Origin of the sequence: Rhizobium sp. P28RR-XV, assembly GCF_012641385.1 — a bacterium.
Classification (GTDB): Bacteria; Pseudomonadota; Alphaproteobacteria; order Rhizobiales; family Rhizobiaceae; genus Rhizobium.
In genome coordinates, this window is the sequence record NZ_JABAIG010000006.1 from 230,686 (window position 1) to 344,517 (window position 113,832).

Genomic DNA, 113,832 nt, shown 5'->3' on the forward strand with positions numbered 1-113,832 from the left:
TCGCTGATTGTCGATCTGGCACCCGGCCGAAACGAGGAGCGTCTGGCGCGCGATCTGGCGCGGCAGGATCCCAAAGCCAGTTTCTCCAATCGTCTGCGCAAGGGTGCCGGCATCGAAGGCGTCAAGGCTGGCCTGCTGCGCGAGCTTGCCGATCCGGCTGCGCTCTCTCATCCAGAAAGACTTGCGCGCCTGATCAAGGCCCTGCCGATTCCGCTGCTGAGGCCAAGGCCGATCGCCGAGGCCATTTCGTCGGCCGGCGGCATCCGTTGGAGTGAACTCGACGAGAGATACATGCTGAAAAAGCTCCCCGGCATGTTCGTTGCCGGCGAGATGATCGATTGGGAAGCGCCGACCGGCGGCTACCTCCTCACCGCCTGTTTTGCGACGGGCCGCGCGGCAGCCAGGGGCCTGGATGCCTGGCTTAAGGGTGGTTGATGCCGGACCTGATTGTGCATTTGGTATATATTTGAAATTCCTGCTAAATTCTTAGAGTCTGGCTCGAGGTCTCAACAATATCCGTAACGCCCTCCACAATCCAACGGTAAAGACCAAGCTGCTCATTTGCCCCGTCTCGCGGCTGCAATGGCATGAGGCATCAGGAGTGCGACGATGTCCGTGACGACATTCATCAATTCACCTGGATTATGAGCAAGGTCTTTAACAAACGCTCGCCATTGCCGCTGCTTTTGCTGATCCCTGGCAAATGCTTCCGTTAAAGCATCCGGTAGTTCCGTTGGGATCGGCGTCTCCGTTCGAAAGTGGCAGCGATTGCCCGCGCCAAGCTGTCATTGCTGGAATCGAACGACCTGCTGAGAATCCAGACGTCGTAGAAATCTTTCATCCAAGTGTTGGTACGCCCCAACGCCACCATCGCCTGAAACTTCTCGGCAATGACGGTTTCCCGCGCATAGCCCCTTAGTCGGGGTATTGGGAAGTCGAGAATGGAAGGGTAGTCCAGTTCTTCGGCGCCAGGCTCCAGTGCATCGCCAAAACCGATGTCGATCGTCAGACTGATCCGGGCGCCGCTGATCGAGGCCGTCGTCCTGAGCCTGAGCCCGCCATACTTCAGTTCCTCGCGAATGCGGTCGACACGAAGTGCATCAGCGTCGAATTCCACACCATCGCCGGCGTCCTGCACCAGAATCTCACGAAACATCGCAAGCATCGGCGCAGCGCTCGGATCGCCAAAGTCCAACAGATCAAGATCGCGCGTGCCGCGATGCGGATCGTCGAACCAGCTCATCATCAGCATCGCGCCCTTCAGCACGAAGCGATCAGCGTGGGGTGAGCGGCTGAGTCGAAAGAACAACCGCTCAAGAGCGAAACGGGTCAGAACCAAGTCGAAGCTCTGGCCACTTGCCTTGGCGAGTTGCAACAGGCGTGCACGCACAGAAGCGCCGATGTTCTTGATCTCTTTAGCCATTGGCGGTCAGCGCCTCAAGGTAAGGCCGGATCACCGTGGTGACGCCGCCGTGCTCGGCCTGTCTTGCAATTTCGCCGGGAGTGGCCTTACGCTGCCGAAGCGCTTCCTGGAGGCCCTCGATTGCCGCCGACAGGCCGATCTTGTTGCGATATCGGAAACAGTCCGCAATTGTTTTGACGATCCCAAAGACCTTTATGGGCACGCCCTCGACGACATGGGTCTCTACGCTTTCATTGAGCAGTGTTTCGGTGAAACGCACGATCCGCACAGGCGTGCTGTCGGATTTCGGAGCCCAGTCCTTCTGACCTATCGCCAGCCACACCTGCTTCGGAAGCTGGTCCGTCAGGCCGTGAAACGCGAGGGCCGACACAAGGCAGACAACGCCCTTGGGTACCCGTTTGGCAGCCTCAGCCAGGCTATGATTGGGGTCGAGCGGCGCGTCGGAGAGCTGATAAAGGCCGCGTGCAAGCCGGCGCACCTCCCCATGCCGCTCCATGCGGCTCATCGTGGCGGCCGTTACGCCGGCGTCGCGCAGCTCCACAAGACGCGCGATGCCACGCACCGTCAGTAGAGCGTGGGCGATTTGGCGTTGAGAGAGATTCGGGCAGTGATACGATAGCTCGGAACTAAGGAGGCATTATCCGAGGATTTGTATCAAAATCCGACGATCAAGGAAGCTCTGGCAAGCGGCGACTTTTCATCGAGCGCCTCTACTATACATTCAATGTGGCGCCTGGAGCCTATCTGGCCAATCGAAGCAAGCATGTTGAAGCGGATTTGAACCCATTGATATCCATCGCATCGGATCGTAGGTTTGGTGCATATGGCATGCTGTAGCGTTGGTTGCGGGGGTACGCAACCATCTCAACTTGCGCCTTCTCTCGACCTACCGACGCATCCTGGAACAGGTTGCCATGGCGGATCATCGCGACCTGTTTCGTGCCGCCGCGTAGAACAACACGCGGCGCCGCTCCGATTTCCCAATTCTAAATTTTCTCCATAGTCCTTCGTCGCATCGTGCACCAAGACCCTACATCTCCCTATGTTTCGAGATGCAGCGGTGCGAATGCCCACGTCAGACCTTGCGATTTCGGGCCTCTGATTATATGTTCCGGTCTATCGGAAGATTTAATCAGGAGGCCTACATGCCCGCTGTCGCGGAAATGCTGAAGGCGACCGAGGCCGCTGTCGTCTCGCGCGTGAGCCTGCGCGACATTAACCGCGTCATTGATGAGCGCATCCTGCCAGATGCCTTCGTGTCGCTCGACAACGGGCGGCATGTTCTCGCTGGCGCATGCTCCTTCATCGCGTTCTACTTCGAGAGCGCCAAGCGCCTCACCTCGGAAGAACGGCTGTTCGCCATTAAGACTGCCGGCCCTCGGCTGACGCGCTCCCGTGCGCTTGCCTGGGCGGCGCTGCTGCGCGAAGACTGGACCGTCCGCGACGAGTTCCTGACCATCGATCTATTGCCCTTCGTGAAGGGTACGAGCGAGCGGCTGGACGATCTGGCCGCGGCGCGCGAAATCGTCTGGACCTCCGACGATATTCTCAGCGGTACGCCGGTCATTCGTGGCACTCGCGTTCCCGTCTACGATGTCTCCGCAGCCGTCGCCGCCGGTCGCCCGATCGAGCGCATCCTTGACGCTTGGCCAAGCCTCGACGCCGAGAAGGTTCGCCTTGCCGCGATCTACGCGGAAGCCAACCCGCTCCGCGGTCGGCCTCGCGTATCCGGAGACCTCCCGGAAGGCTCGACCATCGTCACCGACCGCCGCGTACCTCGCCGTAGGAAGGCGGGATGAAGTTTCTAATCGACGAATGTCTTAGCCCGGAGCTTGCGAAGATCGCAATCGACAAAGACCACGGCGAAACCAGCCATATCGTTTGGCTGGGGCTCGCCGTAAAGACTGGGAGTTGACGCCGATCATCCTTGATGGTGACTGGACCTTCGTAACCAAGAACTCGGTCGACTTCCGGGGGCCAAGGGACAAGCCCGGAACGAAGGGGCAGTATGCCGATGTCGCGATCCATGCCGGCCTGGTCTGCCTCAACGGCCCGCCCGGCATGGATCTCGATATGCAGATCGAACTCTTCGAGCAGGCTCTGATCGAACTCGACGCCGATCCTGATCTGGTGAACCAGGTGCTCGAAATCACGCTAGACGACGATGATGATTTGCACGTGCTTCGCTACGCGCTCCCCGCCGAAGAAAGCTGAGGTGGCAGCATGGCCCTGACGATCGACAGCATGGCGCTACGGCTTCCCCGGTGCGATGTACCCGGTTGCAGTATCTCGAAGAGGAACTGCTTCGCCGCTACGACCGTGGCATCGTTTCGTTCGGCGTCCGCGCCACATGTCCGTTGGTGTGGAGCCATTATGGCGATCAGCACAACGGGATTTGTGCCGCGACGTGAACCACGGTCCGCACGCATAGATGGTCGTTCAGCAGCATCGTCAGAGCCCCCCCGAGGCCGCCGTCGACGGCGATCTCGGCCCCGAGCATGTAGCTCGAGTTGTCGCTCGCGAGGAAGGCGACCGCGACGGCGATTTCCTCGGGTTTGCCCATCCGGCCGGCCGGCACTTTTGAGCCGACCTTATCGGCGTAGACCCGGAATTCCTCCTCGGTCTGGCCCGGTGCGCGGTGGATCGGCGTCTCGATCGGCCCGGGGCTGACGGCATTGACACGGATTTTCCGATCGGTGAACTCGGCCGCCAGCACTCGGGTCAAGGACCGCACGCGGCCTTCGACGCCGACAAAGCCGCGCGGCCAGGCGTGCCGACCTGGCCGAGCCAGGAGGTGTTGAGGATGATCGAGCCGCCATTGGACATGATCGGCAAGACAGCGCCATGCCCTCCAAGTCCCCTGATCGTCAGGGTGACTGCGTCGATGGAGGCTGCGATGGGCCAGGCCTCGAAGAGAAAACGCCCGCTGTCAGACCCGGCCAGTTATGCAGCGCAAAGATTTCATCGCAAGGGAGCCGATCGAGGAGGCCATCGTCGATCATCAGTTGAGCGCCGCCAAAATTCTCTTCCGCCGGTTGGAATATGAAATGCACGGTTCCGGAAAAATCGTGTGTGTGACAGCAACCAGGCCGCACCCAGGAGCATTGCGGCATGGCCATCATGGCCGCAAGCGTGCATAACGCCGGAATGCCCGCTGGCATAGGGCAGTTTCGTTTCTTCCATGATTGGGAGTACGTCAAAGTCCGCGCGCAGTCCAATTGAGCGATTTCCGGCGCCGCGGCGCAACGACGCGACCAATCCAGTCTTTCCAAGGTATCGAGTGATCTGAAACCCCCAACCCTCGAGCTTTGCGGCAATGAAATCAGAGGTCTCATGCTCTTCCAGGCCTATTTCCGGAATGCTATGCAAGTGCTGGCGGATGTCGCGCAGCTCGGGCAGGAACCCGCCTAAGTCTATCTCCTGCATAATCCTCAACCTCCTGCCAGTTCAGTAGGACTGACCAGATCTTCGCCGCGCGGATTCTGGCAATCGTTCTCTTCCATCCCGTGTGAAGCGACGAAAATCTCACGTTCATCAGAGCGCGCGCTTTGACGACCTCGCTGCTAACGATGACAAGCCGCGACGGGCGCTTTTGAATACCTCTTCAAAACTCGCTCTTCGCATGCACCATCAGGCATAAGATGGTGAACAGCATTTGCGCAGCGATCTGGGCAGTGTTTGTCGTTGCGTCGTATTGAGGAGCCACCTCGACGACGTCAGCGCCCACCACGTTAAGCCCCTTGAGGCCACGCAAAAGCTCGAGAACCTCGCGCGGCATCAATCCCCCAACCTCCGGTGTGCCGGTGCCAGGTGCGAATCCCGGATCGATGCTGTCGATGTCGAAGGAAATATAGGTTGGGCCAGTACCAACGATCTGGCGAGCGCGAGCGATGAGGGCCTCCATGCCGATACCTTCGATTTCCTCGGCATGAATAACGGTCATCCCGCTTTCGTAGGAGAACTCCCAGAGATACTCCGCACCGCCACGAATCCCGATCTGGATTGTGCGATCAGGATCAAGGACGCCATCGAGAACGGCAAGCCGAAACGGACCGCCATGCTGAAACTTCGCGCCTTCGTAAGGGCCCGCGGTATCGCAGTGGGCATCGATGTGGATCATTCCTACCGGCTGTTTTTCGCCAACGGCCTTGAGTATTGAGGACGTGATGGAATGGTCGCCTCCGACCGAAAGCGGTCGAACGCCAGCCGCGACTAGCCTCTTGTAAAACTGTTCGATATCGTGGTGGCATTGGGCAAGATCGTACCTGCTTTGCATCGGAACATCGCCTATGTCGGCGATATTTCTTATTCCGAACGGAGCGCATTTGAGGACGTGGTCATATGGCCCGATGCGTTCGACTGTTCGAAGGGCGCGAGGACCAAATCGACTGCCATTGCGGTTCGTCACGCCGAGATCCATCGGAACGCCCAAGAGCGCAATATCCAGACCGCCAAAATCGGCAAGATCCTGGAACTCCGGACGGCATGGAGCGTCCAGCAAGGTCGGGATCCCAGCGAATGGCCACTTTCGTTTGTCGCCAGTTGTAAACTGTGATCGTGCGACGGCGGCAAATTCCGTGTCGAAAATGTCGCCGCCTGACGCGTTCGCGTATCTTTCCCGAAGGCGTGCCAGTTTTTCCGGACTATTCATGGAACTTCTCCCTTTTGATTTGGAAGCCAATTGCCGGCATTCGAACCATTCCTGATGAGAGGCTACCGAGCCATCTTTCTCTGGTAGTTTTCGGCAACATGATGCATGCGTTCACGCGACATCGGTGCTCCGTGTCCACCAAAGACGATGGAAACATCAAGCTCTTGTAGTCTGCTCATTGTGTCGAGGTACTCGTCGATATTGCAGCCCGGCAGATCATCGACGAGGGTGCCGTCGTAGATGGCGTCACCGGAGAAGAGAATACCATTGCTTTCATCGAGCAATCCGATCGAGCCGGGCGAATGACCCGGCAGGTGAAGGACGCGATATGAAGCGCTGCCGGTGTCGATGACCAAACCTTCGGTAACGACATCTGTTAGCGGCGCGACGGCTAGCCCGAAATCTGCTGGATCCCACGCACTCGTGGGCAAACGTGAGACACACTCAGACTGGGTTCGGAAATAGTGAGCCAACGTTGCCATGTCTGGCATCGTCGAGAAGGCGCCCTCCTCGGCCGCGTGGCCGAAGCGGTGGTCGAATTCATGGAATGAACCGACATGGTCGACATGTACGTGTGTTGCAACAGCCAATATCGGCTTGCTTGCGTCGATATCCAGAAACTTGCCCAGTGATTGGAGGCCCATGCCGAAATCGATAACGAGATCCGCATCTTCACCTTTCACGTGATAAATATTGGCACGGAAAAAGCGATGGACGCTCGGCTCGCTGACGCGGACGACGTGCTCCGAGAGTTGCTCTGCTTCGAACCAGGGCGACGGGTTCATCATTGTCACCCTTAATGCAGAAGATTGCTGAGAAAGCGCTTTGTGCGCTCGTGCGACGGTGATGAAAAAAGGGTGTCGGGTTCGTTCCGCTCGACAATTTTTCCTTCGTCCATGAAGACAACTTCGCTTGCAACCTGTCGGGCAAACCCCATCTCATGCGTGACGCAGATCATTGTCATTCCGTCATCGGCAAGGCGAACCATCGTATCGAGGACTTCCTTCACCATCTCAGGATCAAGAGCTGAGGTTGGTTCATCGAAGAGCATGATGCTGGGGTTCATGCAAAGCGCGCGCGCTATCGCGACGCGCTGTTGCTGGCCACCGGAAAGCTGTCCCGGGTAAGACCCAGACTTCTCGGGTATTTTCACCCGCTCCAGAAACGCCATCGCAATCGCCTCCGCTTCCTTGCGCGTTCGCTTGCGCACCCAGCGTTGCGCCAAAGTGCAGTTCTCGAGGACTGTCAAATGCGGAAAGAGATTGAAATGCTGGAAGACCATTCCGACATCGCCTCGAATCCGATCTATTCGGCCGGTCTGTTCAGTGAGTTCCACGCCATTGACGGAAATCAAACCTCGCTGATGGGCTTCGAGCCGGTTGACGCATCTGATCAGCGTTGACTTTCCAGACCCGGACGGTCCGCAGATAACGACCCTTGAGCCGCGCGGCACGTCCAGCGAAACGCCATGAAGGACCTGAAAGTGCCCATACCATTTGTCGACCTCGACAAGGCGCACGGCCGGCCCTTCGGAGGCACGCCCGACTAACGAGAGATTACGGGACATATCGTTCCCCAGTTCGAGTTTGAACAAGCTGCGATCAGCGATGGCCACGCGAAAGTCGCCGCTCGACCTTAATCTGCACGACCGTGAGAACTGAAACCATTGCCATGTAGTAGACGAGCGCTGCCCCGTACCATTCGAGAAAACGGAAACTCGTGGCGATCGCGAACTGCGTTACGGTCATAAGTTCTTTGAGCGAAATCACAGTCGCAAGCGAGGTCGACTTCAGCAGCGAAATGAACTCATTGACCAATGCGGGAACCGCGATGCGCATTGCCTGGGGTAGCGTCACGAGGAAAAAGATCTGCCCCCGATGGAATCCGAGCGCTTCCGCTCCCTCACGTTGGCCGCGGCCGACAGCGGCAAAGGCGCTACGTAGGATCTCGGTAAGATAAGCAACCTCGATCAGGGTGAGAGCAAGAAATGCTGCGACAAACGGGCTGAACCAGGCAGCCCGGAAGACTTGCGAAAGCTGAGGAAGCCCATTCCAGATGAACAGCAAAATTAGCAAGGCCGGAGCGCCACGGAACAGCCAAATGTAGGATGCGATCGACCAGCGGGCCAGCTTCTTTTTTGAGCCTGCCGCCAATCCGAAGAAGGAGCCAATCACAAGCGACACCGCCATGACGAGGATTGACAACACCAAGGTTAGCATGGCCCCTTTCGCCAGAGGCCAGCCGAACAGAGCAGTGACGAATAAGTCGAAGTCGAACATCGGCTTGGCCGCTCATCAGTCGTGAGAAACGGCGGTTGAGTTCTCAGGCAGGCTCCACTTCGCCAAGAACGCCTTCATCTGGCCGCTCGCCTGCAGCGACTCTAAGGCTGCCTTCACCATTTGTCGGTTCTGCGGGTTCTTTCGCATGTAGATGCCGTAAGTCTCGCTTTCGTCGTAAGTATAAGCAATTTTCAAGCGATCGGGCATCTGCATCATGCGGAAGGCTGCAGTGGTGTCCTGTGTAATGGTGGAGGCCGCGCGGCCCACCAGAATCTGCTGGATGACGCCTGACGCCGACGGGTAGGTCTGCATCGTCACAGGATCTTTGCCACTTGCCGCGAGTTTCTTGTTGAGATCGGAAATTACCGTCTCGTAGGTGGTGCCCGCCTCGATCGCCATGACCTTCCCGCTCATGTCGTCAGTAGACTTCGTCGCGTCGTCCGTTTTTGGCACTACGAGAACGACATGCGAGCCGAAATAGGGAACACCATCATACTTCTCCAGCCTCGCAGGCGTGATCATGATGCCGCTTGCGACGAGATCGCACCGCATGGAATCCAGAGACGGAAGCAGCCCCTTGAAATCACCGATGACGTATTCTGCCTTTGCGTCCCATTCCCTCGCGATCGCATCGACGACGTCGATTTCGAACCCGACCAGATTTGTGTCACCGGGATTTTGATAATACTGCATCGGCGGAAAATCGCCGGCGGTGCATACACGCACAACACCGTTCGAGACAAAGTCCGGTTTTTGATCGGCGCCGTAGGATTGGCCGGCGTATCCCGACGCAGCTGTAGCCAAAAGCGAGAAAAGTGCCTTTTTCATAAGTCTGTTCATTTCTGCGTTCCCTTTATTTTTATCGTCCATAGGAGACGCCTTCTATTGCTACAGAGAATACTCATGTAGACAAGCTACTTGTTTTGCGCATTCTGATGTAGAAAAACTAAACGATGCGCGTCCTGCTCTTGAAGGAACATTGATGTCTCTCCCCCCTCTCAACGCGCTGCGCGTCTTCGAATGTGTCGCTCGTTTGGGCCATCTGGGCGCTGCCGCGGCCGAGCTGCATGTCACGCCCGGCGCGGTCAGTCAGCAGATCAAGTCGCTGCAGCTGTCTCTCGGTGTGGAGCTGTTCGAGAAGCGTGGCCGGAGGCTGGCGCTGACGGAATATGGCTCGATCTTGCAGCGATCAGCTCGCAAAGCGATGGAAGCAATATCAAGAGGCGTCCAGGAGGTGGCCGCGGAAAAGTCCGCCAATTTGGGAAAAGGTGCACTTACTATCTCTATGCCGCAGGTTCACGGCGTGACGTGGCTGGCCACTCGCCTGTTCAAGTTCATGGAAGAAAGCCGCAACATGACCCTGAACGTCGTGACCGCGAGCCGCTTTGCGGCCGTCGATTGGCGGAAGGCTGATGTGGCAATCGTCTACGGAATGCCGCCATGGGCCGGATTCTGGTCGCATCTGCTGCACGGTATCCGGATGACTCCGGTGTGCAGTCCCCAGCTCCTGCGTGGTCCCCATGCTGTCCGCGAGATGAGCGATCTCGCCTATCACCGGCTCCTTCACGAGGATGATGGTCTTCAATGGCGACGATATCAGGCCGCCGCCGGGATCGAGTATGCCGGATTTTCGGATGTCTATTTTGACGATTTCGGGATCGTGCTTCAGGCGGCACGAGACGGTTACGGCATCGCGTTGAGCGATGAAATTGTTTCCCAGCGTGACTTGGACGAGGGCCGATTGGTGCAGCCACTAGCGCTCACCGTGCCTGCCATGCATAACTATTATTGTGTTTGTCCTGAATCAACCCGGGAACGTGCAGAGGTTGCTTATTTCATCGATTGGCTTCTTGCTGAAGCAACATTGGCGACGGATAGCTCGCGACGTGGCCAGTCCTGGCCAATGCACCAAGCCAATGATGTCACTTAAATGAGTTTGCGGGCTGATTAGCAACCTCGCAAGCGCCTCTTACGATCAGACTGATGACTTCGAGCATTCTTGCGGCTGCCGCAGCGACACTTGCCGCGGGGACGTCAGGCGGCGGACCGCTGCGACGGGAATTATTATGCGACACATGCTGTGGCGGCGTTCCTGCGACTATGGAACGCCGAATACCTCAACTGGCAGCATAAGCGATCATTTGCAAAGGCCGCAATGCTTCCCACCACAGCGGCCTTCACCCACCCCATCTTGATCCAGTCCATGGCGAAGAGGGTGCGAAAGCGTTTGACGTTGTTGTTGCCGAAGAACAGGCGGCGCCTCCTAATCGGCCATGGAGGGCACGACGATAACGAGTATGAAGTCGGCATCGCCGGTCACAGGCAACGTTCCTGTTTCTCAGTGCTTCAGAACGACTTTACCGGGGGCTCCCGCCGCAACCACCTCCTGAGCGACGCCAATCTCATCCAGGGTGAAGGTATGCGAAATCGGGATCACCAGCAAACCGCTGACGGCAGCGGCCAGTACGGCGTCGAGCGTCGCCGCGTCGGTGCGGTCGCCCTTTGGGCCTTGCTAAAGTTGCATCCTGTAACCGGGAACTTCTGCGAAACGCATGCCCGCCGCATTCTCTTTATCGAAAAGATGAACTGGCTCACCGCTACTGAGGTCAATAATACGGTAGGCACCATTGGCGTTGAGATAGACATGGTGCCCAATCAGCCGGAGGGCGGTTCCCCCGTTGCCATAAGGTCGGGAACTGGGCGCATCCAACGCCGGAATCGTCCAGGATGTCCCGTACCTGTCAACGGCCTGCACTTGTTGCACGGCGTTGAAAATTGCGTTCCACGCCTCGCCTTGCGAACCGGCAGGCGCATTCTGGCTCAAGGCTTCCAACACGCGCTGCAACTGTCCTTGCCTCTGTTTATCTCGTCTCATATCCCACCTCTCAGCTCATTCGTTTCGTAGAGCGTAGGATTTAAGAAAAAGTTGTAAGATTCCGATTGTTTCTATCTGTAGATGAAAACGACATGTGTTGCGCCAAAACATTATGGCCCTCGGAAGATCGACACACCTTGCAGCCATTGCAAAGATAAAGCCTCGAATGGGCTATCGCGTGCAATCTCGCCCTGGAGCGCACCGGAAAGCGCGCAAGGATCGATCACCGCACATTGGAAGCCCAAAGGAACGAGGCATTGGCGCGGAGCGATATGGCGCGCGCGCTGGAACTGAACCGGATGCCGGAAATTCACGTCGGGCCGAAGGCACGCCAGATTGTCCGCAATGGACAAAACCCCGTCAGTCAGATACGCGAGGCTAACGCTTATCGCCAACGCACCCCCGCCACTTCGGAGGCTAAAGCCCAACGACGGCGACGTGACTATCCCTCCTATGACAAGGGCATGCGGCTATCCTGGCTGGAGCAGATCGTCGCCGGCAACAATACCCAGCTCAAGCGGGATCTTGTCGCCATCAATCGACGGTTCGACCGCATGAACCGCAAACTCGACTACTGGCAGCGCCGCACCGCATTCAAGGCTGAAGGTGCGATCAAGGGGCCGAAGTTCCGTTTTAATCGCTGAAAGGTTGCCCGGGAAGACAAGCAGCGCCGGGATGAAGCCGCGCGCAAGGTAGCCCATGCGCGCAAGCGATTGGAGCAGATTGCGCAGATACTCAAGGAACTGGAACGTGCCGCTACCGGGGCCAACCGTCGCTACGAGCACGGCTTGATCCGGGCCAAAGAGGTTGAGCGTTGGGTACGGCGGATGCGCCACGGTGACCGCGCAGCTTCGCGGAGGCGCGACCGATAGCACCCCTGAGCACGCAATCGAGGCCCTGCACTAGCGGGCCTGCTATCCCTAAATCCACGCCCGCAAGGGCGTTCCTTTCCGGCGGATTGCCACAAGCCTGTGGCTGCCGGAGCACCTATGTCGCGAAGCGATGTATAAGTGCGCTCTTACCTTGCTGTCTCTCCCGGTCCCCGTAGCCTTGTGGTTTTGCCGCTTTGCTGTGTTTCTCCCTCCCGTCGCCAGGATGTCTCTATGTCACACTCTTCCTTCGCCGTTCGCCTCGTCGGCAATCTCGCCGCGCTCGCTGGTTTCATCCTCCTCGTGGGATGGGGCGTAGACTATGCCGCCGGATGGCTCGGCTATCGGTCGCATGCCTCCTGCACGCTGCTGCACCCCGTAGTCACCGTCGCCTACGAGATCGAGGTTCTCATGACCTGCATCGGGGTCATCATGTGGGTGGCCTCGTTCGGGAAAAGCCAGAGCGGTCTAACGCTCGCGATCGGCGGCTTCCTGCTCTTTGCATTGCCGCTCGTGCTACCGCGCTATCTTGGCGTGGTCTGTCTATTGTAGGACAAAGCGGATCGCGACCGCGCTTCGCGCGGTTTGCAGGGGGAAACCCCCTGCACCCCCGTGCCCGATCGCGTCCATCCGTTCAGGTTATGGAAATATAGGATTCGCCACCATCTCTTCGGATGTCGAGGCAGTCATCGCAAAGCCGAAGAGTGCCGGGGCCACCTAACGGACGCTCATCCGCCTCCAGGGCGTAATCAGCCGCAGGTTCATCTCCGCAAACCGAACACACGGCTTCACTCCCCTCTTGCTCGACAACGTACCGCGTCATCATTGCTTGAGGCGGGTCCCATTGTTGCAGGGAGGCAAACCATTCGGGTGTATGCGGCGTTAGTGGTGGGCTCTCGGGAGGCAAAGCATAGCCATTCTCATGAAGCCACGCCTTAGCGACCCGCACCCTCTGATTATGCAATGTCGCCAGATGATCATAGAGGCTCGCCATCAGCTTGAAATAAAGGTGGTCATGCTGATGGGCGAAAAGCCGATATCCGGCGCGGTTTATGATGTAGCGGTTTGGCGTTGCCTCATCCGCAACGACACTTTGGCAATAGGCGGAGATTTGATCGGCCGGACCCTCGCGCATTACGTCCAGGTCATAAATCCAAGGATTCTTCTCCTGCTCGATCTTCCAGAGCACGAGATAGCCGGAATCCGCCACCAAACGGCAAATGTAGTCGTCATCTTCGGGATGCTCGATGAGATGGCCATCGAGATCATCGAAGGTTTGAATGTTGGGATTCTTCTTGCGCGCGCCGTTGAGAATGGCGTTGATCGCATCTCTCATGATTTGAGTGCCATCGGGCCTCGCCTCCGACGCAGCCATTTCCTCCGCTGTCACGGGAACCGTGGAGTCCGCGACCGACACCAGAAATGGGCTGCTTTTGAGATCACCGGGCGAACAAAAGTTCGCATCGGAAACAAGGGGAATCCCAGCATGAGAGAAGGCTTGGGCCACGAGGCGTGAACAGAATTGCTTTCGGGTCGGCGGGCGCGTCCCTTTGAGCTTCGTTCTCATCGCCTCTGTTTTGGAATATTGAGTGCCGACATGCCCGCGCATGAACATGAGAACGTCGTCGAGTTGCGGCTTGGAGAGACCACCGCGCAATCGCAAGATATGGACGGGATGGGCATCCTTATAAAAAAGCCGCTGCGTATTCCGAGCCTGCACCCCCTCGGCCGTCGCATCGATAACCGAGTAGCCTTCAACGCAAACCATGGCATGCGAGATATCGCTACCGGTGGCAAAACGAATGCCTTTGCTGACCTTCGCGGCGGACGTTGTGAGGATGATATCGCCGGGCCTGAGAACCGCATCATTAATCCGCTTCAGGGCCCTGCCCTCGTTTTCGGAATCGCTAGCCCTATGCCTTGAAAGGCTCCGCTTTCTCTGAAAGCGCCGCCAAGTCCTCGGCAAGACGCACGGGCACATCCGTGCGCTCATGCAAAATGCTCATCACACCGAGATCGCCGTTATCTAGTTCGCGGAAGAAGACATAGTGATGCTCGTAGCGGCTGAAATACGCCTCGCGCTTCACATCGGCGGGAACAGCAAGACGTTGCGGAAGCTTCCGCCAGATTGCCTTTTCCTCGCATAACCGCTGCAAATGCGTATGCAGGCCGGTGATGTAGGTCACCGCCTGTTTCTCACCCCACTTCTCAACGGTATCCCGCCAAATCTTGTCCTGCGCCGCGTCGGCGCGCGGATAAAAGCGATACGCCACCATGATCAGCGGCGCTTATTGCGGCGGATAACATCTTCGGCGGAAACGGCGACAAACTCGCTGTCATCCGCGCGCATGGCCGGTGCAAGCTCCTTTTGGAGCGAGTCCCATGCCTCATCACGGGTTTGCAGGTCGCGACGGATCAAGGCACGAATGTATTCGCTGGCGTTCTCGTAGAGGCCATCGTCGCCAATCTGCTGCTGGATGTGGTCTTGCAGCGCACCGCTGACCTTCACATGAATGCTACCCGACGCCATCGGAGATATCCTTTCGTTATACCTTAATTCTGGGATGCGTAGCATATATTGTCAATATTCTTTACAACGAGAAGGTGCTGCATCACGGCGATGCAGCACCTTCGGAGACGCACTAGGCGTCGTCCCGTTCGGCTTTCGGCTTGCGGATGGTCAGGCGCCCGGTGAGCGGCAGGGCCGTGAGCGTGATGTTGATGCCTTCGCCGTCGCTATGGGTCCATCCGACTCCCACTTTGAGCCAGTGCGTCTTGTCGCCCTCACCTTCCACAACGTACACGGCGTAGTCGGGTTTGCTCTTTTGGGTCGGTTTCATGATCGATTCTCCCGTTGGTTATCCGGCTGCGCCTATCGCGGCCGGTCGGGGGATTTTTGCGACCGCGTTTCTGAGCCGAAGGCGCACGCAGGCAACGGCAACACGGGAGCGTAGCGAATGGAGCGGGCAGCCGATTGCCGGCGGCAGAAACCGGGCGCCTACCCCGACCGTTCCGGCCGTGTAGCGCAGTTGGCAACGGAGAATGGTTGAAACTTGCAAAGGATCACACGACGGCTTTTCTGTCGATTTGTGGGGATGAGGCAACAAACGCCACCCTCACAAGATTGAGAAGTGGCGAAACACCGATGACGTTGAGAAAATTTGGTTGCGGGAGCAGGATTTGAACCTGCGGCCTTCAGGTTATGAGCCTAAACGCCTTAACCTGTCAGTCAATCTGGCCCTTCTCCATCAGCCAGGTGACCGATTCCTGAACGGCCTGCAGCGACGTATAGCGAGGCCTGTAACCAAGCAGTCGCTCGGCCTTGGCAATCGAGCAATTCGGACTTCGGGCGATATGCTCCCATGTCGCCTGCGCATCTTCCGGCGCCTGGCCTTCCGCCCATCTCTCATAGGGCAGGAACTCCAGCTTCGGCTCATGTCCGAACCAGCGCGACATGGCCTCGGCGTAGCCTCTCAGCGTCAGCGCCCCGCCTGAAACCGCATGAAAAGCCTCGCCGGTCGAAACGCGCCAATTGGCGATCGCGCCCATGAACATTTGCGCGACGTCATCCGCATGGACATGATGAACCGTCTCCAGGCCGAAATTCGGAAGTACCAGCGTTTCGCCGCGCGCCAATGTCGAGAATGCCGACGGATTGAAATGCCCGGCCGGATTGAGGGGTGCCCAGCCCGGACCGACGATGTGGCCGGGATGGATCAGGGTTGCGGGAAATCCTCTGCGGCGCGCCTCCTCGAGCAAATATGCCTCGATGGCTGCTTTCTGGGTGCCATAGTCTCCGAACGGCTGCTTCGGCGCCTCCTCCGGTGTCGGAACGACGGTTGCAAAGCCATGCGTCCAGATCGTGCCCGTATGCAGGAAATGGCCGACATGACCGACAAGCGTCTCCGTCAGGTGCCTTGCGCTGTCGAGCGTGAAGCAGATCATGTCGATGACGATATCCGGCTTCAATGCGCCGATGGCCGGACCGAAGCTGCCATCCTTCTCCATGGCGGCGCGATCCATCACCAGCATCTCGGCCTCGTTCCAGGCCTTTAAATTCACCGCACATCGCGCAAATTGCCCTTTTCCGTTTTCCGTTCCGGAAAACAATGTGCAGACAATCACTTAAGAGCGCAGCTCGGGCGAATCCCGATTCGCTTTATCTTGCAGTCCTTCCCCTACCCAGTTGACGCTCCCAATATCCCTGCTTCCCGGTGTTCAAAGCCACGAGAGCGGGTGTTTCTATGCGCGCCGTTCGAGGGAAGTTCGCAGCAATTCGACCAGAACGGAACGCTGTTCGGGCTTGAGCTTGTTGAGATTGCGCTGCCGCCAGCGGATGGCGGGAAGCTCTGCGACATGACCTATCTTGAGCAAGGGCCACTCCGGTTCGCCGCGCTCGAAGCCGATCAGAAATTTACGGTGATGATCCGGCATGCCTCCGATCAGCACCTCGATCATTTCATGCTGGGTTTCTATCAGCTCTTTGATGGCAACAACCTCCTCGGTCATGCCCTCGAAGCCGTTCTGGTATTCGTTCGCAAGGTCTTTGACGCGGCCTGATAGCACTTCGCCCATGGGGCGGTTGTGACTGAGCAGATATACGATGAAGGTTTCACGCAGGTCATCGCTCAACCCTTCATTGGTGAGCAGGCCGCGCACGTCAAAGAGGTCGCGCGGGTGCTGACGGTCGAGGGCGGCAACCAATTTCCCAGCGAAAAGGTCTTCGAAGGATACGACGCTGGTTTCGGCAAAGCCGAAGACCTCTTCAACGGCCTCGGTGACGGGAGTCGTGGAAGGTTCGTGAACCACACCGCGCAACACGGGCGAGACTTCGATCTTGACCTGTGTGCCCTCCGCAATCACGAGAAGGCGAAGGATCGCACCATCGTGAATGTTTTCGCTGACGCGCGCGCCGGGCAGCTCCGCCAGTGCTGCCGCCTTGATATGCTTCATCGCGGCATCAATCCCGGCCAAAGCCTCCGGCCTGTCATGGACCGGCAGATACATCAGATCGATATCGACCGAGAGGCGCGGCAGGTTGCGCACAAAGAGGTTGATCGCCGTTCCGCCCTTGAGCGCAAAACAGGTCTCTCGCGCCACGATGGGAATAAGGCGCATGAGCAGCCGAACCTGGGCTTGATACTGGTCACGAAACGGCATCAAGGTCCTCCGGCACGGTGATCAGATAGATCGGATCGAGCCTGCCACCTGGGACAAGCATGCGTTTGCCCTTACCCAGATCGATAGCATCCTTGTCCAGACGCTTGAGCCACGCATGACGGTGACGATCTGCAAAAAGGAAGAACAGCCGTTTCACCTTGACGCTGTCACAGTCCACCAGCAGTTTCTGCAACCGTCTCGGGCTGAAATTTGCTGCACTTTGCATGATCATATCGACCTGATGGAAACTCTCATGGCGCGGCAATTCATCAAGCATTTCGAGATAGGCGCGCTCGGGCTGGGAAAGCGTCAAAGGCCAATCCCACTGCCCCCAGGCAAGCGAGGTCAGACTGCCGCCCTGAAAGCGGGTGAGATCACGGCCTGTTCCGTCCGCGATATCCCAGGCAAGACTGCCAAGCCCCTTTGTTACGGGATCATTCCGGAAGAGGGTCGCGCTGTTGTGATAGACAAAGCGCTGGGGAAGGTTCAGCTTGTCCAGCCATGCGGGCGGCTTGCCCGGTCCGTAGAGATGAACGGTCTTGGTCTCATGTGAGAGATAATGCGCAAAGCCCTGTAGCTCCAATGCCGTGCGCCCACCGACATAGAACGGCGTTCGCAAGAGCAGGGTCTGAAGCGATATGACGACTTGCTGCCAGCTCAGTGTGCCGCGCGGCCTTTTATAGACGCTGCGCACCGGCTGTTCCAGCCAGCCATTCTTGACGTAGTAGGCGCGCAAATTGCTGGCGATACCGCGCTCTTCAAGCCAAGCGGCATCCACGACCAGCCCTTCGGGGAGGTCTTTTTCAAGTCGGTTTAACAATGATGCAGTTTGCACAGCCATGCTGAGTATATTTATCGATTCTCAAACCGATTTCAAGTTTGACAATATCGAAATACACTCAATAATACTGAGTTGATTCGCCAATCTTTAAACCACATATATCCAGCGCCCGCCTCTGGCGGGCGCGAAATTTCCCACCGAAACTAAGGGAACCGCCGCTTACGCGGCGGCTCCTTCCTTGGTGTCCGCAACGCTCCGCAGACCATGCAGGAAATCGGCGGCGCGCTGCGCGTGGGCGGCGGCGCTGAAGATTGCGCGCTTGTCTTCCTTCAGCACTTTGAGCCAGCCCTGAATATAGGCCGCATGGTCCGCACCGGGCTCCGGCGTCAATTCCAAATCGGCGCAAAGAAAGGCCGCGCCAAGTTCGGCAATATATCCTGACAGTCAACCTGTCTCAGACGGCGAAGTCGGTTGCTCCTGCAAGTTATTTTGGCGTCGCGCGATTACCGCGAACCATCATTCAGTAGCAAAATACGACCATCCCAGTCGGCATTTTCCGCAGAACCGGATCTCGCGACGAGCCGCTCCGGCTGAGAAGCGCCGAGAAGCAGGTCACGTGACTCATTCACGTTCGATCGTGTTTCGGAGATGGTAATGAGAGAAATTGGTCGAGCGAAATGCTCGTCGACCACTGAGCCGATCCAGACCTCGGATGAGTTCGTATCTGACAATTCGAGGTCACTTGCCCACAGCCGCAGAACGAAGCGTGACGTCTCCGGCATTTTGTCGTTTGCCAACACAAGTGTAAGGGTCGGGAGCCTGCCACTGGCCAGACGCGGGACCACCGGCAATTCGACCGGAGCGGCCTTGGCCGTAAGCCAGCCGAGCGCGTTTGTCGCGGTCCACGGCGCGGGCGTGCGCCAACCTTTATTTTGCAAGTCCTGCTGGATTACCGACAGGCTGCCAGCCCACTGAACCGTCATTGGTTCCTCAATCTCGCCAAACATGTCGATGCGATGAGATGGAAGGCTTTCCCAACCGTTCGTCCACCAGTTGCTTGACGTCATAGTCTCTACGACCGGCTTGAAAGCGTAGCGTGTGGTATCGGAGGAATGATGCCGATAGACGTTCAGGCTCCCCGTCAGGGCGAGCGCCGTGATGCTGACAATCGCAAGTCCAACCGGGCTGTAAGGCTCAGCCGGCTTGCGCAGGTATGTGAAACCGAGCACAGCGATCCATGCGGTTCCGAAAGCCAACCCCCCGGTCACATCGGAGAACCAGTGGGCTCCCAGATAGACGCGCGAAAACGCGATCAGCAGCACAACGAACGTGGCCGTGAACGCGGCGGAAAGACGCCAAGCCGGGCGCAACCCGAGCGCAATCAGGAAGGCGAGGAAGCCGTAAAGGACGGTGTTGGTCGTACTGTGGCCGCTTGGAAAGGAGAACGCACTTGAGCCGCTGTAAAGCAACTCCGCAGGACGCGTGCGATGGAGCGCTACCTTGATCGCCGTGTTGATCGCCGACGCGCCAGCGACTGCAAGCAACCAGAATGCGGCGGTCCGCCAGGTTCGTTTCCAGGCGAGCCAGAGGAAAACGGCTGCTGTCACAGCCGCGACGACAACGGTGTCGCCCAGTTCGGTGATCGCGATCATCAGGGCATCGCCGGGTCCCGTGCGCAGATCCTGGAGAGCGTTGTAGATCGCTGCATCGGCCCTGACCAAAGGATCGCCGCTGACGACGTCTTCCAGGATGCCGAAGAAGAGCCACGCAGAGCCGATCAGCACGACGGCCAGAAGAGCAAGGAAGCGCATGTCCGGTCGTGCGGGATCGAGAAGATCAAGAACGATCCGGCTGAAGCGGGAATCGCGGCTAGCCGCCCAGATGTGCAGCCTCTGCGTTGCCAACAAAGCGAGCGGAATACCATAACGCAACGACAAACGAACCGCGTGGATTGCGGCCCATATCGTCAGAATGAGGATGACTACCAGGATGGCAAGCGGCTCAGCCGCCGCGCCGAACTGTTTGAACACGCTCCCGACCAGGACTGCAGGCAGAATGTGAGACGGCGCCCAGACTAGTGCGGAGAGGATGTTGGCCACGTAAAAGCGTGACACGCGCATTCGAAGAGCACCCGCGATCAACGGAATGAAAGCGCGCACGCCCGGTACGAAGCGGGCAATGAAGACGCTCTTGTCGCCATGACGTGCAAAAAAGGCTTCGCTCCGAGTGACAAGATCGGGATGGCGGTTGATCGGCCAGCTTTCGAGGATTTTTTGGTTGTAGCGATGACCAATCCAGAATGAGAGACCGTCGCCGAGGATGGCGCCGACGACCGCAGCGCCGAGTAGCGGCCAAAGGGTTACCGCGCCGGTTGGAACGAGAGCGCTGATCGCAAGTATCACGGCGGTGCCTGGCACGACCGCCCCGATCACCGGGGCGGATTCCGACAGGGCGAGCAGGAGCACCGCGGCGTAGGCAAAATGCGGATGCGCCGCAATAAATTCGGTAACGGCAGAAAAGAACGACGCCACCATTCCGAACGGGCCTCTACAAGATCCTCGCAATCAGCCGGTCCACTCGGGTTCCCTCCCAATAAAGGGCCCGGACGGCGATCGCTGCAATAATGCCGGTCAATGCTCCTCCAAGGACGTCGCTCACATAATGTGTACCGATATAGACTCGGGAGATGGTGACCACGAGGGCAGCGGCAAGAAACCAGAGCCCGAGACGGCGCATTCCGTGCATCAGAAATGCAGCCGCGATCGCGAATGTTGCGGTTGCATGATCGGAGGGGAAGGAGGGATCGGCGCTTGGGGCAATCAGGAGATGGCTGATGCCCGCGTCATAGGGCCGGATCCGATGAACCAGCAACAGGATCAACTGGTTGATGGCGAGACCGAGTAGAAAGGAAAGCCCAGAGGCGACGAGCACATGGCGTGTGTGATCCCTGTCGCCTTGGCGCCACCATTGCCCGGCGACTGCCAGGACCAAAAGCGGAACGCCGATTGCCGAAACCCAGATCATCAGAAAATCGATGGCGGTGTTGGTCCCGGCAAGGCTGTTGATGGCGTGTGTGAGGAAGGCATCTAAATCGTACATTTGCGGTTCCTTATCCTTGCTGCGAGATCAGCTCGATCTATTTGGTGCCTTCCGGTCAGGCGTTGGTGTGCGTGGGGAGCCGGGCGCGGACGGCCGCGAACCCCACGATAGTGAGCGCTGCGAATCCTGCGCCGGCGAGGAATGTTCCTCGTGGCCCTGTGACGTCCCAAAGCGCGCCCGCGATGACACTGGCAAGCAGCAGCGCTACCCCGGTGATCAGATTGAACATGCCAAAGGCTGTGCCGCGCAATTCCGCAGGCGACGTATCGGCAATCAGCTTTGCCAGCAGCCCTTGCGTGAACCCCATATGCAGGCCCCACAGAACGACGCCTAGTCCAGCGCCGACGATACCTTGCGCGAACGCGAGTACGAGGTCGGCGCCAACAAGCAGCGACAAACCGATAACAAGAATGGTGAACCGATCCGCCTTGTCTGAAAGGATGCCGGCGGGATAAGCCGAGAGGGAATAGGCCAGGCTCATAAGGACCAGTGCAAGCGGCACCAAGGCTATCGGCACGCCGATCGACTGTGCCTTCAGGATGAGAAACGCCTCACTGAAACGGGCGAGTGTAAAGACTGCAGCGACAGCAACGACCCACCAGTACGATTTGCCGAGGCGGCGCAGTTCATCCCTGTGTAGCGGCATGCGAACGCGGCGGAGGTCCTGCGGTCGCTCGGGCTCCTTGACCATGAACAGCAGCACGCTGACAGACAGGAGGGCAGGAAGGACCGCAATCCAGAACACCGCCTGGAAATGATCGGCGGTGAACCACATGAGACCGATTGCCAGGAGGGGACCGATAAATGCACCGACGGTGTCAAGCGACTGGCGTAGGCCGAAGCTCGCCCCACGCAGCTCAGGGGGAGCGATATCGGCAACAAGCGCATCCCGCGGCGCACCGCGGATCCCCTTGCCGACGCGGTCGACAAATCGCGCCGCGATAAGCCAGTCGAGAGAAGAGGCAAGCGGAAAGATTGGCTTGGTGATCGCGGCGAGGCCGTAACCGAGCGCTGCGAGAAATTTGCGTCTACCGAGCCAATCACTCAAAGCCCCCGAGAACACCTTGGTTATCGAAGCCGTTGCCTCAGCAATACCTTCGATAATGCCGACCGCGAAGGTGGAGGTGCCAAGCACCGAGACCATGTATACCGGTAGGAGCGCATGGATCATCTCGGAAGAGATGTCCATCAACATCGAGACGAGGCCGAGCGCCCAGATGGCCGCCGGGATACGGCGAGGTGTCGCAGAGATCACCGGTGCTGCTATTGCGTCCTGCTCAGCCATGTCATCGGTTCTCGTCGTGGGCGTCGAAAACACGTTGGGCATAGCTGTCGAGGAGTTCCTCGCAAACGCCCAGACGTGCGATCGCCTCTTCGGCAAGCGGGGCGCCATAGAAGTCGAGCTTGCGGATCTTCTCCAGCCAGCCCTGGAGCTTCTTCAGATCGGTGTCTTCTTCTTCAAGCTCGGCATAGGTGAATTTATTGATCGCAATCTCCTTAGCGATCTCTTTCTCGAAATCCGCACAGCGTCCGAGAAACTCGCGGTACTGTTCGTCGCGGTCAGCGCTAAACCGGCTGACGACCTTGTCTTCCTGTGCGCGATCGAGCGCTACCGTCTCGAGAATGACTGACTCGCCGCCCATCTCGGAGACGTCATTCTCCAAGATCTTTAGGCGGCGGATATGATCGTCGGTCTTCGGCAGCAGACAAACGCCGTTCTGCAGATAGACCGCGCCCAAGCCTTTGAGACGGCGCCACAGCGCAATGCGCTTGGCGGCGGGTTCCGACGGGACCTTGTAGGTCATGAGAAGCCAGGATGAGGAGGTCATTGTTCAATTATAATGTAACAGTCGTAACAAATCAACTGAACTCCCTGCAGCTCCATATTTGCGTGATAGTGATCAAGCCGCCGCCTGCTGGGCTTGGGGTTGCTGTGCGTGCATCCAGTCAGCTGCCCGCTGGGCCTTACTGGCGGCGGTAAAGATGGCCTTCGGGTCGTCCTTCAGGACCTTGAGCTACGAGGCGACATAAGCAGCATGCTCGGGACGCGGATGATGGGCGATGCCCAGATCCGCCAGAACAAGCCCGCTGAGAATCTCTACGCAGCATTCTTCAGCGGCATAAGCAGCCGATCCGAAGCGGCCGGAAAGATCGCGGTCGAGCCTGTGCTTGGAGCCGCTGGCGTGCCCGCATTCATGGAGCCACACCCCGTAAAATGACGCGGCGTCGCGAAACGAAGTGGACGGCGGCATAAATACGGTATCCGCCGACGGGCGGTAATAGGCTTCCGATCCACCGAACTCACTCTTGACGCCCAGGTTCGTGATGAACGCTTCTGCATGAGCGAGACGCTCGGCCTCGGGCAGCACCGGAGTTACTGGGCGTTCGTAGCCATCAACCTGCGCGACGTTGAAGACGGAAAATGCGCGTGCGAACATCCGCAGATGCCCATCATCCTCGTCTTCGTTGTCGGCCTGCGGGGAAACCTGAACCTCCCTCCACAATACCACTGTGGTGGAGCGTTCTCCTTCACGCACCTGCGCGCCGGCATCCTGCCATTGCTTATACGTGCCCCAGAGGCCGTCGCCATATCCGGCGGCAAAGCCCGCGGCCCAGAGCGCCAGCGTGTTTATGCCGCGATACCGCTTGCTGGATGAGACGTTGGTCGGACGCGCGATGCTGGACCCGTTGTGGAACCAGGGCGCACGCCATTCGCCGGCTCCTTGCTCGATCGCGGCGATGATCTCGGCCGTGACGCGGGAATAGACGTCGGCGCGCTGGACAGATGACGTGGTGTTCGACATTGGGGAATCTCCGCGATCGGCGGCGCGAGCCTCTCTCGCCCCTTCAACCGACCGCCGGGCTCCAGCCTTCCTCTTCCTCTCCGGCAGTCCGTTCGGGCGGCTGTTCCTGATTTTTGGTCTTGTCATGATTATTGCTCCTTCTCCGCCGGGGCCTGTCCCGGCGTCGGAGCAGCGGATAGCGATGCCTCAGGTGCGGCCGCGCACTCGCAGAGCCGAAGCGTAAGCGGAGGACGGCGACCAGCCGTTGCGCGGTTGCGCCGGGCATCGCGCGCTCCGATCACGCCGGGTGGCCACTGGGGCAGGAGCACGGCGCGCTCGCCTCAGGAGCCGGGTGCGGATCGATCCTTGTCTATGCCGTTCAGGACCGTCCTCGCTCGCTCAAGGTTCTGCTGGAGGATACTCCGTTGAAGTTGGGACAGTCGCTTCTCCTTCAACAGATTTGCGGCCTCCTCTGCGGCACGGGCCCATGCGGGCCGATGTCTCGCGGTAATGCAGGCATTTGGACAAAGAGTCGGCTGGCAAAGCGTGGTTAGTGGACCCGTGGCTCCGGTAGCCCGCTTCAGGCAGGCGGCCGTGCCGGGATCGAAGAAGCAATCGGCGAGCACGCCGACATGCAATGTCCGCGCGAGGCTGGCGAGCATGGCACGGAGCCGGCCACGATCAGCGATCATGGCCGGAAGCGGGTCGAGATTGTCCAATATGCTGTCGAGCGTCTTCGCTATACGCGTCGCTGCGGGTCCGGATAGCGTAGCGCCGGCCTGGCGCTCATCGAAATAGGTCAGCAGGTTGTCGAGCTGGCCGAGACTACGCTGGTTCTCGACTTCCGCCCGAAAACCTGAACGGCTGGAGCCGGCATAGCCTTCGAACGCGGCGACGGAGGCATGCTTGTACTGGATCATGCCGGCGACCGTGCCGAAGGGGCGATTGCCAATGTGCCAGGCGATCGTCCGCCGGAACTGCCTCGTCGTGATCCGCCAGGAGCGATCATCCGCCCCGTTCGGGATCGCCGGTGTGTCCGGCGTGCCGAACAGGTCGTTGAGGTGATCGCGGAAGCGGTTAAGTTGCCTGGCTTAAGGACGCCCAGATAGCGTTTGAGGTTGGGCGTCGCCTTGCCGGAAGCCACAAAAGCATGTGCCGCTGCCAGATCATCTAGGAAGAACGAATTGAGCAGAATGGATTCAGGCGGGTCCTGCAGCCTGAAATACTGATACGACCGAACGGCAAACGCCGGTGGCCTGACGAATTGTGCAGGAGGCCGATGGCCTGCACCAGCCAAACCCATCAGCATGGCGAGTATGTCGTCGTACCGTTGAAGGGTATGCTTGCCGCAGGATAGAAGCCAAGGAGGTTGGAACCGCCCTGCCCGGCTTCCGGATTTCGATATGAGTCTCAAGTCGTCCTAATCGCTTCAGCGCCTCAGCAATCTATCCATGAAGGCCGCATGAACGCTCACCGTCAGCGCCCGACACGTCGGTCAGGTAAACCTCGCTTGCCAAATTAAGAGAATGATGACCTTGCGCTTGTTGAAATGCGCCAAGCATCAGGTGTAACTGTCGTTGCCGCTTTAAAGGCACCGACAAAATTGAGGACGTTCGAATATCCACAGGCTGCGGCGATGTCCGCAAGCGAGAACTCTCCATTTCGGAGCAAAATACAGGCGCGCTCGATGCGGGCTTGCCGAAGCCATTCGTATGGCGTCACACCTATCGTCTCGCGGAAGGCGCGAATGAAGGTGAATCTCGGCAATCCGCAGAGAAGAGCGATCTCCGCTATCGAAACGTCTTCTGCTATCCGGCTCTGAAGAAGTTCCTTTGCAAGTTTTTCTTGCTTGCTGGTGAGAGCGAGACGCCGATCTGTCTCCTGTAGCCTTCCGTTGCCGTAGGCATGCACCAAATGGACACCTATTGCCGTCGACAGTTGATCGACGAAAAGACTATTGCTTTGCTGCCTCGCGCTGGAACCGAGCAGTGCACGCAACATTCCGGCCAATAGAGCGTCGGGACGCGCGGTAGTAATCGCCAGCGCGGATACATCTCCCAAGTCCGACTCTGCTGCGATCTCCGCGAGATCGTCAGTCGAAACTTCGGCCAGAATGAAATCGAAGGAACCGCTCAGATCAGCCTTGTAAGGCTCGCGTAAATCCCGAACGTAGACGTGGTCAGCTCCGAAATCGTGGACCGTCGACCGATGGCCGTCGAAAATTCTCCGCCGATGCCCGCCCTGCGCAGAAAGACCGATCAGATAGCCATCGGTGCTTGCGGGCGTGGTCACCCTCCCTGGCGCCGTTTTCGCTGCCTTTCTGAAAAATGTCATGGTGCCGGCGGCGAGCTGCCAATCCTCGTCGAGCCCGTCTACCGCACAGCCGAAAGAGTCTCTTCTATGTTGGACACCAGTGCCCAGACCTTCCATTGCCATAGGCCGTGCCTCTCGGTTTCAGCGGAAACAGATGGATCGCGTTCGCCACGAAAGGTATAACCCGGCACTCCTGCTAAATCTATAGGTCCAAAGTGCAACGCAGCAAACAGCCGCCTGAGTTCGGATTGTAGAAACCGACGGCCTTTCGCGATCCAGATAGTGAGCGCGTCCTCGAGTGGACACGCAAACTATTTTCCCCCTCCTGTCGAATGGCTTGAGCTGCCGCTGATTGACACCAAGCCGCTACTCAAAACGGTTGCGCCGACGCCAGCCTCCCGGTGCTTCGCCGATGATTTCAGAGAAAACACGCGTCATATGACTTTGGTCCGCAAAGCCGCATGCTTTAGCAATGTCCGCTATCGGCGTATCGGTGAGCAACAGGTCCTTCGCCCGCGTGACGCGGTATTCAAGAAGCCAGCGATATGGAGTTTTGCCGCACGTTTCTTTGAACGCTCGCGTGAAGTAACTTTTGGAGAGCGAACAAGCGCTGGCAAGTTCCGCCAATGAAAAACTCCTGTTGATGTGAGCTGCCAAGAATTCAGTCGCGCGCTTCTCCTGCCAAGGCGCAAGATAGCCTTTCTTTCTGGCCGGTAAACTCACGCTTCCATACGTCTGCACGAGATGGGTCAAAAGCGCCAATATGACTTGCTCGACGAACAACGTGTTCGCGCGGCGGCCGTTCTCAAAGGGTCGGCAGTAATGCCATCGACAACCCGAAGACCACTTCGTCCCTTAGCCCGGGAACGAAATGAAGCGTCGAAAACCCCGATCTTCCGGCGTCCAGAGCAAATGATCGAAGTGCCTCGAACGGAATTTGGAAATGAACGCTATCGAACGGCGAAAGGCGATGGCTCTGCCAGCGCTCGCGCAGATCAATCATTCCTAGTTTTGCCTGCGGATGATCGCCCTCATACACGAGTTGATTTCTCCTCCACAGTCGATGCCTATTGAAGTCGATCATCTGGAAAATGACCGCGAAGGCATCCTGCTCCTCGTTCGGAGAACTGATGGGCAGATCAGACCGGTCGGAGTGCAGCCTGGTGATCAAAATGCCGGAGGCTTCCATCACGGAGCGCACGGGGTAGCCGTAGCCCACCGGCATGCATCTCAGAAGTCGATATCATAGCGCCCCCGCGTGCTCGATCCAGCGTGAAGACTATAGAATAGCTCTGGTAAATTACGCCGAGTTTTTTTGCAAAAGCGCTACTGACAGTTGGCCGTTCGCCAAACTGCAGGGGTCGAACCCGTCTCGCGCGCGAACACCTTCGTAAAATGGCTTTGATCAGTGAATCCGCATTCGTCCGCGATATCTTTCAGCGAGAGCGTCGGGGAAGGAAGAAGATCCTTGGCGCGATCGACGCGCATCTTCATAAGCCATTGATAAGGCGTCGTGCCGGTTGCCTTGCGAAATTCTTGTGTGAAGTGGTTGGGCGAGAGTCCGGCGACAGATGCGACCTCCGCCACGGAGAGTTCGCGGCCGAGATTTTCAATCATATACTCTTTTGCCGCCTTTTCCTGCCTGATCGATAGCGAACTGACACCTACCCCATTGTGCATGAATTTGTCGCTGTAATCGTGAAGCAGATGAGCGCAGATCGCGAGCGCCAACGGCTTCAGCAACGCGGGGAGGATGGATCTGCTGGCTTCGAACAGGGGAACGAACGCAATCCCCAGATTCGATAGGACCTCATCGGCATGACTCCGCTTGCAGATAAGTTTGCTCAGCCTAGTGAAAGACGAGATCTGCGCAACCTCAAGGAAAAGCCCCTTGGGAAGAACGAAAGCAAGCGCATGGAGATCACTATGCAGTTCCACCGCAGCGCCATCAACCAAATCGACGAGACAAATCGATCCTTGGAGGTAGGGTTTAACCGGGGTGCGGACGCCGTCCTTCTTGATATCGCAATGATATGCATCCCTCATGTAAATCATGAGAAAATACGCGTTCAAAGCAGGAATTCTGACGTCTTGAACCTGCCCTTCATCAAGTAACTTCGCTATCTTCGTAACCTGGAAGACCGCCTGCTCTACTGGCACAGCCTCAAGAGCAGCCGCGTTTGGGATGTTGAAATAGACCCCTACGTTTCCCAAGCTGTGCCGTTCAGAGTTCAACTGCCTCTCCCATCCGGTCTCTTGCCTTTGGGCGAAAATACCGTGCTCCGCTATAAAAACATACTGGAATGGAGACGATCGACAACTGTAAACGAGAAAAACAGAAATTCTCGTTATCCAGTTCCGGCATGAGAAAGGGTATTCCCAACAATCGGGAGCCATCGTCATCCGAAATCTTGATACGATTGCGAAATCCGTTCTGCGCCCAGAAAGCGTCCCCAAAAGGGCAGTTCGATGCATTTTTTCAATGGCGGCGCACTGACGCTCAGACGTCTCGTTGTCGGCCGCGCTCAAGGGAAGGCGTGTTTTCCTGGACTTGTCTTCAAGAACCACGCTTTTGAACGAAAGGCTTGTTCTTTGCCGCATAGCTCCGTCTTGTAAATTCCACCTATGGTGCGGCTGAAATCGCTGTGGTAGCTTCCGGATAATTCAAAAAAACCTCAGTTCTTCCAACGGAGTTAGACGGATGCCAGTTTTGACTGTCCGCGACGACACGCGTCTTTACTACAAGGATTGGGGTACCGGCCCGGTGGTTTTTTTCAGTCACGGCTGGCCACTCAGCAGCGATATGTGGGAAAACCAGATGATGTTTCTCGCATCGAACGGTTACCGCGTCATCGCCCATGACCGTCGTGGCTTCGGCAGATCGGACCAGCCCTGGCACGGCTATGACCACGATACCTTCGCCGACGATCTCGACGAGCTCATTCGGACGCTCGACCTGACTGAGGTCACGCTGGTTGGCTACGCAATGGGCGGCGGGGAAATCGCGCGCTATATCGGCCGCCATGGCACCGATCGGGTGGCTCGTGTCGTTCTCATTGGAGCGACTACCCCGAAGCTCGCTCAGAGCGACGACTATCCGTGCGGCGTTCCGGAGCCGGTCTTTGAAGGCGTGCGTGCCGGCTTGCGGGCAGATCGGGCGGAGTTCATGCGCGGCTTTGCCCGGCTATTTTTCGGAGCGGACCGCGACGGCTCGACAGTTTCCGAAGGAAGCATGATCCAATTGCACCAAATTGCCATGCAGGGCTCCCTGAAGGCGGCACATGACGCTATCACCGCCTGCGCTACCACAGACTATCGCGGGGACATCGAGCGGTTCGATGTTCCGGTGCTGATCATCCATGGCGAAGACGACGCGTTCGTCCCGTTCAAGGCCACCGCCGAACAGGCTATTCAGCTTATGCCCGAGGCCGAGCTCAAGATCTATAAAGGCGCTCCACACGGTCTGCTGTTCACGCACAAGGACAGGCTGAATCAAGACCTGCTTGGTTTCTTGCAACAATGAGGATCCACGCGTCATCGGGCTACACTGGCGACGGCAGTCTGTTTCGCACGATGCCGATGGGAATCCTCCGCCTTTCGGTGAAAGAGGCGCGGGAGGTCATCGCAAACCTTCCGCCGGCCGAAGGCAATGGTGGGCTCGAGCTCAACCAGGGCGTCAGTTGTGCGCTCGGAAACGCTTGCTTCATAGCGGATGCTAATCCAAGTGCTTGCGCTCTGCTTCAAATCAAGGATCCGGCGTCGATCGCAATGGCACCGATCGCGTCGGTGCTTTCGGAGGACACGCTAAAGCACTTTACGGAAGGTCTCTATCAACTCTTTCGAGGTCAAACCGCGATAGCCTATGACGGCAGCCTTACGATCGCCGGTGGGGGCGAGCATCAGGTCGCGTTCAATCTTTGGCAGGCCGAGTGCAACACTACGCCAAACGAGGTCTATCTCAGCTTCTCGAGCCTTCGTGAGAGGATATCGCTTGAGCAGGCAAAGGATGGCCTGCAAAGCGACCTGGCGCGCTCGGCTCGTATCTCGCTGCTGGGAGAGATGACCGCCTCGATCGCGCATGAGGTCAATCAGCCGCTTGGAACTATTGTCGCGAGCGCCGAGGCTGGCTTGCGGTGGCTGTTCAGGGACGAGCCTGATATCGCGGAGGTCAAACTCCTACTCGAACGCATCGCCAAGAACGGCAAGCGCGCAGCGGACGTCATCACCACAATGCGGGCCATGGCCAGCAACAAGAAGTCGGAGCGCCTCCCGACTGACATCAATTCAGTCATAGAAGAAGCGGTCCTACTGCTGCGCACCGATTTCGCCAAACGTCAGGTCACCCTGCGCCTCGAACTTTCGCCCATACTTCCGCTCGTGAAGGCTGACAAGACACAGATTCTGCAGGTGATCGTCAATCTCGCCCTGAACGCCGCACAAGCTATGTCGGATGGACAAGCCTGGAACAGAACCTTGTGTATTCGCACTCGGCAGTGTGCCACCGACATCATGGTGGATGTCGAAGACAGTGGACCAGGGATTGATCCGCATGTTCGCGAGCGACTTTTCGATAGCTTTTTCTCAACCAAGGAAACCGGGATCGGCATGGGTCTTGCCATTTGCCGTTCGGTTATAGAAGCGCATGGGAGCTGGATCGAGCTCCAGTCGACGCCTCACTTGGGGGCACGTTTCAGCTTCGGCCTTCCCGCGGAGCAGACGCACACAAATGGATAGATAGCGAACAACCTGCAGGACGGCATTGCCGAAAGACCAGCTTTCGTCTCAACACGGTTTGGATATGAATACGACACCAATTGTGCATGTCATTGATGATGATCACGACTTGCGTCTTTCGCTCGATAGCTTGCTTCGGTCCGTCGGCTTGAAAACCGTGCTCCATGAGACGGTTCCAAATTTCTCTGTCTTCTCGGGCTCGGGCGGGCCTTGCTGCGCGCTGGTGGACGTGCGGCTGCCAGGCTTTAGCGGTCTCGATTTCCAGGACCAGCTCCTGAAGAGCGAGAAGTCCATCCCTTTGATCTTCATGACCGGTTTTGGAGATATCCCGATGACGGTCCGCGCGATGAAGGCTGGCGCCATCGACTTCCTTCCTAAACCTTTCCGGGACCAGGACATGTTGGACGCCGTGTCCCGAGCATTGGCAATCGACAGCCAGCGACGGTCAAAAGATTCCGAGGTGTCATCACTGCGAGCTCGCTACGAGGAGCTCAGCTCGCGTGAGAAGGAAGTGATGGCGCTGGTCGCCACAGGGCTGATGAACAAGCAAATCGCCGGCCGGCTATCTCTGAGCGAAGTCACGGTCAAGATCCATCGCGGCGCGGCTATGCGCAAGATGGACGCTCGCACGCTGGCCGACCTCATCAAGATGGCTGAAACTCTTCGGCTGAACGAGGCCTGACGCGTCCTATTCCGCGATCACGCCGATTTCCTTGAGGCTCGACGCGAGCTCTTCGAAACCGAACGGCTTGGTAACGAAGCCCCGCGCACCGCAGCCATAGGCTTTTTCCTCCAGGTCAGACGCACCGCGCCCCGTCATTAGGATGATCGGCAGTTCCTCGGCCTTGTGCCGAAGGATGTCGATGAGTTCCAGGCCATCTATCTTCGGCATGTTGAGGTCGCTGATGACGCAGGCGAAATCGAGGAGATCCGCCCGGTTGACCAACAATTCAGCGGAACTGAAACATTCCACCTTGCACCCGAACGAGCGAACGAGGCTGCCCAGCGCCGCCAAGAACTCGGCGTCATCATCGACAATCCCTACAAGGGCGATTGGTGGCATCTCAGCTTCTTTCATATGCACCGACCTAAGATGCTTTCCGACTGAGCATAGCGGGATATCCGTATCCTTCAATCGTTGCGCAGCCCCGTTGCTAACATCTTTCGCTCTGAAGTCGTCCGGACGCAAAGCGAAGGTTCCCTAAATTGTCCATTCGTCCGCGCGCGCGGCCTGTGTCAGACCAGCGCCTTGACGGCGTCATTCCGTCACGCGGCGGCGGCCCGGCTTTCGGGACTTGCCACGTACCGCCGCCAGGCGCTTGGGGTCGTCCCGGTCACACGCCGGAAAATCCGCGAAAGATGAGCTTGGTCGGCCAGTCCGCAATCGAGCGCGATCTCGCAGAGCGGGGCGTCACTGTTCAGCATGCGATACTTTGCAAATTCCACCCTGCGTTCGACGACATAATTGTGGGGAGAAATGCCGAAGGTCACCTTGAACGCGGCGGAAAAGTAGCTGGTGCTGAGCTTTGCGACCTGGGCGAGCTCGTCGAGCGCAATCGGATGGGAAATGCGATCCTCAATATAGTTCTTCACGCGATTGATCTGCCAGGGAGCAAGACCGCCGGCCGAATTGCGCGGTCGCTCGGCGACTTCGACCGCGATCGAGAATGGCTTCAGCAAACTGGAAGCCTGCTTCATGAGATCGATGGCGATCGTCTCGTCTTTTTCGACACAACGGATCGCGCACAAAAGAAGGGAAGATACCTCCTCCGCAGTTTCCGTCGCGACGTTCTTGAAAGTGATGCGGGGGGCGTTGTGGGCGAAAACAGCGGCGGCGGCAGACATCGTCTATCTCCAATGTGACCATTTAAACTCTTGATGAGGTCATCTTGGAGCGGACGGGCTGCCGACGAAATCGTACACTGATCCGGTTCCAGCACATATGCGTCTTACCGGATCATACCAAGGTATTATCGGGGTTGGAGGCGGCTTCGATCCGCCATGCCTCGGAACCCGTTGATTCTGCGGACGACTTGCGTAAGCCCAAGCCTGGCCTAGGCCACAAGCACACCAACCAAAGCCTGCCGAACGCAAAGGCGAGCATCGTGGGTCCACGACACCTCGCCTCATTTCAAGAGTTCATCGCACCGATGCTCTTCGTTCGCGCTTCGAGGTTGCGTTCAGTTTACGCTTGTCGGAGCAGCGTCGTAATTGGCGGGGATCCAGAAGAAGTGCCCGTCCTTCGCCTTCACATGACCCAGGCCCGGGAAGGAGATATGGGCCGCTCCGATCCAATAGCCCTTCTTTGCCGCCTCGGCGAAAATCGCGAGCCGCTCGCTTTCGGCCATTTCGGCGTCGCTATCATAGGCGACGGTCACGGCAGGGTCAGGGAACTGCACGGCGCCGACATGAACGACATCACCCCACAGCAGCAGCTTGGCGCCGTTGCTTTCGACCTCGAAGAAGCTATGACCTGGCGTATGTCCGGGGCTGGCGATCGGCTTGATGCCGGGAGCCAGCTCCTCGCCATAGCTAAACGGCGTGAAGCGACCGGCGTCGATATAGGGCTTCAACGATGCCTTGGCGCCTTCGAACATCGATTTCAGGAGTTCCGGAGCCACTGCTTCATTGGCGTTCTTCAGCCAATAGTCGGCGTCGGCCTGGCTGACCCTGACGAGGGCGTTCGGAAAGGCCATCTTACCGTTCGGTGCCACGCCGCCGACGTGATCGGCATGCAGATGGGTGAGATAGATCTCATCGACCTGTTCGGGGGCGTAGCCAGCCGCCCGAAGATTCTCGATGAGATGGCCGCAGCATTCCCCGTAAAGGCTGCCAGCGCCGCTGTCGACCAGGATAAGCTTCGATCCGGTGTTGATCAGGAAGGCGTTGATCGATCCTGCAACTGGAACGGCGAGATTGCTTTCGGCAAGCAGCGCATCGGCCTCACCTGGAGCGGATTGATCGAGCGGCACACTCTGACCGTCGCTTAACGATGTCTTGGTGAGGACTTTATGGACCGGAAACGGATGCGTGCCGTCGGATAGGGCAGTGATTTCGAAGTTACCGAGCGTCATGCGGTAGAAACCTGGCGCCTGGGTGCCGACCTTGAGAGCGCCGGCCAGCGCATATCCGCTCATCAGCGTGACGATGAGGATCGAGCAAAGGACGAACAGACCGAGGTTCAAAGCCAGGCCCGCAGTCCTGCAGGACCGGCGGCCGTAAGAGCCGATAAGCAGAACGCTGTAGTTCATAGGTTTCTCCTGTTTTTAGGGGACATACTGGTCCATTGCGCTGAGCGGCGGCGCACAGCGTTGCAGTTGGTTCGGGAGCTGGCACGTCGTGCGATCAGATCGACGAGATCGGTTGACAATCCGTATTGGAGCGGTTGGCTTCGGTGCACTAAGGCGGGACGGAAGCCTGTTCCTCGCTGTTATTCGTTGGCGACATCGACCTCCGGACGATCGCCTGCCTCGACATGCTCCCGGTGCCAGGAACCGTCTTCGGACTGAAAGACGATCTCCGCATCGCGCCCCTCGAGCTGCTGCCTGCGAGCCGCACGATGAGCTGCGGCACGCGCCGCTGAGTGGCTCGGATAAGGCTCCGACCAGACATTCTCCAGCCGATAGGCCCAGCCGCCGTCGTGTCGGCCAATGTGATATGTGAGATGCATGAGCGCTCTTTCTTCTTTCATCATCAATCCGTTTCTCGGCGTTTCGCCAAATGGTGAGCAAGCCTTCGTTTTCCGCTGCAGTCTAAGAAAAACCGGCCGGTCCGTATTGTCTGTTTCTCCGCTCCATGGACGTTTCACCTGCCGATCCCAGCCGATGGAGCGGCGGCATGCGAAGGTCTTACCGAGACCATACGACTGTATGATTTGCCGCCATTGGCCGAGTTGCTACCGTCAATCGTCACCTCGAAAGAGGTGGGTGGCGCCCTTCTTCCCGCGACAAAATTGTGCTTCGGTTCCCCTCCCCGAAGCCTGCGGATAAGCGTCCGCCAGACCGCCCAGTCGCCCCTGGGCGATCTTTTCGTTGACCTATATTGAAGGAACAATCGCTGATGAGGTTGGCGGCAACGACACCATATCAGAGGGCGGATGCGCCCAACCGACGGCCATAATCCGCGATATTCTTTCCGACGGGCAGTCGTTCTTTCTGGTAGCGATCGAGCGCTTCGGAGAGATCTTCGGAGGCCAGCAACGCTTCTCTCAGCGCGAGCGTGTCGCCGGCGGCCTTTGAGACACCCATTGCCGTGTGTGGCCGAACGACAAACGCGGCGTCGCCAATCAGGGCCGTATGCGCGGATACGATATTTGCCGCCTCAAAGTCGAAGATTCCCTGGATCGAAGGCAGAGGTTCGGCTTCGATCGCCTTGACGAACGGAGGCGGCAACATCGAGGCGGCATCAGCGCGGAGCATTTGTAGCCGCTCCTCCGACAAGGCGCCTCGCGGCAAAGAATAGTCGAATGTTCGGCCATCGGCGGCGGTGAACAGCGTCTGCAGCTCGCCAGACGCAACAGGCCGGTACCAGACCCAATTGTATCGGCGTTCGCCGGGACCGGTTTCACCGTTCGGGCCTGGAACGAGATAGCCGAGAACATGCACGCCGCTTGCTACATAAAAAGCGAAGCGGTCCACCAGGATCGCCGCATCCTGGGGTAATGCTGTCTCCGGAATAAGACCGCGCCAAGCCACATAGCCAGCGAATTGGTTCGACGCATCCCTGTTGAGCAGAGGACGAACGACCGAGCCAAGGCCATCTGCGCCTATGACGAGATCGGCATCCTCTCGCCGGCCATCGGCGAACAGAAGTCGAGCATTTTCGGGGCCTTCGATCACCTCGATGATGGGTTGCCCGATCAGATAGCTCTCGGTCGCCATATGAGACGCAACGGTCGAATAGAGGAAATCCCAGGAGATCTGCATTTGCGGCGTCCGCAATGTCTCCGCGACGCCTCCGTCCCGGTTGAAGTAAATCCGCTCCTTGGCGATGACGCCGACGCGGGCAACATGCTCGCAGCCCATGGCGCGCAGGATCCTGAAGAGATCGTGCTGTCCGACAAGGCCTGCTCCCCGTCCGGCCAAGCCGGACGAAGAGCGTTCGTATATTTTCACGTCGTGGCCATCACGCTGGAGGAGGATGCCGGCAAAGAGGCCGGCAAGCGATCCACCGACGATCCGAATTCGCAGCCGTTTCATGGCCAATCTCCTATCGAGCGCTGGCAGCCGTCGTCGAGCGGGCACGATGTTCGACCGCACGAATGGCCAGGGCAACCACCGCAAGCAGGGCGCCGAGGGCACTGACGCCGATCCAGCCACCATAGCCCCAGGCTGCAGTCGCCAGCGCGGCACCGATCGCACCACCGAGGAACATCGAGGTCATGAAGATGGTATTCAGCCGGCTGCGAGCTTCAGCATCGAGCGCGTAGACGATATGCTGGTTAGACACGAGTGCACTCTGGATGCCGAAGTCAAGGATGACGACACCGATCACCAGAGCGGCGAGCGAGGCCCAGAGACCGAAGATCACCCATGCAACCAGCGTCAGCAAAGCGCCCATCCAGACGACGAAGTGCGGTCCACGACGGTCGGCGATCTTCCCGGCAAGCGGAGCGGCAAAGATGCCGGCTGCGCCGACGATCCCAAAGAGGCCGGCAACATCGGCGCCTAGGTTGAAGCGCGGCGTCTGCAGATAGAGCGCCAGGATCGTCCAGAAAGCCGTGAACGAGCCGAAGAGCGAGGCCTGCATCAATGCAGCCGTCCGAAGCGCACCTTCCCGCTTCCACAGATGGGCAAGCGACTTGATGGCGTTATGATAAGCCATGCGCGAGGTCGGACGATGATCAGGCAGAGAGACATACATCAAGGCTGCCGCGACGAGCGCCAAAGGCACGCCGATCCAGAACATCTCGCGCCATCCGGCATGCTGGCCGACGAACCCGGACAATGTTCTACTGAACAGGATCCCGGACAGCACACCCGCCATGACCGTGCCGATTGTCGAACCGCGCTTCTCGGGAGAAGCAAGCGAAGCGGCAAAGGGAACGATCTGTTGCGCGACCGTGGAGCTGGCGCCGACGACGAGCGAGGCCAGCACGAGCAACCACGCGGTAGGCGCTATCGCCGCGAGCGCAAGCGCGACCGAGAGAACGATAAACTGGCCGATGATCAGCTTGCGCCGATGGACGAGGTCCCCGAGCGGAAGCAGAAAGAAAAGGCCGAGTGCATAGCCGAGTTGCGTGGCCGTCGGAATAAAACCCGTGATCGGCTGGTGCTGGAATTCATCCTCGATGATCCCGAGCATCGGCTGGTTGTAATAGATATTCGCCACGGCAATCCCGCTGGCGGCCGCCATAGCAAACAGTGCCGGCCTCGAAAGCTGTTTCGACATTACCGGCGAGTGTTGACTTAAGGTATCCATGATCCTTGCCTTTCTGGCTGAAGAGATGTGCTCTTATCTAGCTTTTTATCGAAAAGCGTTTTAGCCATCTTGGATGATTGGCCTGCATAACGGATATCGATATAATGAACACGGATGATGTGTTGGTCTTCACCGCCGCGGTTTCGGCCGGCAGCCTTTCCGCCGCCGCACGGCGTCTTGGCGTCACTCCCATGATCGCAACACGCAGGCTCGCCGCCCTTGAGGCCGCCGTCGGCGTAAGGCTGCTTCATCGCACAACGCGGTCGCTTTCGCTCACCCCAGAAGGCGAGAGCTTCCTGCCTTTCGCGCAAGCGCTCGTCGATAACGAAGCGGCTGCCATGGCACTCCTGCATTCCGGGGCCGAGAGCGCCGCCGGCCTGCTGCGCATATCCGTGCCGATCTCGTTCGCGCTGAAATTCATCATGCCGATGGTGCCGAAGCTGCTGGAAGACAATCCCGATCTAAGGATCTCGGTCGACATGACCGACAGCCTGCCTGATCTTGTGGCGACCGGAACGGATCTCGCAATCCGCATCGCCCGGCTCAGGGACAGCAGCCTTATCGCCCGCAAACTCGCGGACAATCCGCGGGTCGTCGTCGCCAGTCCGCGCTATCTCGCCCGCCGCGGCACGCCATCGTCTCTCGACGAACTCGCCGATCACGACTGCCTATCGCTCGCAGGTGCTACCCACTGGACATTCCGCGACCATGGCGATGAGCGGCATGCCAGACTGAATGGACGCTTTTCCTGCAGTAGCATCGCAGGCTGCTATACGGCGTGCCTTGGCGGAGGTGGCATCGCTATGCTGTCGATCTGGTACGTGGCCGACGACATCAAAGCTGGCCGCCTGGTGCCGATCGATTTTCAGGGCGCGGAACTCGAGGCGATCAACATCTGGGCCGTCTATCCGACCACGCGCCTCGTGCTCCCCAAGGTTCGCGTCTTCATCGCCGCACTCCGCGCGGCACTAGCGGAGGCGGGCATCGAGGGAACTACAGAGTGACGATTGCCGCCCTCACCCGCTCCGGGGTCATCGGCATGTCGCGAAAGCGTATGCCGGTCGCATCCGCCAACGCATTGGCAAGCGCTGCCGAAGTCGGCCCCTGCCCGCATTCGGCGACGCCAAGAAACGGTTGGCCAGGTAGCTCCTCGACGATTACGTCGATCTTTTCGGGAATATCGAGGAAGCGCAGGATCGGATACGCGCTCCAATCGAAGCTGGTGCGGATTGTCTGGTCGTTCGTGACCTCCTCGCGCGTGCACCAACTGAGGGACTGGATGATCGCACCCTCGACCTGGTTCTGAACGCCGTTAGGACTGACGACCTCTCCGCAATCGGCGGCGGCCTGGACGCGGTGAACGGTTATCCGCCCGGTATTCTGGTCGACGCTGATCTCCATGCAGACAGCACAATAGGCGCCGAGGTTCTTATATCGCGCAAAGGCCATGCCGAAGCCGTGGAAGGGGCCTTTCTTTTGACGCTTGCGCCAACCGAACGCACCGGTCGCCGTTTGCATGACCTGCCGCGCGCGGGCATCGGCCATGTGGTTCAGCCGCAGATCGAGCGGATCAATATTCCCGGCAAGCGCCAGCTCGTCGAACATGCTTTCGATCGAGAAGACGTTGAGGTGCGCGCCGAGAGAACGCAGTGCCGAGACCCTGATCGGCATGTCCTTGATGAAATGATAAAGGACGTTCATGTTCGGCAGATCGTAGAGCGGGTTGGAATTGCGGCTTCCATCTCCCTCCGGCATCGGGATTTCCTTGCCTTCGGGCTGCGGAAAGCTGGGCACGATCTGATTGCCGACCAGCACGCCGCCAGCGCCGACCGGACGATTATTGTGCGGGTTGCTCCAGACATCGTATTTCCACGCCACGATGCGGTCGGACGCGTCAAGCCCCGCTTCCACCTCGGTCACCATTCCAGGACCGAGCGGCTCCCAGCCGAATTCCTGTTCCCGCATCCACTGCAGCCGAACCGGCCGGCCGGGAACCGTCATGGCGATATAGGCCGCTTCAGCAGCGACGTCGTCCGCGCCGTTCTGTCCATAGCAGCCCGAGCCTTCGACATGGATCGCGCGGATTTTCTCGATCGGCCGGCCGAGCAACTCGGCGGCGACGCGACGCACGTCATAGGTTCCCTGGCTGTGGGTCCAGATGGTCAGGAGGTCATCCTGGAGCAGAGCGATTGCACAAGAGGGACCGATGGAGCCGTGGCTGATCCATCGGCGGGTATAGCGCGCGGACAGCGTCTTGACGGGCGCGGCGACAGGATGAGCTACATCGAGAATGACGATGTCGCGAGCCGGCAGCGCCTTCAGCGTATCCGTGACGCTGCCGATCGGAAACGGCGCTCCCACCGGCTCGTAATCGGATGCCTGCAGCTTGCGCATCAGTTTGATCGCATCCCATTCCCTCTCGGCGACGATAGCGGCGAAGTCGCCGTTCTGTACGAACTTGACGACCCTCGGCATCACCTCGATCTCGGCGGCGGGCGGCAGCTTCAGGCGCGTCCTCTCGCTCGGGCCGCGCAGCAGGCGCGCATGCAGCATGCCCGGCAGGCGCATATCGTGAAGGAAAGCCTGACCGCCCGTCGTCTTGGCGGGAATGTCGATGCGCGGAAGGTTTGTGCCCATTGTTCGGAATTCGGTTTTCGTGCGTAGCGGCGCATGGGCAATTGCCTCGACATGCAGCGAGAGTGCGGCGGCCACCTCGCCATAGGAAACCGTCTGGCCGTCCGACCCAAGAATTCGTCCATCTCCGGTCGTCGTGAGCCTATCCGGCTGGACCTGCAATCGCTCAGCCGCCTTCTGTAGAAGCACCATTCGGACATTGGCTGCCGCGTTGCGGATTGCCGTGCCGCTATCCTGCATCGAATGGCTGCCCGCTGTCAGGCCCTCGTCAGGCGTGCGCGCGGTATCGACCGTCACCAGTGTGACCGAGGTAGGCGGCAGATCCAGCTCTTCCGCTGCAACCTGTAGCAATGCGGTCCTGATGCCCTGCCCGAGCTCGGCCTTGCCCGTGAAGACCGTTGCGTGGCCTTTTTCGTCGAGCTGGATCCAGGAATCGAGATATGGCCATGACTTCAGGCTGCCGGGAAGGTCGGGAGCGACGACCGCAGGACCCGCCCCACCTTCACCGCCACCGGCGAGTTGGGCGAAAGCCGGACGCGAAAGTGCGAAAGCGACCGCGATGCCGCTCGCGCTGAGAAAGGAGCGCCGGGTGAGGCCGGTGTTCTGAATGGCGTTCATTGCGCACCTCCGGTCAGGGAAGCCGACGAAAGCTCGCGGCTCGCGCGGTGCACCGCCCTCAATATTCGGGCATGAGTTCCACAACGGCAGAGATTTGGCTGCATATGCACACGGATCTCCTCCTCGGTCGGCGACGCGTTACGATCGAGCAGTGCCTGGGCACGCATGATCATGCCGGCGATGCAATAGCCACACTGTGCGGCTTGTTCGTCCTGGAAGGCTTTCTGAACGACATTGGGCTTCTCGGCGGTGCCCAGCCCCTCGATGGTGCGCACTTTCCTGCCCGCCAGCAGGCCGACCGGCGTCAGACAGGAGAAGACCGGCTTTCCGTCGAGATGCACGGTGCAGGCACCGCATTGCCCGAGGCCGCATCCATATTTGGCGCCGTTTAGCCCTAGGTCGTCACGGAGCACGTAGAGAAGCGGCGTATCCGAATCGGACTCCACCCCACGGTCCTCGCCATTGACGTTAATCGAGATCGTCATTCCGCATTCTCCTTGCGAATATCGCCGACAGTGGCTTCCAGATCCGGCCATGCCGGCTTGTCGGTGAAGCGAGCGCGGGCATAAGCGAGCACATCGGCCAGTTGGCGATCGGTCATGGTGCTGGAAAAGGAAGGCATGTAGGCGCCTTTATCCGCGGACTGCGCGACCCCCTGCAGTAGCGTCTGCACGGCGTTTCTCGGATCGTCTGCTCTAAGGTCGGTCGCAGTCGTGAGAATCGGTCGGCCGTTGACGTTCATGGGTGCACGCGGCGCATGACAACCGGAGCAAGCACCCTCGAAGAGGAGGTCGGCCTCAGGATGCGCCGCGGCGGCGGCAGGTCGGTTGTCGGTGGCGGCAACGACGGTGACGGCCGTCGCAATGGCCTCCCGGGAGGGATGCATCCGGGAATCTATGTAGGCGGCGATCGCCCTGACGTCGGCATCGTTGAGGCGGGAAAGACCTTCTGAAATAGGGGCCATCGGGCCGCCGGCCGCGCTGTGCCCGCGATCAGATCCCGTCTTGAGATAGGCGACGAGAGAATCCACATTCCAGGTCGCGGCGGAAGGGTTCGCCTCGTTGAGCGGGGGCGCATTCCAGCCCTCTGCGACGCCTCCGGCAAATTCGCGCGCCCTCTCCTCGCCGCCGGCGAGGTTGCGCGGCGTATGACAGCCACCGCAATGGGCAAGTCCATCCACCAGATATTTGCCCCGGTTCCATTCGGCGCTTTCGCTCGTCTGAGGCTTGAACTCTGTCTGCTTGAGGAAGAGGAGCTTCCAGCCGGCGAGCAGCGGCCGGAATCCGAGGCCGGGAAGCAATCGGTTTTCGGGAGCCTGCTGTGAGACCGGCTGCCGGGTCATCAGAAATGCGTAGATTGCCTCGAGGTCGTCGTCGCTGACATGAGTAAAGTGCTCGTAGGGCAGTGCCGGATAGAGATGGCTTCCATCGCGGCCGACGCCTTGCCTCATGGCACGGCTGAACGCTGCCAGCGACCAGGTGCCGATGCCCGTCTTCTCGTCAGGGGTGATATTGTCCGAAAAGAGTGTGCCGAAAGGCGTCGGCAATGCGCGCGCGCCAGCAAAAGGCGCGCCGTTCGGCGCCGTGTGACAGACGATGCAATCGCCGACGGTGGCGAGCTGCTCGCCCTTTGCGACAACACCGCGATCGAAGCTCGAGGGGGATGGGCGCGCGATTTCGGAAAGTGCCGGTTCATAGACGATCCAGGCGGCAATTCCGACTCCGGTAACGATCATAGCCGATAGGAACGCGGCTCCGATTGCCAGATGTCGCTTCGAAAGTTTCATATGCGGTGCTTCGCTGTTGCAAACGTTGTGAATATTTCGCGCATGAGTCTAGGGAAGGTCTTGTCGCCACCGTCGTTCTTTTGGACAAATCGATTGTTCCTCAAAGGCGTCGGCTATCCAGAAAGCCGTGGGGCCGCTCTTGCTTCCTGTCGACCCCACGCTGCTTCACGATCAGATCAATGCGTACCAGCCTTGCAAGCACGGCGGCCTGCGACCGTGTTTCTGACCGCATCAAGGAGAAGAGTTACCAAAGCCAGCGTTGCGACTGTCGCGACGCCCAGATCCACCGCGGAGGAAAGGCTCGCCCAGGTCGCGATCTTGCCCAGCAACAGGGCCACGACGGCCTGGGCCAAGTAAGCAACCAGGAACAGCGCCGAGAGCGTCGCGCCTCTATGCGTCACAGGAGCGGCAGCATTGATGAGCGAAAGTCCTCCGAGGAGGAGCAGGCTGTAGGCCATCCCGCTACCGATCTGGGCGACGGTATAGAAGACCAGCGAGTGCAGGACCGCGGCGAGCGCCAACAACCCCGAGGAAACGATGGCGATAGCACTGCCGACGAGCATAACCCTACTCGGTTTGGCACCACGCGCCGGGGCAGTGGCGATGGCAGAGGAAATTGCAAAAAGCGCGATGGTGCCGCCGTTCACGAGCGCGTTTTGGGAGGCAACGATGTCACGCGCCACCTGCGCACCGAGCGAAAGCGTCATCGCGCCAAGCACGTAAGAAGCCGTTACCGCCGCGGTCGCCGTGACGAAAGTTGCAAACAAGCCGTTCGGGATGGCCGGAACTCTCGGCCGCCAACGGCCGGCGGGCCGCGACGCCGTATGGTTCGGCAGCATCCAGGTCGCAACCATGAGTACGGCGAGGACGACGACCAGAACCGCGAAGTTCAGCCGCGTCGGCAGCGGCGCATATTCGATCAGCGCACCGCCGACAAGTGCCGCGCCGATCATGCCAAACGCCTGGGCGGCGGCCGTCGCGCTACCAGCCTGAGCGGCCCGGCCTGGCGCGCTGAACTCGACAACGGCCGCGGCCGACGGTCCCGCAGACAGACCCACGCCAACACCCATGAAGGCCCTGCCGATGAAGATCCAATCAACGTCCGGCGCCAGCGCAAATATCAGCGTGCCGCCGAGCGAAGCGGCAAGACCAAGCAGCATTGCTTCCCTTCGGCCGATATAATCGGACACGTTGCCAAAGACGACGAGCATCAGGACGACGAAGACTGGATAGACGGCGAAGATCGCCGTCGTCGTGAATGTCGTCAGATGCCATTCCTGCGCATACAGCGGATAGGTAAGCGCCGGGGCGGCGCTGGTCCAGATCGTATGGGCGACGACGGCTGCAGCCGTCAGGAAGCTCGCCTGTCTTCCAAAAACCTTGCGGCTCACGATCGTGCCTCCGTCACAGGGCTGAACTGAAAGCTATCGCCCTCCTTGCGGACGGTCCCGACGCCGGGATGGCCGTATCCGAACAACATGGCATCGCGCGCCGCCCGCTCAGCGAGAGCGATCAAGCCATGTGAGAGCACCGTAATATCGAAGAGACCATGTCTGAAGGCGTGGAATGTAACTGGCGTGTTCATTTGCCGAACTCCCGTGTTTCGATGAACAAGATGTCGGCGAATTGGATCGAAATTGAAATTGTCTACGTGAACTATGCATTGTTCATTATTATTGAACGATAGAATGCCAAAATTCATGGAAATCGCCAAGACGCCGTTCGGAAACTGGTCTAGCGATAGCAGGCTGTTCCTTGGGCTACGTGATGCAATATCTCATTGATCCTATTACGCAATTTTTGCTTCTCGTCGCCATTGTCGCTGGGGCGCACCGGCTGGTGCAGAGACACAGGGCTGTACGCTTTGCCATCGACGTCGCATTTTTCGTTACCTTGACAGCCATTCTGCTGATGAACGGGGTTGCACCTTATTCCGAAACGCTGACATCGTCGGATCTCTGGCACCGCCTGTTCTATGGACTCGCAAAGACGATCTGGTGGCTCGGCGGGGCGATGATGCTCGTCAGCAGCATCAGGTTGTTCCTGATCTTCGAGCGCCGCCCGCGCGAAGCGCGGTTCCTCCAGGACCTGATCGCCGGGATTATCTATGTTGGGGCCGCGCTTTCGGTGGTGGCCTATGTATTCAGCGTGCCGGTTGGCACGCTGATCGCGACATCCGGTGTCTTTGCGATCGTCCTCGGTTTGGCGCTGCAGAGCACGCTTTCCGATGTCTTTTCCGGCATTGCCCTCAATCTTGGTCGATCATACAGCGTGGGAAACTGGATCATTCTCGAGAGCGGCGTCCAGGGTCGTGTGATCGAGACCAACTGGCGCGCGACCCATCTGTCCAACGCCACCAACGATCTCGTCGTCATTCCAAACAGCGCGCTTGCAAAATCGCAACTCGTCAATCTCAACAGCCCCGATGAGACGCATGGCGTTACCATGTCGATCAAGCTCGCTCCGACGCGCACACCAGCGACCATGGCGAGATTGCTCGAAGCAGTCACCCTGGGAAGCAATCATATTATGCGTGCTCCGGATCCCCTGATCTCGATCGTCAGCCTTACCAAGGAGGCCATCGAATTCGAGCTGGCCTTCCGGCTCCGCGACATATCCGAGACGACGGCGGCGAAGAATGAGATCTACGACCTTATGTACCGACACATGCTGGCGGCGGGGATTCCGCTTGCAAGCAATGGCATGTTCGGTACAGCGCCCCCGCCGGCGGCAGCGACCGGCTCAGAGGGAGAGCTCGAGACCCCATTGCGGCTCATGCCGATGCTGTCACTCTTTTCCGGACTCACCGACAAGGAGCGCGAAACACTTTCAAAAGCTGCCTTCCGGCGAAGCTACGCAAGAGGGGCGGAGATTATCCAACAGGGAGAGCGCTCGCCCACCTTGATGCTCATTGAAAGTGGCGTCGTGCATGTCGTCCGCCAGGAGAATGGTCGGGACATCGAACTCAACCGACTTTCGCCTGGCGATTTTTTCGGTGAGCGCGGCCCCCTAATCGGCGCGGAAGAACCCGGTCGTATTGTTGCGCTGACGCCGGTCGTTGCCTGCGAGATCGGGAGAGATCAGCTTTGCGAGGTCCTGCGGGAGCGCCCAATTTTGGCTGACGATATCGGCGCAACGCTCGCTGAAAGGCTCGAGCAGGAAAGGCATCTGCGCGGGGATGGCACCACACCATCGCAGCATGCGCAGACATTGACCAATCGCATCCGCCACCTCTTCCAGCTTTCGCACGCAAGCTCGGCCTGATCAAAGATAATCGGATGCGTCTGAGGCTCCCCCTGCGATCACGAGCCGGCCTGCAGATGCGCATGTCATGGGTACATCTGCAGGCCGATTGCTCAGTCGTTGGTGTTGCGGCGGATTTCGAAAAGGAACCACACGCGGCGCTCACCCTCATCGATCCAGTTTTCCAGGAGGCTCGCAGTGGCGACATCGTTATACTCGTCGCATGTGTCATGCAGGGCACGCATGCTGGCGACGAGCGCGCCATTGTCGTCGCGAAGTTCCGCAAGCATCTCATGCGGATGGACGAAGTCGGCATCGTTGTCCAGTATCCTCTGGCGGCGGGCGATATCACCGATGGAACGAAGAGTTCCGCCACCAAGCTTGCGGACCCGCTCCGCAAGTGGGTCGGTCATAGCGAAAAGCTGCTCCCCATGCTCGTCGAGCATCAAGTGATAGTCGCGGAAGTTCGGCCCTGACATGTGCCAGTGAAAGTTCTTAGTCTTAAGGTAAAGGACAAAGACATCGGCAAGCAAGGTGGTGGCCGCGGCGGATATGTCGGTGACCGCCGCGTGGCTGAGCCCGATAGGCGTTCTGAGTGGAGCCGTGCGGCGTGATTTCACAGATTCGTCCATCTTTCCAATCTTTCGCGAAAGGTTTCAGCAGTAGATTTTGATGTTATTCATAACGGCCGGTGGCGGGCGTATCGCTCGCGGGAAATGTATCCAGCAAGTCCTCGTCGAGGCATTCTTCGGTAGCTGGTTGGATCGCGACGGGAAGCTCGAGGCGAAGATCTTCCATTTCCGGGAGGCTCTCTTTGCCGTCGCGAACATCGGCGTTGGTCCTCTTTGGCTCGATCATGGGAAATACCCTTCTCAACGATCATCATTCCGTTGAGCGCGAACTGTATCGGACACCGAAACTCGTCACCCTTGGAGCAAGGTCGTAGATGCGCCTGACTGCCAACGTTCACATCTCTCCGGAATTTGACGACAGTATCTGTTCATGCTCGATCAGTGTCCGCGCTTTTCCCTCGCACGCTTCGCAATGCTCTCGGCAAACAGGGGCGTCTCGCCCTTGTTGTGATTGGACGATGCTTCCGAACGGGCCTTTGCGGCGTCTGCGAAATTGATGTTGTATTTCTCGCAATAGGCCAGAAACTCGTCGGTGGCGAATGCGCGAACGTGGTTGGTGCACTCGCAATGCTCAGCGTCGATCGGCGTGACGCTGAGTTCCCAGATTACCTGCACCTTCGTGCGACCATGAGCGGCCATCACATCGGAGATGGATACCATCTTGCAATAATTGGGTTCAGCGATCTCGGCGACATAATGCTGGATCACCAGGCTTCCGCCGATCGTTTCCACATTGATCGACATCCGGCGGCCGTCGTCCGTCCAAGTGGCACCAGCGGCGATGTGGTCGGGGGAGCAACGCTGATATTCTGCATCGGGTAAGTTGAACAGCCAGTCAGCGATATCGACCTTGTCGGCGCCAACATTGATGATATGACTGTAACTGGAATCGGACATCCGACGATCAGACATTTTATACTCCTGGGGTTTGATGGATGCTGCGTTTCCGCGGTAAATGCTAATTAATCGCCTTCGGGCGTTTCGACGTGGGCAACGAGCGCCAGAGCCGCTAGGACGGCAGGGGCGACAAAACTCCAGACGGGCGAGAGAATGAACGCCAGCGCCGCGATGGCGCAGCCCAAAGCGAAGACGACAACGGCGAGCACCATCCGCTTCAGACGTGAGTAAGCTGCAGCCGTAGTCTCCGAATGCCCACCCATGGCGATATCGGCAAGGTCGAGCATGATCTGAGTCGTCGTTCCGGTCATCAAGGTCGACGGAGGAGACTTCGCCAGATGAACGCGATGAATGCCATTCTGCACCGCCATGGCGGCAACAAGGACCATGCCGATTGCGAAGGCCGTCGAACTGTTCGGATCGCTGAAGGGCCCGTCCGTCAATGCGATCGCCGCGGCGATGATAAGCAATATCAGCTTGACGACGAGAAGAGGACGCAGGACCGGTCGACCGTTCCGCTGCAGCGTCAGCCCGACAATACGTGATGCGAATACGACCACACAAAAGACCGGGAGTGCGAAGAGCTTCGACAGAGTAGCTCCCATGCCCATCGCTATCGACGCCCCCAAAGTCACGAAATTGCCCGTGACATGGGCGGTGAACAATCCGCCGAGCGCCAGGAAGCCGAGAGTGTCGACATATCCCCCGTTGAAGCTGAGAAGAACAGGAAGTGGGATGGCTTTCATTAAACGAGCCTCTTGGGAACTTTGGTGGAGTGCTTCGGGACGTCGAGCACTGCATCAATAAAGGGCCTGCCGCCAGCCTCTAGCTTGGCGGCAGGCGGAATCGTGCTCCTCAGGCCTTGATGAAGGCGAGCAGGTCCGGATTGATGACGTCGGCGTGGACCGTCAGCATGCCGTGCGGGTAGCCCTTGTAAACCTTCAGGGTACCGTTCTTGAGAAGCTTGACGGAGAGCTCAGCAGAATCGGCGATCGGAACGACCTGGTCGTCATCACCATGCATGACAAGGGTCGGAACGGTGATCTTCTTGAGATCTTCGGTCTGATCTGTTTCGGAGAAGGCCTTGATGCCGTCGTAATGAGCCTTGGCGCTGCCCATCATGCCCTGGCGCCACCAGTTTTGGATCACGCCCTGATAAACGGTCGCGCCCGGACGGTTGAAGCCGTAGAACGGGCCGGTGGGGAAGTCGAGGAAGAGCTGCGTGCGATTGTCGGCGACTGCCTTACGGATGCCGTCGAAAACTTCCATGGGCAGGCCGCCCGGATTGGACTCTGTCTTCAGCATCAACGGAGGAACGGCGCTAACCAGAACAGCCTTGGCGACGCGGCCCTGCGGCTGGCCGAACTTGGCAACGTAGCGAGCGACTTCACCGCCACCCGTCGAGTGGCCGATATGGACGGCGTTCTTCAGGTTCAGATGTTCGGCGACCGCGGATGCGTCGGCTGCGTAGTGATCCATGTCATGACCGTCGCTGACCTGCGAGGAGCGGCCGTGACCACGGCGATCATGAGCGACGACGCGATAGCCGTGCTGGACGAAGAATAGCATCTGGGCGTCCCAGTCGTCCGAAGACAGCGGCCAGCCGTGATGAAAAACGATCGGCTGGGCATCCTTCGGACCCCAATCCTTGTAAAAGATCTGTACGCCGTCTTTGGTTTCGACGAAGCCGGTGGTCATGGGCAGTGTTCCTTTAATCTTTGCAGGAGTGGTGTCAGAAAAGGCAAGGGATGGCATGGCGATCGCAGCGGAAAGGGTTGCGCCGGCCAGCAATGTTTGCCTGCGGGAAAACATGAGCTCGTTCGGGTTGTCAGACATCTTGGTAACCTTTGCGTGGACGTCGACTTCATAGCTCGCAAGGAGCCGCCGCCTCTTGTCCGATGCTCGTGTCATTTGGACAAAGCTCAGGTCGCCGAAGGCCGGCTTTTGAGGCTGACGAAAAAACCGGTCACCAGGCGAAGCTTAGCTGAGCGCCAAGATAATTGCCGTTGTGACCGCCAGCCTTGCGGATGGCGTCGCCAATCTCATAGTGCACCGCCTCGATCGCGCCTGTCAGATTTGCGTTAAAGGCATAGTCGAGCCTGATCTGCTCATAGGCTCCCGACCACGCGCCGCCGTGACCCGCTGTTCCTGCGAGTGGCTGGTTGGGCTGGACGTAAATCGCATCTGCCGTGGTTTGCCGCCACTGAAGACCGACGGCCGCCATCAGCGTCATCTTGTCCATTGGCTTTACTGTGATCGAAGGTTTGAGGTGTATGAGGTTTGAATAGCCGGTATAGCCGGCGAGCGTGAAATAGTAGCCATTGGGGAAGAGAGGGTTGAAGGTTCCGACAGTGCCGTCGCCAGGGCTGCGGTCGCCTGAGGCCATATCGAACTGTAGACCCAGCCGTGGGGTCCAGGAAGCATCCTCGAAAGTGTACCCGCCGCGCGCGCCGATCGCCCAGGCTCGAATATCCTTGTCGCCGACAGAACCCAACTGCCCCATTCCCTCGAGATCCCAATCGAGACCACTCGAACTGCCGGCGAACCGGGTGTCGAATATATGCCGGTCTTCATCTCCGGATCCATCGAGGTAATGTGCATTGCGCTTCTGATAGAGCGAGTAGTAGGCGGAGAGTTCGTTGGTTCCCAGAACCTGCCGTTCCACGCGCAGCGTGCTGAAGCGGAAGTCGCCGTTCGACGTATCATCGAATGCGTCGTCGTTTCGATATTGGACCGGCCGGCTGACAAAGCCGATGAAGCGCCAGGGCCCTGTTTCCCAATTCGCCCAGGCGGCATCGAAGGATTGGCGCACATTCGGCCCGTCGCGCGAGGAGACGAAGCGTTGAAGGTCGAATGCGAAATCCTGCCGGCCAACTCGGGCCTTGAAGGTGCCGGCATCGAAATCGTGCGAGTAGGCGACGAACGCCAGCCTTAGGTCCATTTTGTCGGCGTCGGCGGGACCAACAGACTCTTTGCCGAACGCGCGGTCATCTTCGAACTGGGTGAATATTTGCCAGTCATTAAACAGATGCAGATCGATGTGAAATTGCGCCCGCTGGATCAGATAGCTATCGCGCTCGACGCCGCCGATTCCGAAGCTTGGGGCATTGTTTGTCTCGAACCGTTCTCGCAAATTCGCGCCAAACGATATGTAGGTTGCCGGATCACCAGGCGAAAGCGGGAGATATTTCAGGGGATCGAGCGGCCGGGTCCTGAGAACGGGATCGGCCAATGCTGACCAATCTTCCTGCCAGCGACTACCCTTGATCGTAGGCCGTTTGGCGGGTGCGGCTGAGTCAGCAGCGATTACCGCCGTCGCCGAAAAGGCCAGCAATACCGCCGTTGAAACCAGATATCGTTCGATCGTCATTACGCACTCTCCAAGATCGAGCGGCCGCGCCGGACGCGGCCGCTGCACTGTCGTCAGTGCTTGGCAACGGAATGGATCTCCGCGACGTAGCCGCCCGGAAATTCCACCATGGCGGCCCGACGATCACCTGACTGAGAGGGTTCGACGAGGATCTTGACGCCTGCGTCCTTGGCCTTTTGCAACGTGGCATCGAGGTCGGCCACTTCGTAGCCGGTCATTTCGTAGCCGTAGGGGAAGGGTAGATGTCCGTCGGTAGCAAGAACTGTCATTTTGCCGAAATCAGATTCGATGCGGATCCGATGGAAGGTGCTATCGGCGCGGCCGATTTCGACTCCGGGAGCCTTTTTATCGTCGGATACGACCTTGCCATGGGCGAAGGTGGTGAAGTCCCGCACGAAGGCAGCCACCGCATCAGGCGACACGTAGACACGATTTTCAGGGATGGTTTCGAACGCCGCATAGTTCGGCTTCGTGTTGTGCCAATAAAGCTGCATGTTGACACCACCCGGCCACTGGATGACGGCATCACGGCCGATCGGGTCAGGGAAAGGCGCAACAATGACGTCGGCACCGGCCTTCCTGGCTGCGTTGACGGCCTTGTCGAGATCGGTGACGAGATAGCCCGTGCGTTCGGCGCCAAAGGGATAGGGAATTGGTGTCATGAAGCCGAAAAGCGAAACTGTACCGGCAGGCGTCTGCAGGAGTTGCGAGGTCGTGCTGCTCGGTGTCGGCGTAACGTTTGCAACGACCTGTTTGGTGCTGGTGCCACCGAAGGTGGCGAGAAAGCCTTTGACGAAGCCGTCTACATCAGCGGGCGCGACATAGACGTGAGTGGTATCGTACTGCGGCGCGACCGCAAACTGGGATATCGCCCATACTGGGGTGCCGGAAAAAGCGACTAGGGCGGCGAATATCAGAGAACGGCGAATCATGAGGGTCTCCACGTTGGTTGCGGCGACAAGGCCGCGGAGGCCGTGTCGCTTCGATAGAAAGGCGTACTTAGTAAGCGACCGGCGCGCGTCTCGGGCCTCTGCCAAGACCATATCTATAGCCGGCCTCCCTCAAGTTTGTCTGGTTCGTCCTTCGGTGAGATCAAGCCAGGCGACGAGTAGGAAGCCGCCGACAAGGCCGAGATGTTCGAAGAAAGAATTGGCCGCCATGAAACGCTCCATCCCGGGCGGCAGCTCCCAGAAACGCAGCGCCAGAAAGGTGGCGAGCAGCGTGAAGGCGCCGAGCGCAAGCGCGCCGAGCCAGCGAAAGAAACCGGCCAGGATCATCAGCGAAGCGACCAGCTCCAGAATGATCACTAACATGGCGAAAGGAGCCGCCGGCGACAGGCCGAAATGCGTCATCTCGCCGATGGCGCCGTTAACATCCGTCAGCTTGTTAAGGCCGCCCTGGAGATAGGCGGCGCAGAGACCAAGATAGGCGATGAAGCGCATCCAAGGCGTCCCGAATACGGGACGTACAAAGCTCACAAGTTTCGTTTCCAGGAAATGCATTCCGTTTCTCCTCAAACCGCCCAGCATGAGCAGCCGAGCGCGCCGAAGAAGCCCTTAAGGTCGGCGATCGGCAATTTCGACGTCCAGGCGTTGGCATGGGCATGACTGTGGACGTTGCAGTCGTTGGTGCAGCCGCATGAGGCGATCAGGCGGCGATGCAGGGAGTTCTTGCCGACACCCTCCGGCTCACCCCAAGCGGCGTAGCCCTTGAAGCTGCGTACCGGCGACCAGTCGGGCATGGCGGGCGGGACTTCATTTTCGTCGAAATCGGCAAATTCGCCGGCTCCGTAGACGATCTTGCCGCCAACCATGGTGAGTTCGGAGGTCAGGAAGGAAATCTCATCCTCAGCACAGGCAAAAAAGTCCTTGTCCGGTACAATGAGATCGGCGAACTGGCCCTTCTCGATGCGACCCTTTTTGCCTTCCTCATTGGAAAACCAGGTGACGTTCTCCGTCCACATGCGCAGCGCCGTCTCTCGATCGAGGCAGTTGGCACGGGGGTAAAGCTGCATGCCGCCGACGGTCTTGCCGGTGATCATCCACGAAAGCGAGACCCACGGATTGTAGGAGGCGACACGCGTCGCATCCGTGCCGGCGGAGACCTTGACGCCCTTTTCCAGCATACGGGCGATCGGCGGAGTGGCCTGCGCGGCGCCGTGACCATATCGCTCGACGAAATATTCGCCCTGGTAGGCCATGCGATGCTGTGTCGCGATGCCGCCACCGAGCGCCGCGATACGGTCGATCGAGCGCTCTGAGATCGTTTCGGCATGATCGAAGAACCAGTTGAGGCCCTCGAGCGGAATATCCTGATTGACCTTTTCAAAGACGTCGAGCGCGCGGCTGATCGTCTCGTCATAGGTGGCGTGCAGGCGCCAGGGCCAGCGGTTCTCAGCAAGGACGCGGACGACTTCTTCCAGCTCGCCCTCCATCTCCGGTGGCATATCCGGGCGCGGCTGGCGGAAGTCCTCGAAATCCGCGGCGGAGAAGACCAGCATCTCACCGGCGCCGTTGTGGCGGAAATAATCGCTGCCCTGCTTGTATTTGACCGAAGAGGTCCAATTCAGGAAGTCTTCCTTCTCCTGTTTGGGCTTCTGGGTAAAGAGGTTGTACGCCAGCCGAACGGTGAGCTGATCTTCATCGGCAAGCTTCTGGATGACGGCATAGTCATCAGGATAGTTCTGGAAGCCACCACCGGCATCGATGACGCCGGTCAAGCCGAGGCGATTCAGCTCGCGCATGAAATGCCGGGTGGAATTGACCTGATAGTCGAACGGCAGCTTTGGTCCCTTGGCCAGCGTCGAGTAAAGGATACCGGCGTTCGGCTTTGCCAAAAGAAGGCCGGTCGGGTTGCCGCTGGCATCACGGGTGATCTGCCCTCCGGGCGGCTCGGGTGTGTCCTTCGTATAGCCGACGGCGCGCAATGCCGCACCGTTCAGAAGCGCCCGGTCGTATAGATGTAGCAGGAAAACGGGCGTGTCGGGAGCGACCGCGTTGATTTCCTCGATCGTCGGCAAACGCTTCTCGGCGAACTGATGCTCGGTGAAGCCACCGACGACGCGCACCCATTGCGGCGGCGGCGTGATCGCCACCTGGCGCTTCAGCATGTTCATGGCATCGGACAGCGAGCGCACGCCGTCCCAGCGCAATTCCATGTTGAAGTTCAAACCGCCACGGACAACATGGGTATGGTTATCGATGAGGCCGGGAAGCACGCGCTTGCCCTTAAGGTCGATCACCTTCGTATTTGGACCCCTGAGCGCCATGATCTCAGCGTCATGGCCAACGGCCAGGAATTTACCGTCCTTGATCGCCACGGCCGTTGCCGATGGGTTGGATCGGTCAAGCGTCTTGATCAAACCGTGGTGCAGGACCAGGTCAGCGGTCGCATTTTCCATTGTCTTCGCTCTCGATTGAAAAGGGGATTCAGGCCTCATCGGAAGCCACATCGGTGGGCTTGCCGCCCTTCGGCAGGTGACCGAACATATGCGGCTTGATCTGGTGCATCCAGGAGACGGCGGCCGGTTCCTTGTTGAGGAGCGTCTTGGCGAAGGGAATAATCTGCTCGCCGACGAGGATGCCTAGAAGGCCAATAAGAGCAATGACTGGCGGCGCCGGCGAACGGACGTTCAGCAGACTATAGACGATGCCGACGAGCAGGCCGGCTGCCAGGGAATACAGATAGATTCTCATGGTTAATTATCCTTTTGGATTCAATGCCTTGGTACTAGCCCGCCGATACATCGGAAACCGCTTCGAGGATGACGGAAGCAACGGCCTCCGGTTGCGAAAGCAACGACATATGGCTGGCCTTGAGTTCGATCGTGCAAGCACTCAACTTCTTCGCCAATTCGCGCTGGAGCTCTACGCTGACCGCCCGGTCTTCGGTTGAAATCACGTACCAGTTCTTGCGGTCCGTCCAAGCAGCCTTACTCACCTTGTCGGAGAACGTGCCGGCACCGAGCGGCGGCTGGGTAGCCGCGAGAACCCGTGCATCCTGTTCCGGAAGATCCTGCGCGACAGCGTTGATCCAGCCGCTCACGCTCATCATGTAGCTGCCGCTGCGGTCAGAGCTCACCTCCCCTAGGCCGGGGGGCGCAGGGTGAGCGGCGACTTGATCACCCGTTGATTGGCCAACATCCGGTGCGAAGGCCGCCACAAAGACCAAAGCCTTGACCTTCGGGTCGTCCCCCACTTCGGTAATGACCGTTCCTCCCCAGCTATGACCGGCGAGAACGACAGGTCCATCGATCTCGTTCAGCACATGGCGGGTTGCCTCGACATCCGCCGACAAAGATGACGTCGGATTCTGCACGGCGACAACGGAAACGCCTTGCTTCTGCAAAAGGGGAATAACGGATCGCCAGCTCGATGCATCTCCCCATGCCCCATGCACAAGGATGACGGTCGCGCTATTCGATGGTGAAGCGGTCATGGTGAACTCCGTGCACATGACAGAAAGGAAATGGCGGGCACCGTGGCGCAAAGGCGAGTGCACCACGGGAGAGATCGAAGAGCTGGCCGCCGCATCGCGTGAGTACGAGCGGCCATTCAGTTATCAATGACCTTCGGACGCGCCGAACATCGTCTTTGCGTAGATGATGCCGAGGCCGTAGGCGCCGCCGAATTTCTTGGCGATGCCGGTGGTCATGTCGTAGGTCTCTGTGCGCGCCCAATCACGCTGAAGCTCGAGCAGGTACTGGAGCGACGTCATCGGCTGAGCGCCGGCCTGAACCATGCGATCCATCGCCCGGTTATGGGCTTCGTCGGAGACGTCGCCGCAGGCGTCAGCCAATACGAAGACTTCAAAACCCTGCTCAATGGCCGACAGGGCCGGGCCGACGATGCAGACGCCGGTCCACAGGCCCGAAAGCACAATGCGCTTTTTGCCGATGCGGTTGATCTCCTCGATGACGGATGCATCTTCCCAAGTGTTCATCGAGGTTCGGTCGAGCAGCTTCTGGCCAGGAAACGCGTCGGTGATTTCCGAGAACATCGGACCTGAGAAGCTCTTTTCGGCAACTGTGGTCAGAATGGTAGAAACACCGAAACCCTTGGCGCCATGGGCGACGAGAGCTGCATTGTTCCGGAGATTGACAGCATCGATGCTCTTCGTCGCAAAAGACATCTGCGACTGAAAATCGATCATGATCAGCGTGTGGTCTTTCGGAGTAAGAAGCTTCGAGCCCGGCGTCGGTGTCGCGCTTACGGTCATTGTGTTTTCCTCAAAAGCGTTGAGCTGAATTGCGTTGACGGAGCGGATGATGCCCGCTGCGGAAGCAATCTTCTTGTCGCTTAAAAGGATGGTTTGGATGTTCGGACTGTTTCGGCGGCCGGATATCAAACGGCGCCGAAAAGGAGACGAGCCCCTGCTCGAGACGGGATCTGACGGGAGGATTTAGCCAGAATGCGAGCTTCGGGCTGGCTGCGATTTTACGGGGTTTTATCGCCGAGTTTCAAACGCTTCTGCCGACGCCAGTTGCCTGGCGGGTCTCCTGCAATATCCGAAAACACCCGTGTCAGGTGGCTCTGATCGGCGAAGCCGCATGTTGTGGCGATCTGTTGAATTGAAAGGTTCGAAAGCAGCAGATCTTTAGCCTTTGAAACCCGATACTCCATGACCCAGCGGTACGGCGTCCGGCCGAACGTTTCCTTGAACGCTCTGTTGAAATAACTGCGGGACAGGCCGCATATCTCGGCAAGTTCAGTGATCGAAACCTGCGCGAAGGCGTTCGTCGTCAGGAATTCCAGCACCCTTTTTTCCTGCCATGGCGCCAGAACGCCATTCCTCTTCGTCGGAAAATATTGGCTTGCATAGGTATGGGTCAAATGCGTCAGCAAGACCAGACTGATCTGCTCAAAGAAGAGCTGGTTAGCTTCATGTCGATTGACGAGATATGGCAAGACAGCCTGAGCAAGGCCAAGAATGACGTCATCCCTGGTGCCGGACCTGCAATCGAACCCGTCGAATTGCGGGCGGCCGATATCCTCCAGAAAAGAGCGTACAAATGATAGCGGGATATTGAACCGCAAATTGTCGAATGAGGAGAGATGATGGCACTGCCATTCATTCCTCAGATCGGTGATGGCGATCGCCCCTTTTGGATGCCCACCTTCAAAAATGAGCTCGTTATTTTTCCAGAGCCGATGCATTCGAAAATCGGCCAACTGGATGATAACGGAAACCGCGTCATCGCGTTTGCTCGGCGGAGCGATCGGAAGATCGTCCTTGTCGTAGCACAGGCGCGTAATCGTAATAGCCGACGCCTTCATCGTCCACCGGCTGGGAACAGGCGTTCTGGGCAGGTTATCGCCCTCCGATTCTCTTGCCAATGTCCACTCCGGCCAACCCACCCTTATCAACTGTATCGGTAGGGCAATTCGCTGGTAAATTCCAACGATTTTTTTACAAAATATCCTTTTGCTCAACCCAAATTAGTTAAGACATCCTGCACGCCAAACTGCCGGCGTCATACCGGTTTCGCGGGAGAAAACCTTCGTAAAATGACTTTGATCCACAAATCCACACGCCTCCGCGATCACCTTCAGCGATGACTCGCTTCCGCGTAGCAGATCCTTTGCAGCCTCCACGCGCGCATGCATCAGCCATTGATGGGGCGTGACGCCCGTCACTTTCTTAAATCCCTGTGAGAAATGATTGGCGGAGAGGCCAGCCGCCGCGGCGATTTCCGAGACGGACAATTCACGGGCAAGGTTTTTCCTCATGAACTCTTTTGCCGCCGCCTCGCGATTGTAGGGAAAGATCGCATCGTCCACGCCAGCCTCCGTCTCGCCAACCGAATCCTGGATTAGATGGGAGCATATCGCGATTGCCAGGTGTTTCAGGAGTACCTCCCACGACGCATTCTGTCGGTCAAAGAGGGAAAGGATGACGTCGGTGAGGTTGCTTAGAACCTGATCCCTCTCGCCCCTTCGACACCGCAGCTCGGGTCTCGGGCTTGTACCGGATAATTCTACGACCTCTTGGATAAGCGTCCTTGGCAGTAAAAAAGTAGCGGAATGAAGGTCCGCGTATAAGACGACCGAGGCCCCTTCGGAAAGGTCGACAAGGCAGACCGATCCTCGCTCAAATCTGCGAGGCAGCGTTCTGGTTCCATCCGGCAGGATATCGCAATGATGAGCCTCTTTGGTGTACACCATCAGGAAATAGGCGTCGCAAACGGGAAGGGAGACAATGGGCCTCTCACCATCGGCGACATCCTTGGCGATTCTCGTCACGCAAATGGATGAAGATCTGACGGGCACCGCGTTCAATGAGGCGGCCTCGGGAAGTCCGAAGTACGGGCCGAGCGTTTTCAGTTCAAGATTGTCCAGGCTCATCCCTCTCCTCCAAGACGGCCTCCGCGCCTGTGGCATCCCTGAGAACATTCAGGTTGCAGCAGACCATATAATTCTGCCGAACACCCGCGCAATGCTCATTCTTCCGCAAATTCGGGTTTCAACCACAGTGAGAACAAGTGTTACTAGAACGACTACAACCATCTTGTACAATCTTACGGCTACTACCGGAAAGTCACGAATCCGCAAAATTAGATTGAGGGGTGGCTGATTTTCCATTCTCCGTACAATATTTGCTCCAGTGCGAGCCGATGACATGGACAATGGGCGCCTGTTTTATCCAGAGGCCTGGCGGATCAAAGTCTGTTCTCCGCGGCGATCTCCTGCAAATCGAGCTCGTGTTCGAGATCCCGCATAACGCGATCATGGATTTCACCCGCCCCGTGCATCCGCAGGATTTCGGTCGGACTTGAGAGCGGCGCGCTGTTATGCTCAGCAGCGGTCTTGTGGCCAGCGGTAGCTGGTAAGGATGAGGGGTAAGATTGGTTTTGTTTTCATGCTTTTAGCGTGCGGGCTTCAGTTTCTGGCCCGTCGCGTTTCCACCATCGCGAGCGGGTGTTGAGGTCTTTGCGTTGTGATATTGTTTGGGTGGGGGATATTGGTTTTTTGTGGGAGGAAGTTTGGTTGCGGGGGCATGCACCCATCTTTACTTGCGATCACAGCAACTGCCCATCAGGGCGCTAAAAACCTTTTTGACCGGCAACAATACAGGGCTATTTCATGCGGCGGCGTAGCCTTGTTTACATGAAGTAAGGTTTATCGCCGTCGCTGTTCGGCTTGTTGACACCGAGGTTCGCTCTCGCATGCAGGTCCGGCTTCACGACAATCCTGGCGATCAGGTCGCCGACGCTTCTGCGCGAGACGACGGTGCCCTGGAAGGCTTCGCCCTTGGCGGTCAGCGCGTAGTCCACCTCGTCCTCATCGGTCAACCAGGCCGGGCGCAGGATGGTGTAGTCGAGACCGGACGCCTCGATCGCATCGGCGGCACGGCGATAGGGCTTCAGGTCCTCGCCGATCATGCCCCGGTTCCATTCGCCGAACTTGCCGGGCACTTCGTCATAGATGCCAAGCGAAAGAACGAAGATCAGCCGCTTGACGCCCTGCGCCTGCATGGCGGCGATGACTGCCCTTGCCTGATCATCGAGGTCTTCGCCGATGAGATTGGCGTAGACGATATCCTTGCCGGTGACAGCCGCCTCCAGCTTGGCCGCGTCGAGCACATCACCCTGCACGATCTCGGTGCCGGCCGGCGCGCTTGCCGCAAGCTTTGTCGGATTACGGGCAAGCAGCGTCAGGTGAGTGTCGCGGTCGCCGCCCAGCGCCTCAATGACATGACGGGCGATCTGGCCGCCGGCTCCGAGAATGAGGACGTTGGTCATTTATTCGTTCCTTCCGTATCGATTTCGTCAAACACCTGGCGCGCGATCTTCAGCGCGGTCATCGCGGGCGGCCAGCCGGCATAGAAGGCGAGATGAGTGATGACCGCGATGATCTCTTCTCTCGAAAGGCCGTTCTCCAGGCCCTTGCGGAAATGGAAGGGCAATTCGTTGACCCGATACATCGTAATGAGGTTGCTGATGGTGATGAGGCTGCGCTCGCGTTGCTAGAGCGTCGGTTCGGTCCAGACCTCGCCGAAAAGGACGCTGTCGTTGAAATCGGCAAGCTGGGGCGCGATATCGCCGAACAGGCGCTTGCCGATACCGCCTTGTTGAGCTGCCATGTGCAGGCTCCTTTCATATTCGAGATGGAGGCGCGGCAGCGGGAGCCGCCGCGACCGATCAGCCCAGATACTGCTTGAAGAACGGCACGAGCTTTTCGAGCGCCAGGCCGACCGGCTCCGGCTTGTCGTAGAGGTCGTAGTGCGACCAGTCTTCCAACGAGACGAGCTGGCGATCCTTCGAGGCGACGGCGCGGCCGTAGGCTTCCATACCATCGCGGAAAGCGCCGAACGCGCCGACCTTCTGGCCGATCACGACCATCATCGGCTGGGTCAACAGTGTCTCGGTGAAGGCGAAGGCATCCCAGGCCAGCGTCTTCTGGGCATGGCTGAACAGCATCCGAGTCCAGCCGCCTTCCCGCTGACCGCGCGGCGTCTTGTAATAGTCGGTCGCTTCGAACACGTCGCGTTCGGTAAGACCGGCTTTCGTGGCCATGTCCGGGCTCGCGGGCAGTAGTTCGTTAACCTGCAATTCGCCACCACGCGCTTCCCTGGTGCGCTGCGCTGCCATGGCTTCCAGAGCACCAATCGGGTCGTAGCCGCTGAAGCCCTCACGGAAGAGACGGCCGATATTGACCGGGGTGATGCCGACGACGGCCTTGATGCGCTTTTCCGTTAGGGTGGCGTTGAGGACATAGCCGCCACCACCACAAACGCCGATCACACCGATGCGGTCGGCATCGACATAGGGCAGCGTCACGGCATAATCGATGACATGGCTGATGTCCTCGACCCGCTGCGAGGGGCTTTCGATCCAGCGCGGGCTGCCGCCGGATGCGCCCTGGAAGCTGGCGTCATAGGCGATGACGACGAAGCCCTGCTCGGCCAGCGCCTTGCCATAGACATTGCCCGAGGTCTGCTCCTTGCAGCTTCCGAACGGGTGGACGCTGACGATCGTCGGATAGGTCTTCGCTTCGTCGAACGCTGGCGGGAACAGGATGTTGGCGGCAATATGCCAAGCCATGTCGGGGTTCTGGATTTGAACGGTTTTCATGTTGTTCTCCTTGTGAGGGACGCGCAATCTGTGTGGACCGACGATGCCGGCCCGCAAGGCGTTCACCACGCCGCTATGACTCAGACCGAGAGCTTCGCCGTGAAGAACGGCGCGAGCACCGAGACGGCCTCGTCGACATATTTGTGGCCGTCATAGAGCTCCATGTGATTGGCACCCTCAACGATGTGGACGGACTTGTCGGTGCTGGCGGCGCGATCAAAGAGATCGTCGCTCATCCACTTGCTGCCCGCCACGCTGCCCGCGACGATCTGGATCGGCTGGGTCAGATAAACATCGGCCATGTGATAAGCATCGTAGGTGATGATCTGGTTCAGGCTGCGCAAGGTCGCGACACCGGGTGAGGTTGGGCACTGCGCGCGGGCGGTGTGGTAATATTCCCATGCCTGACGAAGCTCTTCGTTCGGCGCGTCCGCTTCGTTCACCGGAGCCAGCGGCATCGTGGCGGAGCCCGCCTTCGCATCCTCGGTGCGGGCGTTGGAGCCAGCCTCGATATAGGGCAGCGCATCGATGGACTTGACGGTGTTCTCCCAGCCATTGCGGAACATCGAGCCGATATTGACGGCGCTGACCGTGCCTATGGCCTTGATGCGGCGATCCTGGATCGCGGCATTGGCGGTGTAGCCTGCCCCGGCGCAGATGCCCATGGCGCCGATGCGATCTTTGTCCACGTAGGGCAACGTCGTCAGGTGGTCGATGACGGCACTGACGTCCTCGGTGCGGATGTAGGGGTTTTCGAGCTGGCGCGGCTCACCGCCGCTTTCGCCCTGATAGGAGGCATCATAGGCGATGGTCACGAAGCCGAACTTGGCGAGCTTGGCTGCATAGGTGCCGGCCGTCTGTTCCTTCACGCCGCCGCCGGGATGCGAGACGACAATCGCCGGATACGTTTTGCTCTCGTCAAAGCCTTCGGGAAAGTTGATCACCGCTGACGATGCGGGATCGCATGTCCCTTGCCGATGGAGAAAATCTAGGACAAAACAATTGTCTCGATTAGAGGGATAATTACGCTTGGCCTTATCACTGAGGTGATGAATGAGACGGGATGAGATCGCCGATCTGGCGGCGTTCGTGGTGGTCGCCGAGGAGCGCAGCTTCACCAAGGCCGCCGCCCGTCTCGGCATGGCGCAATCCGCGCTCAGCCAGATCGTGCGGCGCAGCGAGGAAAGGCTCGGCCTGCGGCTGCTGTCGCGCACGACGCGCAGCGTCGCGCCGACCGATGCCGGCGAGCGTCTGCTCGCAACCTCGGCCCGATGCTGCACGATCTCGACACGGCCATCGCTTCCCTGGGTGAGCTGCGCGACCGGCCCTCCGGCATCATCCGCATCACCACGGTCGAGCATGCGGCCAAGACGCTGCTGCTTCCCGCGATGAAGAGGCTGCTGCCCCACAATCCGGACATATCCGTCGAGCTCACCATCGACTATGGCCTGTCCGATGTCGTCGCCGATCGTTTCGACGCCGGTGTGCGGCTCGGCGGGGAGATGTCGAAGGACATGATCGCGGTGCGGATCGGCCCCGACATTCCGATGGCCATCGTCGGCTCGCCGGACTATTTCCGCACGCACCCCATTCCCACTGCGCCCGCGCAACTCATCGATCATCGCGCGATCAATCTGCGGCTCCCGACCTCCGGAACGCTGAACAAGTGGCGTCTGATGCGCGGTGGCCGCGAGACGCGGGTCAGGGTCGACGGTCCGCTCGTCCTGAACACCATCGACTTGATCCTCGACGCCGCGCTCGATGGTCATGGCGTCGCCTATCTGCCGCTCGATCAGGTCCAGCCTCACCTCGCGTCCGGACGACTGACGCGGGCGCTCGCCAAGTTCACACCAGATCTGCCGGGCTATCACCTCTACTATCCGCACCGGCGGCATGCTTCCACGGCGTTTACTGCTTTTGTTGAGACCGTGCGGTTTCGCGGCTAAGGACTTCGCCCGGCCAACAGCAGTTCGTTGAGGTGAACGCAAATGGCGTCAGGAAGCGGAATGGCTCTCAAAGTTCGTTGCCCGGATCAAGGGCAGTTTTCCCGACGTAGCCGCCCCGAACCTACCAGTCCGTTTCCCGTCCAAAGTGGGACATTCAACCCGCATAAGCCTACCGGCAACTTTTGGACAATCGCTCAAACGGTCGGAATGACTGGAATCGGAGCGCAAAAGCGCCAGGCCGCGTGACTGCCACTGCTTGTCACTCGCGCGCAAGCGCATATCACCTGCCAACTAGCGGCGTGGGAGATAGCCAGGTCGAGGTCGATTGATGACCAGAAGTCGCCAGAGCCTGATTTAAACCTATCGATTCAAGGGAATAGCACGTCGTAGATAATCGTCGATTTGCGTGGTCCGGCGTCCGGCAGCATGGTTGCGGGGGACAGGATTTCATCTTAACTTGCGATCTTCAACGTCAGCGGATCCATTGCTTGTGCTTCTGGATGCCGAGAACCGGGTGGGTATTTCGCAGTGCTGCGTAGAGTCGGCATTGTTACCACACCAGCTTCAGCTCTGCTCTGACATAATTGCTGTCGCGGCCACCCACAGCTTCGAGCGCCGACCCGACTTGGTAGTGAACAGCCTCCAGCGACCCCGTGAGATTGGGATTGAAGCGGTAGTCCGCCCTGACCTGCAAATAAGCTCCGGTCCATGCCGGCCCCTGACCCGCCGTGCCAGCTACGGGAATGCTTGGCAGGGTGTAGACGGCGTCGTCTGTCGTCTGTCGCCAGAGCAGTCCGACCCCGGCCATCAGGGTCAGGTCTTCTATCGGCTGAACGGTGACCGATGGTTTTATGTGAACGAGGTTGGTGTATCCGGTATGACCGCCGAGCGAGAAATAAAAGCCGTTCGGAAACAGCGGATTGAAAGTGCCGAGCGTACCGTCGCCCGCATCACCGTCGCCCGACGCCACGTCGAACTGCAGACCGATGCGCGGCGACCAGGTGACATTCTCGAAGGTGTAGCCGGTTCTCGCACCCATGGCCCAGGCCAGAATATCGGCTGCGCCCACCTTGCCGACCTGTCCCATCGCTTCCACATCCCAGTCGAAACCGGCATATTTGCCGGCCGTCCGAATATTGAGGATATGCCTGTCCTCCTCACCCGACGCGGTGAGAAATGTGGCGTCTTTGCGCTGATAAAGCGCGTAATAGGCGGAGGCCTCGATATCCGGCGAGAGCTGCCGCTCCACGCGGACCCCGCTGAACATTGCATCGCTGCTCGATCGATCATCGAAAGGATCGTCATCGCGATACTGAACAGGTTGGCTAACAAGACCATAGAAGCGCCATGCATCCGTCTCCCACCCGGCCCAGACCGCATCGAACGCCTGGCGGACATTCGGCCCATCGCGCACCGATACGAACCGCTCCAGGTCAAAAGCGAAGTCCTGGCGGCCGACCCTCGCCCTGAACGTTCCCGCGTCAGTCTCCTGCGTGTAGCCGATGAATGCCAGCCGAAGGTCGAATTGGTTTGCGTCGTTAGGGCCGACCACCGTCTTGTCGAACGCACGCACATCTTCGAACTGCGTGAACACTTGCCAGTTTTCGTTCAGGTGAACATCGATATGGAACTGCGCGCGCTGCAACCAGTAGGAGTCTCCGGGATTTGCACGTACGGTTCCGAAAGCCGGCGCATCACTGACTTCAAAGATTTCGCGAAGATTGAGCCCGAGCGAGATGTAGCTGTCGGGATTGGACGGAAACAACGGAATGTACTTGAGACTATCCAACGGCTCAGTCCGCAGTTTCGGATCCGCAAGAAGCGACCAGTCCTCCCGCGACCGGTCGGCTTTTATCAAAGGCCTCTTCTGCTCCAAGAGAAAATCATCCGCTGCCAAGGCTGACCGGTAGCCCCACTGAGCAAAGGCAAGGACGGCAAGTGTGAGCGGGAGTGACCGCACGCATCGAGCGGATCGAAGGCTGAACGCCAAGGATATACCGGGAATGACGTATTTCTTCTTCTGGCCGATCATCGGCTCTCTTTCCGGCTTTCGCCACATGGCAACGTCCTATGTCAGCTTTTGTGGGTGATCGCGGCCAATCACCACTCATCAGGCGAAACGCGGGCGCACGCGGCGATCCCAGCTATATCGTCCGACCGAAGATGGGATTTCGTAACCAGACGGGTTTATGGGTGAAATCGTTCTGGATTCGTCCGCGAGGCTATGCGCGGCTGGATGACTTCGGCTAATTCAATCACGTTCCCGAAAGGATCGGCGACGAAAGCGATCTTGCAGCTGATCTCATCCACCTGAAACGGTTCGACGAGGATATTGACGGCGCGGCGGCGCAGTTCGTCCGTCGTGGCTTCGATATCGGTAACGGTCAGGCAGAAATGATGGTAACCAGCGTATCTCAAGCTATCGGCCAGATCCTTGTAAGGCGGTAGCGGGTGCGGGCTAGGGTCGCCACCGGCAAGCAGTTCGACCATGAACCGATCGTCATCTGGCGGCGCGAGAAAGGCGAGCTGTTGGTCACCATAAGCCCACGTGTGGACGACGCGCCAGTCGAGCTTATCCTGATACCATTTTATGGCGACGTCCCGATCAGGAACACGGATCGCAACGTGATGTCCGCGCACATCGGCGAAGAGCGATGATGTTCTATCACGCTGCGGATTGAAGTCAGCCAATTGTTATTCTCCTAATATGACGACGGACACCTTGCCGCGTGTGGTTCCCAACCGGGGCGCGAAATCCCTGTCAATGTCGGCATGGTTCGGAATGGCGTCGAAGCCTCAGTCCAATGACATTTCAGGGAAAACGCGGAGAACTTTTCCGCCGGGTTCATTTTTCCCCGTAATAGGTGCCGAAATATTTCACAGGCGACCAATCCGGAAGGATCGCGGGCAGTTTTGGCGATAGAGCGCTATAGTCCTGCGCACCAAACACGACCCTGCCATCCATAACCGTCAGAACCGAAGAAACAGATTTGATCTGATCCTCAGGCACCGAAAAGTAATCCCTGTCGAGAACGGCGAAATCCGCGAGATTGCCGGGGGCGATCATCCCCATTTCGGTCTCCGTGTTCATGAACCACGCTGCGCCACTGGTGAACAGTTTCAGCGCCTCGGTGCGGGAAAGGCGATTGTCGCTGGCGAGAACCTCGGATCCGGACACCGACTTCCCGGACACCATCCAGCTTAAAGCAACCCACGGGTTGTACGTCGCTGCCCGGAAGGCGTCGGTGGTCATGGCCAGAGGAATACCACTATCCACGAGCATGCCCAGGCGCGGCGTCTGCAACGCCTTTTCGCGACCATATGTTTTTATGAAACCATCGCCGTGCAGCGCCATCTTGGCGTCCAGGGCAATTCCGCCGCCCAGCTTCTTCACCCGGGCGATGTTCTCCGGACTGATGGTCTCGGCGTGTTCGAGGCTCCATTTCAGGCCATCGAGCGGAATCGTCTGGTTTACCTTCTCCAGACCGTCGAGAAACGGGGAGATGTTCTCGTTATAGCTGATGTGCATGCGGAACGGGATACGCCGCTGGACCAGCTTCATCACATCCTGCTCGACGAAACGCCGCATCTTCTCAGGCTCGATAATGACCGCCGGGCGGTCGAAATTCTCATGATCATGCACTTCCCCGCTCAAGACCTCCCCGGCGCCCCGATATTCGTGGCCATGTGCCAAGTTTGGATGCAGGTTTTGCCCCGGACTTATCGGCGCCGTTTTGGTGATCGCATCGATTTCCAGGTCCACCATGTTTACCGGCCCACCGTCGCCGAGTTGCAAGTCCACAAAGGGCATGCGCACGTTGAGGCGGTTGTCTCGTGCAAGCACGTCTACTCTCGCCTGTGCTTCCGGGTAAGGAAACCTGCCGCCGTTATCGATGATCGAGGTCACGCCAAACCTGTTCAGACCGTGAATGCTGTAGATCAACGAACTCACTTGTTCGTCGAACGTGGGCTGCGGCACCATGGCCTCAAGAGCGAGAAACAACCAGGTATAGCCGTGGACCACACCGGTGGGGTTGCCTCGGCTGTCCTTTTCGAATTCGACGTCCGGTATTTTCGGGAACCGATCGGTTCCCACGCAAAGCGCCTCCATCGCCTGCTTGTTCAAAAAGGCTTGGTTATAGGCATATTGCACGATCGTGGGGCGATCGGGCACGGCGCTGTGCAATTCGTCCAGTGTGGGAAAGCGGTTCTCCTCAAACTGGTAGGGCGACCAGCCTCCGATAACCTTGACCCATTGACCCTCCGGCGTGCGGGCGGCCTGTTCGCTCAGCATCGTCAATGCCTCGCGCAGCGTCGGCACGCCATCCCATCGAACATTGTAGCTGTAAGCCAGATCGTTGAGGACATGGATATGGGCATCGATGATGCCGGGTATCAGTCTGCGGCTGCGAGCATCAATAATCTCGGTGTTAGAGGTCTTCAGACCGAGTATGTTCACATCAGAGCCGACGGAATAAATACGGCCTTTCTTGACCGCCAAAGCCGAAGCTTCGGGTTGAGCCTGGTTGCCGGTGAAGATTTTTGCGTTGAAAACGATCAGATCAGCGCCGGCCTGCTCCTGCGTCGTCTGCGCCTGCACGGCAGAGAAAGAAAGACTTGTCACAAACGTGATGAATATTTTCCTGATCATTTTTGCCCTCGATCGACTACTTTACAAATTGCGCTGATGCGGAAGCCGGCGCCCTGCGGATGGTTGCGATTGATTGAAGTGCGTTGAAGCTGCCGCAAAACGTCACCACCTCCCCAACCCATCGTTGAAGGGCGACTCGTCACACGCCTCCGGCATGTCCAAGCGAACAGTGCCATTGCAATTTCGGCTACGGTAGGCCACCAAGATGCCACACTGTGTCGCCGGAAAGGAAACACCAATGGATATTGAGGAACTGCGCACCTTCGTGGAAGTTGCTGACGCCTCCAGCGTCACACGGGCAGCCCGCCGGCTTGGCGTTTCCAAATCGCTCGTCAGCCGACGGCTTGCTCGGCTTGAGCAATTTCTGGGCGTTCAATTGCTCGCGCGCACGACGCGCAGCGCCTCTTTGACTGAAGCTGGCGCAACGTTTCGCGAGCACGCAGCAAAAATCTGTAATGAGTTTGATGTTGCAAGGGACGCCACACTTCCCTCAGGAGACCTGCGTGGCCGGTTACGTGTCGCTGCGCCGCTTTCTTTTGGCCCGACACATTTTGCTCCCATCTTCTCTCAAATGGCGCGCAGACATCCGCAACTGCAAATCCATTCTTCCTATACCGATCGTTTCGTCGATCTCGTCGGAGAGGGTTTTGACTGCGCCATTCGGCTTGGCCACCTTCAAGATTCAGTGCTGGTCGCAAAACGTGTCGGATCGATCTTTGGCATCCTGGTTGCGAGCCCCGAATACATTGACGCTCACGGCGCTCCGCTAACACCAGGCGATATCGTAAATCATCAAGTCGTCATGCGAGACGATGAGAGATGGCAATTCATGGATGGCGACGGGATCGTTACCGTGCGGCCCCAGGGGCGCTTCGTAGCTGATAGCGGAATATCTCTCGTGTCTGCCGCTCTGGATGGCATTGGGATCGGCTACCTGCCTGAACCGCTTGTCGCAGATCATATTAGCTCAGGCGCTTTGGTGCCAATCATGACGCGTTATCCGATTCCGCCTGCCGGTATCTTCGTCGTAAGGCCACCCGGCCAGCATCCCTCGCGAAAGGTGAGGATACTCACTGAGATGCTCATCGAACGCTTCGGAACCGCGTCCGTCTTGGACGGCCCAGCGCCCCATGGCAAGTAAGACGAACGATCAGCTTGTATATCGCGGCAAGCTTGCAGGTCGACCGGCTCTCTCAAACTCTGTGGCTTCGCAAAATAGATCGGTGCCGGACGGAACAAACTGCGCGATACTCGATGCCGGTGAACAATAAAGCGCTATTTCGTCGGATACGGCTCGATGTCAGCGGACCAATAGTGCCTGGCGATATTCTGGGAGTTCCGGATGACGTGATAGGCGGTTTCAGGATTTCCCCCTGCGAAAGTATCCGGGTCCGCACCACACATGATACAATACATTCTCTGATGAACGACTGCCGCAAAATATTGCAATGCGGGGGCGGCATCTTCCTGGCCGATTGCTCGCATGTCCTCGAGCGCCCTTTTGGTCGCCTCTTCCAGAGCACAGGAGACCGCGGCAGCAAGGGTCTTGTCAGTCCGACTGATGACCTCGGCGATCTGGCGGTCTGCCAGAGTCAGATCAGGAGTGTTTTCAGCCATTGTTCATCTCTCTGCAAGCAGCTTGAAAGGCTCGCCACCGGCTCTGGCTCTTTGTTCGGTTGAATTTCTCACTTTCTTAAAACATCCTGCCATTCCGCGTGTCGTTCGATCTGCGCTTTGGCGAATGGGCAAAGCGGGATGATCGTGATGCCGTCCCGCCTGGCATCCTCAACGGCCTGGCGGACCAATTGCTCGCCAATTTTCCGGCCACGCAACGCGGCAGGAACATCCGTGTGATCGATAATGATCAGCTTTTTTCCCGCACGACTGTATGTCATCTCGGCTTCGTGCCCATCGACGACGATCCGGTAGCGTCCCTTGGATGCGCCATCTTCCCGCTCAACCTCTTCGCTCATCACATTTCCCCCGTCAGCATGATTGTTCATTGTTGCGATCCGCCGCGATGGTCTTCTCGTTGAAGTCGGTCGGCAGAAATCAATCGGGCAAGGGAATGTGCTCATCCCTGTCGTCGGCTGGAAGATCGAAACGCCCCTCTCCCCAGTTTCCTGCACGCCATTCGGCCTTAGCCTCTTCGATGCGCTCCTTCGAGGAGGCGACGAAATTCCACCAGATGTAGCGTGGTCCTGAAAATGTGGCGCCGCCAAGCGCCATCAGCCTTGCGCCCCGACCGCCTGCGGTGACAGTGATCCTGTCACCGGGACGGAACACCATCATCTGCGGCGCTTCAAAGTCCTGGCCGGCGATCGAAATCGAACCTTCCACGATATAGATCCCGCGGTCCTCGTGATCGTCCGGCAGGGGCAGTCGTGCACCCGCTTCCAGCATGACATCGGCATAAAAGGTCTCGGAAAACATCCTCGCAGGAGCTGTCTCGCCGTAGGCATTTCCCAGGATAAGCCGGACCTTCGCGCCGCGATCTTCAATGATGGGAAGCGCCTGTGCTCCATGATGTTCGAACATCGGCGCCATGTCTTCGTGGCTGTCAGGAAGCGCAACCCAGGTCTGGATTCCTAGCAAGCTTTGCGGCCCGCTGCGGCCTTCAGGCGTAGTGCGCTCGGAATGCGTGACACCCCGGCCCGCAACCATCCAGTTCAGGGCTCCAGGGCGAATGATCTGATCGGCTCCCGTGCTGTCGCGGTGATGGAATTCGCCGCGATAGAGATAGGTGACGGTGCCGAGGCCAATATGCGGATGCGGCCGCACATCAATGCCCTGTCCAGTCAGGAGTTCCGCGGGTCCGACCTGATCGAAGAAGATGAATGGCCCCACCATTTGACGATTCGGCGCAGGCAGGGCGCGTCGAACTTCAAAACCACCGAGGTCGCGCGAACGTGGAATGATGAGGGTGTCAATCGCATCCAGACCGATCTCTTCAGGACAGGCTGGTGCCAGGGCAGGATTCCAACTCATGCTTGTTCTCCTCTTCGCTCTGCAGAATGGGGCCGCTCGCCTACCCGTTTACGAACCGACTGGGCAAACCCGACACTAAAAATAGAAAGCAACGGCGACTAGCTGCGGATAGCGCTACGCTGTGTCGCCGAAGACGCAACACGCTGTCGCGGCATCACATCTCGACGTCCCAACAATGCGTGTCATTCTCGAAGGATTCGATCAGGAACTCCGAGAGAACCCGCACCTTCCGGGATGGATGTGGACTGGGAGGCCGCACGACATAGACCCCGCCAACCGGTAGCGGAAAACGGGTCATGATCGGAACGAGAACCCCTGACGCGAGATAGTCACGGGTGACACAATCAGGGAGCCAGGCGATGCCGAGTCCCTCGGCGGCTGCGCTCGCAAGCGCCATGCCGTTGTCGGTCCTGAAGCGGCCTTGCGGCTGCACGGTGACGATCTTGTCGCCGTCCATGAATCGCCAGGTCTCCGCACCAACCAGAGCCTGGTGAGACGTGATGTCTTCCGGTGTCTCGGGTGCGCCATGCAATCTGATATAGTCCGGGCTCGCCACCAGCTTGCCATAGATCTGGCCGACCCGTTTTGCGATCAGGTTGGAGTCACGCAAGGCGCCAACACGGATCGCGCAATCGAACCCGTCGACGATCAGGTCGGCAAACCGATCGCTGTAGTCGGCTTGTATCTGAAGCTGCGGGTTTTGACGTGCTATTTTGGCCAGAACCGGTGCGAAATGGACCGGACCCGATGTCAGCGGAACGGCCACCCGGAACCGCCCACGGAGGTCACCTTCGGGTAGGACCGCCTCGCGCGCCATGTCGATCTCCGCACAGACCCTTGCCGCATGGTCCCGAAACAGGACCCCGGCTTCCGTCAAACCGGCTCCCCGTGTCGTTCGCGCAAGAAGCTGCGTACCAAGTGCACCTTCGATCCTGGTCAGGCCGCGACTGACCATCGACTTCGAAACCCCCAGTCGTCGCGCAGCCGAAGTGATCCCTCCAGAATCGGCCACCTCGACGAATATCCGCAGATCTTCGATGTCCATGCAGCACTCCTCTGTTGCGACACGATCGCTACCCGTCCTGTCGCGCAGTCCTGACGATCGGCGCGACCTCCGCGCCCAGAAGCTCGATCGACTGTTTCATCGCTTCTGTTTCGAGAGAGGCGGTGCTCATCTGGAAGGTGATGCGCGAAAGGCCGCCAAGCGTTTCACTGGCCTGCAGCATTTTTGCAGCCACGGTTTTCGGATCGCCGACAAGGAATGCACCGCCAGGACCCGCCATGATCTCGAACTGCTGGCGCGTGGGCGGCGACCAACCGCGCTCACGACCGACCTTCGTCGTCAGATGCGCCCATCCGGGAAAGAAGGCATCCTTCGCCGCCATATCGGTTTCAGCGACAAAACCCATTGCGTGGACGCCTATCTTGAGCTTCTCGGGATCATGTCCGGCGCGTTGACCGCTTTCGCGATAGAGATCGACAAGCGGCCGGAAGCGGTCGAAGCTGCCGCCGATGATCGCCACCATCAAGGGAAGACCGAGTGTGCCGGCGCGCGCGAAGGATTCCGGCGAACCGCCGGCGCCGATCCAGACTGGAAGCCGCTCTTGGTGTGGACGCGGAAAGACCCCCTGCCCTTTGAGAGCTGGACGGAAGCGGCCTTCCCAAGTGATCTCTGTCGTTTCGCCGAGCTTGAGAAAGAGGTCAAGCTTTTCGGCAAAAAGTTCGTCATAATGCCGGGTATCAAGGCCAAACAGTGGATAGGCCTCGATGAAGGACCCCCTGCCGACCACAAGTTCGGCACGGCCTTTGGAAATCAGATCGAGGGTTGCGAATTCCTGGAAGACACGCACCGGATCGGCGGCACTCAGGACCGTGACTGCGCTCGTTAGCCGGATCCGAGTGGTGCGGGCGGCGGCAGCAGCCAGAATAATAGCAGGGGCGGAATCGAGAAACTCGCTACGATGATGTTCTCCGATACCGAAGACGTCGATCCCGACGCGATCCGCGACAACGACCTCCTCAATAAGCTCAGCCATGCGATCCGTCGGCGATGGGAGCTTACCCGTTTTAGGATCCGGCAGAATGGCTGCAAAACTATCGATACCTATTTCCATGCTTGGTCCTTCCAAATTTCGCCGGTTTATCGCCGTACTTACCAGGCCAGTTTCATCGACGCTCTCGGATCGCCGCCGTCGCGATGGGCGCAGGCACTTTTGGCGTCCGATTAAACATGCTTGAGTGGGGATGGCGAGGTCCGACTTGAGGGCCTTCGCGGCAACATCAATTCGAAATTCCGCCATCCCGGTCGGCTTTTACAGACCGGCCTTGCTGGCCGCCTGTACGGGCGTGTTGAGAAGCTGCTGCTCCCACAGATAGGCGATGCCGCTGCCGCCAGCATGATCGACGATAACGTCCGTCAGCGCCGCTGCGGTCTCCTCACGCGCCCAATCGCGCTGCCATTCGGCAGCGATCGCAAGCCACGTCATCATGTTGATGCCGGCCCCCATCATCCGCTGGATCGCGACCTGATGCGCTTCGACCGAGGTTCCGCCTGATGCATCGGTAATCACGGTCACGTCCCAGCCCTCGCCGGCAGCCTGGATTGCCGGCATGGCAACGCAGACTTCGGTCCACAGACCGGCAATGATGAGCTGCTTGCGGCCGGTGGCTTTCACCACATCCACCACTTTCGAGTCCTGCCAGGTGTTGATGAACGTGCGGTCGATCACCTCCTGTCCCGGAAACACATCGGTGAGGTGCTTAAACAGCAATCCGCCGCGACCGGCAATCACGCTTGTCAGGATCGTCGGGACGTTGAAAACCTTTGCCGCTTTCGCAAGCGCTGTGGTGTTGTTGACGACCGCCTGTGGATCGTGGCTGTTCACGTTTGCGAGCTGATAAGGCTGATGGTCGATCATGACGAGCACGGAGTCTTCGGGGCGAAGAAGTGAGCCAAGGCCGTTACGAAAGGTCATACTTGTATCCTATGTTGGCGGTTGATTGAGATACTGCTGGAGGGGCGAGCGCCCTCCGAAGCGCCGTCTGCGGAATAACCTTGTCATTCCCGATTTCGATGCGGTAGTCATCGTTTGTGCTGAACAGTGTCGCGGAATGGGGAACACAAGATGGACATCGAGGACCTGCGGACGTTTGTGGAGGTAGCGGATGCGGGCGGGGTCACGCCCGCTGCGCTGAGGCTGGGCGTTTCCAAGTCGATGGTGAGCCGGCGGCTTGCGCGGCTTGAGGCAGAACTCGGCGTGCAACTGCTCGCAAGATCCACGCGCGGGGCCTCCTTGACGGAAGCGGGCGCCACTTTCCGTGATTATGCTGCCAGGGTCAGCGCCGAGATCGATGTCGCCAGAGATACGATCCTGCCGGCTGGCGAACTGAGCGGCCGCCTGAGAATTGCGGCACCCCTGTCGTTCGGGGCCACCCACTTTGCATCTGTCCTTGCCGACATGGCATTGCGCCATCCGCAACTGCAGATCCAGACAAGCTACAGCGACCGTTTCGTTGATCTGATTGCGGAAGGGTTTGATTGCGCGATCAGGGTCGGTACACTTCAGGATTCCAATCTCATTGCGAGACGCGTTGGCCCCCTTTACGGAAAATACGTCGCCAGTCCCGGCTATATCAAAGCCCACGGGTCCCCGGAAACACCGGAGGAACTCGTGACACATCAGGCGCTGATGCAGGGGATGGAAACGTGGCAGGTGATGGACGGCGACAAGATCCTGACCATTCGCCCGCAGGGCCGTTTCAAGGCTGATAACGGGGCGGCTCTTGTCGTCGCTGCAGCAGCCGGTTTGGGTATCGCCGCACTCCCCGATGGCCTCACCCAGGATTATCGGGATTCCGGGGCGCTGGTGACAGTCATGAAAAATCATCCGCCGCCACCGGCCGGAATCTATGTCGTTCGCCCGCCGGGACAGCACCCCTCAAGAAAGGTCCGCGTTCTGACCGAAATGCTGATCGAGTGTTTCGGCAGCGGCGGGCATCAAACCGATTAACGCTAGCCGGCTTGCAATACATGCAGCAATGGCCGGCGCCTTCGGCTACAAAAGTCCTTTTCGCTGAACGGAGAGAGATCGAACAGACGGTGGCCGGCCTCGTATCGACCGGCGGCACCGTGGCGACCTCCGATGATGACCTGCAGAAACTGTATCAGAAACTCAGGAAAAAGGTTGAAAGCCGCGAAGCCAAGAAGGTTTGCTCGTTCGCACTGCTGCTTGGATCGACAAAACAAGTGCCGGATATGAGAAGGTCTCATCAAAACCCGTCGGTAGATCGACATTCGCGGCAACTGTTCCTCAACGAGGTCCGTTCCATGCCAACGGCTTTCCTGCCGCCAGATCAGTTTTTCGATGCCTCCGCGTCAGGGTGTCATCACGACGCGGCCCAACGGCTTTGCCGTTTCGGCATATTCATGAGCTCTTGCTGCCTCTCGAAGCGGAAAGACCTGATCGATGACCACGTCCAACCGCCTTTCGCCAGTGGCCTCCAGAAGTTCGTCAACCGTCCGATGCACAGCAGGCCGTTCGAACAGTGACCCCATGAAAACGCCGTGAAGCGTCTGATTGTTCTGCATGGGCGACCAGAGATCGACGTCGAGACCGCCACCGCCAGCGTTTCCGACGAAGACAAGACGTCCCTCGACGGCAAGCGCGGAAAGGGAGGCTTGCAAGGTCGATCCAACGGGGTCAATCACGAGATCAACTCCCCTGCCATCGGTCAGCCGACGGGCTTCCCCAACGACATCCTGCTCAAATCGATCAATGACATGCGCGGCGCCAAGTGCGGTCAAACGCGCTTGTCGTTCGCGACCACCGGCGACCGCAACGACCGTCGCCCCCGCTTGACGCGCGAGCTGAATGGCCGCCAGACCAACACCGCCCGCGGCCGCCTGGATCAGAACCGTCTCGCCTTCATTTAGCCGGCCCTTGGTGATGACACAGTGGCGGGCCGTCCCGAAGGAGATCGGCAGTGCCGCGGCTTGCACCGTGCCGACGTCATTCGGGATCAACCATGTGCGAGAGGCGGGCACAGACCATAGTTCGGCATGCGATCCCTGCATGTCGAAGGCCGTCACCCTTTGACCAACGCTTCGGTCCCTCACGTTTTCGCCAACTGCAACAATGGTCCCGGCAGCCGCATAACCAACGATCCAAGAGGATCGCTGTGGTGTCGAGCGCCGGTTGATCAAGTCGCCGCCCTCAATCGAAATCGCCTCGACGGCAATCAGGACGTCCTGCGGCCCACAGACGGGATCGGGCACATCGGCATACCTCAAGACTGTCGGCGGACCGGGGTTGTCATAGACTGCAGCTTTCATGCGCTGTTCCTTTCCCGTTGGGGACCTCTTGCCTTGAGTGGTCGCGGTGGCTGTATCGCCCGGTTTCAGGCCATCCTTACCGCCAGGATATGTTCCAGATCTTTCAGGGCCGCCGCGGCCGTCGCAAGCGGCTCGTTTCCAGCCCCGATTGCGAGCGTCTCGCCCATCGCATCGGTGACGATGCGGATCGCCTTGTCCTTGCCGCGGATATTCGCGAGAGGATCGGCAAGCGGATAGGTCCGGATGCCGACCTCGGCGCGGATCGCACCGTTTTCGCGCCAAAGGCGGCCAACGAGTTTCGGGACAAGCCCCTGCCCGCGCCAGGCCTCGATCCGTTCCGCGGTGACCGACTGGATGCCTGCCACGGTCAGATCGCCCATCGTAAGATTAGCACCCAGTCCGAAATTGGCGAGAATCAGCAGCTTGCAAGCGGTGTCCCAACCCTCGGTGTCATTGCGTGGATCAGCTTCGGCGAAACCGCCGAGCTGAGCTTCGCGCAGGGCATCGTCAAAGCCGATCCTACGTGTCGTCATTGCATCGAGCAGATAATTGGTCGTGGCATTCAGAATGCCCTCGACTTCGAGCACCTCGCAGCCTTTGAGACTATGCTCAACCAGATCGATCGTCGGCAGCGCGGCCGCGGCGGCACCGCTAAGCTTCAACATCGCGCCGGAGCCTTTGGCGAGCGCCCACAGTTCCCGCCCGCTATGAACCAGCGCGCCCTTCGATATGACGATCGTGTCACGCCCGGCCGAAAGCGATGAACGAAGATAGGCAAGCCCCGGCCCCCCGGTGCGGAAATCGCTCGGCCCCGCCTCGATCAGAATATCAGCGTCGCTCTCCTCGATGAAGGCCGGGCCCGAGAGCCCGTCTTCGAGCGTGGAAAGTTGCTCTTCTTCCAGTCCATCCGCGCTTTTTACACCGGACCGGGATCCGCAGACGGCCACGAGCCGCATATCCGCGCCGTAGACGTCGCGATAACGCTCCCGCCGGGACAGAAGCAAGCTTGCCGTTGCCCGTCCCACTCCGCCGAAGCCTGCTATCGCAATCCTCACCGTGTTCATCGTCCCGCTCTTCCGTTATTTCGCTGCCACACCGCTCAGCGGCTCGGGAACGGGTCCGAGATGCAGGTGATCCATGCCGGACATGGCGTCTCCCTGCACCTGTTCGGACAGCCGCTCATTGTCCCGCCGACGAACGTCCTCTGCCGCTTCCTCCACGTCAAGCTCGGCATAACCCAGGGCGCGCAAGCCTTCCGCCCCCATCCTGTAGGCGGATTCGACCGTTTCGCGGATCTGGTAGTCGACGCCGGCGCGGATCAGGTCCACGGCATGGCCGCGATCATAGCTGCGCACCAGAATCTTGGCCTGCGGGAACTCATGTTGTGCCAGTTCCACGATCTGCAGGGCGGCCTTTGGATCGTCGATGCAGATCAGCAAGGCCTCGGCCGAACCGGCGCCGGAATGGTGCAGCGTGTCGAGACGCGTGCCGTCGCCGAAAAACACCTTGAAACCAAAACGCCCCGCTTCACGGATACGATCGGGGTTCATGTCGATGACGGAAAGGTTGACCCCCTTCGACAGAAGCAGTTGCGAGGCAATCTGGCCGAAACGGCCGAAGCCGATGATGAGCACCCTTCCGCTGAGATCACGCGCCGCCTCAACACCCTCCATCGAAGCTTCGCCGCGCAGCAACCGATCCGCGGCGATCATCAGCAGCGGCGTCAGCGCCATGGAGAATATGATAACGGTCGTGAACAGCGCATTTTCGCGCGGATCGATCACCCCGCCGGTTGTTGCGGCAGCATAGAGGACGAAGGCGAACTCGCCACCCTGCAGGAACATCGAGGTACGGTGCAGCGCCTGGTAGCTGGAGCCGCCGAACAGGCGGGCAACCGCATAGACCACCACGCCCTTGGCGATGGTGAAGGCGGTCAGCATAGCTAGCAGAAGTCCCCATTCGGCCGCCACCACGGCAAGGTCCAGCGACATGCCGACAGCCATGAAGAACAGGCCCATGAGCAGGCCGCGAAACGGCTCGATATCGCTTTCGATCTGGTGCCGATAGCTCGAACTCGAAAGCATCACGCCGGCAAGGAAGGCGCCCATCGCCATGGAAAGCCCGGCACCCGCCATCAGCAAAGCGGCCCCCAGCACTACCAGCAGCGCGCCGGCCGTCATCACCTCGCGGGTCCTTGCCCGCGCCAGAAGGGCGAAGAACGGGTTCAAACCCCATTTCGATACGCCGAGAAGAACGAGCAGTGCGCCGAGCGCCAGGAGAACATCCACCCATCCCGACTGTCCCTGCGAGAGTGGCGACAGAAAGGCGACAACCGCCAGAAGCGGCACGATCATCAGGTCTTCGAAGAGAAGGATGGATACGGATTTCTGGCCCTCCGGGTTTGAAATCTCACCACGATCCTGCAGTACCGACATGATGACGGCTGTCGACGACAGCACGAAACCCGCGCCGGCGACGAAGGCCACCGTGGCAGGCAGGCCGAAGACCAGCACACCCGCCAAGGACAGGGCGGCTGTCGCCGCCGCCACCTGCACGAGGCCGAGCCCGAAAATCTGGCCGCGCATGGCCCAAAGCTTGTGGGGTCTGAGTTCCAATCCGATGACGAACAGGAACATCACCACGCCGAGTTCGGAAAAATGCAATATAGACGCAGCATCAGCAAACAGGCCGATGACCGACGGACCGACGAGTACTCCCGCAGCGAAATAGCCCAGAACCGAGCCGAGACCAAGCCGCCGAAACAGGGGCACCGCGACCACAGCCGCTCCCATCAGGACGACCGCCGGCCCAATCGTCTGCCCCAAGCTCACCTCAGCCATGCCAACACGTTCCCGATTTCTCGTTTGAAGCAATCAAAAAGGCTCACCTTGGTTGAGCCGCCTCTGCCTGAATGAGGTATCGTCGCGAAGTTGTCGCGAATAGTCATAGCATCGGCAAAACTCTGTCGCTGAAAGTGGAACACGACTTATGCGGCGGGTGGCCTATTGGCGAAACGAAGGTTGCCTGATTGCAGTCAAGCAACCATGCGCCTTCACCATGGACTAAGCGAGAGCACCACCGTCCACCGTCAGGATGGTGCCGGTAATCTGTCGGGCAGCCGGCGTTGCAAGGAATGCGACTGCAGCAGCAACATCCTCTGGCTGGTTGAAGCGACCGAGTGCGCTGAGACCGCGCTGGTAGTCGGCGAATTCGCCCGTCTCCGGATTCGAGTCCGTGTTCGTCGATCCGGGCTGGACGAGATTAACCGTTATGTCCCGGGAGCCTAATTCGCGCGCAAGGCCGCGGTTAAATGCCTGGAGCGCGCCTTTGGTCATGTAGTAGATCGTGCCAGGGACTCCTGCGATGCGATCCGCGCCCGCCGATCCGATGGTGATAATGCGCCCACCGTTCTTGAGGTGGGGAATTGCGGCCTTTGCAGCGAGAACCGGCCCGCGCACGTTAACGGCAAGCAGTGCGTCGATATCCTCGACTGTGAAATCTGCGATCGTGTTGTATCGCGCGATCGCCGCATTGTTGACGAGAATGTCGAGACCGGCCAGCGCACGCACAGTTTCGTCCACAGACCGCTGGATGGCCGAAGGATCCGCGCTGTCGGCTTGTATCGCGATTGCCTTGCCGCCATTGCCTTCGATAGTCCGGACAAGTCGCTCCGCGCTGTCTACCGATCGCTCGTACGTTATCGCGACGTTTGCACCCTTCTCGGACAGTGCAATCGCAATCGCCTCGCCGATGCCGCGCGACCCACCGGTCACGAGCGCATTCTTTCCAGCCAGTTCCTGCATAATCATACCCTTTGCTTTCTCTATCGCCGTATTACCGATGTCGAGGTCCATTCCTCGGCACTGGTCGCTCCGGCAGGCTTTCCGTTAAGCTTCAAGATAGGCAGTCACGATGCAGACAACATTCCCGATTTTCCCAGACACTTGCCTGATCCTACCAAATTGCTGCATGCTTACACGATGCAAGACCTTGAGATGCCGACCACACGCCTGTTGAACGATGTCGCTCCGCTTATCCCGGAACAGGGAGGAACCGTCGGCCTTCCCACGCCTGTTCCGCGGCTGACGCTTTGGACCAGTACAAGGGTGACGCCGCCCACTCCGGCCGTGTTCGAACCCATGTTCTATGCGGTCCTGCGGGGAACCAAAGTCTTGATCATGGGCGCAAATAGATTCGAGCTCACAGCGGGAGCCTGTGCAGTCTCGTCCTTCGGTCTTCCCTATAGCCACCAGTTGACCGGCGCTAAGGCCAACCTCCCCTATGTCGGCATAAGCCTTCATCTTGATGCCGGCATCTTGACGCGCGTCATGCTCGATATGCCCAAACGCGAGGATCGCTGGACGTGCGCAGTCGCCGCAGGCGATCTCGACGGAGCGGTCGGCGATGCATTCACTCGCCTCATTGGGCTGCTGAACGAGCCGGACGATATCGGCGCGTTGGCACCGCATTACGAATTCGAGCTCTATTATCGCCTGCTTCAGAGTTCGATGGGCGATACGCTTCGACAGGTCAACCAGAGGAACGACCGTTTCCAGCAACTCAAGGCGGCAGCCGATTGGCTCGCCATCAATCACAGCGAAGTTGTCAACATTCCTGAACTGGCAGCGTCATCTCATATGAGCGTCACGAGCTTTCACAGGCATTTCAAGGAAGTCACCGGGTTCAGCCCGCTTGCGTTTCAACGCCATATCCGCTTGCTTGAGGCGCAGAAGCTCCTTGCCGGCGGGAGCACCAATGTGTCGCGCGTGGCGTATGAGGTGGGTTATAAAAGCCCATCGCAGTTCAGCCGCGAGTACAAGAGCATGTTCGGCAGCGCGCCGGTGGCTGATCTGGAGCGATGAACCCAGTCGTTATCCGCTGGCGGAAAAAATCTATTGCTTCATCGCGCGCTCTGCAAGACAGATTGCCGTTCTGCATGCCGCCTTGGCCGGCTCGTTGCGCAACCAGCCGCGGAAAAGTTGATCAGGGGTGGTATTGAGGTCGGCGCGCTATCCAGGGGCGGCGAACGGCATCTGGGATCTCTTCTCATGTGTTCAACTTATCAGAATATAAACAGATATTTGGCACCGCGCCCGTATCTGACCTGCGACGATGAATCCTGCTCGGCAAACCCACTGGATTGACGGTAGAGCCAGATCCCGTTTGGCGTTCCGCTTTCAGCGACACAGCTTTGCACGCAAGTGGCCTATCAAACCGCCTCTCGAGCTGCCATCAAGTGTACTGACCGCGCTTGGAAGCAGGTCTTCCAGCAGGCCTGCAAACCCTAATTTTCGTAGGAAAGAGCACCGGATTCTTTCGCCGTACGTCCCCAGTCGTTCTTACCAACACCGCAATAGGAACACGACAAGGGTTGTTCGGCCAAACCCGCCCGTATTTGATTAAGCCAGGGGGACACATCAATGCCTCGTATCTTAAGTCCGAACTTGCCGCTCAGTCGCCGCGACGCCCTGACCTCGGCAGCGGCCGTTGCTGCAAGTTTCACATTTTGGCCGCGCCACGTGCGAGGCAAGGAACCTGCCACATTCAAATCATCAGAAGGAGAGCGCAATATGGGCTTCGTGACCACAGACGACGGTGTACAGATTTTCTACAAGGACTGGGGTCCCAAGGATGCCCAGCCAATTGTGTTTCACCATGGCTGGCCTCTGTCATCCGACGACTGGGACGCGCAGATGCTCTTTTTCCTATCGAAGGGATTTCGGGTCGTGGCGCATGACCGGCGCGGGCACGGCCGTTCGGAGCAGGTTGCCGAAGGTCATGACATCGACCATTACGCCGCCGATGCTTTTGCCGTAGCTAGGGCGCTGGACCTGAGAAACGCGGTCCACGTTGGCCACTCCACCGGCGGCGGCGAAGTGGCGCGATATGTGGCGCGGCAGGGCGAACCAACTGGTCGTGTTGCCAAGGCCGTTCTGGTCGCTGCCATTCCGCCGCTGATGCTGAAGACCGGTAGCAATCCCGAAGGCACACCGATCGAGGTCTTTGACAGCTTTCGTTCGGCGCTGGCCAGCAACCGTGCCCAATTCTTCCGAGACGTTCCCGCCGGTCCGTTCTACGGGTTCAATCGCGATGGTTCGACAGTCCATGAAGGCGTGATCCAGAACTGGTGGCGACAGGGTATGATGGGTAGCGCCAAGGCACATTACGACGGCATCAAGGCGTTTTCGGAAACCGACCAGACGGAGGACCTGAAAGCCATCACCGTTCCGACCTTGGTGATGCACGGCGAGGACGACCAGGTCGTTCCGATTGCGGCATCGGCTTCAAAGGCGGTCAAACTGCTCAGGAATGGCACATTGAAGACCTATCCTGGATACTCACATGGAATGCTGACGGTCAACGCTGATGTTCTGAACGAGAATCTCCTGGCTTTCATCGCCAAATAGCAGGCTCCATCAATTCGGACCACCGTGTCATCCCACAGTCGCGCGGTGGTCACGCTGTCGACCCATCTCTCGCGGTTCCAATCTTCAGGAGATAATCCATGACTGTTTACAAATTCGCCATTGCCGACGCAGTGTTTGAACGTTCGCCGGGGCAGGAAGGTGAGATCTTCACCGGCAACCTGCTCGACCAGCGCCACGGCGGGCCAGTCACCATCGGGTTCGGGCGCTACGGCCCGAACCAGGTTCTGCAAGAGACCATGGCCGTACACGACACGATGATCGTCCTGGAAGGAAACATAACTGTCTCAGACGCGCATGGATCGCAGACAGCGGGGCCTGGCGAGATCATTGCAATGCAGAAAGGCGACAAGGTGACCATCCGTTCTCATGAGACGGGCGCCGTGACCGCCTATGTGACATTTCCTCATTGGCAGCAGCCAGAACCCACATCATCGAGCTCAACGTGATGTGGACGATCGATTCTGCCGACCTACCGTTGCGTCTGTCGGCGTGGGTCATTTGCGTTGGTTCGGGTAGTTGCACGCCAAACCACGTGTGAACAGGAGTGCCCGCTTGAAGAACGAACAGAATCTCTCCCCCGTGGAAGGTGTACACGTCGGCGAACGGATCATTCCTGTTCCAACGTCGATCAGTCAGGAAGCGCAGACCATGCTGCGCGCAGCCGTACAATATGACGGCACACCACTCAATGCGCTTTATCCAATACCGGCACCAAACGATCGGGCAGCTTGGCGTCAGTTGCAGTCCGCAGCCGAGGCCCATTACGCCGCGGCTCTCAATGCAGCGACGAATGAAACAAGCACCGAGATCGAAACGCGGCGCCTGGGCACAGCAACTGTCCATGTTGTGTTACCAGAAAGCCCGCGGCTCAAAGACTGCGTTTTCATCGACCTGCACGGCGGCGCGCTCGTATTCGGTGGTGGCGATGCCTGTCGTGAGAGCGCACGGCTGCAAGCAAACCGGCTCGGGATGACCTGCTACGGTATCGACTACCGGATGCCACCGGACCATCCCTATCCGGCAGCACTCGACGACTGCATGGCGGTGTATCGGCACGTGATCGATCACTATGGGGCCGATCGCGTCGTACTTGGCGGTCGCTCGGCCGGTGGCAATCTAGCCCTCGCCACCATCCTGCGGGCACGCGATGAAGGCCTGCGGTTCCCGGCAGGCGTCGTCTTGTTGTCCCCGGAGTTGGATCTGACGGAATCGGGGGACAGCTTTCAAACCAACCGCACCATCGATGTCGTGCTTCCCAATCCCCTCATGTCGAACAATCTGCTTTATGCAGGCGGCGCCGACTTGACGCATCCGTATTTGTCGCCGCTGTTCGGAGAGATGTCGGCCGCGTTTCCGCCGATATTCCTGCAGAGCGGAACGCGCGACCTGTTCCTCTCCAACGCGGTGAGATTGCATCGCAAGCTGCGACGCGTGGGAGCCCCGGTCGAACTTCATGTGTTCGAGGCGATGCCGCATGGTGGATTTTCAGGATCTCCGGAAGATATGGAGCTCGCCGCGGAAGTAACCCGTTTTGTTACCGAATGTCTCCCGGAATTGGCTCGCTGACGATCCAAACATTACTTCGACGGATCGAAAGGGCGATCTGTTACGAACGAACGAGCGACATGAGTTCGGAAGCGCTCCTCAAATGCGGCGTTGCTCTGGTCGTAACCTGATGATAGCACTGACAGCATGAACACAAGCCTCGCCAACGCCACTATGATGATGCCGCGCTCCTAGCGTGGCGGATTTTGTGCGCTTGTAATGCACCTTAGACCGCCCTTGAGGCGGTTTTTTTCATTGGTCGATCCGCCTTGAGGGACATTGAGCCTCAACAAGGATATCCCGATGAACAGCACGAAAACTTACATCACCACCTCGATTCCATACGTCAATGCCGCGCCGCATGTTGGTTTTGCGCTCGAACTTGTGCAGGCCGATGCCTACGCCCGCCATTCTCGACTTCTGGGCAAAGACGTCAGGTTTCAGTGTGGCACGGATGACAACAGTCTGAAAAACGTTCGCGCCGCGGAAGCAGCAGGACGTCCGGTGGCCGACTTCGTGGGAGAGAACGCAGACCGCTTCGAACAGCTCGGCAGGCAGCTCCAAATTTCGAACGATGCATTCGTTCGCACATCCACGGATACGAGACATATTGCCTGCGTTCATTCGCTGTGGAACGCGTGCGCCAGGAATGGCGACCTCTATCGAAAAAGCTATGAGGGCTTTTATTGCGTTGGCTGTGAGCAGTTCTACGAACTCACGGATCTGGACGACGGAAGATGCCCGGAGCACGGTATCCCGCTTGAGATCGTGAGGGAGGAAAACTGGTTCTTTCGGCTGTCTCGATATGGCGAACGCATTCGATATCTGATCGAGACAAACGAGATCGAGGTCGTCCCGGTTCACCGGCGAAACGAAATACTCGCCCTGCTTCGGCGAGGACTCGAGGACATCAGTGTGTCGCGCAGTGCTGAAAGAGCACGCGGCTGGGGCGTGCCCGTGCCGCGGAGCGACGAAGTCATCTATGTCTGGTTCGATGCTCTCGCGAACTATCTCACAGGCCTCGGCTACGGTTCCGACCAAAGCCTGTTCCAGCGATATTGGTCGCAACAAGGCGAACGCATCCATTTTGTCGGCAAGGGAATTTCCAAGTTTCACGCGATTTACTGGCCTGCAATACTCCTGTCTGCCGGAGTGCCGCTCCCGTCTTCGATCTTCGTTCATGGCTATCTAACACTGGACGGTCGAAAAATCGGAAAGTCGGCCGGCAACGGCGTCGATCCCGAGGTCTTCGTGCAGGACTACAAGACCCCTGACGCATTGCGCTATTACCTGCTACGCCACATCCGTTCCGCCGATGATGGGGATTTCTCTGAAGAACGGCTTGAGGCCGCATGGTCTGGAGAACTCGGCGGGCAGCTGGGAAACCTTGTCAATCGGGTTCTCACCTTGCTTGTATCCTCCTTTTCCGGAATTACACCGTCGGTTCCGGACAGCGCTCTTGTCCGCGAAGCAGCCAGCCTTCCGGAAAAAGTCCTGAACTCCTTTGACAACTACGAGCTTCATCTCGCCCTGAATGAGATTTTCTCCTACCTCGGGTCCGCGAACCGGGAGTTTACACGCAAAGCCCCTTGGTCCGATGCCAAGGCTTTAGCCGTTGAACTCGGTAGTGCGGAACGACAAGCGATATCCGATCGCCTTGGGGCTACTCTGGCAGAACAGGTCTACGGCCTCGCCATCGTTGCTCGATGTTTGCTCCCGTTCTTACCTGAAACAGCTTCCAGGCTGCACGCGACGCTCGGAATACCCTGCCCGGCGCAGTATGATTTTCGAATATCCATTACCGGAGTGAAGACATCATCTGGAGAAATCCTCTTCCCGCGGCAGACGGCGGTGCGAATGAAGTGAGGATTTTTGGCGCCAGCGCTTGCAATAGCGCAGGCGTGCCCATCAACGGCTGAAACCGCTCCACGACAGCTCGTTGGAGCGGTTCCGCTATAGTCTGATCATTCACGCCTCACATCTTCAATGCACGCAGCAAGCTTTCCAAATTTCTCTCACCCTCCTTAGTCTGTGCTCCTGCTTTCAATCCGCCCCGGATGAGCCTTTCGGCAGCGGGGCGCTCGAACAATCCTGCCCAGGCCTCATGCTCGCGCTTAAAGCCATCCCGCAGATCTTCAGGAAGCAACGCCCGCTTGGCCGCGGCGACGACGCCTTCGGGCAAGGCGGCGATATTGCACGCCAACCGGTCGACGAAGCCATCAAGCTCCGAGGCAGGCAGCGCCCGGTTGATCCAGCCATAGCGTTCCGCCGTCGCCGCATCAATGAGATCGGCGCCAAGGATCACTTCGAGGGCGCGGCCGCGCGTCATCCGGCTGGACAGATATTGCGTGGCGCCGCCGCCGGGCGTGATGCCCATCAGCGCTTCGCATTGGGCGAGTCCCGCCCGCTCTTCGGCGGCAAACGCCATGTCGGCCGCCGCGACGAATTCCGCACCGCCGCCGCGCGCCAAGCCGGCCAGCTTGACGATCGTAACCTGCGGCTGTTCTCGCAAAAGTTCCCCGAGCGCCTGGAACGGATTGAGGCCCTCCGGAGCCTCACGAGCAATTTCGTCGAAGGCGTGCGGCTCATCGATCAATGTCATGTCGACATGAGCAATGAAGAACTCCGGGTCTGCGCTCTGGAAAACGAGGACGCGCGTGTCCGGGTCATCGCGAACGGAAAGGAGAAAGCGGCGCATCTCGCTCATCAAAGGAACATCGAGAACGTTGACTGGAGGATTGTCGATCGTGATCGTCGCGACGCCGTCCGCCTGGGAAACTAGAATCTTGCGGAAATCTGTGTCTGTCATCTGTAAGATCTCTGTTCTTCGGGAAATTCTGGCGCTGGTTTGGCGCCATTGACCCTAAAGTATTCATCGGATACCTAGCGTCAATTACGCACCTAAAGCATCCCAGGGATGCCGGAGGATACCGATGGATGAACCAACAAGTGTAAATGACCCGGTTTACCATGCCGACTGCCCGAGCCGGGTGATCCTCGACCAGATCGCGGACAAGTGGTCGATGATGGTACTAGCCGTATTGAGCGAGCCCCGTCGCTTCAACGCGATCAAGCGTCGCCTGGATGGCGTAACCCAACGAGTGCTCACACAGACGCTTCGAAAGCTTGAGCGCAATGGCATGCTGACGCGCAGGATCTTGGATGGGCGTGTGCTCGGGGTTGAATATGCCTTAACGCCCCTCGGCAGGTCGCTGCAAGGTCCGTTCGCGATCCTATTCAACTGGACCGTCGAGAACATTGAAGTGATTCAGGACTGCCAGCGCCGCTATGACGACACGTCACTTGACACTATATAATGCTTGAGGTTGCGGCGGCTCTGCCGTCTCAAGCACCGGACGGCTACGGCCTCCGTACCGACTGAAGGATAGCAGTTGCTCGCCCGAGACCGGGGCAGAGCGGGCTTGGACCCCACCACCGACAGGTTTCGCGACTTGGCGATCCCGACAAAGCTAGCAAATAAGGCTACTTCGGCTTCACCGCACCATAACGCAGGCCATCCAGTAGCAGCATGAGCATTCGTTTGGTGTGCGAAGGCCCGTCCTCCCCCGAAGCTACAGCGAGGTTCCCGATCGCGCGCAGCAGATCGTAGGGAGCGACATCGGCACGGACTTCCCCTGCATCCGAAGCGGCTTTCAGTAGCATCGACAGAGCCGGTTCAAATCGGCTTCGGAAATAGTCCGGCAAGGTGGCGAATGCCGGATCGCCGGAATGGAGCGCGGCGGCCAACCCCCGTTTGGTGGCGAGGAAGCGCGTGTAGTGCTTCAGCCAAGCTGCCAGCGCATCGGCTGGCCCGTGCTCAGCGGCAAGCAGCACTGCCGCATCGGCGCAGGCATCAACCTCCCGGCGGAACACCGCGGCAACCAAGTCGGCACGCGTCGGGAACCGGCGGTAAAGCGTACCCAGCCCAACGCCCGCTTGTGTCGCAATCTCCCGGATGGGCGCATCGACCCCCGAACGGGCGAACACGATCTTGGCGGCTTCCAAAACTGCTTCCTCATTCCTGCGGGCATCGGCACGCATTCGCGGTGCGGGTGCTTCGGCATCGCCAGGAGCCGGTGACGCGGCCTCGACTGCATTCCGGAATTTGGTCGGCAACATTTTCCGTGATCCTTCTTACTAAGCGGATCATTGATCCGTATTTATAGTACAACGGATCAATGATCCGTTTGCCAGTTCGGAGGTTCGCAGTCCTATGTCCAGCTCGTTCGCAAAAACCCGCGCGCATGCCCCCGGCTCACCCGCTATTTTGTCCATCTCTCCCATTACCCTGCCGTCCCCCGGACGAGGCGTTGACCTGCACGTTCGGATCTCCTTACCGATCTCAGGCGACACGCTGCCCGTCATCATCTTCTCGCACGGGAATGGCCAGTCATCTCACGCCTATGGCCCACTCGTCGATTATTGGGCAGCACATGGCTTCGCCGTAATCCAGCCAACACATCTGGATTCGCGGATGCTCGGTCTTGCACAAGACGATCCTCGCCGCCCCCAACTCTGGCGCTTCCGCGAGAATGACCTTGCCGCCATTCTCGATGGGCTTGATCACATCGAGAGCGAGGCACCGATGATCCGGGGGCGGCTCGATCACTCGCGTATCGCGGTTGCCGGCCATTCGTGGGGCGGGCAGACCGCCAGTACCTTGCTTGGCGCCACCCATCCCGATCCCGACGACGGGTCGGTGGTCAATAGGAAGGACAACCGCGTGAAGGCGGGCGTGCTGCTGGCGGCGCCAGGTCGAGGCAATGACCTGACCGAATACGCAGCCCGTACCTACCCATTCATGTATCCAGATTTCTCGGCCATGACGGCGCCGACCCTGATCATCATCGGCGACCGTGATGTGGGCAGGCTTTCGACACGTGGCGCCGAATGGTGGCGTGATGCCTACGATTTGAGCCCCTCACCCAAGGCATTGTTTGCGGCCTTTGGCGGCGAGCATGCTCTTGGCGGTATCCCTGGTTACGAGGCGCGCGAGACGACAGACGAACGGCCCCAGCGGGTCGCCGCGATCCAGCGCTTTTCAACCGACTTCCTCCGCAGCGCGCTCTACCCCGGCGATCCCGCATTTTCCGATACGGTCGCGACGCTGGCAGCCGATGCTGCGCCGGAAGGCAGCGTCGAGACGAAGCAGGCCGCCGGACACCTTTTCCGTCCGCGCCTTCCAACGTTGCGCAAAATCATCATCACACACAGGAGTTTCACATGAACACCATCCTCATCACCGGCTGCTCATCCGGTTTCGGGCTTGAAACTGCCCGCTATTTCCTTGATCGCGACTGGACTGTCATTGCCACGATGCGCATGCCTCGTCGGGATCTCTTGCCCGCATCCGACCGGCTGCGCGTCGTTGCACTCGATGTGACCGACGCTGCCAACATTGCTCGTGCTCTGGAGGAAGCAGGACCGATCGACGCCCTGGTCAACAATGCCGGTGCCGGTCTGATGGGGACGCTGGAAGGTGTGTCGATCGACGCAACACGCCAACTATTCGAACTGAACACGTTCGGCACCATGGCAATGTCACAAGCCGTACTGCCCGGCTTCCGCGCGCAAGGGACGGGCGTGATCGTCAACGTGTCGTCCGCCGTGACACTCAAGCCATTGCCGATGTTGTCCGCTTATACGGCCAGCAAGGCGGCCGTAGAAGCATTCAGCGAAAACATGGCGTTGGAGGTGGCACCGTTTGGAGTGCGCGTTCGGCTGATCGTCCCCGGTCGAGCGCCGGAAACCTCCTTTAGCGCGACCGCCCGCGACCGCTCGCAAAACGGCATACCCGAAGCCTATGCCGGCTGGGCGAAACAGGTGTTCTCCGCAACGCCACCGCAGCCGGCCGAAATCACCACTGCGAGCGACGTGGCAAAAGCGGTCTGGCAGGCAGTGACCGATGCCTCTTCGCCGTTTCGCATCCCGGCCGGCGCGGATGCCGTAACGCTTGCCGCACAGGTCGCATAACGGCTTGCTTCTGCCCTTCACCGGCCGGATCGTTCGATGAGATCCGGCGGTCCCGATCGGAATAGCCGAATGAGCCGATATGCTCCGTCATCCCAATTTCACTCGCTCCCAAGAGACCCTGAGCGATGGCGAGTGGCCAGATTCGGCCATCCATGACGCAGGCGACTGATCGCCGTGCTGTGCGCACTAGATCGTATTTTTGGATAGCGTGGCGTGCTGTAGAGTGGTTGCGGGGGCCTGCTTTCATCTTTACTTGCGATCATCGCAACGACGCCATTCTTTGCTAAAATCTCTTACGAACGGCGGTAAAAGCGGCCTATTTCGTACAGTCGCGTAGTAGCCTAGCGATAATTACACACGGATAGAAACCAGTCTAAGCGTTCACTCATAGCCACCGCCTGGCACTTACAACGGCGACCGGGGGTAACATCAGGGGCAGATTATTTATCGGCAGCGCGTCCTCGCTCCCAATGTGCTGACCGATTTATCAGTTCGACCATTTCCGGAACCGGTGCAACCGACTTGGATAAAGCTCGACAAAAATCCGAAAACCGTTCAGGGGCCATGACAATCAAACGCCCATTTATCACGTTGCCTGCTAATCTTAGAATGGAGGTATGAGCAAACTCCACCGGCGACTGACCGCATTGGTCGGCTGCACGCTTAACCACTGCGGCGTCCGCTTCCGAGAGCCGTATCGTTATACTGTCTTTTGACTCGCCCACACGATGTACCCGATTGCGATTGTGACGTTCGCCCTTCTACAGCACGACAGAAAGGCCTGACTACCATTCTGATTTCGAGAAAGCACAATCGCCTGAATACCTGAAGTGCAGTCTGCCGCGCTCCCCATTGAGCGCGGCAGATGACTATCAAACGGTCATGCATCTGCCCTGTTCAACGCTTTGATGACGGCTTTTGACAGTGCGAACGCGCGGGCATCACCTCCCTTTTGATCCCGAACCATCTCGCTCAATTCCGCCATGGGGAATCGCCTTAGTGTTGGTACGAGTTCGTCGGGATCAAATCCCTCGGGGGGATTGGCATAGATACGCACGAGCGCACCGAAGATCGAAGCACCGTGTATAAGTGGTTCACCCTTATATGCTTCAGCCATGCAGGTCAGTGCAGCCGAAACGACTGCATCACCATGTCTGCGAAGCGCGGTGGCAATCGAAGACGTAAAAGTGACATCTCCTGGCTTCCATGCAGTTGACGAAGTGCTTCGGGCGATAGCCAATCCTGCCTCAGACACCAGCCGTCGAATATCCAGAGCATCCTCATCGCCGGCAGCAAGGGCCGCGTGGAAGTCATCCATACGGTTCATCGCCTTGCGCGCCCTGTTCGCAACAATGAACATGCGTGCCTCATCTTCTGGACTGTCATAGGTGAAAAGGCAGCAAGGCAAGTGCAGCAAATCTCCCCGGCGCACGGCTGCAGCCCAACGATGCTGTCCGTCGATGATTACCCTTGAACCGTCATGCCGCCGCGATACCACCAGAGGCGCACAAAGCCGCCAATCGAAGTTTGCGGCAATGCTAGCGATAAGGCGGCGCGATCCGTCGTTGTCGATAGATCGCTGATAAGAGCTGTCGACCGTCAGTTCGGTAACATGCACCCACTCGATACTTGGCATGGTGCCACGCGGCGCGCCAAAGGCGATCTTCCGTTGGCCTCCGCGCTTTCCCCCATAACCGGTTTTACTTTTCGTGCCAAACTGAGCGGATTTCCCTGGGCCGATAGCCGTGATTTCCGGAACGATTTCGGCAGTGAAACCCGCCAGAAGTTCAGGAACTTCCTCCGGTTCGCGGCACCACAACTTGCCACCATGTTCGATGACAACATGGCCAGCGTGAACGCGAGTTGTGCCGAGAGGTGTCGGGATCAGGAAAGATCCGTTGGGCGACTTGTCTTCCGTTATTCGATCGCAAACCCAGGGCGGCATCGCAGAACCGTCGTTAAGCCATGTACGAATGCCCCCGGCCAGCGGTATTGATTGATGTTGCGTCATGATCGTTCTCCTGAAATGTCGCGGCCCTATGCGCACGACGCCGCAGGCTATGGGCGGTATGTTTCAGTAACGAGAACGAACGAGCAGCTGGGAAAATTGGCGGGCAGCTATTATTATTTCATGGTTTTATTCAATGGCTGCCACGCTGGCGAGAACCTGGAAGTGCTGCGAGCCGTTCCGGGAATGACCTTGATCGTTCCGACCATTCGCTTGAACTGCAGGACATCATACTCCGTGTCGCTCGCCTGCAATCTGGCAATCAAAGTTTGCAGCTCGTTCCACTTCCGCTCAGGTTCCCGTTTCGCAGGCGCCAACATCCTTGCGCTGAGTTGTAATCTCGTTCGCAGGCTTTCGGCTTGGTCTTCGAGCTGCTGGAAACGCGCCTTCAAGGCTGGCGTAAATAGCCCGTCCTCGATGGCGGACATCAAGCCTTGAAGCCGTCGACCTATCTTCTCAAGCTGCAACCGATCCTTTTGTATCTGGCGGCTCTGCTCATCGCTATTCATCTGCTCGTCAGCAGCCAACGCGTCCGCGTGATGGGTGATCAACATGGAAGTCTCAGCAAGAATATCCCTGACCGCTGCTTCCATTACCCTTCGTTGGACCGTCTTGCCATTGCAACAGGTCTTTCGCCGGTAATGCTCCGCACAGCCGTAACGATCCCTCCCGACGTTACAGAACTCGCCACCGCATTGCCCACAGGTCAGGAGACGATATAGGTTCGAGGAAGCTGGTCTGAGGCCAAGCGCCCGAGCCTCTCTGGATTTCCAGACGCCGTCACGAACACCTCCATGACGCCGTTCCGCCTCCCGCTGTCGGTCTTTCACCGCCTGCCACAAAGGTTCGTCGATAATCCGCAGATGGGGAACATCCTGTCTGACCCATTCCGTCTCTGGGTTAAGGCGTACCTGACGCTTTCCGGTGACTGGATCTTTGATGAAGCGCTGGCGGTTCCAGACAAGCTCTCCGCGATAAAGGGCGTTGTTGAGAATACCGGTCCCCCTCGCCCGATGTCCGCGAATGGTGGTGGCACCCCAGGAATGTCCGCCCGGCCCCTGAACGGTTTCCCGGTTCAGCGCAGCCGCAATAGCATTGGGAGTCTCTCCCTTGGCAAAGGCTACAAAGATTCGGCGAATGACAATCGCCTGCTGCTCGTTAATGCAGCGGCCTCCGGCACCGCCTTCACCATTATTGGATACGTCATAGCCGTAGGCGAGACCTCCGCCCGAACGTCCTTTCTCGATCCGTCCGCGTTGGCCGCGCTTCGTCTTCTCAGCCAGATCCTTTAGGAACAGCGCATTCATCGTGCCCTCGAGGCCAATGTGCATCTCGTCGGTCAATCCTTCGGCCACCGTATGCAGGGCAATTCCACGAAATCGAAGGGCCTTGTAAATATGAGCCATGTCCTCCTGGTCGCGGGAAATTCGGTCGAGCGCCTCGGCGCACAAAATGTCGAACCGCCCTGCCTGCGCATCATCCAGCAACCGGGCGATTCCCTCCCTGCCGCGGATGCTGGCACCGGAGATGGCTTCATCGCGGTAGTACCCGACGACCTTCCACCCTTGACGCTCCGCGAACTGACGGCAAAGGTTGAATTGATCGTCAATCGAATGTGGGTTCTGGAGGTCGGAGGAGTATCGGGCATAGAGGGCAACGTTCGGCATTGGCATTCCTGGCATTTCAAAGGGGGAACGCCCTTTGCCAGCAACCAGGGCAAGAGAGAAGTTGTAGGTCACATTATCCAGAGGAAAGCAGGAGGACTATACACCCCGGCATCACGCAAAAGGCACCGAAGTATTACCCCCTGTCTGATACCGCCAATCGACCATCAGTGTTGTGAGAAGGAAATATCGAGGCTATTGAACGGAATCGAATTGGCGACCGGTTGATCCCAGACATGAAGTTCGGAGCCTAGCTGGTAGGAATAGTGTCTGGCCATTCCTGTGCGCCATGAAGTACGCGGAGAATGCGAACCGCCGATTGCGTTACAGCATAAGCCGCGACATATGGGGTACCGTTGATCACCAGTTCGCGCGTCCCGGCAATTCTGCCAACACGACCACTCGCCGGAAAATCAATTAAGCGACGAGCAGCCGCGACGATCCGTTCGTCGACCAAGATGGCAGCTGAGGGACTATCCGCCTCGATAAAGGTGAAGATGGCGTCTCGATCTGACAACGCAAACGCTGACCAGGTTAGCTTCACGACTTGCGCGCCGCTGCTTTAACGCGCGCTGCCGCTCGCCGTTTTTCGAAATGAGCCTCGACTTCATCATCCGAAACGTCAGGTCGCGTGTCGTTCAGCGCTTCAAGGACCTTGCTGCGAAACCAAGCATCATGAGCTTCGCTGCCTGATATAAGTTCGAGCGGTAATGCTCCCTCGTTCGCCGTCCGTGTGAGTAAGATACGAACCGCGTCCGACACCGTAAGACCCATGCTCTCAAGCACCGCAGAGGCACGATCTCGAACTTCAGCATCAATGCGAGTTTGAACGAGTGCGTTCGAAGCCATAGTTATCTCCAACTGAAAGACCAATCGTAATGCATATGAATTACAGCGTCTATAGAAGATTTCCGTGTGCGCCACCCCGCTGCATTCTTCGCCTTGAAGGGATGCGAACCTACGGCCCGTTTACCAAATCATGTCTAAGGTGTCAGTCTAACTGACGATTCAGCACGTTAGCCTGACAAGGATAGCCAGTTTGTGGCCGAAAACAGTCGTTTCCCCCTGATCTACTAAGTTTCACTTTTGCGACAACCGCATATGCATCGGTGTCCCGCCAGCATCCTTCTCACATCTGCTGGCAAGACCGTCAGTCGTATTCTGCTCGAAGCGCTTCCCATTCTTCAAGGAGGGCAGCGTATCGGTCTCGGAAGCTATCTTCCTCGTTTCCTGCAAGCGGATAGCGATCAATTGAGAAGGGTTCGCCACGGATAACGTCCAAAACCCGGATCTCCTCGTGAGGTACACCGAGGAGTGCTTGGCCCAATAGCCAAAGCCCGAGCCGCGCAGCCTTATGCTGCTCTTTCCGGACCCGTAAGGTCCAGTAAGAGCAATATTCATCACACGAGGATTTTCGATCGCCTCGGTCAAGGCGCTCGAATATACACCAGCGGGATCCGCTTTGTCGGTCGGAGCAAGGTCAATGAACCGAGATACGGCGCCTTTGTCGTTACGGCGCCGAGTAAATCTCGATGTGATCGCAGCAAGTGGACTTGCCAGTTTCATAAAATAGCCAACCAAGCTCGTAAGCTCCGAATTCTCAAAGACTGCATTTGCACGATGCTGCGCGTATTAATATCGATAACTTATTTTAAGTTGCGGGCAAGACAGCTTTTTCCAGTGATGCTGTTCCTGCTGGTGGCCCTGTAAGTTTCCAACGGCGTCCGAGCAACGGACACGACAAATCCTCAAGAATGCAGCTAGCGAATCCAACGCAACATGGGGCACCTCTCAAGGAATCTCCCACGCGCAGAACCTCCCCCTCCCCGTTATCTCGTCGCGCAAGCCGAGTTCCAAAACGATGCCCCGCGCCGCCTGCGGCGTGACCTCGAGCGTTTTGGCCACCATCCCCGCCGACACCAGCGGTTTCGCCATCACCAGCTCGACCTGCTCCGGCAGTTTTGAAGAGGCCGTCGCCCTTCGAGCTTTCGATCCGTCATCGTTTTCGCCAGTGCCAACCGATCTTGTTCTTTCATGCAAATCTCGGCGGCCGCCAGAAACCCTTCGGCGATGGCGAGCAGTCGCGTTTCCCGATCGCGATCCCGGCGCCGATCAGCCGGTATGGATTTGAGGCCGAAATTGACGGCCGCGAGATGGGCGCCGGTGATGCCGGCCTCGCGCAGGATCGACGCTGCAAATAGCCTGTCGAGCCAAGGCGCATGCTGCAGGAGAGAAAGCTCCTTAGGCATCGAGGGCGACGATCGCCTGCAGCACCGCCGGCACGTGTTCGACCTGACGCAACACGCCACGCCACTCGTCGAGCCGGGCATCCTCATCCCAATCGAGATCATAGACCATCGGATCCTTTTCGGCACGGCTAGCCGCCGCACGAGCGCCGGCGCGGCCAGGTCGTTTGGCATCCTCGATGGCCGCCTCTGATCGGACCAGCGTCGCATTGATGGCTGCAAGATCGACGCCCGGGAGATTTTCGATGTCATCGGGTTCATCTCCCTCTCCTTCCCGATCGACCGCGTTCACCGCCATCGCATCGCCGGTATTAGCCGACATGATCTCCGCAATTTGTCTGAGCGAGCGAACGCCCTCGGGTGACAGCGCCCAATCCGGCGACTGGCCAGAAATGCGCCGGCGGGTTTTTAGAACGTCGCGTGCGATGGTGAGTTCGTGGGTGGGAGTGCGGACATCGCGCAGACCGTCATGGAGAAACAGGTCCTCGATATGGGCGAGTTCGCCGTCGCTCCAGACCGAGGCGCAGGCGTCTGCGAATTGGGTGCGCTCGAGGAAGCCAGCACCGACGGGTGAGCGAGAACGCCTCCTGCCTATCGAGAAGCGGCGTTGGCATACTGCGACGTTGTATATCCCTCGAACACATGGCATGGCCGCGCCGGCGCCCTGCCCGCTTTGCACCTGCTGAATTGGGAATTCGTGTTTCGTGCCGGGGATTTAGCACTGACGATCGTAGCTGTTTAGCGCAGTGGATCGTAACTTTGGGCTATCGTAGGATACTATGGAGTATGAATTGGTTGCGGGAGCAGGATTTGAACCTGCGGCCTTCAGGTTATGAGCCTAAACGCCTTAACCTGTCAGTCAATCTGGCCCTTCTCCATCAGCCAGGTGACCGATTCCTGAACGGCCTGCAGCGACGTATAGCGAGGCCTGTAACCAAGCAGTCGCTCGGCCTTGGCAATCGAGCAATTCGGACTTCGGGCGATATGCTCCCATGTCGCCTGCGCATCTTCCGGCGCCTGGCCTTCCGCCCATCTCTCATAGGGCAGGAACTCCAGCTTCGGCTCATGTCCGAACCAGCGCGACATGGCCTCGGCGTAGCCTCTCAGCGTCAGCGCCCCGCCTGAAACCGCATGAAAAGCCTCGCCGGTCGAAACGCGCCAATTGGCGATCGCGCCCATGAACATTTGCGCGACGTCATCCGCATGGACATGATGAACCGTCTCCAGGCCGAAATTCGGAAGTACCAGCGTTTCGCCGCGCGCCAATGTCGAGAATGCCGACGGATTGAAATGCCCGGCCGGATTGAGGGGTGCCCAGCCCGGACCGACGATGTGGCCGGGATGGATCAGGGTTGCGGGAAATCCTCTGCGGCGCGCCTCCTCGAGCAAATATGCCTCGATGGCTGCTTTCTGGGTGCCATAGTCTCCGAACGGCTGCTTCGGCGCCTCCTCCGGTGTCGGAACGACGGTTGCAAAGCCATGCGTCCAGATCGTGCCCGTATGCAGGAAATGGCCGACATGACCGACAAGCGTCTCCGTCAGGTGCCTTGCGCTGTCGAGCGTGAAGCAGATCATGTCGATGACGATATCCGGCTTCAATGCGCCGATGGCCGGACCGAAGCTGCCATCCTTCTCCATGGCGGCGCGATCCATCACCAGCATCTCGGCCTCGTTCCAGGCCTTGTTCGGCGAATACGGCTTGGCCTGGCCGCGGCTGATCGCCACCACGTCATGTCCTGCCTCGACCAGTCGCGGCACGAGATAGGTGCCGACATGGCCGGTGGCGCCGATAATCACCGTGCGCGTCATGATATCCTCCCAATAGTCGTGATCAAAATCGGCTGCCGCCGAAATTCGAGACGTAATCCGCATGTGAGAATAGGAGCGTGCGCGGTTTTGTCACCCACCGCCGCGAGGAAATCGCAACTTTCTCAGGATTGCGTCGCGATGGGCGGCCATGAGAATAGGCCGGAGAGGCCACTGGTGGTCGCAGCATCGCAACAATCGGCACCCGCCCAAGAAGCGGGTGCCGAAAGATCATGCCTAGCGAAGCTCTATAATGGCGCAGCCATAGGCGTCGAGCGACAGAGCGCCGGATACCGTTTTGCCATTATCGAGAAGATTGATCCCGGCCGGGACTTCTCTCAACTCGGCGCGCTGGTCGAGATAGTTCTGCAGGAACAGCAGGCGCCGCTCGTCGTTCTGGCGCATCGTCACTTCGACGCCCTCGGGCAGATCGCCGACAAGAGGCGCAATTCCCGCTTCCGCAAAGGTACGATCGGCCAGGGCATCCGTCAGTTCCGGCGTCAGATAGGTGCCGAGATAAAGGACCCTGCCCTTGCCGACCCGGCGCAGGCCTGCCATCGGCATACCTTCGGCATAGCGGTTCGACCATGCCGCAATCACCTCGACATCATCCGTCACCGCCAGGTTCTCGTAGAAATGCGCTGCCTCGATCTCGCGATTGCCGAAAGTGAAGCGGCGAACGCGACGATGGGATTCTGCCGGACGGCCAGGTGGAACGACAAGCCCGCCCGACCGCGACATGACGTCGAAAAGACCCTTGGCGTCGGGGGCTGCCAGGCGACCGAAATCCTCCACCTTGACACCCGTCAATCGCGTCAGTGACGAGCCCGGCGCGGCCTCGCGGATGACATGGTTGTTTTCATCACGCGTGCCGGTGCGCGCACCGATGATAACGGTGCCGCCGTCCCGGGCAAAAGCCTCAAGCCGCTCGGTCCAATCGTCCTTCCACATCACCCAATGCGGCACATAGAGCAACTTCAGCCGCGACAGATCGTCTTCGGGATGGATGAAGCCGCAGGCAATGCCGCGATCGTAGCAATATTGATGCAGCTGAACGGCGTCGTCCTGTGGGCTCGGCAATCCGATCGAATAGGTCTTGTGCGCCTCCTGATTGTCGAAATCCGAGCCGGCGATGCCGACATCCATGCGCACATAAGTGCCGAGGATCTTGTCCTTGAGCGCCGTCATCTCGGTCGCGAAACGCTTGGCCTCGTCGTAGCGATGACGGGGCACATCGTCATGATCGATGATACCCATCCAGTAGATTTCCGCGCCGAAATGCGCCGGCCGCCAGCGGAAGAACATCAGGCCATCGGCGCCGCGCGCAACGGACGACATGGCCATGCGCCGCATTTCGCCGGGCTCCGGCGTCAGCGTGCAGAAGCCCGGCTGGCTGCCGAAGCCGGACTGCTGCTCGGGCACGATGTAGTTTCCCGAGAACCCGCGGCAGATGTCGAGGTGGAGTGCCTGTACCTTGGCATGGTTGCCGATGCGCTGGAATTCGTCATAGAGCATCGGATAGATGTCGTAGCCGACGAAATCGAGATCGGTGGAAAACTGCCCGCGAAAATCGATATCGCGAAGACCGCCGAGATTGTGGAAGATGAACCACTCGGGCTTGGTCGCCCGCAGGATTTCCACCTGGTCGTGCTGGAAGCGGGCCGTCGCGAAGGCGAGGAAGCGATGGTAGTCCTGGACATGGCCGGGACTGGGGAAGGTAGGACCGAATTCGATCGGAAGCACGATCTGGCTGAAATCGTCATAGGCCGTCGCCCAGAAATCGCCGCCCCAGGCGAAATTGAGCCTGTCGATCGTCCCGTATTTCTCGCCAAGAAAGGCCTGAAACTCCGAAAGCGTCGCCTTTGAGAAGGATTCCGGCATGCTGGTGTTGAGCTCGTTGTCCGTCTGCCAGCCGATAACACGGGGATGATCCCGGTAGTGCTCGGCCATCGCTTTCGTAATTCGCTTGCTGTGCTCGCGGAAAACCGGGCTTGCGGTGTCGGCATGCTGACGCGAACCGTGGCTCATTGTCCGGCCGTTGCCGTCGACGCGAAGGATTTCGGGATGAGCGGCCGTCAGCCAGCGCGGCGGCGTCGCCGTCGGCGTGCACATGATGGTATCGATGCCGTGGCGCGCCAGCACCTCGATGGCACGGTCGAAGAGATCGAACTCGAACGTGCCGAGCTTCGACTCGAAAAGATGCCACGCAAATTCGCCGAGGCGTACGACATTGAAGCCGGCCTCGGCCATGCGCTTGGCGTCACGCGCCCAATAGCTCTCGTCGACATGTTCCGGATAGTGCGGTGCTCCCACAAGAAACCTGTCGGTCTTGATGGTCCGCCATACGGAAAGGTCGTTCTTACTGCTGCTCACTGACACGATATCAGGCTCCTGAACTGTTATTTATCTAGAATTGGCTTGCGGACGGTAATGGTCCGCTCGTCCTGGCCGGAGAAAAGGTAGATTTCCTTAGGATCGATGCTGAGGCCGATCGGCGCATCGTTGGCAATGCCGGCGACATGGCCGATCTGTACGGTGATGTTGCCGGTGCCGCTTTCGGAGCCGATGCATTGCAGCGCGCCGGCATCGACGTAGAGGATCGTCTCGCGCCCGAGATGCTCGACGAGGCGGACTTGGCCCGAAATCGGCGCGCTCGCGGATCGCCCCTCAGCGACGGAGATGTTCTCTGGCCGGATGCCGAGGGTGAGCTTTTCTCCTTGCCGAACCTCGCAACCGGGCGCGAGCTCGACGGCAACCGGCGCAAGACCGGGCGCGGAGACAGTCACGCTATGTGCCAAGGTCCGATCGACGGTCACCGTGAAGAAATTCATTCGCGGCGCGCCAAGGAAGCCCGCCACGAATAAATTTTCCGGATTGCGGTAAAGCTCCAACGGCGAGCCCACCTGCTCGATGATGCCGCGGTTGAGAACTACGATCCGGCTCGCCATAGTCATGGCCTCGACCTGGTCATGGGTGACATAGACCATGGTCGCGCCAAGCTCGGCATGCAGGCTGCTCAACTCGACGCGCATCTGCGTGCGAAGTGCCGCGTCGAGATTGGAAAGCGGCTCGTCGAACAGGAAGACATCCGGGGAGCGGGTGATGGCGCGGCCGATCGCGACGCGCTGGCGCTGGCCGCCGGAAAGCTGCTTCGGCCGCTTGTCGAGCTGATCGGTAATCCTGAGGATCTTGGCGGCGCGCGCCACTGCCGCATCGATCTCCGCCTTCGGCCGCTTGGCCATGCGCAGGCCGAAGCCCATATTCTCGGCGACCGTCATATGCGGATAGAGCGCATAGGACTGGAACACCATGGCGATACCGCGCTCGCCCGGCTCGGCGACGGTGACATCGCGGCCATTGATCAGGATCTGGCCGGAAGAGATCGTCTCCAGCCCAGCGATCGACTTCAGCAGCGTGGACTTGCCGCAGCCGGAGGGGCCGACCATGACGATGAATTCGCCCTGCTCGACCGAGAGATCGATACCGCGCAGCGCGTGATAGGCGCCGTAATTCTTGTTGATGTGACGGAGTTCGAGACTGGTCATGCTTCTAGGCTCGCAAGGAAAGGATTGGCACGGAGGGCGGATACGGCGAATGGAATCTTCATCCCTTCACCGCGCCCATGGTGAGCCCGGCAATGAAATGCCGCTGCATCAGGAAGAACATGATGACCGGCGGCACGGCGACGACGATGGTGCCGGCGGAGATCAGGTTCCAGGCGGACACCCACTCGCCGCGCAGATTAGCAAGTCCAGCCGTGACCGGCTTCACCGTATCGCTGATGGTCAGCACCACGGCCCAGAAGTAATCGTTCCAGACGAAGGTGAAGATCAGGATCGCAAGCGCTGCCAGCGCCGGGCGCACCAGGGGCACGACGACGTGAACCAGCGTCTGGAAGGGTGTCGCGCCCTCCGCTCTCGCTGCCTGAAACAGCTCATCCGGCAAGGCGGCGATGAAGTTGCGCATGAACAGCGTCGCAAAGCCCGTCTGGAAGGCAATGTGAAAGATGATCAGCGCCACGGGCGTGTCGTAGAGGCCGATACGCACCATCAGGTCGCGCACCGGGATCATCATGATCTGATAGGGCAGGAAATTGCCGCCGACGAACAGGGCAAACACCAGCATGTTGCCGCGAAAGCGATAACGCGCCAGCACGAAGCCGGCAAGCGTGCTCAGGATCAGCACACCGACGACGGCCGGCAGGGTGATCATCAGGCTGTTGAGGAAATAGCGCGCCATCGGCGTCTGGGTGAAGACGGACGTGTAGTTCTCCACCAGCCCGAACTGTGTCGGCCAGCCCCAGAGATTGCCGCCCATGACATCCTGCGTCGAGCGGAACGACGTCAGGATGATGGCAAACAGCGGGCAGAGCCAGAGGATCAGGATGGCGAGTACGGCAATGAAATAGAAGCGACGCCGCCAGATGGCATCTTCGGCAATTGGGCGCGGATACATCAGGCCCCTCTTTCTTCGATACGAATGATGCGCGTGAGGTACCAGACGATGAATACCGCCATGATCACGAACAGAACCGAGGCGATCGCGGCACCGTAGCCGAAGCGATAGGAAAAGATCGATTGCTCAAACATCTGGTAGGCAAGCACTTCGGATGAGCCGAAAGGACCGCCTTGCGTCATCACTGAGACCATGTCGAACGAGCGCAGCGCACCGACGACGGTGACCGCGATCGCGATGAAGGTCACCTGCGTCAGCTGCGGCAGGACGATATGGCGCAGCATGTTCAAGCCCCTCGCCCCGTCGACACGGCCGGCGCCGATCAATTCCTCGCTGAGATTGTTCAATCCAGCGAGGTAGAGCACCATGCAGAAGGCGATCTGCGGCCAGAGCGCTGCGATCACGATCGCAAAGGTGACGAAATGCTCGTCCGACAGGACCGCGGGGGCGGTCGCGCCGAAAAAGCCGAAGACCAGAGCCAGCAAACCGAGTTGCGGCGTATAGACCCAGGTGAAGACGACACCGACGGCGACCGAGGCCAGCACCAGCGGAATGAAGAAGAGCGACTTCATGAGCCGCATGCCGCGAATCTTCTGGTTGACCAGCAGGGCAATCGCCAATCCGAGCGGCGGCGCTGCCATGAACATGACGAGCCAGATGATGTTGTTCTTCAACGAGACATAGAATTGCGGGTCGTTGAACAGCTCGACATAATTGCCGAAGCCGATCCAGGTCATCGGGCTAAAGCCATCCCATTCGTGCAGGCTGATCCAGAGGCTTTCTATCGCCGACCACAGGATCACGACCGAAAAGAGAATGGCCGCAGGCAATATCAACAAAGTCGGGGTGAGCCACCAGCGATGGCGGCGCCAAATTCTCATCATCTTATCCTCGTTCGGTATGGGCAGGCGGAGCAGTGGCTCCGCCTGCCGGTCGCTGGGAGGAAGGTCAGATCTTGTAGATACGCTTGCGCGTACCTTCGAGCCGCTTCAGGATCGCATCGCGCCGCTCGGGCTTCGCCATGAACTCCTGGAAGCCGACGAGGCCGGCCTGGGCCATGTCGGGATCGCTGTCGCGGTCGTAATATTGCGAGGTGCCCTGCACTGTCTTCAGCGCTTCGACGGCAGCGTTGACGAGCGGATCCTTGCCGGGCGGCAGATCGTTGCGGGGCGGCACGTTGCCGCCAGGTTCCAGATACGGGCCGAGGTTTTCCGGCCGATAGAAATAGGCGAGGAATTCGCGCGCACCCTGCTTGTTCTTGGCATTGGCCGGGATATGCACCGAGTTCAGCGAAAACTCCTCGAAACGGCCGATCTTCGCATCGATCATCGGGAAAGGAGCAAATGCGAGTTGATCGAGCTCCTCCTTCGGGAAAGTGGAGCGGACGAAGGCGCCGAGATTCATCATGCCAGCCTTCTTTTGCGACAGAAGCGCACCCGCCTCCTGCCAACCGAAGGATGTGTTGTTCGGCGTGAAGAAATCCTGCTTGATCAGGGTTTCCCACATGTCGAACACCGGCTTCAGCGCCGGATCGAGATAGCTCATCTCGCCGTTCATCAGCGCCATATGCTTGTCGAGGCCGTTTATGCGCAGGTTCATCTGATCGAACCACCCGGCTGCCGGCCACAATTCCTTGGTGCCCATCGCGATCGGCGTGAGGTTGGCGCTCTTGCATTTGGCGCCGTAGGCGAGGAAATCGTCCCACTTTGCCGGCACGGCGGTGCCGAGCTGGGCGAAGACGTCCTTGCGATAGAACATGCCCCAGAGCGTGCCGCCCGTCGGCAGACCGTATTGCTTGCCGTCGACCGTGACCGAACCGGCCGCCGCGCCAAGGACATCCTTGTATTTCTCTTTTTCGAAGAGATCGGAGATGTCGTCGAACAGGCCGCGCTTGACGAAGGCGCGCATGCGGTTTCCCGAGAACCAGAAGCAGATATCGGGCGCACCGGCGACCAGATAGTTGCGGATCGCGGTCTTGTGCGCCTCATGATCCATATTGTTGATCACGACCTTGACGCCGGCCTGCTTGCCGAAATCGTCGGCCATCTTGCGCAGGATCGCCAGTGCATCGGCGTTGTTCTCGTCGGAAATAATGTTGATGTCCTGCGCCTGCGCAATGGCGGGCATGGGAAAACCGGTGAGCGCTGCGGCGGAAACCGCCCCTGCCCCCTTCAAAAAATTGCGCCGGCTTGCCGGCCTTCCAAGCAAATTGAAAGTCATTTGGACTCCTCCCGTTGTGGTATCTATCTCGTCCTTAGCCAGCGAACCGGACGGAATGCGCGGCGGACGCCCCTCTTGCCCCCTACGCAACGGTCGCAACAAACCTGCCGCCGCAATGCATTTGCACCGCCCGGAACCCTCGGTTCGAGAAACCTTGTCCTATTGCTGACTTCTTCGTGCTTGCGCACCTGCCGGATGTTGATCGACGAGTGAAGTTATGCATAAGTCTGAAACGGACGCAATAATTAATTTACAAAATTAAGAAAGAGACATCGTGAAGCTGAAAGGCGATCAGAGCACTTCGCGAGCCCTCAACCGGCGGCTCATCCTGAACCTTCTGCGACAAGAAGGGCCGAAAAGCCGCGCCGAAATCGCAACGATCACCGGCCTCAGTCCAGCGGCCGTCACCTTCGTCATTGCCGACCTGATCGAGGAAGGGCATGTCGCCGAAGGCAAGGCCGTGGCCGGGCTTTCGGGCCGGCGCCCCATACCCGTCGAGATCAACTACACCAACGGGTTGGCGATCGGCTTCAAGCTGATGGTCGGTTCCGTCGAATGCGTCGTCACCGACCTTGCAACCAACCCGCTTGCCTCCTGCCGCCTGTCCCTTGACGACAACGAGCCGGAAAACGTTGCAACGACGCTGGCTGAAGCCGTGCCCCAGCTCGTCAAGGCCGCGGGGCGTCCTCACGCACGACTGGCAGGCATTGGTGTTTCCATGCCTGGCGTCATCGACAACGGCCAGGCCGTCTGCGTGCGCAGTTTTCGCTTCAAGTGGAACAATGTGCCTTTTGCATCGATGGTCGCGCAAAAGGTCAAGGTACCGGTCTGGCTCGAGGATGATACCAATGCCTATGCCATCGCCCAACAGCTCTTTGGCCCGGGAAGGCATCATCGCAATATGGCCGTGCTTGCGATCGGCGTCGGCATCAGCTGCGCGGTCATCGTCGATGGAAAACTCTACCGCGGCGCCCATGGCGCGGCCGGCAAATTCGGTCATACCTTGCATGAGGAGAATGGCCGGCTTTGCGAATGCGGCAAGCGTGGCTGCCTGATGGCCTATTATTCCGAACCGGCCATGCTCCGCACATGGCGCGAGGCGACCGGTCGAGATAGTAGCCACAACCTCTCCGACATGCTGGAATCAGCAAAAGCAGGAGATGCCAAGGTCCTTGATATCCTGCGTGACGCCGGCGCCGGGATCGGCAAGGCTCTCGCCAACCTCGTCAACATCACCGACCCTGAGGTCATCGTCATCGGAGGCGAGGCCGTTTCGTTCGGCGATGCTCTTTTCGGCCCGCTGGAAGCCAGCATGGCGGCTCGCACCTTTTTCGCCTCGCCGTCTCTCCTGCCCGATTGGGAAGACAATTCCTGGGCACGCGGCGCGGCCGCCCTCGTCACCCAGAAATTTTTCGACTTCGAGACAGCGGACGGAACAACCGGAATGAGCGAACCGGCCACGTCGACCTACCTCGCCTGATCGGTCCCCCTCAAGGGTGTTCGAACCTGACTTCGGTAGATCGAGATCGTCGTTGAGACCAAAATCATCGCGGCTGTGGCTGCGGAATATCCATTTGCGCCGAGACGGGTACAATCAGACGACACGACTGGCAGAAATGCCATTCTGTCCGAGTGTTTCGGACATTCGATATCTTGTCACATCCATGTCATGAAATACGTCGACACCTCGTGCCAGATCAAAAGCGGGTACCCAGATGGATTATTTCAGACGTTTCAACTTCCTGTTCGCAACGCCAACCTTTGACAACGAGGATCTGGAGGGTGCCCGCTACAACCAGATCGTCGAGGAGATCGAACGCTCCGGCTTTGAAGTGGTGCGCGCGCGCAATCTCGAAGATGCGGAGATCGCCGTGCAGACGGACGCCGCCATCGGCTGCATGCTGGTCGACTGGGGCAAGAAGGGGCTCGAGGGCAAGACGGCTTCCCTCATCAACCTGATGCGCCGGCGCGGCCTCGAATTTCCGATCATCCTGCTCATCCGCCGCAAGCGCTTCGAGGATGTGCCGGTAGAGGTCCTCGATTTTATCGACGGCTATGTCTTCCTGTCCGAAGAAACACCTGCCTTCATCGCCAAGAGCCTCATCAGCCGGCTCAAGCAATATGCCGAGACGTTGAAGACGCCGTTTTTTGGTGCGCTGGTCGATTATGCCGAGGAAGGCAACCACCTCTGGACCTGTCCCGGACACAATGGCGGCATCTTCTACAGCCGCAGCCCCATCGGCCGTGTCTTCATGGAGCATCTCGGCGAAGCGGTGTTTCGCGACGACCTCGACAATTCCGTGCTCGACCTCGGCGACCTTCTGACCCATGAGGGGCCTGCGCTTGCCGCTCAAAAGGAAGCAGCCAAGATCTTCGGCGCCGAGAAGACCTATTTCGTGCTGAACGGCACCTCCACCTCCAACAAGGTCGCTCTGTCGGCCCTCGTCACCGACGGCGATCTCGTGCTGTTCGACCGCAACAACCATAAGGCTGCCCATCATGGCGCTCTGATGATCTCGGGCGGCATTCCGGTCTATCTGCCGACCAGACGCAACCTCTATGGGCTGATCGGCCCCATGGATTTTGCAGAAATGGACGAGGAGGCCCTGCGCGAGCGCATCCGCACCCATCCATTGGTGAAAGACCCCGAGGCCTATAAGAAGCCGCGGCCGTTCCGCGTCGCGGTCGTGGAGCAGTGCACCTATGACGGCACGATCCACAATGCCGAGATGATCCTCAAGCGCATTGGCCATTTGTGCGATTACATCCTCTTCGACGAGGCCTGGGCGGGCTTCATGAAGTTTCATCCGCTCTATGCCGGGCGTTTTGCCATGGGCCTTTCCGACCTTGGCCCGGACGCGCCTGGTATCATCGCCACGCAATCGACCCATAAGCAGCTTGCCAGCTTCTCGCAGGCCTCGCAGATCCACATGAAGGACCGGCATATCACCGGCCAGAAGCGCCGCGTGGAGCACCGTCGCTTCAACGAAAGCTTCATGCAGCACGCCTCGACCTCACCCTTCTATCCGCTGTTTGCCTCGCTCGACGTCGGCGCGCAGATGATGAAGGGCCGCTCTGGTGAAGTGCTTTGGGATGATACGATCCGTCTCGGCATCGAACTGCGCAAGAAAATCCGCGCCGTGCGCCGCGAATTCGAGGAGAAGGAGCATCGTCCCGAGCGCCGCTGGTTCTTCGAGCCCTTCGTGCCGGACCGGGTGGCGATCCCGGATGTGTCCAGCCCCGGCGCCGTCCACAATGTGCCTTGGGAGAGTGTCGCCACCGACCAGCTCGCCACCAATCCCGCCTTCTGGCACCTGACGCCCGACGCGACATGGCACGGCTTTTCCGCAATGGAGCCGGGCTTTGCCATGACCGATCCGAACAAGCTGACCCTTCTGACCCCCGGCTTCGACCGGGCGAGCGGACAATACACCGAGCACGGCATACCGGCGCCCGTGGTTGCGCAATATCTGCGCGAAAACCGCATCGTGGCGGAAAAGAACGACCTCAATTCGCTGCTGTTCCTCCTCACCCCCGGTGTGGAGGCCAGCAAGGCCGGCACCTTGATCAGCGGTCTTGTCGCCTTCAAGAAACTCCATGACGAAAATGCTTTGCTGGAGGAGGCAATTCCGGAATTCTATCGACGCCGCCCGAGCCGCTATGCCGGCGTGCGGCTGCGCGATCTCTGCGCGGAAATGCACAATTTCTTCCGCCAGGCCGATGTCAGCGCGCTGCAGACGAAGCAGTTTTCCGCCGACCACCTGCCGCCGATTGCCATGTCGCCGCATGATGCCGCGCGCTGCCTGGTGCGCAACGATGTGGACTATCTGCCGATCGACGCCATTGCCGGCCGTATCGCAACGACGCCGTTCGTCGTCTATCCTCCCGGGATCGCGACCATCGTGCCCGGCGAGCGCCTGACGGAGCAGGCAAAGCCGATGATCGACTATCTCAAGATGTTCGAGACCTGCTTCAACACCTTCCCTGGCTTCGAGGTGGAGATCCAGGGTCTCTACCGCGAGATCGACGCATCCGGCAAAATCCGGCTCTATACCTACGTCGTCGCGGAATAGGCTGGAAAATTCGGATTGGTCATGAAACAGGATAAAGCAATCGTCGTTCGCCCGTCTCGGGAGAGCGACGTCGATGCCATGTTGGCAATCTATCGCCGCCATATTCACCGTGGCGTCGAGGCTGGGGTGGACGATAGCGACACGCCGCAACCGGACGATCTGCGCGAACGGCGCAAGAATTTGAAGGATCGCCGCTTCCCGCATGTCGTTGCGATCGACGGCGAGAAGGTCGTGGGCTATGCCTATGTGGTGCTGTTCCGCAAGCGCCCGGCCTATCGCTACACCGTCAAGCACTCGATCTATGTGCATCACGACCATATCGGCCAGGGCGTCGGGAGCCTGCTCATGCGCGGGCTGATCGACGCCTGTGCCGCGGCCGGCTTCCGGCAGATGATCGGCTATATCGACGCAGACAACGTCGCTTCGCTCGCACTGCACGAACGCTTCGGCTTCGCCCGTGTCGGCCTATTGCCGGCGGTTGCCTATCGCTACGGCCGTTGGGCTGACACGGTCATGGTCCAGCGCTCACTCGCCTCGGGCTCGACCACCCCACCGCCACCGCCGGCCCTCTCCACCCGCTGAAACCAATGGGATGATGCCCGTAAGCGTTGGCACAAGCCATTCTTGTGAGAGTATCGTACCCTCGCGATGACATCGGCCTCAGCGACGAGAGCGCTGTGACGATGATTTGCGGCACTTCCTACCTGCTTTTGTTCCTAAGAGCGGTAGAGGATGATACGTCCGGTTGGAACAAGCTGCGAAAGGAAATCGAAATCACGAATGTTTCCGGTTAGCACACTTGCCCCTAATTGCCGGGCTTGCAGGAAAACCAAAGCGTCGTTGATGAACTTACGCTCGAGGCCCTCACCTTTTGGCAAATTACTCATCCGAAAAAGCAAACCAGCCAGGACCCCTGCCTGCCCCCATATAGCTGCGTTCGGCGCATGAAGCCGATGCTCCGGTATATCGTCAATGGTTGCCTGGACCGTTTCCAACACCGTCCTCGTTGACGGATGCTTCGGATCCAGGCGGCCAAAGACGTGGGTCAACTCAGAAAGGCAAACAGCAGAGTGATGACATAGCCGATATGTCAGGAGTGTATCCACGGTAACCGGCGACCGCCCCTTCAGCACATCGAGATAGACGGTGGTATCCAGAAACAATGGCCCACCTATAATTGGCTCGTCATCGACCCAAATCAGTTCGCCGTCGAACCGCCGTTCAAGTGTCCCTTTGTATTTTTGCGGTTTAAGTGATCGAAGGGTTTCTCTAAGATCAAATCTCAAGGTCGATATCCGATGGAATGCTGCCTTTGCGCCTAACAAGCTGGGCACCAAAATCATCCTCCAACGCCAACCGCGACAGCGCTAACTCCAACAACTCGGTGTCCGAAGTCACGTGGGCTCGCTTCTTCGCCGCTTCGACCAGCTCGGATGGAACGCGCCCGGACAAACGGGTATCTTTTGCGCCGAGAAGGCCTATTGCCCTCGCTTGCTCAAGCACGAGCTTGTTGCGGGTCAAGGCGACCTCTGTTTCGCTTCCCGCGGCAGGATTGGTTTGGGCACTCATGATAGCCTCCTATGTTGAACATAACATATAAAGCGTTCAACATGAAAACAAGCTATATGTTCGGCTTAAACTCACCCAGCGTCGATTTATCGAGAGGAACGCCGTCACAATTATCCGAAAGATTGCGAAGCAAGTGCAAAAACGATCGGAGATCCTGTGTTCGGGCATCCATAGGCGGCGGCCTCGGAAGAAACCATTGTTGTCACGGTGTCGAAGACGGACATGCCGCTTTGCTGGACAAAACCGGCGAATGGGCCGGTACCGAAATGGGTGTCGAGCCGGAGAAAACTGCCAAGATGCGCGACGACATGTGGATGAACGACGGAAATTGCATCTTCCTCGCAACGGGCAACGACAGGACCGACGACATGACCGCGGCCGAACCGGCGCCGCATGGAATAAGCCGTCAGCTTTTCGCCCTCATAAAGACCGTAGCAGATAGAGCTCTCGAACAATCGCAGTAGATGCGGGTGGCGCAGCGTGCCGAAAGCAGGCTCATCCAGGGTCGCGACGACATCCAGATCGCTGCGCTCGAGCCGCCTCAGCTGAACCCCCGGTTTGATATTGCCGACCTCGGGCGCGGATACGATCTCGCCCTGACACTGAAAGACCGTCTGTTGCGGCTTGAATCCAAGTGTCGCGCACATCCGGCGCGCCGCTCTTGTTGCATTCAGCCTTATTCGTTGCTGATGGCATTCGGCCAGCATCCGCTTGACGAGCCACTCGGCCGTACCATTCGTCTGCAGGCGCGGCGCGGTGATCAGCATGCCGAATGTGGCGAAATTCTCGCCGTGCGGAAACCACATGGTCGAGCCGGAAACCCTGCCGATTTCATCGAGCGCCACGAAGCCGCGGCCGACATCCCGCAGGTGCTGCCAGTCCTGCGATCGATGCGGCCACCCGACCGACATCGAGAGAGCCTGAAGCTGTGACAGAGCAACATCTGCAATGTCGGCAAAACGCATTTCGAATGCATCGACATGCAGTTTCTCGGGTACCTTTGTCTTCATTCGTGGTCCAGCCGCCATCCGATCTTCCGGCTGCTTATTGGCGCAAGCCGACATCATGCTTGGCGACCTTAGCCGAGACCGCGCAAAACATTTCACTGCGTATGCAAACACCGGCGCAAGAATTGACCGTATGAGCCGCGCTTTCGGCAGGTATTCTTCTGACGGAGGCTTAACCTTCCTTTGATCGAAACCTCGCTTGCACAGCCGAGGACGGCAATCGGAGATTGGCAACAGCAATGCAGGCACCGGACATCCTGGCAAAACTGGTCGGTTTCGATTCCGTCGTCGGAACGACGAACGCTGAAATCGTGGAGTGGATCTGTGCCTACCTCAAGTCCTTCGGCGCCACGGTTGATATCCTTGCAGGCCCAGAGGGCGACCGGTCGAACCTTTTCGCGACGATCGGTCCCCGCGACAAGCCGGGTTATGTCCTCTCCGGCCACATGGATGTCGTGCCGGCCAACGAGGCCGGATGGACGAGCGACCCCTTCGTGCTGCGGGTCGATGGCGAGAGACTATATGGCCGCGGCACCAGCGACATGAAGGGTTTTCTGGCCGCGTCTCTGGCTGCTCTGCCGATGCTTGCGGCGAGCGCTCTCGTGCGGCCGATCCATCTAGCCTTTTCCTATGACGAGGAAGCGGGTTGCCGCGGCGTGCCGCATCTCATTGCGTGCCTGCCGGAGCTTTGCGAAACCCCGCTCGGCGTCATCGTCGGGGAACCCAGCAACATGCGCGCCATCCTCGCCCACAAGGGGAAATCAGCCGCCCGCATCACCCTGAAGGGACGCTCTGGTCATTCGTCGCGGCCGGATCTGGGCCTCAATGCCATCCATGCCGCCACCGAGGTTCTGCAGGCAGCCGTTTCGACCGCGCATTCTCTTGCCCAGGGGCCATTCGAAGCGGCGTTCGAGCCGCCCTATTCATCGGTTTCGGTCGGCATCATTCATGGCGGGCAGGCCCTCAATATCATTCCCGATCTCTGTGCGATCGAGGTCGAAGCGCGGGCGATTTCCGGCGCGGATCCGGCAGCGCTGCTCTTACCGGTGCGCGAGGCTGCTGCCGCGCTTGAGCATCGAGGCTTCCAGGTCCAATGGGAGGAGCTGAGCTCCTATCCCGCCCTCTCTCTTCCACGGGCAGCCCCGCTTGCCGGTCTGCTGACCGAGCTGACGGGCATAGAGCCGCTGGCAGCCGTCAGCTACGGGACCGAAGCCGGGCTCTACCAGCGCGCCGGCCTTGAGGCGATCATTTGCGGCCCGGGCGATATCGGGCGTGCGCACAAGCCGAACGAATTCATCCTCGCGGACGAACTCGCCGCCTGCCAGGCCATGATCGAGGCTCTCGGCCGTCGCTGCCTGGTGTGATGGCACAAGACCGAAGGATGAACAGCCCATGACGTTCCTTTTCAATTCGGATGCCCGCCGCGGCCATATCTTTCAGCAAGCCTTCGCCCGCGAGCTGCCGGATATCTCCTTTTCCATGGATCCGCTGTCGGTCGACCCGGATGCCGTGCGCTATCTGATCACCTGGACGATTCCGGACGATTTGCCGCGCTACCGTAATCTCGAAGTACTGTTTTCCATTGGCGCCGGCATCGACCAATTCGACACGGCGCATGTTCCGGCTCACGTAAAAGTCGTCCGGATGGTCGAAGACGGCATCACCCGCATGATGCAGGAATATGTGACGCTTGGCGCCCTCTCTCTCCACCGCAATCTGCCGGCCTATCTCAGCCAGCAACGGCGTCAGGTCTGGAACGCCTTGCCACAAGTTCAGGCAACGGAGCGCCGCATCGGCGTGCTGGGGCTCGGGAACCTTGGACAGGCCGTCCTCGAAAGGCTGAAGCCGTTCGGCTTTTTGCTTTCCGGCTGGAGCCGCAGTCAACACGAGCTGGAAGGCGTTGCCTGTTTTGCCGGCGAAGCAGGACTTCATGCCATGCTTTCCGCGACCGACATCCTGATCTGCCTGCTGCCGCTGACCGACGAGACGCGCGGTTTTCTCAACGCCGACCTCTTTGAGAAACTGCCACAGGGTGCGGGTCTCGTGCATGTCGGCCGTGGACCGCAGCTCGTTTCCGAAGATCTCCTGGCAGCGCTCGACAGTGGCCGGCTTGCCGGCTCCGTGATCGATGTTGCCGATCCCGAACCGCTGCCCGCCGCTCATCCATTCTGGAACCACGAACGCATCCTGCTGACACCGCATATCGCCAGCGTCACCCAGCCCCATAGCGCTGCGCGCGCCGTCATCGACAATATCAAGAGGATAAGGGCGGGCGTGGACCCGCTCGGCCTCGTCGACCGCCGCCGCGGCTATTGACCTCAAGCCCAAAAGGATTCGCATGTCCCTCCTCAAGACGATTGACCCTAATCCCTCTTTCGCACCGCGTGAAAACGTTGTCGCTCCCGAGCGGCTGATCTCGGGCGATCCGAAGCTCAAGACCTGGGCACAGGACGTTGCCCGCAACGAGACGGTGCACACCGGCGTATGGGAGGCCACGCCCGGCGTGAGCCGTTCGATCAAGGGCGAAACCTTCGAATTCTGCCATATTCTTTCCGGCGTCGTCGAACTGACGCCGGAAGGCGGCGAGCCGGTCGTCTACAAGGCGGGTGACAGCTTCGTCATGAAGCCGGGCTTCGTCGGGATCTGGAAGACGATCGAAACCGTCCGGAAGATCTACGTGACCGTCACCCCTTGAGTTTCGCTCTGCGGCGCGGCTTCCAGGCACGCGCCGCATCCGATCTAGCCAAAGAATACACTGCCGCCCAGCCCCAAAACGGGTTTTTCCGCCGCGGCGGCCGACGCGATCGGATCAAGCTGCTTCGCCGATCCTATAGCATCTCGATAAATTGACCCGGAGGTATCATTATGGACCTGAGCTTCGATCCCGACAGCCTTTCGCTCCCCGTCGGACATTTCATCGGCGAGCATCTCAGTGCCGCAAGCGGTGTCATTCCGATGCATCGCCCCTCCGATGGCAGGGCCTATGCCGAATGCCCGGTCGCCGATGCCTCCGTCGTCGACCAGGCTGTCCAGACGGCCAAGGCCGCGCTGAAGGACAGCAATTGGGGCGGCGTCCGGCCGCGCGAGCGCCTGAATGTGCTGCACCGCTGGGCCGATCTCATCGAACAGGAAGCCGAAACGCTGGCCAGGCTCGAGGCTGTCGCTTCGACGCGGCCCGTTGGCCAGCTTGTCGATGGCGATATCGCGATTTCGGCAGAGCAGATCCGCTTCTTTGCCGAATTCGCCGACAAGGAAGGCAGCGACCTCGTGCCGACCGACGAC

At 58.9% G+C, this 113,832-nt stretch carries 110 protein-coding genes and 10 pseudogenes (2 of these 120 cut by a window edge); 29 read left to right on the top strand and 91 right to left on the bottom strand.

What is annotated here, in order from left to right; genetic code table 11:
- A protein-coding gene (locus HGP12_RS14820; RefSeq protein ID WP_168841797.1) for a TIGR03862 family flavoprotein crosses the window boundary here: on the top strand, window positions 1-435 show its final stretch. Its footprint begins 777 nt before the window's first position; the window shows 435 of its 1,212 coding nt (coding positions 778-1,212); its start codon lies off the left edge, out of view; the stop codon is at window positions 433-435.
- Between the two features lie 122 nt (window positions 436-557).
- Here HGP12_RS14820 and HGP12_RS14825 read toward each other — a convergent pair.
- Window positions 558-1,423, bottom strand: a pseudogene (locus HGP12_RS14825) (nucleotidyl transferase AbiEii/AbiGii toxin family protein).
- Window positions 1,416-2,006 carry a type IV toxin-antitoxin system AbiEi family antitoxin domain-containing protein gene (locus HGP12_RS14830; protein WP_168841849.1) on the bottom strand — a complete coding sequence of 197 codons (591 nt, stop codon included), beginning with the start codon at window positions 2,004-2,006 and terminating at the stop codon, window positions 1,416-1,418. The pseudogene HGP12_RS14825 and the gene HGP12_RS14830 overlap by 8 nt, the downstream one beginning before the upstream one ends.
- A 562-nt stretch (window positions 2,007-2,568) precedes the next feature.
- Here HGP12_RS14830 and HGP12_RS14835 point away from each other — a divergent pair.
- Window positions 2,569-3,222, top strand: coding sequence for a DUF433 domain-containing protein (locus HGP12_RS14835; protein WP_168841796.1), 654 nt, complete (start codon window positions 2,569-2,571; stop codon window positions 3,220-3,222).
- Between the two features lie 112 nt (window positions 3,223-3,334).
- Window positions 3,335-3,637, top strand: coding sequence for a hypothetical protein (locus tag HGP12_RS14840; protein ID WP_246703388.1), 303 nt, complete (start codon window positions 3,335-3,337; stop codon window positions 3,635-3,637).
- Window positions 3,638-3,803: 166 nt separating this feature from the next.
- Here the strand turns inward: HGP12_RS14840 and HGP12_RS14845 are convergent, their stop codons facing one another.
- From HGP12_RS14845 to HGP12_RS14875, 8 genes and pseudogenes are all read right to left on the bottom strand, one after another.
- Entirely contained in the window at window positions 3,804-4,139 is a 336-nt protein-coding gene (locus tag HGP12_RS14845; RefSeq protein WP_312862896.1) for an SDR family oxidoreductase, read from the bottom strand.
- A 5-nt stretch (window positions 4,140-4,144) separates the two neighbouring features.
- Window positions 4,145-4,258 carry an SDR family oxidoreductase gene (locus tag HGP12_RS34040; RefSeq protein WP_246703420.1) on the bottom strand — a complete coding sequence of 38 codons (114 nt, stop codon included), beginning with the start codon at window positions 4,256-4,258 and terminating at the stop codon, window positions 4,145-4,147.
- Between the two features lie 3 nt (window positions 4,259-4,261).
- Window positions 4,262-4,849 (bottom strand): annotated as a pseudogene (locus HGP12_RS14850) (amidohydrolase); the annotation flags it as partial.
- 178 nt (window positions 4,850-5,027) lie between these two features.
- On the bottom strand, window positions 5,028-6,074 hold the full coding sequence (gene speB / locus HGP12_RS14855) for an agmatinase (protein ID WP_168841795.1): 1,047 nt from the start codon (window positions 6,072-6,074) through the stop codon (window positions 5,028-5,030).
- A 62-nt stretch (window positions 6,075-6,136) separates the two neighbouring features.
- The gene (locus tag HGP12_RS14860) at window positions 6,137-6,862 is read right to left on the bottom strand and encodes an MBL fold metallo-hydrolase (protein ID WP_246703389.1); all 726 of its coding nucleotides are present in this window, start codon (window positions 6,860-6,862) and stop codon (window positions 6,137-6,139) included.
- 8 nt (window positions 6,863-6,870) lie between these two features.
- Window positions 6,871-7,641, bottom strand: coding sequence for an amino acid ABC transporter ATP-binding protein (locus HGP12_RS14865; protein ID WP_168841794.1), 771 nt, complete (start codon window positions 7,639-7,641; stop codon window positions 6,871-6,873).
- Window positions 7,642-7,675: 34 nt separating this feature from the next.
- On the bottom strand, window positions 7,676-8,353 hold the full coding sequence (locus tag HGP12_RS14870; RefSeq protein ID WP_168879146.1) for an amino acid ABC transporter permease: 678 nt from the start codon (window positions 8,351-8,353) through the stop codon (window positions 7,676-7,678).
- A gap of 15 nt (window positions 8,354-8,368) precedes the next feature.
- Window positions 8,369-9,223: a transporter substrate-binding domain-containing protein gene (locus tag HGP12_RS14875; RefSeq protein WP_246703390.1), complete on the bottom strand. Its 855-nt coding sequence runs from the start codon at window positions 9,221-9,223 to the stop codon at window positions 8,369-8,371.
- Between the two features lie 112 nt (window positions 9,224-9,335).
- Between HGP12_RS14875 and HGP12_RS14880 the strand changes: the two genes are divergently transcribed.
- A complete protein-coding gene (locus HGP12_RS14880) occupies window positions 9,336-10,283 on the top strand; it encodes a LysR substrate-binding domain-containing protein (protein ID WP_168841792.1) in 948 nt (315 codons plus the stop codon).
- 254 nt (window positions 10,284-10,537) lie between these two features.
- Here HGP12_RS14880 and HGP12_RS34045 read toward each other — a convergent pair.
- The 3 genes and pseudogenes from HGP12_RS34045 to HGP12_RS34050 form a co-directional block, all read right to left on the bottom strand.
- Window positions 10,538-10,673, bottom strand: a pseudogene (locus tag HGP12_RS34045) (Lrp/AsnC ligand binding domain-containing protein); the annotation flags it as partial.
- A gap of 18 nt (window positions 10,674-10,691) precedes the next feature.
- A pseudogene (locus HGP12_RS34650) lies at window positions 10,692-10,847 on the bottom strand (NADP-dependent oxidoreductase); the annotation flags it as partial.
- Window positions 10,848-10,865: 18 nt separating this feature from the next.
- The gene (locus tag HGP12_RS34050) at window positions 10,866-11,228 is read right to left on the bottom strand and encodes a hypothetical protein (protein ID WP_246703391.1); all 363 of its coding nucleotides are present in this window, start codon (window positions 11,226-11,228) and stop codon (window positions 10,866-10,868) included.
- Between the two features lie 272 nt (window positions 11,229-11,500).
- Between HGP12_RS34050 and HGP12_RS14890 the strand changes: the two genes are divergently transcribed.
- Window positions 11,501-11,872, top strand: coding sequence for a hypothetical protein (locus HGP12_RS14890; RefSeq protein WP_168841791.1), 372 nt, complete (start codon window positions 11,501-11,503; stop codon window positions 11,870-11,872).
- Window positions 11,873-12,331: 459 nt separating this feature from the next.
- The gene (locus HGP12_RS14895; RefSeq protein WP_168841790.1) at window positions 12,332-12,649 is read left to right on the top strand and encodes a hypothetical protein; all 318 of its coding nucleotides are present in this window, start codon (window positions 12,332-12,334) and stop codon (window positions 12,647-12,649) included.
- Window positions 12,650-12,731: 82 nt separating this feature from the next.
- On the opposite strand, the gene HGP12_RS14900 is transcribed toward HGP12_RS14895, so the two are convergent.
- The 18 genes and pseudogenes from HGP12_RS14900 to HGP12_RS14980 form a co-directional block, all read right to left on the bottom strand.
- Entirely contained in the window at window positions 12,732-14,090 is a 1,359-nt protein-coding gene (locus HGP12_RS14900) for a YiiX/YebB-like N1pC/P60 family cysteine hydrolase (protein ID WP_168841789.1), read from the bottom strand.
- Window positions 14,011-14,373, bottom strand: a complete 363-nt coding sequence (locus HGP12_RS14905; RefSeq protein WP_168841788.1) for a type II toxin-antitoxin system RelE/ParE family toxin — start codon at window positions 14,371-14,373, stop codon at window positions 14,011-14,013. The genes HGP12_RS14900 and HGP12_RS14905 overlap by 80 nt, the downstream gene beginning before the upstream one ends.
- 2 nt (window positions 14,374-14,375) lie before the next feature.
- Window positions 14,376-14,627: a type II toxin-antitoxin system ParD family antitoxin gene (locus HGP12_RS14910; RefSeq protein ID WP_168837993.1), complete on the bottom strand. Its 252-nt coding sequence runs from the start codon at window positions 14,625-14,627 to the stop codon at window positions 14,376-14,378.
- 112 nt (window positions 14,628-14,739) lie between these two features.
- Entirely contained in the window at window positions 14,740-14,937 is a 198-nt protein-coding gene (locus tag HGP12_RS14915) for a hypothetical protein (RefSeq protein WP_168841787.1), read from the bottom strand.
- A 385-nt stretch (window positions 14,938-15,322) separates the two neighbouring features.
- Window positions 15,323-16,123: pseudogene (locus HGP12_RS14920) on the bottom strand (NAD-dependent epimerase/dehydratase family protein); the annotation flags it as partial.
- A gap of 216 nt (window positions 16,124-16,339) precedes the next feature.
- A complete protein-coding gene (locus HGP12_RS14925) occupies window positions 16,340-17,257 on the bottom strand; it encodes a nucleotidyl transferase AbiEii/AbiGii toxin family protein (protein WP_168841786.1) in 918 nt (305 codons plus the stop codon).
- Window positions 17,244-18,098: a type IV toxin-antitoxin system AbiEi family antitoxin domain-containing protein gene (locus HGP12_RS14930; RefSeq protein WP_168841785.1), complete on the bottom strand. Its 855-nt coding sequence runs from the start codon at window positions 18,096-18,098 to the stop codon at window positions 17,244-17,246. The genes HGP12_RS14925 and HGP12_RS14930 overlap by 14 nt, the downstream gene beginning before the upstream one ends.
- Before the next feature lie 159 nt (window positions 18,099-18,257).
- A pseudogene (locus HGP12_RS14935) lies at window positions 18,258-18,470 on the bottom strand (zincin-like metallopeptidase domain-containing protein); the annotation flags it as partial.
- 71 nt (window positions 18,471-18,541) lie between these two features.
- Entirely contained in the window at window positions 18,542-20,572 is a 2,031-nt protein-coding gene (locus HGP12_RS14940) for a bifunctional DedA family/phosphatase PAP2 family protein (RefSeq protein ID WP_168841784.1), read from the bottom strand.
- A 13-nt stretch (window positions 20,573-20,585) separates the two neighbouring features.
- Complete coding sequence (locus tag HGP12_RS14945) at window positions 20,586-21,137, bottom strand: phosphatase PAP2 family protein (protein ID WP_168841783.1); 552 nt, start codon at window positions 21,135-21,137, stop codon at window positions 20,586-20,588.
- Window positions 21,138-21,192: 55 nt separating this feature from the next.
- Window positions 21,193-22,422, bottom strand: coding sequence for an MFS transporter (locus tag HGP12_RS14950; RefSeq protein WP_168841782.1), 1,230 nt, complete (start codon window positions 22,420-22,422; stop codon window positions 21,193-21,195).
- A 1-nt stretch (window position 22,423) separates the two neighbouring features.
- Window positions 22,424-22,966, bottom strand: a complete 543-nt coding sequence (locus tag HGP12_RS14955; protein WP_168841781.1) for a Chromate resistance protein ChrB — start codon at window positions 22,964-22,966, stop codon at window positions 22,424-22,426.
- 72 nt (window positions 22,967-23,038) lie between these two features.
- Window positions 23,039-23,941 (bottom strand): annotated as a pseudogene (locus tag HGP12_RS14960) (ArdC family protein).
- Window positions 23,942-24,261: 320 nt separating this feature from the next.
- Window positions 24,262-24,840 carry a hypothetical protein gene (locus tag HGP12_RS14965; protein WP_312862893.1) on the bottom strand — a complete coding sequence of 193 codons (579 nt, stop codon included), beginning with the start codon at window positions 24,838-24,840 and terminating at the stop codon, window positions 24,262-24,264.
- Window positions 24,841-25,438: 598 nt separating this feature from the next.
- The gene (locus HGP12_RS14970) at window positions 25,439-26,356 is read right to left on the bottom strand and encodes an AraC family transcriptional regulator (protein WP_168841780.1); all 918 of its coding nucleotides are present in this window, start codon (window positions 26,354-26,356) and stop codon (window positions 25,439-25,441) included.
- A 243-nt stretch (window positions 26,357-26,599) separates the two neighbouring features.
- Window positions 26,600-26,995, bottom strand: a complete 396-nt coding sequence (locus HGP12_RS34055; protein ID WP_246703392.1) for a helix-turn-helix domain-containing protein — start codon at window positions 26,993-26,995, stop codon at window positions 26,600-26,602.
- 43 nt (window positions 26,996-27,038) lie between these two features.
- The gene (locus HGP12_RS34060) at window positions 27,039-27,458 is read right to left on the bottom strand and encodes a hypothetical protein (RefSeq protein ID WP_246703393.1); all 420 of its coding nucleotides are present in this window, start codon (window positions 27,456-27,458) and stop codon (window positions 27,039-27,041) included.
- 101 nt (window positions 27,459-27,559) lie between these two features.
- A complete protein-coding gene (locus HGP12_RS14980) occupies window positions 27,560-28,468 on the bottom strand; it encodes a helix-turn-helix domain-containing protein (RefSeq protein ID WP_168841779.1) in 909 nt (302 codons plus the stop codon).
- Window positions 28,469-28,934: 466 nt separating this feature from the next.
- Here HGP12_RS14980 and HGP12_RS14985 point away from each other — a divergent pair, with 466 nt between their 5' ends.
- The 3 genes from HGP12_RS14985 to HGP12_RS14995 all read left to right on the top strand — a co-directional run bounded on the left by HGP12_RS14985 (window position 28,935) and on the right by HGP12_RS14995 (window position 31,649).
- Complete coding sequence (locus HGP12_RS14985; RefSeq protein ID WP_168841778.1) at window positions 28,935-29,756, top strand: alpha/beta fold hydrolase; 822 nt, start codon at window positions 28,935-28,937, stop codon at window positions 29,754-29,756.
- A gap of 245 nt (window positions 29,757-30,001) precedes the next feature.
- The gene (locus tag HGP12_RS14990; RefSeq protein ID WP_168841777.1) at window positions 30,002-30,967 is read left to right on the top strand and encodes a sensor histidine kinase; all 966 of its coding nucleotides are present in this window, start codon (window positions 30,002-30,004) and stop codon (window positions 30,965-30,967) included.
- A 64-nt stretch (window positions 30,968-31,031) separates the two neighbouring features.
- Window positions 31,032-31,649, top strand: coding sequence for a response regulator transcription factor (locus HGP12_RS14995; RefSeq protein WP_168841845.1), 618 nt, complete (start codon window positions 31,032-31,034; stop codon window positions 31,647-31,649).
- 6 nt (window positions 31,650-31,655) lie between these two features.
- Here HGP12_RS14995 and HGP12_RS15000 read toward each other — a convergent pair whose 3' ends face one another.
- The 6 genes from HGP12_RS15000 to HGP12_RS15025 form a co-directional block, all read right to left on the bottom strand.
- Window positions 31,656-32,156 carry a response regulator gene (locus HGP12_RS15000; protein ID WP_168841776.1) on the bottom strand — a complete coding sequence of 167 codons (501 nt, stop codon included), beginning with the start codon at window positions 32,154-32,156 and terminating at the stop codon, window positions 31,656-31,658.
- 77 nt (window positions 32,157-32,233) lie between these two features.
- Entirely contained in the window at window positions 32,234-32,812 is a 579-nt protein-coding gene (locus tag HGP12_RS15005; protein ID WP_168841775.1) for a helix-turn-helix domain-containing protein, read from the bottom strand.
- Window positions 32,813-33,147: 335 nt separating this feature from the next.
- Window positions 33,148-34,218: an MBL fold metallo-hydrolase gene (locus tag HGP12_RS15010; protein ID WP_168841774.1), complete on the bottom strand. Its 1,071-nt coding sequence runs from the start codon at window positions 34,216-34,218 to the stop codon at window positions 33,148-33,150.
- 179 nt (window positions 34,219-34,397) lie between these two features.
- A complete protein-coding gene (locus tag HGP12_RS15015) occupies window positions 34,398-34,661 on the bottom strand; it encodes a DUF2188 domain-containing protein (RefSeq protein WP_246703394.1) in 264 nt (87 codons plus the stop codon).
- Window positions 34,662-35,052: 391 nt separating this feature from the next.
- Complete coding sequence (locus HGP12_RS15020; RefSeq protein WP_168879147.1) at window positions 35,053-36,165, bottom strand: FAD-dependent monooxygenase; 1,113 nt, start codon at window positions 36,163-36,165, stop codon at window positions 35,053-35,055.
- A gap of 10 nt (window positions 36,166-36,175) precedes the next feature.
- On the bottom strand, window positions 36,176-37,387 hold the full coding sequence (locus tag HGP12_RS15025; protein WP_168879148.1) for an MFS transporter: 1,212 nt from the start codon (window positions 37,385-37,387) through the stop codon (window positions 36,176-36,178).
- Between the two features lie 104 nt (window positions 37,388-37,491).
- Between HGP12_RS15025 and HGP12_RS15030 the strand changes: the two genes are divergently transcribed.
- A complete protein-coding gene (locus tag HGP12_RS15030) occupies window positions 37,492-38,391 on the top strand; it encodes a LysR family transcriptional regulator (RefSeq protein ID WP_168879149.1) in 900 nt (299 codons plus the stop codon).
- On the opposite strand, the gene HGP12_RS15035 is transcribed toward HGP12_RS15030, so the two are convergent.
- The 5 genes from HGP12_RS15035 to HGP12_RS15055 form a co-directional block, all read right to left on the bottom strand.
- Window positions 38,381-40,639 carry a molybdopterin cofactor-binding domain-containing protein gene (locus tag HGP12_RS15035; protein WP_168879150.1) on the bottom strand — a complete coding sequence of 753 codons (2,259 nt, stop codon included), beginning with the start codon at window positions 40,637-40,639 and terminating at the stop codon, window positions 38,381-38,383. The genes HGP12_RS15030 and HGP12_RS15035 overlap by 11 nt on opposite strands.
- Window positions 40,636-41,124: a (2Fe-2S)-binding protein gene (locus HGP12_RS15040; RefSeq protein ID WP_168879151.1), complete on the bottom strand. Its 489-nt coding sequence runs from the start codon at window positions 41,122-41,124 to the stop codon at window positions 40,636-40,638. Before HGP12_RS15040 ends, HGP12_RS15035 begins: the two co-directional genes overlap by 4 nt.
- Complete coding sequence (locus HGP12_RS15045) at window positions 41,121-42,425, bottom strand: c-type cytochrome (RefSeq protein WP_168879152.1); 1,305 nt, start codon at window positions 42,423-42,425, stop codon at window positions 41,121-41,123. The genes HGP12_RS15040 and HGP12_RS15045 overlap by 4 nt, the downstream gene beginning before the upstream one ends.
- A 176-nt stretch (window positions 42,426-42,601) precedes the next feature.
- Window positions 42,602-43,816 (bottom strand): MFS transporter, encoded by a 1,215-nt coding sequence (locus HGP12_RS15050; protein ID WP_168879153.1) that lies wholly within the window; start codon window positions 43,814-43,816, stop codon window positions 42,602-42,604.
- Window positions 43,813-44,010 carry a hypothetical protein gene (locus HGP12_RS15055; protein ID WP_168879154.1) on the bottom strand — a complete coding sequence of 66 codons (198 nt, stop codon included), beginning with the start codon at window positions 44,008-44,010 and terminating at the stop codon, window positions 43,813-43,815. Before HGP12_RS15055 ends, HGP12_RS15050 begins: the two co-directional genes overlap by 4 nt.
- A 182-nt stretch (window positions 44,011-44,192) precedes the next feature.
- Here HGP12_RS15055 and HGP12_RS15060 point away from each other — a divergent pair, with 182 nt between their 5' ends.
- On the top strand, window positions 44,193-45,689 hold the full coding sequence (locus tag HGP12_RS15060) for a mechanosensitive ion channel family protein (RefSeq protein WP_168879155.1): 1,497 nt from the start codon (window positions 44,193-44,195) through the stop codon (window positions 45,687-45,689).
- Window positions 45,690-45,781: 92 nt separating this feature from the next.
- Here the strand turns inward: HGP12_RS15060 and HGP12_RS15065 are convergent, their stop codons facing one another.
- From HGP12_RS15065 to HGP12_RS15150, 18 genes and pseudogenes are all read right to left on the bottom strand, one after another.
- A complete protein-coding gene (locus HGP12_RS15065) occupies window positions 45,782-46,300 on the bottom strand; it encodes a Dps family protein (RefSeq protein ID WP_168879156.1) in 519 nt (172 codons plus the stop codon).
- A 43-nt stretch (window positions 46,301-46,343) separates the two neighbouring features.
- Window positions 46,344-46,526 (bottom strand): hypothetical protein, encoded by a 183-nt coding sequence (locus HGP12_RS15070; RefSeq protein WP_168879157.1) that lies wholly within the window; start codon window positions 46,524-46,526, stop codon window positions 46,344-46,346.
- A gap of 152 nt (window positions 46,527-46,678) precedes the next feature.
- Window positions 46,679-47,212: a hypothetical protein gene (locus HGP12_RS15075; protein WP_168879158.1), complete on the bottom strand. Its 534-nt coding sequence runs from the start codon at window positions 47,210-47,212 to the stop codon at window positions 46,679-46,681.
- 50 nt (window positions 47,213-47,262) lie between these two features.
- A complete protein-coding gene (locus HGP12_RS15080; protein ID WP_168879159.1) occupies window positions 47,263-47,943 on the bottom strand; it encodes a YoaK family protein in 681 nt (226 codons plus the stop codon).
- A gap of 109 nt (window positions 47,944-48,052) precedes the next feature.
- On the bottom strand, window positions 48,053-49,033 hold the full coding sequence (locus HGP12_RS15085; protein ID WP_168879160.1) for an alpha/beta fold hydrolase: 981 nt from the start codon (window positions 49,031-49,033) through the stop codon (window positions 48,053-48,055).
- Between the two features lie 130 nt (window positions 49,034-49,163).
- Entirely contained in the window at window positions 49,164-50,567 is a 1,404-nt protein-coding gene (locus HGP12_RS15090; RefSeq protein ID WP_168879161.1) for an alginate export family protein, read from the bottom strand.
- 53 nt (window positions 50,568-50,620) lie between these two features.
- On the bottom strand, window positions 50,621-51,499 hold the full coding sequence (locus tag HGP12_RS15095; protein WP_168879162.1) for a glyoxalase: 879 nt from the start codon (window positions 51,497-51,499) through the stop codon (window positions 50,621-50,623).
- A gap of 129 nt (window positions 51,500-51,628) precedes the next feature.
- Complete coding sequence (locus HGP12_RS15100) at window positions 51,629-52,009, bottom strand: DoxX family protein (protein ID WP_409527214.1); 381 nt, start codon at window positions 52,007-52,009, stop codon at window positions 51,629-51,631.
- Window positions 52,010-52,080: 71 nt separating this feature from the next.
- Entirely contained in the window at window positions 52,081-53,967 is a 1,887-nt protein-coding gene (locus HGP12_RS15105; RefSeq protein ID WP_168879164.1) for an amidohydrolase, read from the bottom strand.
- 28 nt (window positions 53,968-53,995) lie between these two features.
- Window positions 53,996-54,262: a XapX domain-containing protein gene (locus HGP12_RS15110; RefSeq protein ID WP_168879165.1), complete on the bottom strand. Its 267-nt coding sequence runs from the start codon at window positions 54,260-54,262 to the stop codon at window positions 53,996-53,998.
- A gap of 34 nt (window positions 54,263-54,296) precedes the next feature.
- Window positions 54,297-55,004, bottom strand: a complete 708-nt coding sequence (locus tag HGP12_RS15115) for an alpha/beta fold hydrolase (protein ID WP_205926468.1) — start codon at window positions 55,002-55,004, stop codon at window positions 54,297-54,299.
- 123 nt (window positions 55,005-55,127) lie between these two features.
- Complete coding sequence (locus HGP12_RS15120) at window positions 55,128-55,784, bottom strand: hydrolase (protein ID WP_168841755.1); 657 nt, start codon at window positions 55,782-55,784, stop codon at window positions 55,128-55,130.
- 218 nt (window positions 55,785-56,002) lie between these two features.
- Window positions 56,003-56,902: a helix-turn-helix domain-containing protein gene (locus HGP12_RS15125; protein ID WP_246703395.1), complete on the bottom strand. Its 900-nt coding sequence runs from the start codon at window positions 56,900-56,902 to the stop codon at window positions 56,003-56,005.
- Window positions 56,903-57,004: 102 nt separating this feature from the next.
- Window positions 57,005-57,910: an AraC family transcriptional regulator gene (locus HGP12_RS15130; RefSeq protein WP_168841754.1), complete on the bottom strand. Its 906-nt coding sequence runs from the start codon at window positions 57,908-57,910 to the stop codon at window positions 57,005-57,007.
- Between the two features lie 758 nt (window positions 57,911-58,668).
- A complete protein-coding gene (locus tag HGP12_RS15135) occupies window positions 58,669-59,307 on the bottom strand; it encodes an SDR family oxidoreductase (RefSeq protein ID WP_168841753.1) in 639 nt (212 codons plus the stop codon).
- Window positions 59,304-59,516 (bottom strand): annotated as a pseudogene (locus tag HGP12_RS34065) (carboxymuconolactone decarboxylase family protein); the annotation flags it as partial. The pseudogene HGP12_RS34065 and the gene HGP12_RS15135, both read right to left, overlap by 4 nt.
- Window positions 59,517-59,706: 190 nt before the next feature.
- A complete protein-coding gene (locus HGP12_RS15145) occupies window positions 59,707-60,639 on the bottom strand; it encodes an alpha/beta hydrolase (RefSeq protein WP_168841751.1) in 933 nt (310 codons plus the stop codon).
- A gap of 80 nt (window positions 60,640-60,719) precedes the next feature.
- Window positions 60,720-61,583 (bottom strand): alpha/beta hydrolase, encoded by an 864-nt coding sequence (locus tag HGP12_RS15150; protein ID WP_312862894.1) that lies wholly within the window; start codon window positions 61,581-61,583, stop codon window positions 60,720-60,722.
- A 109-nt stretch (window positions 61,584-61,692) separates the two neighbouring features.
- Between HGP12_RS15150 and HGP12_RS15155 the strand changes: the two are divergent.
- A pseudogene (locus tag HGP12_RS15155) lies at window positions 61,693-62,585 on the top strand (LysR family transcriptional regulator).
- 550 nt (window positions 62,586-63,135) lie between these two features.
- Here HGP12_RS15155 and HGP12_RS15160 read toward each other — a convergent pair.
- From HGP12_RS15160 to HGP12_RS15170, 3 genes are all read right to left on the bottom strand, one after another.
- On the bottom strand, window positions 63,136-64,617 hold the full coding sequence (locus HGP12_RS15160) for an alginate export family protein (RefSeq protein ID WP_168841840.1): 1,482 nt from the start codon (window positions 64,615-64,617) through the stop codon (window positions 63,136-63,138).
- Window positions 64,618-64,772: 155 nt separating this feature from the next.
- Window positions 64,773-65,276: a VOC family protein gene (locus HGP12_RS15165; protein WP_168841749.1), complete on the bottom strand. Its 504-nt coding sequence runs from the start codon at window positions 65,274-65,276 to the stop codon at window positions 64,773-64,775.
- A 154-nt stretch (window positions 65,277-65,430) separates the two neighbouring features.
- Window positions 65,431-67,236 carry an amidohydrolase gene (locus HGP12_RS15170; RefSeq protein ID WP_168841748.1) on the bottom strand — a complete coding sequence of 602 codons (1,806 nt, stop codon included), beginning with the start codon at window positions 67,234-67,236 and terminating at the stop codon, window positions 65,431-65,433.
- Between the two features lie 238 nt (window positions 67,237-67,474).
- Between HGP12_RS15170 and HGP12_RS15175 the strand changes: the two genes are divergently transcribed.
- Window positions 67,475-68,377, top strand: coding sequence for a LysR family transcriptional regulator (locus HGP12_RS15175; RefSeq protein ID WP_168841747.1), 903 nt, complete (start codon window positions 67,475-67,477; stop codon window positions 68,375-68,377).
- 134 nt (window positions 68,378-68,511) lie between these two features.
- Here the strand turns inward: HGP12_RS15175 and HGP12_RS15180 are convergent, their stop codons facing one another.
- From HGP12_RS15180 to HGP12_RS15205, 6 genes are all read right to left on the bottom strand, one after another.
- The gene (locus HGP12_RS15180) at window positions 68,512-68,853 is read right to left on the bottom strand and encodes a hypothetical protein (RefSeq protein WP_168841746.1); all 342 of its coding nucleotides are present in this window, start codon (window positions 68,851-68,853) and stop codon (window positions 68,512-68,514) included.
- A 68-nt stretch (window positions 68,854-68,921) separates the two neighbouring features.
- Window positions 68,922-69,239, bottom strand: coding sequence for a GNAT family N-acetyltransferase (locus HGP12_RS15185; protein WP_246703397.1), 318 nt, complete (start codon window positions 69,237-69,239; stop codon window positions 68,922-68,924).
- 49 nt (window positions 69,240-69,288) lie between these two features.
- Entirely contained in the window at window positions 69,289-70,224 is a 936-nt protein-coding gene (locus tag HGP12_RS15190) for a pirin family protein (RefSeq protein WP_168841745.1), read from the bottom strand.
- Between the two features lie 154 nt (window positions 70,225-70,378).
- The gene (locus HGP12_RS15195) at window positions 70,379-71,269 is read right to left on the bottom strand and encodes a LysR family transcriptional regulator (RefSeq protein ID WP_168841744.1); all 891 of its coding nucleotides are present in this window, start codon (window positions 71,267-71,269) and stop codon (window positions 70,379-70,381) included.
- Window positions 71,270-71,297: 28 nt separating this feature from the next.
- The gene (locus tag HGP12_RS15200; RefSeq protein WP_168841743.1) at window positions 71,298-72,338 is read right to left on the bottom strand and encodes an Atu2307/SP_0267 family LLM class monooxygenase; all 1,041 of its coding nucleotides are present in this window, start codon (window positions 72,336-72,338) and stop codon (window positions 71,298-71,300) included.
- A gap of 198 nt (window positions 72,339-72,536) precedes the next feature.
- Window positions 72,537-73,199, bottom strand: a complete 663-nt coding sequence (locus HGP12_RS15205; RefSeq protein WP_168841742.1) for a hydrolase — start codon at window positions 73,197-73,199, stop codon at window positions 72,537-72,539.
- Between the two features lie 150 nt (window positions 73,200-73,349).
- On the opposite strand from HGP12_RS15205, the gene HGP12_RS15210 reads away from it, so the two are divergent.
- Window positions 73,350-74,234 (top strand): LysR family transcriptional regulator, encoded by an 885-nt coding sequence (locus HGP12_RS15210; protein WP_168841741.1) that lies wholly within the window; start codon window positions 73,350-73,352, stop codon window positions 74,232-74,234.
- A gap of 365 nt (window positions 74,235-74,599) precedes the next feature.
- On the opposite strand, the gene HGP12_RS15215 is transcribed toward HGP12_RS15210, so the two are convergent.
- The 4 genes from HGP12_RS15215 to HGP12_RS15230 form a co-directional block, all read right to left on the bottom strand.
- Window positions 74,600-75,556 carry a zinc-binding alcohol dehydrogenase family protein gene (locus HGP12_RS15215; RefSeq protein WP_168841740.1) on the bottom strand — a complete coding sequence of 319 codons (957 nt, stop codon included), beginning with the start codon at window positions 75,554-75,556 and terminating at the stop codon, window positions 74,600-74,602.
- Window positions 75,557-75,621: 65 nt separating this feature from the next.
- Window positions 75,622-76,620 (bottom strand): homoserine dehydrogenase, encoded by a 999-nt coding sequence (locus tag HGP12_RS15220; RefSeq protein WP_168841739.1) that lies wholly within the window; start codon window positions 76,618-76,620, stop codon window positions 75,622-75,624.
- 15 nt (window positions 76,621-76,635) lie between these two features.
- Complete coding sequence (locus HGP12_RS15225; protein ID WP_168841738.1) at window positions 76,636-78,396, bottom strand: monovalent cation:proton antiporter-2 (CPA2) family protein; 1,761 nt, start codon at window positions 78,394-78,396, stop codon at window positions 76,636-76,638.
- Between the two features lie 222 nt (window positions 78,397-78,618).
- Entirely contained in the window at window positions 78,619-79,359 is a 741-nt protein-coding gene (locus HGP12_RS15230; RefSeq protein ID WP_168841737.1) for an SDR family NAD(P)-dependent oxidoreductase, read from the bottom strand.
- Between the two features lie 192 nt (window positions 79,360-79,551).
- Here HGP12_RS15230 and HGP12_RS15235 point away from each other — a divergent pair, with 192 nt between their 5' ends.
- The 5 genes from HGP12_RS15235 to metG all read left to right on the top strand — a co-directional run bounded on the left by HGP12_RS15235 (window position 79,552) and on the right by metG (window position 85,395).
- On the top strand, window positions 79,552-80,418 hold the full coding sequence (locus tag HGP12_RS15235) for an AraC family transcriptional regulator (RefSeq protein ID WP_246703398.1): 867 nt from the start codon (window positions 79,552-79,554) through the stop codon (window positions 80,416-80,418).
- Window positions 80,419-81,126: 708 nt separating this feature from the next.
- Entirely contained in the window at window positions 81,127-81,963 is an 837-nt protein-coding gene (locus HGP12_RS15240) for an alpha/beta fold hydrolase (protein WP_246703399.1), read from the top strand.
- 98 nt (window positions 81,964-82,061) lie between these two features.
- Window positions 82,062-82,430 (top strand): ethanolamine utilization protein, encoded by a 369-nt coding sequence (locus HGP12_RS15245; RefSeq protein ID WP_168841734.1) that lies wholly within the window; start codon window positions 82,062-82,064, stop codon window positions 82,428-82,430.
- Window positions 82,431-82,536: 106 nt separating this feature from the next.
- Window positions 82,537-83,550 (top strand): alpha/beta hydrolase, encoded by a 1,014-nt coding sequence (locus tag HGP12_RS15250; RefSeq protein ID WP_246703400.1) that lies wholly within the window; start codon window positions 82,537-82,539, stop codon window positions 83,548-83,550.
- Window positions 83,551-83,832: 282 nt separating this feature from the next.
- On the top strand, window positions 83,833-85,395 hold the full coding sequence (metG, locus tag HGP12_RS15255; protein WP_168841733.1) for a methionine--tRNA ligase: 1,563 nt from the start codon (window positions 83,833-83,835) through the stop codon (window positions 85,393-85,395).
- A 109-nt stretch (window positions 85,396-85,504) separates the two neighbouring features.
- Here the strand turns inward: metG and HGP12_RS15260 are convergent, their stop codons facing one another.
- The gene (locus tag HGP12_RS15260) at window positions 85,505-86,338 is read right to left on the bottom strand and encodes an enoyl-CoA hydratase/isomerase family protein (RefSeq protein WP_168841732.1); all 834 of its coding nucleotides are present in this window, start codon (window positions 86,336-86,338) and stop codon (window positions 85,505-85,507) included.
- A 124-nt stretch (window positions 86,339-86,462) separates the two neighbouring features.
- On the opposite strand from HGP12_RS15260, the gene HGP12_RS15265 reads away from it, so the two are divergent.
- A complete protein-coding gene (locus tag HGP12_RS15265) occupies window positions 86,463-86,846 on the top strand; it encodes a winged helix-turn-helix transcriptional regulator (RefSeq protein ID WP_168841731.1) in 384 nt (127 codons plus the stop codon).
- Window positions 86,847-87,012: 166 nt separating this feature from the next.
- Here the strand turns inward: HGP12_RS15265 and HGP12_RS15270 are convergent, their stop codons facing one another.
- Complete coding sequence (locus tag HGP12_RS15270) at window positions 87,013-87,570, bottom strand: TetR/AcrR family transcriptional regulator (protein ID WP_246703415.1); 558 nt, start codon at window positions 87,568-87,570, stop codon at window positions 87,013-87,015.
- A 172-nt stretch (window positions 87,571-87,742) separates the two neighbouring features.
- Here HGP12_RS15270 and HGP12_RS15275 point away from each other — a divergent pair, with 172 nt between their 5' ends.
- Together HGP12_RS15275 and HGP12_RS15280 are read left to right on the top strand one after the other, a co-directional pair.
- Window positions 87,743-88,756 (top strand): alpha/beta fold hydrolase, encoded by a 1,014-nt coding sequence (locus tag HGP12_RS15275; RefSeq protein WP_168841729.1) that lies wholly within the window; start codon window positions 87,743-87,745, stop codon window positions 88,754-88,756.
- Entirely contained in the window at window positions 88,753-89,502 is a 750-nt protein-coding gene (locus tag HGP12_RS15280) for an SDR family oxidoreductase (RefSeq protein WP_168841728.1), read from the top strand. Before HGP12_RS15275 ends, HGP12_RS15280 begins: the two co-directional genes overlap by 4 nt.
- Window positions 89,503-89,942: 440 nt before the next feature.
- On the opposite strand, the gene HGP12_RS15285 is transcribed toward HGP12_RS15280, so the two are convergent.
- From HGP12_RS15285 to HGP12_RS15345, 13 genes and pseudogenes are all read right to left on the bottom strand, one after another.
- Complete coding sequence (locus HGP12_RS15285; RefSeq protein ID WP_168841727.1) at window positions 89,943-90,227, bottom strand: DUF1778 domain-containing protein; 285 nt, start codon at window positions 90,225-90,227, stop codon at window positions 89,943-89,945.
- Between the two features lie 155 nt (window positions 90,228-90,382).
- Window positions 90,383-91,513: a DUF6551 family protein gene (locus tag HGP12_RS15290; RefSeq protein WP_168841726.1), complete on the bottom strand. Its 1,131-nt coding sequence runs from the start codon at window positions 91,511-91,513 to the stop codon at window positions 90,383-90,385.
- A 113-nt stretch (window positions 91,514-91,626) separates the two neighbouring features.
- Window positions 91,627-93,249 (bottom strand): recombinase family protein, encoded by a 1,623-nt coding sequence (locus tag HGP12_RS15295; RefSeq protein ID WP_168841725.1) that lies wholly within the window; start codon window positions 93,247-93,249, stop codon window positions 91,627-91,629.
- 175 nt (window positions 93,250-93,424) lie between these two features.
- Complete coding sequence (locus HGP12_RS15300) at window positions 93,425-93,718, bottom strand: type II toxin-antitoxin system RelE/ParE family toxin (RefSeq protein ID WP_168841724.1); 294 nt, start codon at window positions 93,716-93,718, stop codon at window positions 93,425-93,427.
- Window positions 93,715-94,023, bottom strand: coding sequence for a type II toxin-antitoxin system RelB/DinJ family antitoxin (locus HGP12_RS15305; RefSeq protein ID WP_168841723.1), 309 nt, complete (start codon window positions 94,021-94,023; stop codon window positions 93,715-93,717). Before HGP12_RS15305 ends, HGP12_RS15300 begins: the two co-directional genes overlap by 4 nt.
- A 231-nt stretch (window positions 94,024-94,254) precedes the next feature.
- Complete coding sequence (locus tag HGP12_RS15310; RefSeq protein WP_168841658.1) at window positions 94,255-94,755, bottom strand: hypothetical protein; 501 nt, start codon at window positions 94,753-94,755, stop codon at window positions 94,255-94,257.
- Window positions 94,756-94,965: 210 nt separating this feature from the next.
- Window positions 94,966-96,006, bottom strand: a pseudogene (locus HGP12_RS15315) (RHE_PE00001 family protein); the annotation flags it as partial.
- 269 nt (window positions 96,007-96,275) lie between these two features.
- Complete coding sequence (locus HGP12_RS15320) at window positions 96,276-97,229, bottom strand: NAD(P)-dependent oxidoreductase (RefSeq protein WP_168841722.1); 954 nt, start codon at window positions 97,227-97,229, stop codon at window positions 96,276-96,278.
- Between the two features lie 234 nt (window positions 97,230-97,463).
- Window positions 97,464-99,605 (bottom strand): beta-galactosidase, encoded by a 2,142-nt coding sequence (locus tag HGP12_RS15325; RefSeq protein WP_409526853.1) that lies wholly within the window; start codon window positions 99,603-99,605, stop codon window positions 97,464-97,466.
- 20 nt (window positions 99,606-99,625) lie between these two features.
- Window positions 99,626-100,771: an ABC transporter ATP-binding protein gene (locus HGP12_RS15330; RefSeq protein WP_168841721.1), complete on the bottom strand. Its 1,146-nt coding sequence runs from the start codon at window positions 100,769-100,771 to the stop codon at window positions 99,626-99,628.
- Between the two features lie 58 nt (window positions 100,772-100,829).
- Window positions 100,830-101,681, bottom strand: a complete 852-nt coding sequence (locus HGP12_RS15335) for a carbohydrate ABC transporter permease (protein ID WP_168841720.1) — start codon at window positions 101,679-101,681, stop codon at window positions 100,830-100,832.
- Window positions 101,681-102,565, bottom strand: coding sequence for a carbohydrate ABC transporter permease (locus HGP12_RS15340; RefSeq protein ID WP_168841719.1), 885 nt, complete (start codon window positions 102,563-102,565; stop codon window positions 101,681-101,683). Before HGP12_RS15340 ends, HGP12_RS15335 begins: the two co-directional genes overlap by 1 nt.
- A 64-nt stretch (window positions 102,566-102,629) precedes the next feature.
- Window positions 102,630-103,901, bottom strand: a complete 1,272-nt coding sequence (locus HGP12_RS15345) for an ABC transporter substrate-binding protein (protein WP_168841718.1) — start codon at window positions 103,899-103,901, stop codon at window positions 102,630-102,632.
- Window positions 103,902-104,175: 274 nt separating this feature from the next.
- On the opposite strand from HGP12_RS15345, the gene HGP12_RS15350 reads away from it, so the two are divergent.
- From HGP12_RS15350 to HGP12_RS15360, 3 genes are all read left to right on the top strand, one after another.
- Window positions 104,176-105,381, top strand: a complete 1,206-nt coding sequence (locus HGP12_RS15350) for an ROK family transcriptional regulator (protein WP_168841717.1) — start codon at window positions 104,176-104,178, stop codon at window positions 105,379-105,381.
- Between the two features lie 235 nt (window positions 105,382-105,616).
- Window positions 105,617-107,974 carry an Orn/Lys/Arg decarboxylase N-terminal domain-containing protein gene (locus tag HGP12_RS15355; protein ID WP_168841716.1) on the top strand — a complete coding sequence of 786 codons (2,358 nt, stop codon included), beginning with the start codon at window positions 105,617-105,619 and terminating at the stop codon, window positions 107,972-107,974.
- A gap of 21 nt (window positions 107,975-107,995) precedes the next feature.
- Window positions 107,996-108,556 (top strand): GNAT family N-acetyltransferase, encoded by a 561-nt coding sequence (locus HGP12_RS15360; RefSeq protein WP_168841715.1) that lies wholly within the window; start codon window positions 107,996-107,998, stop codon window positions 108,554-108,556.
- Between the two features lie 134 nt (window positions 108,557-108,690).
- Here HGP12_RS15360 and HGP12_RS15365 read toward each other — a convergent pair whose 3' ends face one another.
- The 3 genes from HGP12_RS15365 to HGP12_RS15375 form a co-directional block, all read right to left on the bottom strand.
- Window positions 108,691-109,260, bottom strand: a complete 570-nt coding sequence (locus tag HGP12_RS15365) for a type II toxin-antitoxin system VapC family toxin (protein WP_168841714.1) — start codon at window positions 109,258-109,260, stop codon at window positions 108,691-108,693.
- A complete protein-coding gene (locus HGP12_RS15370) occupies window positions 109,250-109,543 on the bottom strand; it encodes a hypothetical protein (RefSeq protein ID WP_168841713.1) in 294 nt (97 codons plus the stop codon). Before HGP12_RS15370 ends, HGP12_RS15365 begins: the two co-directional genes overlap by 11 nt.
- A gap of 110 nt (window positions 109,544-109,653) precedes the next feature.
- Window positions 109,654-110,553 carry a GNAT family N-acetyltransferase gene (locus tag HGP12_RS15375; RefSeq protein WP_168841712.1) on the bottom strand — a complete coding sequence of 300 codons (900 nt, stop codon included), beginning with the start codon at window positions 110,551-110,553 and terminating at the stop codon, window positions 109,654-109,656.
- 236 nt (window positions 110,554-110,789) lie between these two features.
- Here HGP12_RS15375 and argE point away from each other — a divergent pair, with 236 nt between their 5' ends.
- The 4 genes from argE to HGP12_RS15395 form a co-directional block, all read left to right on the top strand.
- Window positions 110,790-111,914 (top strand): acetylornithine deacetylase, encoded by a 1,125-nt coding sequence (gene argE, locus HGP12_RS15380; protein ID WP_168841711.1) that lies wholly within the window; start codon window positions 110,790-110,792, stop codon window positions 111,912-111,914.
- Between the two features lie 28 nt (window positions 111,915-111,942).
- Complete coding sequence (locus tag HGP12_RS15385; protein WP_168841710.1) at window positions 111,943-112,866, top strand: glyoxylate/hydroxypyruvate reductase A; 924 nt, start codon at window positions 111,943-111,945, stop codon at window positions 112,864-112,866.
- Window positions 112,867-112,888: 22 nt separating this feature from the next.
- The gene (locus HGP12_RS15390) at window positions 112,889-113,245 is read left to right on the top strand and encodes a cupin domain-containing protein (RefSeq protein ID WP_168841709.1); all 357 of its coding nucleotides are present in this window, start codon (window positions 112,889-112,891) and stop codon (window positions 113,243-113,245) included.
- Window positions 113,246-113,415: 170 nt separating this feature from the next.
- Window positions 113,416-113,832: the beginning of an aldehyde dehydrogenase family protein gene (locus HGP12_RS15395; protein ID WP_168841708.1), read on the top strand. The gene runs 1,047 nt beyond the window's last position; the window shows 417 of its 1,464 coding nt (coding positions 1-417); it begins with the start codon at window positions 113,416-113,418; its stop codon lies off the right edge, out of view.

Excerpts from the sequence above, each read along its gene's own strand:
- HGP12_RS14835 (WP_168841796.1), top strand. The coding sequence starts at position 2,569 with ATGCCCGCTGTCGCGGAAATGCTGAAGGCGACCGAGGCCGCTGTCGTC.
- speB (WP_168841795.1), bottom strand. The coding sequence starts at position 6,074 with ATGAATAGTCCGGAAAAACTGGCACGCCTTCGGGAAAGATACGCGAAC.
- HGP12_RS14860 (WP_246703389.1), bottom strand. The coding sequence starts at position 6,862 with ATGATGAACCCGTCGCCCTGGTTCGAAGCAGAGCAACTCTCGGAGCAC.
- HGP12_RS14865 (WP_168841794.1), bottom strand. The coding sequence starts at position 7,641 with ATGTCCCGTAATCTCTCGTTAGTCGGGCGTGCCTCCGAAGGGCCGGCC.
- HGP12_RS14870 (WP_168879146.1), bottom strand. The coding sequence starts at position 8,353 with ATGTTCGACTTCGACTTATTCGTCACTGCTCTGTTCGGCTGGCCTCTG.
- HGP12_RS14875 (WP_246703390.1), bottom strand. The coding sequence starts at position 9,223 with ATGGACGATAAAAATAAAGGGAACGCAGAAATGAACAGACTTATGAAA.
- HGP12_RS14880 (WP_168841792.1), top strand. The coding sequence starts at position 9,336 with ATGTCTCTCCCCCCTCTCAACGCGCTGCGCGTCTTCGAATGTGTCGCT.
- HGP12_RS34050 (WP_246703391.1), bottom strand. The coding sequence starts at position 11,228 with ATGAGACGAGATAAACAGAGGCAAGGACAGTTGCAGCGCGTGTTGGAA.
- HGP12_RS14890 (WP_168841791.1), top strand. The coding sequence starts at position 11,501 with ATGGCGCGCGCGCTGGAACTGAACCGGATGCCGGAAATTCACGTCGGG.
- HGP12_RS14895 (WP_168841790.1), top strand. The coding sequence starts at position 12,332 with ATGTCACACTCTTCCTTCGCCGTTCGCCTCGTCGGCAATCTCGCCGCG.
- HGP12_RS14900 (WP_168841789.1), bottom strand. The coding sequence starts at position 14,090 with ATGAGCGCACGGATGTGCCCGTGCGTCTTGCCGAGGACTTGGCGGCGC.
- HGP12_RS14905 (WP_168841788.1), bottom strand. The coding sequence starts at position 14,373 with ATGGTGGCGTATCGCTTTTATCCGCGCGCCGACGCGGCGCAGGACAAG.
- HGP12_RS14910 (WP_168837993.1), bottom strand. The coding sequence starts at position 14,627 with ATGGCGTCGGGTAGCATTCATGTGAAGGTCAGCGGTGCGCTGCAAGAC.
- HGP12_RS14915 (WP_168841787.1), bottom strand. The coding sequence starts at position 14,937 with ATGAAACCGACCCAAAAGAGCAAACCCGACTACGCCGTGTACGTTGTG.
- HGP12_RS14925 (WP_168841786.1), bottom strand. The coding sequence starts at position 17,257 with ATGCCGTTTCGTGACCAGTATCAAGCCCAGGTTCGGCTGCTCATGCGC.
- HGP12_RS14930 (WP_168841785.1), bottom strand. The coding sequence starts at position 18,098 with ATGGCTGTGCAAACTGCATCATTGTTAAACCGACTTGAAAAAGACCTC.
- HGP12_RS14940 (WP_168841784.1), bottom strand. The coding sequence starts at position 20,572 with ATGGTGGCGTCGTTCTTTTCTGCCGTTACCGAATTTATTGCGGCGCAT.
- HGP12_RS14945 (WP_168841783.1), bottom strand. The coding sequence starts at position 21,137 with ATGTACGATTTAGATGCCTTCCTCACACACGCCATCAACAGCCTTGCC.
- HGP12_RS14950 (WP_168841782.1), bottom strand. The coding sequence starts at position 22,422 with ATGGCTGAGCAGGACGCAATAGCAGCACCGGTGATCTCTGCGACACCT.
- HGP12_RS14955 (WP_168841781.1), bottom strand. The coding sequence starts at position 22,966 with ATGACCTCCTCATCCTGGCTTCTCATGACCTACAAGGTCCCGTCGGAA.
- HGP12_RS14965 (WP_312862893.1), bottom strand. The coding sequence starts at position 24,840 with ATGATCCAGTACAAGCATGCCTCCGTCGCCGCGTTCGAAGGCTATGCC.
- HGP12_RS14970 (WP_168841780.1), bottom strand. The coding sequence starts at position 26,356 with ATGGCAATGGAAGGTCTGGGCACTGGTGTCCAACATAGAAGAGACTCT.
- HGP12_RS34060 (WP_246703393.1), bottom strand. The coding sequence starts at position 27,458 with ATGCCGGTGGGCTACGGCTACCCCGTGCGCTCCGTGATGGAAGCCTCC.
- HGP12_RS14985 (WP_168841778.1), top strand. The coding sequence starts at position 28,935 with ATGCCAGTTTTGACTGTCCGCGACGACACGCGTCTTTACTACAAGGAT.
- HGP12_RS14990 (WP_168841777.1), top strand. The coding sequence starts at position 30,002 with ATGGCACCGATCGCGTCGGTGCTTTCGGAGGACACGCTAAAGCACTTT.
- HGP12_RS14995 (WP_168841845.1), top strand. The coding sequence starts at position 31,032 with ATGAATACGACACCAATTGTGCATGTCATTGATGATGATCACGACTTG.
- HGP12_RS15005 (WP_168841775.1), bottom strand. The coding sequence starts at position 32,812 with ATGTCTGCCGCCGCCGCTGTTTTCGCCCACAACGCCCCCCGCATCACT.
- HGP12_RS15010 (WP_168841774.1), bottom strand. The coding sequence starts at position 34,218 with ATGAACTACAGCGTTCTGCTTATCGGCTCTTACGGCCGCCGGTCCTGC.
- HGP12_RS15015 (WP_246703394.1), bottom strand. The coding sequence starts at position 34,661 with ATGATGAAAGAAGAAAGAGCGCTCATGCATCTCACATATCACATTGGC.
- HGP12_RS15020 (WP_168879147.1), bottom strand. The coding sequence starts at position 36,165 with ATGAAACGGCTGCGAATTCGGATCGTCGGTGGATCGCTTGCCGGCCTC.
- HGP12_RS15025 (WP_168879148.1), bottom strand. The coding sequence starts at position 37,387 with ATGGATACCTTAAGTCAACACTCGCCGGTAATGTCGAAACAGCTTTCG.
- HGP12_RS15030 (WP_168879149.1), top strand. The coding sequence starts at position 37,492 with ATGAACACGGATGATGTGTTGGTCTTCACCGCCGCGGTTTCGGCCGGC.
- HGP12_RS15035 (WP_168879150.1), bottom strand. The coding sequence starts at position 40,639 with ATGAACGCCATTCAGAACACCGGCCTCACCCGGCGCTCCTTTCTCAGC.
- HGP12_RS15040 (WP_168879151.1), bottom strand. The coding sequence starts at position 41,124 with ATGACGATCTCGATTAACGTCAATGGCGAGGACCGTGGGGTGGAGTCC.
- HGP12_RS15045 (WP_168879152.1), bottom strand. The coding sequence starts at position 42,425 with ATGAAACTTTCGAAGCGACATCTGGCAATCGGAGCCGCGTTCCTATCG.
- HGP12_RS15055 (WP_168879154.1), bottom strand. The coding sequence starts at position 44,010 with ATGAACACGCCAGTTACATTCCACGCCTTCAGACATGGTCTCTTCGAT.
- HGP12_RS15060 (WP_168879155.1), top strand. The coding sequence starts at position 44,193 with ATGCAATATCTCATTGATCCTATTACGCAATTTTTGCTTCTCGTCGCC.
- HGP12_RS15065 (WP_168879156.1), bottom strand. The coding sequence starts at position 46,300 with ATGGACGAATCTGTGAAATCACGCCGCACGGCTCCACTCAGAACGCCT.
- HGP12_RS15070 (WP_168879157.1), bottom strand. The coding sequence starts at position 46,526 with ATGATCGAGCCAAAGAGGACCAACGCCGATGTTCGCGACGGCAAAGAG.
- HGP12_RS15075 (WP_168879158.1), bottom strand. The coding sequence starts at position 47,212 with ATGTCTGATCGTCGGATGTCCGATTCCAGTTACAGTCATATCATCAAT.
- HGP12_RS15080 (WP_168879159.1), bottom strand. The coding sequence starts at position 47,943 with ATGAAAGCCATCCCACTTCCTGTTCTTCTCAGCTTCAACGGGGGATAT.
- HGP12_RS15085 (WP_168879160.1), bottom strand. The coding sequence starts at position 49,033 with ATGTCTGACAACCCGAACGAGCTCATGTTTTCCCGCAGGCAAACATTG.
- HGP12_RS15090 (WP_168879161.1), bottom strand. The coding sequence starts at position 50,567 with ATGACGATCGAACGATATCTGGTTTCAACGGCGGTATTGCTGGCCTTT.
- HGP12_RS15095 (WP_168879162.1), bottom strand. The coding sequence starts at position 51,499 with ATGATTCGCCGTTCTCTGATATTCGCCGCCCTAGTCGCTTTTTCCGGC.
- HGP12_RS15100 (WP_409527214.1), bottom strand. The coding sequence starts at position 52,009 with ATGCGCTTCATCGCCTATCTTGGTCTCTGCGCCGCCTATCTCCAGGGC.
- HGP12_RS15105 (WP_168879164.1), bottom strand. The coding sequence starts at position 53,967 with ATGGAAAATGCGACCGCTGACCTGGTCCTGCACCACGGTTTGATCAAG.
- HGP12_RS15110 (WP_168879165.1), bottom strand. The coding sequence starts at position 54,262 with ATGAGAATCTATCTGTATTCCCTGGCAGCCGGCCTGCTCGTCGGCATC.
- HGP12_RS15115 (WP_205926468.1), bottom strand. The coding sequence starts at position 55,004 with ATGACCGCTTCACCATCGAATAGCGCGACCGTCATCCTTGTGCATGGG.
- HGP12_RS15120 (WP_168841755.1), bottom strand. The coding sequence starts at position 55,784 with ATGACCGTAAGCGCGACACCGACGCCGGGCTCGAAGCTTCTTACTCCG.
- HGP12_RS15130 (WP_168841754.1), bottom strand. The coding sequence starts at position 57,910 with ATGAGCCTGGACAATCTTGAACTGAAAACGCTCGGCCCGTACTTCGGA.
- HGP12_RS15135 (WP_168841753.1), bottom strand. The coding sequence starts at position 59,307 with ATGACCAACGTCCTCATTCTCGGAGCCGGCGGCCAGATCGCCCGTCAT.
- HGP12_RS15145 (WP_168841751.1), bottom strand. The coding sequence starts at position 60,639 with ATGAAAACCGTTCAAATCCAGAACCCCGACATGGCTTGGCATATTGCC.
- HGP12_RS15160 (WP_168841840.1), bottom strand. The coding sequence starts at position 64,617 with ATGATCGGCCAGAAGAAGAAATACGTCATTCCCGGTATATCCTTGGCG.
- HGP12_RS15170 (WP_168841748.1), bottom strand. The coding sequence starts at position 67,236 with ATGATCAGGAAAATATTCATCACGTTTGTGACAAGTCTTTCTTTCTCT.
- HGP12_RS15175 (WP_168841747.1), top strand. The coding sequence starts at position 67,475 with ATGGATATTGAGGAACTGCGCACCTTCGTGGAAGTTGCTGACGCCTCC.
- HGP12_RS15180 (WP_168841746.1), bottom strand. The coding sequence starts at position 68,853 with ATGGCTGAAAACACTCCTGATCTGACTCTGGCAGACCGCCAGATCGCC.
- HGP12_RS15185 (WP_246703397.1), bottom strand. The coding sequence starts at position 69,239 with ATGAACAATCATGCTGACGGGGGAAATGTGATGAGCGAAGAGGTTGAG.
- HGP12_RS15190 (WP_168841745.1), bottom strand. The coding sequence starts at position 70,224 with ATGAGTTGGAATCCTGCCCTGGCACCAGCCTGTCCTGAAGAGATCGGT.
- HGP12_RS15195 (WP_168841744.1), bottom strand. The coding sequence starts at position 71,269 with ATGGACATCGAAGATCTGCGGATATTCGTCGAGGTGGCCGATTCTGGA.
- HGP12_RS15200 (WP_168841743.1), bottom strand. The coding sequence starts at position 72,338 with ATGGAAATAGGTATCGATAGTTTTGCAGCCATTCTGCCGGATCCTAAA.
- HGP12_RS15205 (WP_168841742.1), bottom strand. The coding sequence starts at position 73,199 with ATGACCTTTCGTAACGGCCTTGGCTCACTTCTTCGCCCCGAAGACTCC.
- HGP12_RS15210 (WP_168841741.1), top strand. The coding sequence starts at position 73,350 with ATGGACATCGAGGACCTGCGGACGTTTGTGGAGGTAGCGGATGCGGGC.
- HGP12_RS15215 (WP_168841740.1), bottom strand. The coding sequence starts at position 75,556 with ATGAAAGCTGCAGTCTATGACAACCCCGGTCCGCCGACAGTCTTGAGG.
- HGP12_RS15220 (WP_168841739.1), bottom strand. The coding sequence starts at position 76,620 with ATGAACACGGTGAGGATTGCGATAGCAGGCTTCGGCGGAGTGGGACGG.
- HGP12_RS15225 (WP_168841738.1), bottom strand. The coding sequence starts at position 78,396 with ATGGCTGAGGTGAGCTTGGGGCAGACGATTGGGCCGGCGGTCGTCCTG.
- HGP12_RS15230 (WP_168841737.1), bottom strand. The coding sequence starts at position 79,359 with ATGCAGGAACTGGCTGGAAAGAATGCGCTCGTGACCGGTGGGTCGCGC.
- HGP12_RS15235 (WP_246703398.1), top strand. The coding sequence starts at position 79,552 with ATGCCGACCACACGCCTGTTGAACGATGTCGCTCCGCTTATCCCGGAA.
- HGP12_RS15240 (WP_246703399.1), top strand. The coding sequence starts at position 81,127 with ATGGGCTTCGTGACCACAGACGACGGTGTACAGATTTTCTACAAGGAC.
- HGP12_RS15245 (WP_168841734.1), top strand. The coding sequence starts at position 82,062 with ATGACTGTTTACAAATTCGCCATTGCCGACGCAGTGTTTGAACGTTCG.
- metG (WP_168841733.1), top strand. The coding sequence starts at position 83,833 with ATGAACAGCACGAAAACTTACATCACCACCTCGATTCCATACGTCAAT.
- HGP12_RS15260 (WP_168841732.1), bottom strand. The coding sequence starts at position 86,338 with ATGACAGACACAGATTTCCGCAAGATTCTAGTTTCCCAGGCGGACGGC.
- HGP12_RS15265 (WP_168841731.1), top strand. The coding sequence starts at position 86,463 with ATGGATGAACCAACAAGTGTAAATGACCCGGTTTACCATGCCGACTGC.
- HGP12_RS15270 (WP_246703415.1), bottom strand. The coding sequence starts at position 87,570 with ATGCGTGCCGATGCCCGCAGGAATGAGGAAGCAGTTTTGGAAGCCGCC.
- HGP12_RS15275 (WP_168841729.1), top strand. The coding sequence starts at position 87,743 with ATGTCCAGCTCGTTCGCAAAAACCCGCGCGCATGCCCCCGGCTCACCC.
- HGP12_RS15280 (WP_168841728.1), top strand. The coding sequence starts at position 88,753 with ATGAACACCATCCTCATCACCGGCTGCTCATCCGGTTTCGGGCTTGAA.
- HGP12_RS15290 (WP_168841726.1), bottom strand. The coding sequence starts at position 91,513 with ATGACGCAACATCAATCAATACCGCTGGCCGGGGGCATTCGTACATGG.
- HGP12_RS15305 (WP_168841723.1), bottom strand. The coding sequence starts at position 94,023 with ATGGCTTCGAACGCACTCGTTCAAACTCGCATTGATGCTGAAGTTCGA.
- HGP12_RS15320 (WP_168841722.1), bottom strand. The coding sequence starts at position 97,229 with ATGACGCGCACGGTGATTATCGGCGCCACCGGCCATGTCGGCACCTAT.
- HGP12_RS15330 (WP_168841721.1), bottom strand. The coding sequence starts at position 100,771 with ATGACCAGTCTCGAACTCCGTCACATCAACAAGAATTACGGCGCCTAT.
- HGP12_RS15335 (WP_168841720.1), bottom strand. The coding sequence starts at position 101,681 with ATGTATCCGCGCCCAATTGCCGAAGATGCCATCTGGCGGCGTCGCTTC.
- HGP12_RS15340 (WP_168841719.1), bottom strand. The coding sequence starts at position 102,565 with ATGATGAGAATTTGGCGCCGCCATCGCTGGTGGCTCACCCCGACTTTG.
- HGP12_RS15345 (WP_168841718.1), bottom strand. The coding sequence starts at position 103,901 with ATGACTTTCAATTTGCTTGGAAGGCCGGCAAGCCGGCGCAATTTTTTG.
- HGP12_RS15355 (WP_168841716.1), top strand. The coding sequence starts at position 105,617 with ATGGATTATTTCAGACGTTTCAACTTCCTGTTCGCAACGCCAACCTTT.
- HGP12_RS15360 (WP_168841715.1), top strand. The coding sequence starts at position 107,996 with ATGAAACAGGATAAAGCAATCGTCGTTCGCCCGTCTCGGGAGAGCGAC.
- HGP12_RS15370 (WP_168841713.1), bottom strand. The coding sequence starts at position 109,543 with ATGAGTGCCCAAACCAATCCTGCCGCGGGAAGCGAAACAGAGGTCGCC.
- HGP12_RS15375 (WP_168841712.1), bottom strand. The coding sequence starts at position 110,553 with ATGAAGACAAAGGTACCCGAGAAACTGCATGTCGATGCATTCGAAATG.
- argE (WP_168841711.1), top strand. The coding sequence starts at position 110,790 with ATGCAGGCACCGGACATCCTGGCAAAACTGGTCGGTTTCGATTCCGTC.
- HGP12_RS15385 (WP_168841710.1), top strand. The coding sequence starts at position 111,943 with ATGACGTTCCTTTTCAATTCGGATGCCCGCCGCGGCCATATCTTTCAG.
- HGP12_RS15390 (WP_168841709.1), top strand. The coding sequence starts at position 112,889 with ATGTCCCTCCTCAAGACGATTGACCCTAATCCCTCTTTCGCACCGCGT.